Here is a 115,343-nt window from a genome sequence, read left to right on the forward strand (position 1 = left end):
GTCATCCACATGGCCTCGACCTTCGGTCATCTCACCGGTTACATGTACGGAGTCTGCCTGCCGCTGCTCATCGGTGGGACCGGCGTGTTCCAGGATGTCTGGAACGGCGAGGAGTTCGCGCGACTGATCGAAGAGTTCGGCATCGAGCACACTTCGGGCGCCACCCCGTTCCTGCACGATCTCATCGAGGCCGCCAAGACCACGGATCGTGATCTCTCGAGTCTGCGACACTTCTGCTGCATGGGCGCTCCGATTCCACGCGTCATGGTCCACGAGGCCAAAGAGCTGCTGCCCAACCTCAACGTCTTCGGCGGTTGGGGGCAGACCGAATGCGGACTGGTCACCATGACCGCCCCCGGCGATTCCGATGACAAGGTCACGAGCACAGACGGTCGTGCGCTCGGCGATATGCAGGTGCGCATCGTCGATCCGCTCGGCGAACCGATCCCCGCCGGAACCGAAGGAAAGGTGCAGGTCAAGGGCCCGTTCCTGTTCGTCGGGTATCTCAGCGAACCGAAGCTCACCGACGAGGCCTTCGCCGGCGACTGGCTGGACACCGGCGATATCGCAGAGATGGACGACGACGGCTTCATCAAGATCGGCGGTCGATCGAAGGACATCATCATCCGCGGTGGAGAGAACATTCCCGTCGCCTACGTCGAGAACATCATGTACGAGCATCCCGCCATCTCCCAAGTGGCGATCGTGGCGGTGCCCCACCCCCGCCTGCAGGAGATCGCGTGTGCCGTGGTCACACTGCGAGAAGGCCACACGTTCACCATGGATGACCTGCGCGAATTCTTCGCCGCCAAAGGCGTGACCAAACACTATTGGCCGGAGACCCTGCAGTGCCTCGATGAGTTCCCGCGGACCCCGAGCGGTAAGATTCAGAAGTTCAAGCTGCGGGAGGAAGTGGTCAGCAGGCATGACAAGTGAGACTCAGGACGTCAACGTCGTAGTGCGCGGTGCTCGCGCGGAATTCCGTGAGAAGCAGATCGTCGATGCCGCCGTCGGCCTCATGCAGACGAAGGGCTCACATGCCGTGTCGATGCAGGCGATCGCCAAGTCTGCCGGTGTCAGCGTCGGACTGCTGTACAAGTACTTCTCGGATCGGGAGCAGATCGTGCTGGCCGCGATCACCCGGGTTCTCGAGGACTTCCGGCTGCGCGTGCCGGCGGCGATCGAGGCGACCGAGGATCCTGTGCATCGGATCATTGCGGCTTTCACCGAGTTCTGTCAGGTCGTCGATGACCATCGTCAGGCGGTCGTCCTGACCTATCAGACTTCCAGGGCGCTCTCACGCGCCGGACTGGCGTCCATCCAGTCGCAGGAGCTGGCCACTCTGCAGCCGCTCATCGATGTCGTCGCCGAGGCTGCCGACAAGGGTGACCTGCACGCGGTCGATGCGAGCACGCTCGGTCACAACCTCATGACCCTGGCTCATATGTGGGCCCTCAAACACTGGTACTTCCAGCAGACGCAGGTCAGTCTGAGCCAGTACATCGACCGGCAGGTTCGCACCGTGGTGCTGAGCAACCTCAGCGACGGCGCACGGAAGAGAGTGAAACTGAACTAGTGTCCGCTGCTCCCGTGGTGTCTCAGCTTGCCTCTCAAGCTGCAGGTTGATAGAGCAGATAGAGAAATCCGTCATCGGTGCCGTAGAGGGTTTTCAGTTCGAGTTCGACCGGTGGATCGAACTGGGCACCGCGCAGGATCCTCGTCTCGGTCCCGGCGACCAGAGTCGGGCTGCGGGTCAGACACAGTTCGTCGACTCCTTCTGCCTCCATCAGGTCGGTGAACAGTTGGGGTCCGCCCTCGCACACGATCCGGGCGAATCCACGCGACTGGAGTTCAGCGATCGCCGCGCTCAGGTCCACCGACGATTGACCGGCCACGATCACCTCGGCGACCTCAGCGGCCTGTGCACGTGCCTGAGCGGGTGCGTCTGCGCAGGTGATGAGGATGGTCCGCGCGGAGCGGGGCGCCTCGGTGAACAGCGAGGCTGAGAAATCGAGATCCAAACTGTGTGAGACCACCGCCATGGGTGCCGTGGGGCTGCGATTCTCACGCAGATGCCGCCATTGCGCATCGTCCTCAGCAGGACCGTAGACCTCGGTCCTGGCAGTGCCGGCGCCGACGAGGATGACATCTGCCAATGCCCGGTTGAGGGCGAACAGCTGCTTGTCGATGTCATTGCCGAGACCTCCGGCGTGACCGGCGATGCTCGCAGCCCCATCGACCGAAGCCACGAATACCGCGCGCACCCATTGGTCCACAGCGCGAGGAAATGCCAGGGCCTCCGGCAGGATCACGTCCTTCACCTGGTTGGGGAAGAGCCGATTGATCCTCGGAATCTCAGTCATCGCCACCTCGCATCAGAACATTGGCATTCAGGCGTTGAGTCTACTCGCGAACGGGTCACGACGGGGTCCGAGTCCTCCCTCCTTGCGCCAGAATTCCTCTGTCTTAGACTGAAATCAGCACCACAGCTGCACCATAGAGCGAGGAGGACGATCATGTCAGAGAAGCATCAAGTCCAGGTTCGTCGGATCTACGATGATCCGGTCAACAGCGACGGCACTCGCATCCTCGTTGACCGCATCTGGCCGCGCGGAGTGAGCAAGGACAAGGCCGAACTCGACGACTGGCTCAAGGACCTCGCGCCTTCGAGTGATCTGCGCAAGTGGTACTCCCACGATCCCGATAAGTTCGAGGAGTTCTCCCGGCGCTACCGTGACGAGCTCAAAGACGATGACCATGCCGAGGCGTTCAAGCAGCTCAAGGACTACGCGAAGAAGGGCAAACTGACCCTCCTGACTGCGTCGAAGCGCGACGACATCAGCGACGCGACGGTGCTCAAACAGGTTCTGGATAAGAAATAGTCTCCGGCCGTCACAGCTGCGACACGACTAACCACACCACGACAGGTCAGGGACATGACATGAGCGAAACAGAGCCAGATGCGCAGGGCACCGAGCCCGATACCGATGTCCAGCGCGATATCGAACCGGACACACGAGATTGGGCTGATGTGCTCGAGACCGGGTGCGCCGAGTGCGGGTTCACCGGCGACGAGGATGTCACAGCGGTCCCCGACTATGTCTCGGCTTCCGCTGATGCCTGGAGTGAAGTGCTGACCAGGCCGAATGCCAGTGTTCGTGCCCGATCGGATCGCTGGTCGGATGTCGAGTACGCCGCCCATGTGCGCGATATCCTCGACCTGTTCCGCGAACGCACTTCGCTGATCGTCTCGCAGTCGGCACCGACCCTGCCGAACTTCGACGGCGACGCCGTAGCCATCGCATCCGACTACCGCCACCAGAATCCCGCCGAGGTGGCCCTTGACCTGAGAGCGGCAGCGCTGGCCTATGCGGCCGATCTGGCTCAGATCACCGACGAACAGTGGGAACGCACCGGCTACCGCTCCGATGGACGCGAGTTCACGGTGACCTCATTGACCCGCTATGGGTTGCACGAACTCAGGCACCACCTGCAGGATGTCGGTGTCTGAACCGGCATAGTGCCATTCACAGTCGAGTGTGGAGACATTAATCTGTGGACATGGGACTGGAATGGGAGCAGCTCGTCGTCGATGCCCACGATCCGCATGTGCTCGGCCACTGGTGGGCGAAGGCCCTCGGGTGGATTGTCATCTATGAGGACGAGGACGAAGTGGAGATCAGAGCCGAGGAACACACCCTCTCGGGCCTTCTCTTCGGAGTCGACCCGGAGACCAAGACCGTGAAGAATCGCCTTCACCTCGACTTCCGTCCCGAAGACCAGGCCGCCGAAGTGGATCGACTGCTCGCTCTCGGCGCCCGACGAGCCGATGTGGGTCAGACCGAGGACCAACCCTGGGTTGTCCTGGCCGATCCGGAAGGCAACGAATTCTGCGTGCTCTCGTCTCGCAGGAAGTAGTACGTGGGCGCACCCGGCAGAACAATCCCGGGCCCTGTCTGCCTGACGCCTTCGGTGCCCGAGCTCTACCTCAGAAGAAGGCGCCCCACACCAGAACAGCGATGATGACGAGGATGAACAGCAGCGACCACGGGCTGCCGTAGTTGAGCGACCATCCGATGCCGACGCGCTTCGGAACGAGGAACGAAGGGTCCCGAGGACAGAAGTAGAAGATTCCGAGCTTCCAGTTCGCATCATCATCGCGAAGCTGCTTCCTACGCTCCTTGCTCACTGGGTTCATGCGTGTTCCCTTCTTCGCCGCGGACAGCTCGCCCGGGCCTCCCACTCGGAATAGCGCCATCGTTCCTTGCCGTCACCTTACACCTGTTGTCAGCGTCCAGCGAGGTCAGAACAGTCTAGAACGTGCTCCGAAACTTATTGGACATAAATGTCCAAAATACTCTAGGCTCGCACCATGGGCAGGAAGAAGAGCTTCGACGAGCAGACGGTGATCAAGGCCGCCATCGCCGTCTTCAGCGAACACGGATACACCGGCACCGACGTCGGCCTGGTCTGCGAACGTGCGAACATCGGCCGCTCAAGCTTCTACAACACCTTCGACAGCCTCGATGCCCTGTTCCTGCGGGCACTGCGCGAATACACAGCGTCCGGAACCTCGTTTCGTGAGGAGCTGCGCACAGGAACAGCACCGACCCCGACGCTCATCATGCACCGCCTCGGCGGGGAACTGGCCAAACAATGCGAGGACGATAAGCGGATCGGATGTCTATCAGCCAACACCGCGGCCGAACTCGGTCGCGAGGTCGACGCGGTGTCCACCATCCTCGATCCCGATCGCCAGGCCTGGCTGGAGGCTTACAGCATCGTCCTCGAGCGCGGAAAGGTCGAGGAACATATCCGCCCCGATATCGACACGAAAGTGCACGCGGAGCTCATTTACAGCGTGCTCGCCGGTTTGAGGATCGCTGCTCGGGTCATGCCTGCTGACAACATCCAGGCTCAGGCGAGCGCGTTCATCGAAGCACTGTGCACACCCGAGGGAATCACAGCACTGCACAACCACTTGGCACCCCGCACGTATGCGCCCGGACACCTCATCTCTACCGAAGGCAGCACACAGTGACGACGACTCAGGCAAGAGTCCGTGTCCCGGTTCAGGTCTACCTGCTGGCAACGGTGATCTTCTGCCTCGGCACCAGCGAGTTCATGATCGCCGGAATCCTCGAACCCATCAGTGCGGATCTGCAGGTCAGCATCCCGCAGGCCGGCCTGCTCATCACCGGATTCGCCGTGGGGATGATCGGCGGGGCACCGGCCATGGCACTGCTGACGCTCAAGCTTCCGCGTCGGGCCACCATGATCATCTCGATCATCGCGTTCTCCGCGCTGCACATCCTGGCCGCACTGTCGCCGAACTATTCGATCCTCATGGTCACCCGCGTCCTGGCGGCCATCGCCTGCGGAGGGTTCTGGGCAGTGGCCGCTGTCCATACGACGCGCATCGCCCCCGCCGAGGTGCATGGTCGTGCCCTGGCCAGCCTCGTCGGCGGGCTGACCGTTGCCAACCTCGTGGGTGTGCCCGTGGGTACCTGGGTAGGCACGCAGTACGGATGGCGAGCGACCTTCTGGGCCGTCGCCATCGTCACCGCACTCGCCGCCGTCCTCATCGCGCTCACAGTGCGGAACCCGAGGAATGAAGACACCGGGTCAAGCCAGCATATGCCCACTCTCCTCAAGGCCGAGCTCGCAGCCTTCAAGGGTCCACGAATCTGGCTGGCACTGGCAACGACCGCGCTCTTCCAAGCCTCGGTCTTCGCCGCATTCTCCTATTTCTCGCCCCTGCTCACCCGGGTGGCGGGGATCTCCCACGACCTTGTCCCCGGAGTTCTGGCAGCCTTCGGCATCGGCGCCTTCATCGGAGTCATCGTGGGCGGACGCTTCGCCGATAGGAACGTCTTCGGCAACATCGTCGGCAGCCTCGCGGCCCTGGCACTCAGTCTCTTCGCTCTGTGGCTGGTGGCCGACACCGGCTGGGCGGCGATTGTCATGATCGTCCTCATCGGTGCCAGCGGCTTCTCGATTGCAGGAGCGCTCAATGCCCGGGTATTCCAGATCGCCACTCAGGCGCCGACCCTGGCGGCCAGCGTGAACACCTCGGCGTTCAACGTCGGCAATGCCCTCGGGCCAGCGCTCGGCGCCGCAGTCATCACACTCGGCTGGGGGTTCAAGGCCCCCGTCGTCGTCGCGATCGTCCTCGCGCTGGCCTCCCTGATCGTCGTCGCAGCTACGATCCGAGTCGAACGGGTCTGGAGGTCTCGTATCGGTGTCGCGACGCCCGAAGAGTCCTCAGACGCCGTCGCCTGACGCCTCAGATTCGGAGTATTCCCGGAGCAGCTCCTGAAGCCGATCGGTCATGAAGCGGTAGTACGCTTCCATCTGTTCGACTCGCCGACGCTGGACACTTGGCAGCGTTCTGCCCTGATCCTGCACCGACTCCGCGAAATCCAGCAGTTGAGTCGTTGCCCGATACTGGTGATCCAGACATCCGATCCACGCGTCTGACCTCCAGCGATAGACAAATTGCCGCTGTCCCGGTTCTTTGAACCGTTCGATCACGCCGTTATCGATGAGCAGCCTCGTAGTCTCTGAGACAGAGCCCTTGCTCGCGTCGAGAGCGTCTTGGAGCTGGGCCGTACTCAGCGGTGAGTCGCTGAGCATGAGAACGCCGGCTGCGCGACCTGCCATCGGGGGCCAATTCATTGCCTCGCCGATCCGACGACTGAAACTCTCGATCAGCGACGCCTTCGCTTCCCGGTCGTCTGTGTCTGCGAGCGCCGCCACGTCGAACTCCTTCATAACAATTCATTCTTCAATGAACATTCACTATTGACTGAATGTTGTGATGTACGTCATTGTAGTGGAAGAGCGGAACAGACCGCCACCCACTCCCAAGTTACCCGTTCTCAAGGAAGATGTGACGTGAAAGAAGACAACTGGGACATCATCGTCATCGGCGCCGGCTCCGCCGGGGCGGCATTCGCGGTTCGATCGGCGGAGAAGGGGAAGCGTGTCCTTCTCATCGAAGCCGGGCGTGACTATCGATCGGCAGAGATGCACGAGGCGTGGAGATCACCGAACCCTGCTGTCGCGATCATGGAGCCCGACGCCATAGCAGGAATGATGTGGACCGATCTCAACGCAACCCGCACCGATACTCAGCCCGAAGCAATCTACTGGAGAGGAAAGGGCGTGGGAGGAAGCTCATCGGTCAATGGGCAGATTGCGATCCGCCCGCCGCTCGAGGATTTCGACGAATGGTCGAGGTCCGGGTGCGAGGGCTGGTCGGGTGCGGAGGTCCTGCCCTATTTCTCCAAACTCGAGAAAGACGAAGACTACGGCGCGTACGAATTTCACGGCGACTCCGGGCCCACTCCCATCTACCGCGCGCCGCGCAACAAGTGGGGCGCAGTGGACCTGGCACTGGCCGACTCAGCGTTGGCCGCCGGCCACCCCTGGGCCGCCGATGTCAATGCACCGCAGGCGACAGGAGTCTCTCCCTACCCCATCAACTCTCATGATTCGCGCCGAGTCAGCGTCAACGACGCCTACCTCGAAGGCGCACGTGGGCTGCCGACTCTCACCATCCTCGGCGAGACGATCGTCGACCGCATCCTCTTCGAGGACTTGCGCGCGGTCGGTGTCAGCCTGCTCACCGGGGAGAATTCTGAGACCTGGTATGCGGACACCGTCGTCCTCAGCGCCGGGGTCATCCACTCACCGACGATCCTCCTACGATCTGGCATCGGCCCACACCACCAGCTCGAGCCTCTGGGCATCGACGTCCTCGCCGACCTTCCCGTGGGACAGGGCCTGCAGGACCATGCGATGGCGTCTATCACCCTTCCGCTCAATGAGTCCTCGGGCATCTCGTCACCGGACGATCGCCACACGAATGTGTGCGTGCGCTGGTCCAGCGGCCCGGAAGAGGGAACCGAGACAGTCAGATACAACGATCTGATGTTCGTTTCGATGAACCAGAGCGTGATCTCCATGGCGACGGCGAACACAGGTGCCGAGTACGGCGCCTTCGGGGTCTGGCTCAACCAGGCTGACTCCCGCGGCACGGTCACGCTGACCTCGGCTGACCCTCACGCGCAACCTGCAGTCGCAGAACGGATGCTCTCCGAGACTGGCGACCGTGCCCGACTCCGTGCTGGCATCCGGGCCGCAGTGAAACTGCTCGAGCAGGACGCGACGCAGGCCATCCTCGGAGGATCCGTGAAGGACTGCAATGAGGAACTCTTCTCTGTCCTCGACGACGATGACGCACTGGATGCCCACCTGCTGGCCACTGTCGCCGATGCTCAGCACGGAACAAGCACCTGCCGCATGGGACGTGCCGACGACCCGACCACCGTCGTCGATTCAGACTGCCGAGTGCACGGGATCGAGAACCTCTACATCGTCGATGCATCGATCTTCCCCTCGGTGCCCCGCGCCAACACGAACCTGGCATCGATCATGGTCGGCGAGCTGATGGCCGACCGCATCGACTGACCAGGGCATAGGCAGACTCCGGCACAGCCACCGACCATTTCCCATCATCAGAGGAGACGCGACAATTGTGAAGACACTGCAGAACTACATCGGCGGCATCTGGACCAACTCCCAGGGCCCGAACCGATTGACGGTGGTCAATCCATCGACCGAGGAGTCGGTTGCCGAATTCCCGGAAGGGGCAGCAGCCGACGTCGACCTGGCAGTCGCCTCGGCGAAGACAGCCCAATCGGCGTGGGGGGCGCTGACGGTCGAGGACCGCGTAGCCCGGATCATCCGATGGGCCGATCGTATCGAGGAGCACACCGACGAACTGGCCGAACTCGAATGCCGCGAGATGGGCAAACCCGTGGGCATCGGCCGCAGCTTCATCGCGGCCGGCGTTGGCGGGCTGAAGGCCTCCGCACAGGAGGCGCTGACATACGCATTCGACGCCTCCACCGACGATCCCGACGGGGGTCGCACTCGAGTCATCCGCCAACCGGTCGGCGTGGCCGCCGTCGTGACACCGTGGAACTTCCCCGTCACGATGGTTCTAGGCGCTCTGGGCCCCCTGCTTGCGGCCGGAAATACTGTAGTGATCAAGCCCTCGGAACGCTCACCACTGTCGACAGTGCGACTGTTCGAACTGCTCGACCTTCCCGACGGCGTCCTCAACCTCGTGCTCGGCGACGTCCACGCCGGTGAACCGTTAGCAGGCCACGACGACATCGATCTGGTCCACTTCACCGGTTCAGTGTCCGCTGGGAGGAAGGTCGGTGCCGCGTCAGGACAGGCACTGCACCGTGCAGTTCTCGAACTGGGTGGAAAGGATCCCGTCATCGTCGACGAAGACGTCGATGTTCGGGCGACCGCTGAGGCGGTGGCCTTCGGCTCGTTCGTCAATACGGGACAGATCTGCACATCGATGGAACGCATCTACGTGCATCAGGCCATTGCCGAGGAATTCGTCGTCGAGTTGGTCAAGGCAGCCGAAGCGTACGCCTTCGGCGATGGCCTGCAGGCGGACGTGATGATGGGACCCCTGGTCGACGAGAGGCAGCGGAACATCGTCGGTGACCAGGTGAGCGATGCCGTAGCGAAAGGTGCCACGGTGCGAACAGGAGGTGAAGTCCCCGCCGGGCACGGGTTCTTCTATCCGGCAACTGTCATCACCGATGTCGACTCTTCGATGTCGGTCATGAGTGAGGAGACCTTCGGTCCCATCGCTCCGGTCTCGGTCGTGTCCTCATTCGCCCAGGGGCTCGAGCGTGCGTCGGAATCATCATTCGGACTGGCTGCCACGGTGTACTCGCGCAATGCCGATCACATCGCTCTGGCTGCCAGCATCCCCGCGGGCGTCGTGTGGGTCAATCAGTGGCAGGGCGGTAGCGACGTGCGAACCTATGAGCCGGCCCGAGCCAGCGGCATGGGAGCCACCGGCACGACAGCTGCCTATGACTCAGCTACACGACCATTCACAGTGCACATCGCCCCGGACAGGTCTTGAGTCAACCCAGCCGACGACCGTCTGTCAGCCGTCCCCGGCCCGCTCGAACCGCAACAAGGTCATTCCGCCGGGAAACGCTCGCACCTCGGTGTTCTTCCAGGTGTCCATGGTGAAGTCGGACTCAGAGCCCCACAGGGGCACACCCGTGCCGAGGGTGACAGGGCCGAGTTTGATGATGAGCTCGTCGATCTCCGAACGCAGGCTCGAGGCCAGCGTTCCGCCACCGACGAGCCAGATGTCCTTGCCCTGCTCACCCTTGAGATCGCGGATACGTCCTACGGGATCATCGCTGACGACTTCGACAGCGGACTCCGGGTCGGCCCCGAGGGTCGAAGAGACCACGAGATGCCGCAGATGAGGGTAGGCATCGGACAGTCCTGCGGCCAGGCCGAGTTCGAAAGACCGACGTCCCTCGATGACTGTGTCGAAGTGGATTCCCGGGACCGTAATGCCCATCGCGTCCCTGGCTGGTCCGGGCAGGGTTTCGGGATAATCGGTGCGAATGAAGTCGATGTAGTCATCGGTGATGGGCCACCATCCGCTGGGGTCGCCGCCATCCGGGCCGGCGATGAAGCCGTCGATCGAGAGTGCGACGAAGTACGTCAGCCTGCGGTGCTGGGGCATCGTTGCTCCTCGGCGTCTCTGAGTCAGTTCGGCGATTCTGAATCAGTCTAGACCAGCGTCCCTGCGGGCTGGAGCTTCTCACGGGTGCCCTTCTGTCCCTCCAGGCCCTCGCCGCCCTTCTCGACCTTCCAGGGCTTGACCCAGGTCATCGCCTCGGGCACGAGGACTTCGCCGCAGGAGCTGCAGACTTCACCCTGGATCGTCTCCTGCCCGCAGGTGTCGTGGATCATCGGCATGTGTGCGCCGCCGGCCGGCATCGTGGTGTGCTTCTCACCCCAGACCGCGAGCTGCTGAAGGATCGGCAGCAGATCGGCAGCAGCCTCGGTGGCGGCGTAGCCCTGACGGGTGCGTGCCCCGTCCTGATAGTCGACTCTCTCCAACAGACCGGCCTCGACCATCGAGTGCAGACGCCTGCTGAGGACCGCCTCGGAGATCCGCAGATTCTCGCGCAGTGTGTCGAAGCGTCCGTGTCCGTGGAGCACGTCGCGGACGATGAGCAGCACCCAGGGATCGCCGAGCACGTCGAGAGAGCGCCCGACGGGGCAGAGCGCCTCGGACCAGTCGGATCTCAACGCCATGAGCGTTACCTTTCTTCGTAAGAAGTCTGGTTATACTGCCTCCAGTATAACTTCTTTCAAGAAAGTATGAGGGATCGATGTCGACCACTCCAGTGGGCCCCCCTGGCGCCATGACGAGCAAGCGTCGCCGCATCCACCCCGCCTGGTGGGTGGCCGCAGTCGCGTTCCTCGCACTGCTCGCCGCGGCAGGTTTCCGGGCAGCCCCGGGCGCGCTCATGATCCCGCTCCACAATGACTTCGGCTGGTCGATGAGCGTCATGTCCCTGGCAGTCAGCGTCAATCTCATCCTCTACGGGCTCACGGCCCCATTCGCCGCGGCACTCATGGATCGCTTCGGAATCCGCCAGATCGTGGCGCTTGCTCTCATCCTCGTCGCAGCGGGCGCCGGGGGCAGCGTGATCATGACCGCCTCGTGGCAGCTGCTCGTCTTCTGGGGGCTGCTCATCGGGCTGGGTACTGGGTCGATGGCCATGGTCTTCGCCGCAACCATCGCCAATCGGTGGTTCATCCGCCGCCGAGGACTGGTCATGGGCATACTCACCGCCGGCTCGGCCACCGGCCAGCTGATCTTCCTGCCTCCTGTCGCCGCGATCGCGGAGTCGACGGGGTGGCGTCCGGCTTCTCTGCTCATCGCGGCAGCGGCTCTCGTGGCCGTGCCGGTCGTGTGGTTCGTCCTCCGCGACCGTCCAGAGGACCGCGGTGTCCTGCCCTATGGCGCCGATCCCGAGACCTATATGCCCGACGAGCGGCCCACAGGCGGAGCCGCCAAGCGCGCCTTCGCCGGCCTGACCTTCGCTGCTCGACATCGATCGTTCTGGGCTCTGGCCATTGCGTTCGCCATCTGCGGGGCGACGACCAACGGTCTCATCGGCATTCACTTCATCCCGTCCGCACACGACCACGGCATGCCGACGACCACAGCGGCGGGCCTGCTCGCGGTCGTCGGGATCTTCGATATCGCCGGAACCGTGTTCTCCGGGTGGCTGACCGACAAATTCGACCCGCGCATCCTTCTGCTCACCTACTACACCTTCCGCGGCGTCGGACTCCTGCTCCTGCCCTGGCTGCTCTCGGACATCGTGCATCCGTCCATGGTGCTCTTCATCGTCATCTACGGCCTCGACTGGGTCGCGACCGTTCCGCCCACCTCGGCGCTGTGTCGTGAGGTCTTCGGCGATCGAGGCACGATAGTCTTCGGCTGGGTCTTCGCAGCGCACCAGCTCGGCGCCGCGGCTGCAGCCTTCGGCGCCGGTGTCATCCGCGATGTCTTCGGCGAATACACCTATGCCTGGTGGGGCGGGGCCGTGATGTGCGCTGTCGCTGCCGCCCTGTCATTCGCGGTCAGACGCAATCGTCAGGCACGTGAGAGGACAATCGTCCCCGCCGAGGCGGCTGCTCAGGTGACATCGTCGACCGAGGACTGAGCCACACCCGTTTCATGCGAAGACGGGTCCCCACAGTTCGACCCGATTGCCCTCTTGTCTCACGATGGAGAGGGAATTGCCGGGCCTTTCCGCGTGTTGTCATACTTAGGTGAATCTATTCACGAGAGGACGTCCTATGAGCAAGTTCGCAGTGACAAACGCCAACACCGGTGAGGTTGAGGAAGAGTTCGCTTCCGTCACGAAGGAAGAGATCCCCGGTTACATCGATCGTGCCCACGAGGCTCACCTTTCGTGGAAGGAGACGCCGCTCCATGAGCGCGCGACGATCCTCCGGAAGTTCGCCGACCTCGTCGATGCCAATGCCGACGAGATGACCGACATCATCGGCCGCGAGATGGGCAAGGTCAAGAAGCAGGGACTGGGCGAGGTGGACAAGGTCGCCCGCACGGCACGGTGGATGGCCGATAACGCCGCCACCCACTTGGCCCCCACACACCTCGCAGCAGCGGGTGCGGCCAGCAGCTACGTCCGCCACCAGCCGCTGGGCGTTCTGCTGGGCATCATGCCGTGGAACTTCCCCTATAACCAGATCGCCCGCTTCGTGCTGCCCAACCTCATGGTCGGCAACGCGATCATCATGAAGCAGGCCTCGATCTGCCCGAAGTCCTCGCAGTACTTCGAAGATCTCCTCACCGAGGCGGGTCTGCCCAAGGGCGTGTACCAGAACATCTACCTCGACAGCTCCCACGCCGAGGAGGTCCTCAAGGACTTCCGCGTCAAAGGCTTCTCCCTCACCGGCTCCGAGGGAGCAGGTGCCTCCGTCGCCTCCATCGCTGCGAAGTACTACAAGCGCGCCGTCCTCGAACTCGGCGGCAATGATCCTGCCGTCGTCCTCGACTCCAAGGACGTTCCGGCACTGGCCAAGAAGCTCGTCGGCCTGCGCCTGGCGAACGCCGGCCAGGTCTGCACCTCGCCGAAGCGCATGATCGTCGTCGATGATCTCTACGACGAATTCCTCGCCGAGGCCGTCAAGGCCGCGGAGGCCACCAAGGTCTCGACCTTCGACGACCCGGAGGTCGGCATGGGCCCTGTCTCCTCCGAGGGTGCACTTGATGAGATCGTCGCCATGATCGACAAGGCTGTGTCCGATGGTGCCACTCTGCACACCGGTGGCAAGAAGCTCGACCGCCCTGGTTGGTTCATGTCGCCGGCCGTGATCTCCGACATCGATCCGAAGTCGGACCTCGGCTGCAACGAGCTCTTCGGACCCGCGGTCATGGTCTACCGGGCCAAGGACGAAGAGGATGCGCTGCGTCTGGCCAATGACACCGAATACGGCCTGATGAGCTCGGTCTGGACCGATGACCTCGAAAAGGGAGAGGAATTCGGCGCCAAGATCAACGCCGGCATGACGCTCATCAACTCCCACATGGAATCGGGACCGGAGTACCCGTTCGGCGGCATCAACCGTTCGGGCTACGGCCGCGAGAACGCCCAGTGGGCATTCCAGGCGTTCACGAACGAACACCTGATCCGCGTTCACGCCTGAGACTGAGAGACCAGGGCCTGAGCTCCAGGCCTTGGTCTTCGGCTCAGACACACGGATAAGAGCACAGACAAAGATCCCGCCGACAGCGTCCATATCGCTGTCGGCGGGATCTTCTTTTACGAGTGCTGTCTCAATAGCTTCTCGAGTGGAGGTAAGGGGACTCGAACCCCTAACCCCCTGCTTGCAAAGCAGGTGCGCTACCAATTGCGCCATACCCCCGGAGTACAGGCCGATATTACCCGCTCAGACGCTGACTGCGCAATCGGACGCAAGAGCGAGGGTTCTGCTGCTCACGCGGACTCCAGCCGGTGCCAGTTTCTCCGTGCTGCCGAGCGGGTAGCCTTCGATCACCTCAGCGCCGTTGGCCCAGGCGAATTCGATTGCTCCCCGGAGAATCTGCTGCCCGATGCCCTGCCGTCGCTTCCCTCCGCGTGTACGCAGACAGAAGATCGACCAGGGTTCGACATCATCGACTCTCGGATACTTCTTGGGATCGGCCAGTTCTGCAACCTGTGAGCGAGGTGCCACCGAAGACCACCCGACGACCTCATCCTCGAGATAGGCCAGAATCCCCGGTGATGGCGACTGGGAACACAGATCGTAGACGGCGTCCCTCCTCTCGACGGCATCGAGCCTGGAGGACGCTCTGCCGCCGAGCCGATAGGTCAGACACCAGCAGGCGATGGCATCGGGGCCGCGTTTGGGCCCGAGCATCGTCTCCACGTCATCGAAGCGCTCTGCTGTGGCGGGGAGGATCTGAGCGCCCATGAGCCTCTAGCCTAAGCCTGGGCCACCTCGGAGTGCAGAGCAGTGACCAAAGGCTCCAGCTCCGGCACTTCTACGGCATCGGCCAGCGCCGCTTCGAGAACCCGATCATGCGTCGGGCGGGCCGCGGCGAACAGTTTCCATCCGGACTCGGTGAGTTCGGTGTAGATTCCCCGACGGTCGTCATCGCAGAGGATCCTCGTCAGGAGTCCGCGATCCTCAAGACGGGTGACGAGACGCGTCGTGGCGCTGCTCGAGAGGGCTGCCGCACGGGCCAGCTGCCGCATCCGCATGTGCCAGCCATCCTGCCGGCTGAGCGCGTCCAGGACCGTGTATTCGACGACCGAAAGCTGATGCTCGCGCTGCAGTGAGCGCTCCAGTTCGGTCTCGATCAATGCGTGCAGAGCAGCAAGAGTACGCCAGCCACGAGACCGGATCTCGACCGCGTCATCTCTGATGCCCATGTGTCTCTCCTTCAGATCGCCGTCATCACAGAATACACCACTTGCGCGGATAGAACGCGTGTGCAAGTATTTATTCCGTTGCGTTTGCAACTACTGCATACGCCTTCTATTGCACACGCGCCGAGGTGGTCCGCCGTCTTGGTGCGAAGGGAGATACACACCATGCCACTCGCACTTCTCGCTCTCGCCATCGGCGGGTTCGGAATCGGACTCACGGAGTTCGTCATCATGGGCCTGCTGCCCGAGGTGTCCGCCGACTTCGGAGTCTCCGAGACCGTGGCCGGCTATCTCATCTCGGGATATGCCCTCGCTGTCGCCGTCGGTGCCATCCTCATCACCGTGGCTCTGACCCGCGTCAATCGCAAGGTCGCACTCGTCGTGCTCATGGTTCTGTTCATCATCGGCAATGTCCTCTCCGCTCTCGCACCGAGCTACGACATGATGATGATCGGTCGAATCGTCGCCGCACTCTGCCACGGCGCCTTCTTCGGAATCGGCTCCGTTGTCGCCGCCGGCCTCGTTGCACCACATCGCCAAGCAGCCGCGATTTCAATGATGTTTGCCGGTCTCACCAGTGCCAACGTTCTCGGCGTGCCCCTGGGCACCTTCCTCGGTCAGGCCGCCGGCTGGCGATCGACATTCTGGGTGATCTCCATCATCGGGGTCATCGCACTCGTCGGCATCGTCCTTCTCATCCCGGCGACCGCTGCACAGGCGAGCGACACCGGCAGCATCCTCGGCGAGTTCCGCATCTTCCGGTCCGGGCAGGTATGGGCGTCGATTCTCATCACGATCCTCGGCTACGGGGGGATGTTCGGTGCCTTCAGCTATATGGCCTTCACGCTGACGGGGGTCTCGGGATTTGCCAGCTCATCGGTGCCCTGGCTCCTCGTCCTCTTCGGAGTCGGACTGTTCATCGGCAACTTCCTCGGGGGACGGGCCGCAGACAAGAACCTCGGGGCCACGCTGATCACCCTGCTCATCGGTCTCGTCATCATTCTGGCTGTGTTCTCCCAGGTCGCGGGAAGCCAGATCGCCGCGATCATCGCACTGATAGTCATGGGCGGCTTCGGCTTCGCCACCGTGCCTGCAATGCAGATGCGCATCATGCGTCACTCCAAAGACGCTCAGACGCTGGGATCGGGTGCCAACATCGCGGCCTTCAACGTGGGCAACGCCCTCGGTGCCTGGATCGGCGGAATCACCATCGCCGCCGGCCTCGGCTACGCATCACCACTGTGGGCGGGCTCTCTGGTCACAGCCGCCGGCCTTGTCGTTCTCGTCATCGCCGGTTTCAGCCGGGGCGGAGAGCTGCGTCGCAGTTCAACCGCGCCGGATGCCGGGCGACAAGCAGCAGCCGGGGAGCCGCACACCGTGACCGCGCAGAATGTGACCGCACAGACCGGACAGTCCGCCTGACCAAGCCCTGGTCCTCAACGCGATGCGGCCCAGGTCTGCTGGGCCCTGACGGGTCAGCACACCTGGGCCGCATCGAACCTCAGATCAGATCATTCGGCTGGAGTCTCCGCAGCCGAGTGGACCACCTCGGCGGGGGCGTCCTCCTGGTCCTCGGGCTTCTTGATGAAGAACGAGAGCACCACGGGCACCAGAGCGATGATTGCGGCCAGCAGGAACGCATTGTGCGCTCCCGGCGCACCCGACTCCGCAACGGAACGTCCTGCGGCCTCACCCGAGTGCAGCGCGGAGGAGTAGATCGAGATGAGAAGCGCGGTTCCGGCAGCTCCTGCCACCTGCTGCATGGTGTTGAGCGCAGCGGATCCATGCGAGTACAGCTTGCGATCGAGCGACCCCAGGGAGGCGGAGAACAGGGGCGTGAACGACGCGGCCAGTCCCAAAGACATAACTGTCTGGATGACGACGAGGACCCAGGTCGGACTGCCCACGCCGACCAAAGAGTACGCGAACATCGATGCAGCGATCATGATCGATCCTGGCACCAGCAGGGTCCTGGGGCCTCGTGCGTCGTAGATGCGGCCCATGACGGGAGCAAGGACGCCCATGAGGATCGATCCCGGCAGAAGGACGAGACCGGACTGGGTGGCGTTGAGCCCGGCAACGTTCTGCAGGTAAAGCGGAAGCAGGGAGAAGGTACCGAACATGGCCAGTGCGACGACGGCCATGATGATGACCGCGATGACATAGTTCTTCGCGGAGAAGACGCGCAGGTCGAGCAGCGCCCGATCCTCCTTCTGCAGCATCAGCTGTCGCCAGGCGAACAGGGCCAGGAAGACGAGTCCGGCGGCGATCGCAGTCCACGCGAAGCCGGTTGATGAGCTTCCTCCCGCATCGCCGCCATGTCCTCCGCCGAACTGGCTGAGGCCGAAGACGATTCCGCCGAAGGCGAAGACGGAGAGAACGACGGAGACGTAGTCGATCGGTGCGTGGGTGCCCTCACCCAGGTTCGTCATCCACTTCGCGCCGAGCCCGAGTGCGATGACTGCGATCGGCAGGACGATGGCGAACAGCCAGCGCCATCCCAGAGAGTCGAGCACGATGCCCGACATCGTCGGACCGATTGCCGGTGCGAGTGAGATGACGAGGCCGACTCGGCCCATCATGCGACCGCGTGAGTGTGCTGGGACGACATTCATCATCGTCGTCATCAGCAGGGGCATCATGATGCCGGTGCCCGCTGCCTGGACGACGCGTCCGATGAGCAGGACGGTGAATCCGGGAGCCACGAGGCAGATCAGGGTGCCCGCGGAGAACAGGATCATAGCCGCCAGGAAGATCTGGCGGGTGCTGAAGCGCTGCAGGAGGAATCCGGTCGTCGGAATCACGACGGCCATGGTGAGCATGAACGCACTGGTCAGCCACTGGCCGAGCTCCGGCGGGATCCCGAGCGAAGCGTTGAGCTCTGGGATTGCAATGGCCATCGTCGTTTCGTTGAGGATCGCGACGAAAGCGGCCACCAGGAGCAGCCAGATCACCCGCATTCCGGCAGGATCGATGGATTCAGCCTGTGCGTCGTTCGCACGTGAGTGAGAGGTGTCGCTGGACAAGGGGGTGCTCCGATCAAAGGGTCTGTCATCGCCCGGACTGGGCGGGAAGCTGCTCACAGCAGCCAACTGTGCGTGCAGACAGGGGTGTCAACGAGAATACACTCCAGCTTATTCCGTCGGCACCGAATTGTCGGTGGGGAAAACCTCAATCTGCACCGCTGACTTCAACTATCATCTCATCCGGTCAACAACTGGCCGATGAACGGCAGGTGCCGAAGACGCAGACACTCCCTCACAGTTCACTGTGCACCCTTCACCAGCGGCGAAGTCCGCTCAGGGCAGTTGTTAGCGTCGATATTGGAGGAACAGTGCTTCCCATCACAGTGCTTCTAATCACAGTGTCACGCGGAACGAACGGATGAGGAATGAACCTGAAAACCGCAATCACGAAGACCTTGGCGGCAACGACGATTGCCGGCGCATCCCTGGTCGGCACCGGCACCTCTGCCACCGGCGCTGAGGCCTCGACAGCCACCGTTGGCGGAACACGAGTCGAGGCCGGGCAGGGCGTCTCAGCGGCTCCATCGGCCGAAGTGAAGTTCGACAGCATCGGAGACTTCCTTCACCACTATGAGGGTCAGGGCCTTGCGAACTCGCAGGGCACGTTTCAAGGGGAGTGCGTGAGCCTGATCTCCCGCGCCCTGGAGGAAGTCCATGGCGTCGACCACAGCGCCTGGGGAAATGCCGTGGACTATCAGAAGGGCGGCATCGGCGGTCAGCACATGGCGGCGAGCGGATTCAATTGGCACACGGACCAGAAGTTCGAGAATGGTGACATCCTCGTCTGGGGCGATGATGCCGAGACCAGCGTCTACGGCCATATCGGCATCTACTACGAGGGACAGGTCTGGCAGCAGAACTACAACGGCGATCGGACCCTTCATGCCTTCGACGGTGAGATCGACGCATACTTGGGCTACTGGCGAGCCTGACAGTTCCCCTCCAGAACGACGTAGGCTCCGAACCTTACTGGTTCGGAGCCTACGTACTTCTGGTGGAGGTAAGGGGACTCGAACCCCTAACCCCCTGCTTGCAAAGCAGGTGCGCTACCAATTGCGCCATACCCCCAGAAGGGAATCACCTTCACACCGAGTCGGTGTGTTCGGACCATTCGGCTTGGGCACTTTGATTCTTGTGCCGCCACCCGAAGAATGCACCGAGTCCCACAAGTGTGAGACCACTGAGAATCCATTTCTTCATGATCCTCCTCGAAAGGATGTGGGCCTACCTGGACTTGAACCAGGGACCTCTTCGTTATCAGCGAAGCGCTCTAACCGCCTGAGCTATAGGCCCTTTTCAGGGGGTGAACCCGAAGTAAAACGATACCCAACGGCTCATTCCAACACAAATCGGCTGACAGTGACTCGCCTCACATGACCTCATCATACTCTGAGATCGGCCCTGAACCGGCTGACAACGGCTCGGAATTCCCGAGTTGGGATTCCCGAGCCGCCGTCGGCTTCTGGAGTCAGGGCGGGGCAGATGAGCCCCGAACCAGGCTGCTGCAGGTCTCAGCCGTCGGTTATCAGTCGTCGGTCAGCGTCAGATGGAATCCACCCGCGATGAGGGATCCGATGTTGTAGATGAACGCAGCCAAAGTCGACAGGGCAGTCATCAGTACGATGTTGATGACCGCGATGATGAAGCCGGCTGCCACGACTCGGCCGAATCCGAAGATCCCGACAATCTTCTCAGCCGATTCCGCGCCAGCAACTTCGGAAATCGTCGATTCCAGACCGCTCATGACGCCGGTGGCCTGGAGGACGACCCAGAGCACGACGAAAGCCACGATGGTGGCGATGCCGATGGCCACGGACATGAGGAACGACATCTTCATGACCGACCACGGGTCCACCGCCGATACGGTGAGGCGAACAGTGCGCGGGCCCTTTTTCTTCTTATTGCCCTTGCCGCTGTCGACCATGTTCTTGACGCCCATTTTCACGCTGCCGGAGCTGGCGCGAATGGTGTTGGCCGCTGATCCCATCGCCGAGGTGGCAGGGCCGCTTCCGGACGATGCCTTCTGTGACCCGGTTGCCTGGCTCAAAGGCGCGGAGCCGCCTGCAGCAGGTCCGGACGGGGACTGTCCAGCCGCAGCTGAACCTCCTGAGGACTGCCCGGCCGAAGGAGCCCGGTTGGGTTTCGGAGAGGCTTTGGGGGCAGGAGGAGCCACCACCCGGGTCTTATCGGATGACTTGCCCGAATTCCCGGAGCTGCCCGAACCCGCCGAGTTTCCGGAGCCGGCCGCAGGATCAGCCTTCTCCCCGTTTTTCGACGATCCTGCCGTCAAGCGGGTGGAACCACTGGACGTGCGTATGATCTTGCCTGAGCCTGGCTGTTTGTTGTCGCTCACTCTTCCACATCCTCGCTGCCGGTCTGAGGCTCTGCGTCCTCACCCTCCGGATCCTCAGCTTCTTCGTCAAGTTCTTCGACCACAGTCTCGGGTCCACGCGTTACTGCGATAATACGATCATTCTTGCCCGGTTTCGCGAACACCACACCCATCGTGTTGCGTCCCTTAGCCGGAACTTCATCGATATTCGACCGAACGATCTTACCGCGCTCCATGACGACGAGGACTTCTTCTCCCTCATCGACGATCAGTCCACCCACCAAGTCTCCGCGCTGCTCTGTGATCTTGGCAACCCGAATTCCCAGGCCGCCACGGCCCTGCAGACGGTATTCGTCGACCGGCGTCCGCTTCGCATAGCCGCCCTCTGTCACGACGAAGACGAAGGTGTCGGGCTGGATGACGTCCATGGTCAGGAGCTCGTCATCACCCTTGAACTTCATTCCTGTCACACCGCCGGTGACTCGTCCCAGTGGGCGAATCGAGTCGTCGTCGGCTGCGAACCGGATCGACATTCCCTTGCGGGAGATCATCAGGAGGTGGTCCTCGGAGCTGACGATCCGTGCCGAGACCAGCTCATCCGGCTGGCCCTTGTACTCACGGAGGTTGATCGCGATGACGCCGCCCGTGCGGTTCGAGTCGTACTCACTCAGACGGGTCTTCTTCACGACACCGGACATCGTGGCCAGGATGAGGAAGTCAGCCTCTTCGTAGTCTCGGATGGAGAGCACCTTGGCGATCGTCTCACCCGGCTGCAGAGCAAGCAGGTTCGCCACGTGCTGGCCCTTGGCATCCCGTGATCCTTCTGGGAGCTCGTAGGCCTTGGCCCGGTACACGCGACCGGTGTTCGTGAAGAACAGCAGCCAGTTGTGTGTGGAGGTGACGAAGAACTGCTCGACGACATCGTCTCCGCGCAGGTTTGCACCCTTGATGCCCTTGCCACCACGGTGCTGTGCCCGGTACAGGTGGTTCTGGGTGCGCTTGGCATACCCGCCGCGGGTGATGGTGACGACGACCTCTTCCTCAGGAATCAGGTCTTCCATCGACACATCTCCGTCGAATCCAGCCAGGATCTTGGTCCGGCGGTCGTCACCGTAGCGATCGACGATCTCGTCGAGTTCTTCCGAGACGATCTCACGCTGACGGGCGGGAGTCGCGAGGATGTATTTGAACTCAGCGATCTGCTGTTCGATCTTGTCGGCCTCTTCCTGGATCTTCAGGCGTTCCAGGGCGGCGAGGCGACGCAGCTGCAGATCGAGAATGGCATTGGCCTGAATCTCATCGACCTCGAGGAGCTCCATCAGACCAGTGCGAGCTTCGTCTGATGACGGTGAACGACGGATCAGAGCAATGACCTCGTCGAGGGCATCGAGTGCCTTGAGGTAGCCGCGCAGGATATGCGCGCGCTCCTCGGCCTTGCGCAGACGGAATTCGGTGCGCCGGACGATGACTTCGATCTGGTGCTTGACCCACAGGCGCAGGAACGAGTCCAGGCTGAGGGTGCGCGGTACGCTGTCGACGATCGCCAGCATGTTCGCAGAGAAGTTCTCCTGCAGCGAGGTGTGCTTGTAGAGGTTGTTGAGCACGACCTTCGCCACCGCATCGCGCTTGAGCACGATGACCAGACGCTGTCCGGTGCGTCCCGATGACTCGTCGCGGAGGTCTGCGATGCCGGCGACCTTGCCGTCTTTGACGTAGGAGGCGATCTTCGCGGCCAGGGTGTCGGGGTTGACCATGTGCGGCAGCTCGGTGACGACCAAGCAGGTGCGTCCCTGGATCTCCTCAACCTCGACGACGGCGCGCTGCGTGATCGAACCGCGGCCGGTGCGGTACATGTCCTCAATGCCCTTGCGGCCCAGGATCGTCGCGGCCATCGGGAAGTCGGGGCCTTTGACGATGCCGAGCAGCGCCTCCAGTGCCTCTTCCTTGCTGACTTCGGGGTGGGCGAGAAGCCACTGAGCTCCAGCGGCGACCTCACGAAGGTTGTGCGGCGGGATGTTCGTGGCCATACCCACGGCGATACCAGAGGAACCATTGACCAGCAGGTTCGGGAACCGCGAGGGCAGAACCGTCGGCTCTTGGTTCCGACCGTCGTAGTTGTCTTGGAAGTCGACAGTGCCCTCTTCGATGTCCCTGACCATCTCAAGGGCCAGAGGAGCCATCTTGCACTCGGTGTAACGAGGCGCGGCAGCACCGTCATCTCCTGGTGACCCGAAGTTACCCTGGCCGGCGACGAGCGGGTAGCGCATCGTCCATGGTTGCACGAGGCGGACCATCGCATCGTAGATCGCACTATCGCCGTGCGGATGGTACTGGCCCATGACATCGCCGACGACGCGTGAGCACTTCGAGAAGTTGCGGTCCGGGCGGTAGCCGCCGTCGAACATCGCGTACAGCACGCGCCGGTGGACGGGTTTGAGTCCATCGCGGACGTCCGGCAGGGCACGGCCGACGATCACGCTCATCGCGTAATCGAGGTACGACCTCTGCATCTCCAGATTGAGATCAACCTGTTCGACACGGTTGATTTCGGTTCCGATATCGTTTTCGTCAGCCAATGTGGGCTCTTCCCTTGTGTCTTAACCCGCGCAGCACGGCGGTGAGTGAATTCGTGAGAGTCTGTGTGACCGTCGGCTCCCGGCAACGGCCGAGAACCGACGGTGAGGATCAGATATCGAGGAAGCGAACGTCTTTCGCGTTCTCTTGGATGAAGCGTCGACGCGAATCCACGTCATCGCCCATGAGCACCGTGAAGATCTCGTCGGCCACAATCGCATCGTCGAGCGACACCTGCTTGAGCAGCCGGTGGTCAGGATCCATCGTGGTCTCCCACAGCTCCTCATAGTTCATCTCGCCCAGACCCTTGTAACGCTGAATCGCCATGTCCTTGGGCAGACGCTTGCCAGAGGCTCGTCCGGTTTCGAGCAGACCATCGCGCTCGTTGTCGGTGTAGGCGAACTGGTGCGGGGCGTTCGACCACTTGAGTCGATACAGCGGAGGAGTCGCCAGGTAGACGTAGCCGTGTTCGATGAGCGGCTTCATGTAACGGAAGATCAAGGTCAGCAGCAGCGTCGTGATGTGCTGGCCGTCGACGTCCGCGTCGGCCATGAGCACGATCTTGTGGTAACGCAGCTTGTCAAGATCGAACTCTTCGCCGATGCCGGTGCCGAAGGCCGTGATCATGGCCTGGACCTCGTTGTTGCCCAGAGCCCGGTCGAGTCGGGCCTTCTCGACATTGAGGATCTTGCCGCGCAACGGCAGAATCGCCTGGGTATTCGGATTGCGCCCCTGTGTTGCGGAGCCGCCTGCGGAGTCACCCTCGACGATGAAGACTTCGGAGATCGTCGGATCTTTTGACTGGCAGTCCTTGAGCTTGCCTGGCATGCCCGAGGATTCGAGCAGTCCCTTACGCCTCGTGGCTTCACGGGCCTTGCGAGCAGCCAGTCTCGCCTGGGATGCCTGGAGACCCTTGCGCACAACGTCCTTGGCCTGAGCCGGGTTGGATTCCATCCAGTGGCCGAGTTCATCGCGGACAACGCGCTGGACGAAGCCCTTGACCTCGGAGTTGCCCAATTTCGTCTTCGTCTGGCCCTCGAACTGCGGATCGCCGAGCTTGACTGAGATGACAGCTGTCAGCCCCTCACGGATGTCGTCACCGGTGAGGTTGGCGTCCTTCTCCCGCAGAAGTTTCTGTTCCCGAGCGTAGTTGTTGATCAGCGAGGTCAAGGCCGTGCGGAAGCCCTCTTCGTGCGTGCCGCCCTCATGGGTGTTGATGACGTTGGCGTAGGTGTGGACCGATTCGCTGTAGGACGTCGTCCACTGCATCGCGATCTCGAGGGAGAGCGTCTCGCCGGGCTCCTCGGACTCGAAGACGATGACATCCGGGTGGATGAGATCGGCCTTCTTCGTCGCATTCAGGTACTGCACGTAGTCGAGCAGACCGTGTTCGTAGTGATACGTCGCCTCACGCGGTTTGGCGTCTGTCTCTTCGTCCTCGTCGATCTGGACGTTGTCGTCGTCGATCTGAACGTGCCGTTCATCAGTCAGGCTGATCTTCATGCCCTTGTTGAGGAACGCCATCTGCTGGAAGCGCGCGCGCAGATACTCATACGAGAAGTCGGTGGTCTCGAAGATCGTCGAGTCCGGCCAGAAGGTCACCATCGTGCCGGTCTCGGAGGTCTCGTCGCCGCGGCGAAGCTCCCCGGTGGGAACACCCTTCTCAAAGTCCATATTCCACACGTAGCCGTCGCGTCGGACCTCGACCTCCAGGCGCTCGGACAGCGCATTGACCACAGTCGAACCCACACCGTGCAGACCGCCGGCCACAGCATAGCCGCCTCCGCCGAACTTACCGCCGGCGTGCAGGATGGTCAGGATCACCTCGACGGTGGGCTTTCCCTCTGTGGGGTGCATCGCCACCGGCATTCCACGCCCGTCATCGACGACTCTCACACCACCGTCGGCGAGGATCGTCACCTCGATGTGATCGCAGTACCCGGCCATCGCCTCATCGACGGAGTTGTCGACGATTTCCTGAACCAGATGGTGGAGACCGCGTTCCGAAGTCGAACCGATATACATGCCAGGTCGTTTGCGAACTGCTTCGAGACCCTCAAGTACCGTAATATCCCCGGCATCGTAATGGGGTAGATCCTCGGTCGTCATATGACTCCTAGTGCGGGTGGGCGCTAACAGCTTCCTATTCTACCGCGCCACGCCCGGAAATGCCCGTAAGCGGCCCATTAAGGTGCATTTGCGGAATTTTGAAGCCTCAGATGTACCCCCGGGCACGAACGGGACCGGCTATCGCCGTTTAAGGCCCTCTATGGTTTTCCAGATCTGCCGCAGTGCAGACTCGGAAACTTCTCAGCCGAAGGTGTCCCGTGGCCCACGTCCGGACACACTGCGCCGACCCCTCTTGAAACTGCGTCCTCGTGGCCCGCGGATCTCAATCTCCGTGATCGTCTGCGAGCCGAGACCAGCCTCCAACGCTCTGAGGATCGTGGGCTTGAGCACCCGCAGCTGAGTCGCCCATGTCGTCGAGTCGGCGGCGATGATGAGCAGCGGAGGAGAGAAGTCGACGGGTTTGCAGTGCATTGCGACCTGTTCTCCCACCAGATCGGGCCACCGGCCCAGCACCTTGCCGATGTCGATGGAAGACGACCAGCCTCGGGCGGAGATCAGCTTTCCCAGCGCCGATGAGATCGCCGCAGGGTCACGTTTGTCCTTGCCCGGCGAGGAGTAGATGGCTTCGCCTCGCAGTCGTGACCGGCGGCGGCTGCGGACGAACTTCGCCTCGGTCGCTTCCATCCGACGCACCCGGTCAAGAGCTTCAAGTGCTGCGACCGGAGTTGAGGTGTCTTTCTCGATCCCGCTCATGGGAGCAGACGCTCCTGAGCGATCCTTCGGCCCTCAAGCCCTGTGGGCAGATCTCCGTCGACGGCTGCGGTGATGAATACCTGCTCAGCTTCAGTGATCCGAGAGGCCAGTCGGTTCCGACGTCCAGTGTCGAGTTCGGCGAACACATCGTCGAGGACAAGGACCGGCTGTTCGGCGGCCGACCCGGCATCGGAGCTCAGCAGATCCCATCCGGCCAGCTGCATGGCAAGAGCCAGCGACCAGGTCTCGCCGTGTGAGGCGTAGCCCTTCGCCGGATGGTCGCCGATCGTCAGAGCCAGGTCATCACGACCGGGACCGTGCAGGGTCAGACCCCGTTCGATCTCTGTGGTGCGTCTGCGCTCGAGGGCAGCCAGCAGCAGCTCCCGGCATTCGGCAGCGGATTCGGCCTGAGAATAATCGATGCGTGAATCGTAGCGAGCCTTGATTCCTTGACGTTCCAGTCGAGCATCGGCAGCGATATAGGCGAAGTTCTTCTGCAGCGGCTCGACGATATCGGCGAGGATCCTCTGCCTGCCGTACACCAGCTCGGAGGCTGAGTCCGCATAGGCCATGTTCCAGATGTCCAACGTCGCCTCGAGGCCGGGGTCGCGATCCTCGCGCAGACGTTTGAGCAGTGCGTTGCGCTGCTTGAGAGCACGTTCGAAATCTGTGATCACCGAGGAATAGCGAGGATTGCGGGAAACGACCAGGGTGTCGATCCATGACCGTCGTTCTGCTGGTTCGCCCCGGACAAGGCTGAGATCCTCTGGTGCGAATACGACACAGGAGACGAGTCCGAGTATCTCCTTCATCTTCACCGGGGAGCGGTTGACCCGTGCCCGGTTCGCGCCCTTGGACTGGATCGAGACTTCGACCGTGGCATGTCGCTGATCACGGTTGACGAGAGCGGACACGGTTGCCGTCTGCGCGGATTCATTGACCAGCGGCGCATCGAAGGCAACTCGATGAGAGCGCAGATGAGCCAGATACCCGATGGCTTCGACGATATTGGTCTTGCCGGTCCCGTTGTCGGCCACGAATGTGGTGACCCCGGGTTCGAACTCGAGGTCGAGCTCGGGATAGGACCGGTAGTTACGCAGCGAAAGTCGGGATATCCACATTCAGATACGCGTTGGCATGAGCAAGTACCGATACGATTCGTCGGCCGACGATTCCAGATCTCTCTGACCCGAGATGATGACGGGCTTCATCGGCTGGGTGAACGAGAAGTTCACGTACGGGCTCTCGATGGCAGCGAGACCTTCGGCGATGTAGTGAGGATTGAAGCCGACTGTGATCGGATCCCCCTGCAGCACAGCCTCGACGGCTTCCGACGCTTGGGCATCGTCGCCGGTTCCGGCGTGGAGTGTGAGCATCCCGTCGCTGACCTCGAAGCGCAGCGGAGTGTTCCGTTCGGCGACGAGGGAGACACGACGGACAGCTTCACGCAGAACACCGGTTTCGACGATCGCGTGGATCGGCACGGAATCAGGGAACAGCGAACGAACCTTGGGGTACTCACCTTCGACGAGGAGTGAGGTTGTGACTCGGCCCGCCGAGGTGAAGGAGATGAGATCCTTGCCTGCATCGTTGCTCAGACCGATCGTGACATCACCGCCGAGTGACTTCGAGACGTCGGAGAGAGTGCGTCCGCGCAGAAGTGCGACAGCGGAGACGTCGGGACGTCCGGGGTTCCAGGTGAACTCTCGGACAGCGAGCCGGTAGCGGTCGGTGGCCAGAAGTGTGACCTTTTCGCCTTCGATCTCGACGCGAACGCTGGTCAGGATCGGCAGGGTGTCGTCTTTCGACGTTGCGATCGTGACCTGTGAGACGGCGTTCTGGAATTCACCGGCTGCCACGGTCCCTGAGGCGTCGGGGATCTGAGGCAACGACGGGTATTCGCCGACAGGCATCGTCATCAGTGAGAACCGAGACGAGCTGCAGGTGACATCGACCTTCGAATCGATCTGCTCGAGCGTGACTTCCTGGTTCGGGAGGGCCTTGGAGATGTCGGCGAGGAGTCGGCCGGAGACGAGAACAGTGCCGGCGGTCACGACATCGGCTGCGATCTCGACTCGGGACGAAACTTCGTAGTCGAAGACGGAAAGACGTACGGTCCCACCAGCCTCGGCGGTGATGAGAATACCGGTGAGCACTGGTGCGGAAGGACGACTGGGGAGGGTCTTGGTAGCCCAAGTCACCGCATCGGCAAGGACATCGCGATTGACTTTGAACTTCAGGGGAGATGCTTCGGCGTTCACTTTACTCCTTCGGGGCGACCACCCGACGTATTCAAGACACTGGCTTGACGTTGCTCGGAAAACTCTACACAGCCTAGCGGAAATCTCAGCGTCGGGGCATCGAGCTGACAACAACATGATCAGCCACAGGCTCTGCTCAGATCAGGACCTGAAGGATCTCGCATTCGAGAATCGGCTGTGACCATGTGTTCGAATACTCGAGAGTGGTCGAAGTGTGTGTCGAGCTCTCCCTCGAGAGCTTCTCGACCGAGCCGATGCAGTCGGTGGCGGTCACCCTCTTACAACTTCAATTCATGGAGTAGAAGTATTAGCACCTGTGGAGTTTGTGGACAACCAACGGTTACGCCCTAGTAATCAAGGGCCGAGCGACCTCCGAGGGTGTGGATCCCCTGTGTACGCACACACATGCTTCGGTGGGCGCTTGGGTAAGCACATCCATGTAGTTCACATCCGTCCACTCACTTCGTGGAGTTATCCACCATTCTATCCCCAGGTTACGTGGCTTGTCCCCATGGTTATCCACAGATGTGTATACCGCGTTCTATAGGCGATGTTGCTGTTTAATGCGGTTTGTTAACTCGGTGACCTGAGTGTAGACCGCCCGTCGTTCAGCCATCTGAGTTCGAATCTTCTTGTTCGCATGCATCACGGTGGTGTGATCGCGGCCGCCGAACGCCTGTCCGATCTTCGGCAGCGACAGCTCCGTGAGTTCACGGCACAGGTACATGGCGATCTGGCGAGCAGTGGTCAGTGTCCGTGATCGGGATGTGCCGCACAGGTCATCGAGGGTGAGGCTGAAGTAGGCAGCGGTCTGCCCCATGATGTCTGCAGCGGTGATGGCTGGGGTGTCGTCCTGGGTGATGAAGTCCTTGAGGACGGTCTCGGCCAGACTGACGTCGACCTGTTGATCGTTGAGGTTGGCGAAGGCCGTCACACGAATGAGAGCGCCCTCGAGCTCGCGGATGTTCGAGGAGATCCGCGAGGCGATGTATTCGAGCACGTCATTGGGAACATCAAGGTGTTCGCCGGCCGCCTTCCGACGCAGAATCGCAAAGCGCGTCTCCATGTCGGGGGGCTGCACATCGGTCAGGAGGCCCCACTCGAAGCGTGAGCGCAGTCGCTCCTCGAAGCCCTTGAGCATCTTCGGAGGCTGGTCGGAGGTGATGACGACCTGTTTGACCTCATTGTGCAGGGCATTGAATGTGTGGAAGAACTCTTCGACCGTCGCATCCTTGCCCTGCAGGAACTGGATGTCATCGATCATCAGGATGTCGACTTCGCGGTAGCGACGCTGAAATGCCGGTCGCAGGGAGTTCGACGTCTTCGACGAACCGATCGTGTTGATGAAGTCGTTGACGAACTCTTCACTCGAGACGTATTTCACTCTGATCTCGGGGAACAGCTGTGTCGCGTAGTACCCGATCGCGTGCAGGAGGTGTGTCTTACCCAGCCCCGAATCGCCGTAGATGAACAGCGGGTTGTAGGCCTTGGCCGGTGCCTCGGCCACGGCGAAGGCCGCAGCGTGGGCGAATCGGTTGGACGCCCCGATGACGAAGGTGTCGAAGGTGTACTTGGGGTTGAGCTGGGCGACGCCGGGAACCTCGACCGGTGGAGTCGACTGGGCGGCGGTCGCCTCGGCGATCTTCATCTCTCGCGTCGTCCTTTCCACAGGCGCCCCGTTGCTGGGCGCTGGCCCGGTGTCCTCGTACCTGGGCGTCTGCGGCTGCGGATGTGGCGCGCGGTTGTAGGGCCCCGGGGTCTGAGGCGCAGCGGTCGCGGTCTGTGACGGTGCATAGGCCGGAGACCCGGCAGATCCCATCGCCGAGGTGGATGTCTCCGGATCGATTTCGATGGGTGATCCCGGGGTGGGTTCCCCGATGAGGTCTTCGAACCTGATCGGAACGTCCAGTTCGGGATCGACGACGAACCCGAAGGTCACCTCGAACCCAAGAACATGAGAGAACTCCCTGGTCAGAGGACCGAGGAGGCGAGTCTCGATGGTTCTGCGCGTGTGTTCATCCCGGACAGCAAGCAGGACCAATGCGTTGTCGACGAGAGCCTTGGGCACTGCAAGTGAGAGGAAGCCCCTCTGATGAGCGGTGAGACTGGGGTCCTGATCCAGGGTCGAGACCACCGTCCGCCATTGGCTGATGAGCTCATTCTTGGAATTCGACACCGTCAATCTTCCTCCGTTTTCGTAGTTTCCTATTGGCATGGTCCACACCTGTGTATGACTTCCACATAGTTTTCCACAGTTTGTGGAGAACTGACGAGTCATCCCAGCAATCCTCCACATTGGTGGATAACCATGTGGAAAACTACACGCTTGTTACTTGTGGACGACCGCCGATGTGCAGAGGATGAATTCCGGCGAACAGTTCACGACAGTGACGTGAAACATTGACATCGAGTTTGACCAGGAACTTTGACCTTGGCTAAGATGGAGTGTCCTGTGTACCGGGCTTCATCCGATTATCTTGAATATCTTTTGGCTCTTATGCACAGGAGTGCTCGGCGGTCGAGACTCGTACCGCCGTTTTTTGTGAGAACGCACCGTCGTTCGACCGCAACCTAGAAATCGGAGACTTGAAGTGAGTAAGCGTACTTTCCAGCCCAATAACCGCAAGCGAGCCAAGAAGCACGGCTTCCGTCTGCGCATGCGCACCCGTGCCGGCCGTTCGATCCTGGCCGCACGTCGTCGCAAGGGACGTGCCGAAGTCTCGGCATAAGTGTGATCACCGCGGCTCACCGGATCCGCAGCGGAGACGACTTCAGAAGAGTCTTCAAAGCTGGCGTCCGTGTGCGCTCGGACCATTTGATGGCACACAGCCTGATTGATAGTGATGATTCCCACGCTGCACGCGTGGGTTTCATCGTATCCAAGGCCGTTGGAAACGCCGTTCGACGGAACCGAGTGAAACGTCGTCTTCGAGAGATCATGCGAGTCCGGCTCGACAGCCTTGATCCCGGTGCTCTGTTCGTCATCAGAGCATTGCCCCAGGCAGCAGAAGCCGACTTCTCCGTGCTTGAGTCCGAGGTCACGATGCTGATGGACAAAGCGCAGAAGAAACTAGAGAGCCGTGGACGCCGAACATGATCTGAAGCACCCCTCGGAGGTGCCCCGCAGACCGGCCGGTTTCTGGCCCACAGTCTGGTGGGTGATCCGAATCGGGCCGCGCATGCCATTCGTGTGGTTCATCAGAGCTTATCGAATCGTGGTGTCTCCACTGTACGGACAGGTGTGTCGGTACTATCCCAGTTGCTCGATGTACGGCCTGGAGGCCTTCGAGATACACGGAGTTCTCAAGGGAATGGTGTTAACTGGGTGGCGAATACTGCGATGCAATCCTTTTTCCCATGGCGGGGTGGACCATGTTCCCGGTTCAGCGCGCCGGGCCCGCTCAGTTTCAATGCATGACGAAGATGGCCGCTGACAATCGTGTCGTGTGAGCAGCAGATGTTCAGCGCGCCTGTGCATCACGACATTCCGGTGGCTGACCCCTCCGGTGCACGCGAGAGCAGGACCCGTGGTTCTGTGTCGCGAAGACCCGCGAACAATGGCAAAATGAACGATCGTGAAGAATCGTTGTAACGAGGAGTACTGAATGGACTGGATGGACAAGCTGCTCTACCCGCTGCAGTGGGTAGTTGCTTGGATCCTCGCGATCTTCCACGAGATCTTCACTGCGATCGGTCTGCCAGCAGCCAATGGCTGGACCTGGGTTCTGTCGATCGCCGGGCTGACCCTGGTGATCCGTGCAATCCTGATTCCGCTGTTCGTCTATCAGATCAAGTCCCAGCGGAAGATGCAGCTGCTGCAGCCTGAGATTCAGCGCCTGCAGGCTAAGTACAAGGGCAAGAAGGACCAGTACTCGCGTCAGGCCATGGCCGAAGAGCAGATGAACCTGTTCCGCGACAACAAGACCAGCCCATGGGCTTCGTGCCTGCCTCTCCTCGTGCAGATGCCGATCTTCTTCTCCCTGTTCCGTGTCATCCACAACATGCCGGACGTGGCCTCCGGCTCGGTCGGAGCGATCGGCGGGTTCACTCAGGAGCTCGCGATTCAGGCCGAGCAGTCTTCGGTCTTCGGGATTTCGCTGTCGGCGACGTTCATGTCCGATGGTATTGGGGTCAAGCTGCTGACCGGTGTTCTCATCGTGATCATGGCTTCGACGATGTTCATCACGCAGAAGCAGATGATGGCGAAGAACATGTCTGAGTCCGCTATGGCGAACCCGATGATGCAGTCGCAGAAGATGCTCCTCTACGTGATGCCCCTCGTCTTCGGCATCGGCGGCATCTACTTCCCGCTCGGCGTTCTCTTCTACTGGCTCGTCTCGAATACCTGGACGATGTGCCAGCAGCACGTGGTCATCCGCAATATGCCGGCCCCAGGCTCCAAAGCCGAGAAGGAGATGCTGGAGCGGAAGGCTCGCAAGGGCAAGCCCGTTCAGCAGCCTGAGATCAACGGCGGCACCGACACTGCTGTTGAGCAGACCCCGAACCAGAGCCGTCAGCGGCAGCAGCCGGTGAGCAAGAACCGCAAGAAGAACAAGAAGCGCTGAGGAAGAACCATGACTGAAGAGAATGTCGACACGACTGTTGATGAGACCGTCGATGAGACTGCCGACGCGGGTGCTGCGGACAGCGGCACCGAAAAAGATGCGAAGCCGACGAGAGCCGAGCTCCTCGAAGAAGAGGGCGAGATCGCAGCGGACTACCTCGAAGAACTGATGGACCTTGCCGACATCGATGGCGACATCGACATTGATGTCGGAGACGGGCGCGCACAACTGTCGATCGTCTGCGAGGACGACGATGATTCCAACCTGCGCACGCTGGTCGGCCGAGAAGGCAAAACCCTCGGCGCACTCCAGGAGCTGAGTCGACTGGCAGTCCAGACCAGCACCGGTCAGCGATCCTGGCTGATGCTCGACATCGACGGCTTCCGCAACAACCGTCGCGACGAGCTGATCAAGCAGGCGAAGCGCGCAATCGAAGACGTCAAAGGATCGGGCAATGAATTCGCTTTCAAACCGATGAACAGCTTTGAGCGAAAGATCATCCACGATCAGGTTGCTCAGGCCGGTTTGGTTTCGGAGTCCGAAGGTGAGGGTGACGGCCGGCATGTACTCGTCCGTCCCGCCCATGACTGACATTTCCGCTCTCGAAATTCCCCCGGCAGGCACCGAAGAATTCTTCGGAGATGCCTACCCCGCAGCTAACCGGTATGCGCAGCATCTGGCAACCACCGGAATCGAATGGGGACTGATCGGCCCCCGCGAGATTGACCGGCTCTGGACCAGGCACATCCTCAACTGTGCTGTCGTGGCTGAGTTCATCGATGACAGTGATGTCGTCGGCGACGTCGGCAGCGGCGCTGGTCTCCCAGGAATTCCGATAGCCCTGCTTCGTCCTGAAACGCAGGTGGTTCTCATCGAACCGATGGAGCGCCGAGTCGAATGGCTGAAGATGGTCGTCGATGATCTTCAACTGGACAACGTTCGTATCGTCCGAGCTCGCGTCGAAGAGCTCGTTGACGAGGAGATGTTCACCGTTGTGACATCGAGGGCGGTCAAGGCGATGACAACTCTCATCGAATGGACTCATGAAGTGATGGGTCCTGATGGACGGATCCTGGCCCTCAAAGGTGCCTCTGTCGAGGCTGAACTGGCGAAGACGAAGAAGCTGCTGAAGCGATACCGACTGTCTCAGCCGAAGATTCACATCGTTGACGGCGGAATCCTCGAAGTGCCTAGCCGTGTCGTCGAGATAGTCAAGAAATAGTACGAAGTAGATTTGGTCTAGGCTGAGTATAGCTTTGTGAAACCAATGGATGATGGAGTGCGCCGAATGCCGATCATGGACGAGTCGTCTCCCATAGGTGCTGCAATCGCGCGTGACAATCGACGCGCCGATCGACTGTCCCAGGTGAGTTTTCCAAAACCAGACTCTACCCGGATCTTCACGATCGCCAACCAGAAGGGCGGCGTCGGGAAAACCACGACCGCTGTGAATATCGCTGCTGCGCTGGCGAATCAGAATCTCAACGTGCTGCTCATCGACATCGATCCCCAGGGCAATGCCAGCACTGCCCTGGGCATTGACCACTATTCTGAAGTCACCAGCATCTACGATGTGATCATCGATGACGTACCGATGCGTGAAGCCGTAGCGCAGTGCCCGGACTTCGACTCTCTCAGATGTGTGCCGGCGACTATTGATCTTGCCGGGGCCGAGATCGAGCTGGTGTCTCTTGTCGCTCGAGAGCAGCGCCTGCAGAGGTCCCTGAATGTCTATCTCGATGAACAGGCTGCGGCAGGAAGTCGAGTGGACTACGTCATCGTGGACTGCCCTCCGAGCTTGGGCCTTCTGACAGTCAATGCGTTCGTCGCCGCCCGCGAAGTGCTCATCCCAATTCAGTGCGAATACTATGCGCTTGAGGGCTTGAGTCAGCTGCTGAAGAATATTCAGCTCATCCAGAAGCATCTCAATCCGAAATTGGCGATCTCCACAATCCTTCTGACGATGTATGACGGGCGGACCAACCTCAGCGCCCAAGTAGCCGATGATGTACGGACTCATTTCCCTGAGCAGGTCCTGTCATCCTCGATTCCACGTTCCGTGCGCATTTCAGAGGCTCCGAGCTACGGACAGACTGTCATTTCGTACGACCCCCATTCCAGTGGCGCTTTGTCCTACCGGGAAGCAGCCGAAGAGATCGCACAACGAGGAGTAAATCGTGGCTGAACGCAGGAAGCGTGGATTGGGACGTGGTCTGGGCGCTTTGATTCCGGATGCGGCGTCAAGCGACCGACCAGTCGACGTGTTCTTCTCCGGTGGCGAGCCTGAAGAGGCCAAGCAGACGACAGAAGAGCCGAAGGCGCCTCGGGCCGTTCGCACGGATCCTGCAGCCTCCATGCAGTCCTCACGCAGGCGCAAGCCTAAGGCCGGAGCGTCATCCGCGTCTTCGACGTCGAAGTCCACTAAGGCGGATGCACCTGCTTCTGAGTCGTCACCGGCTAAGAGCACCGCTGCGAAGAGCACAACTGCGAAGAGTGGGCCAGCGAAGAGCGCTTCTGCGAAGAAGGCAAGTGGCTCAACCTCGTCCAAACCCGCCGCGTCTCAGACAACGGCGAAGAAGGCCGCTTCAGTGGCGAAGTCCGCGACTGCTGAAGCCAGCGCAGCGAAGGCCGGAGCGTCTGGTAGTTCTTCTGCGAAGTCGACGCCTGCGAAGTCGTCGCCTGCGAAATCGAGCGCTAAGACCTCGACAGGAGCCAAGACTGCAACTCATGCGTCGAGCACCAAGGCGGCGAGCGAGGCACCCGCGACCGACCCTGCAGAGCGTACAGCGGAATCGGTGCTCGACAGCACAGCCGATATTGAAGCACCTTTCGTTGAAACTGCTGAACCTGACGTCGAAGCAACACCTGTGGACTCGACCGCAGATCGAGCTGGCGAGGAGTCGACACAGGCGGACGATGTTCTGGAGACCCATCCCGGGGTATACAGGTCAGGCCATGAGGTCTTCGATGAGGCTCGACAGGAGACCGCGGCAGATGAGCCGTCAACTACAGATGAAGTGTCTGTTGCGGCCGAGCCCTCGCCCGTATCGTCGAAGCCTGCCTCCGCCAACGAAGATGACGACTCGGTAGCGAACGAGGATATTGGAATCGCGGGAGTTGATTCGATCCCCGATACAGAGTTCGGCGAGATCGATGTTGATCGCATTGATGCCAACCCTCGTCAGCCCCGTACCTTCTTTGACGAAGATCAGCTCAGTGAACTTGTACACAGTATCCGCGAGATCGGTGTGCTGCAGCCTGTCGTCGTCCGACAGAAACCGAGTGACCACGAACGCTTCGAACTCATCATGGGTGAACGTCGTCTTCGGGCGACGAAGGACGCAGGTCTTTCAACCATCCCTGCGATCATTCGTTACGTTGATGACACAGACCTCTTGCGGGATGCTCTGCTTGAGAACTTGCACCGAGCAGAGCTGAACCCGTTGGAAGAGGCCGCTGCCTATGGCCAGCTGCTCGAGGACTTCGGCTGCACTCAGGAGGAACTTTCCGAACGGATCGGACGTTCTCGCCCACAGATTTCCAATACTCTTCGCCTGCTTCGGTTGCCTCCGTTGGTGCAGCGGCGTGTAGCTGCTGGTGTCATTTCAGCAGGACACGCTCGTGCGATCTTGGGACTTCGCGAGCCGGAGCACATGGAGATTCTTGCTCAGCGCATTGTTGCAGAGGGACTCTCTGTGAGAGCGTCCGAAGAAGCTGTAGTGCTTCTTAACCGTGGCGACTCGATGAATGTTTCACGTGCAACCACCCGCGTAGACCCTCAGTTCATCGAAGTTGCTGAGCGCCTGGGTGATCGTCTTGATACTAAGGTCAATATCACGGTCGGAAAGAAGAAAGGCAAGCTGAGCGTGGAGTTCGCCAATCAAGACGACCTCGATCGTATCCTCAGCTTGCTTGGGGTTGAGCAGCCGGCGGAATAGCTGCCGCAAATTGTTTGAAGTTGGGCGGGTGAGGATGGCTTTGTTCATCGTCACCCGCCCAACTCCTATTCAACCCCGTTCAGTTGGGTGTCGCCGCTAGTCTAGGAAAATCCTCTCGCCGAATTGCTCACGTCCTACGCGGCAAGGCTACGATTATTCCCTTGGTCGGTTGACTACCATTCCGAGAGTGTCGAATCGGAACTGTTGCTATTAGCTATCCCGTCTGGTGTCGGCGGCATTTGATATTTGCGCATAGACGTATAGGCGGCGGGATCGGTCGGGTTGTCTCGCCCGTTTCACGTGAAACAATGGCAAGTCCAACTCTATAGACACTGAACTTATCTACGTGTCCGCCCATCTCGGGCAACTTTCCGCCGATCGCTTCACTGGCGGGAGCACTCAGACGTGGCCATAATATCCGTTACGCGAGCTCTCTGGTCGATCTAAGAGACGTTTCTACCCAATATGCAGAGGCAGCCGTCTGCGAGACTGCTCGGTAAGGCATGTTTCACATGAAACGGCCAGCCCCAATGACTGTCCGCCATCCCGTCTAAAGCCTTCCCCGAACATCTCACGCTGTGTAGGCCAACGTGAACCCGGCTCTTCGGGCCCAAATGAAATCAACTTAGCTATTGATCTTAATCTGCTGACCAGGGGTGACGAAGCAGAACTCGACTTTCTAAAGCTGATGCGTACAGGGTGTCTGTATGCGCGATTTCGGTCTTGTGTCTATTGTCGTGTGCGGTGTGTATTGGTTCCACGTAAATCGTCTGTCGTCCTCACACAAGCCTTTTCGGCGGGTGCCAGCAACGAGACAGGCCCTCGAGCATCGGAGCAGGGGCCGTTGGCGACGCTGCACCGATGGCCATCGGCGGTTCTGAACTGGGTTCCGGTGCGGTTCCGGTCGAGCAGTATGCCCGCATCGTGAAGACCATCAACTCGAAGGACCACATTTGCCGCGACGTCGTCCGCTACTGGCGCTTCGTACTTCCAATATTGCATCCACCGGGTAGGTTTCACGTGAAACTACCTATCGGTTTGTCTCCTGTCTTACCTGGGTAGGATCTGTCTAGCGCGTGTATTGTGTCGAATGCAGCGCAGATATCGTCTCCGGCTGTCCCGTTTTCTACATACGTCCTTCACCTCATGTGACGTATTTACTTACAGGAATGGCGATCGTATCCGCGGCTCGTTCGCAACGGCTAAATGCTCGGCCCCATCGTCGACAATACGGCGTTAATACATCGAGCAGGGTGGGCGAGAGAAATGAACGTTTCACGTGAAACATGTTTCATACGAGACATTGAATATCCTGTTCGTCGCTGGCAATTTCGGGATTGAGGAGCTGTGACCCGATGGAACCAGCATCGTTGGCGTTCCGGTACGAGCTACGTTTTTGGTGGCCGTGATTGGTTTGAAACGTATTCGCTAGCAAGCAGTACGTCCTTCTTAGCTTGATTATCTTAAACCGGATCGAACGTTTGGGCGGTCCTTCTACGGTGCTGTCCGTCCTCCGAAGTCTCGCTGAAGCCGATGTTTCATGTGAAACAGCTGCCTTCTCAATCTACGCGGGCACAAATCATTTCGCGATCACCAAGGTGGTGTTCGTATTGAACGCCGAACTCCCTTCGATCTTGCGTGAGCATGGAGCAGATGCAGCCCTCATATCGGGGATGCTTAGTGCCCCTGTCCAATGCTTGACATTGTACAAACGGGGATAGTTCTCAAGGACCTCGGAATATACCATTCGGCTGCTTGTGGTTGCCCGTTTCTCAATCGTCTGTCGCCACGTGATTAACAAGCTTTGGACCTGTCGATGATGCGACCTATATTGTGGTCAGTGTTTCACGTGAAACAAGATCGAGGTGTGCTTGAATAGGCGCGTCGACGGCTGAATAGTCTGGGTGCACTAACCACTAAACGGTGACCGTGGAATTGCTAAACGCCGTCCTCATGCTATCTCCTTGTCCATCTTGCACTTGAGCATGTTTGTTTCACGTGGAACAAGATATAGTCTGGTCACCGCTAGCGGATACTTTTATCATCTCGGATCGGGCATGGTCATCGGCACGACGCACGTGGGATGAAGTTGATGATAGTTTCACGTGGAACAATCCACTTCAATAGGCAGATGACGGCCGAAATCACGGAATATGAGTCACGCAGTATTGCATGCGGACATGCTCGCCCATAATGTCGCGTCTGTCCCTTGAGTCGCAGCGTCCTCGAGGGCCCGCGCCTTTTGGGCCGGCTTTGGGCAGGCAGGACCTAGTACGCGGCGTGCAGGTACAAGGGACTTGAAGGGCACATTGTGATGCATGAGTTGGCAAGTACTGTTTCACGTGAAACACGGGCGAAAGGCACTTTAGCCAGTCGATCTCAACGTAATCTCGCAACCTGTGTCGTGACGATACACCGTATGAAACAGCTCGATGAGGCATTCGTGGGTCCGGCGTGAACCAGTGAGTATTCGATGGCAGGGTCGCAACATCTTATAGACGACAACTGAAACATCTATTGGTCGCGATGTTGGGAACCCTCGGACAGATGGCTTGTCGTCTGTTTCATGTGAAACAGCAGCCAAATATGTCGATCGTGGGTCGTACATCGGTGGCCAGCTGTACTTGGAGAAAAGACTGCTATTTGGGGTGTATCCCTCAATGTGCTGTTTGGTGCCGGTGTTGTGCCCGCTACGACTCGATATCGGGATGAGTTGTACATATTGCTGCGCTCCCTTGAGCTCCGTCTCTCGGGCTGTGTACTCCGTGCGATTCATGTTCCACGTGAAACAGCGTTCGGGTGAGTCGGTAAGAGGGCAGGTGTGTATGATCGATGTCGACACGTGCCCCGTGCACATCGGCCAGCAGCCGGTAATGCACCCATTGGACACTTCCGCAGGGCTACTGGGGCTAGCCATGGCATGGATTGCTAAGCAGGCATATGGTGGAGCATCGGTGCTGATGAACATGTACTAAACGAGGACAGCTGCGGTCTGAGGATGTCCTCGAACCTCGGCAAACTCATCGAGCTGGTCAGATCGACTTTAACCGCGTTGGTGGGGCGCGATAGATGAGTGCTTCGATGTACTGTCTCATTGTTACCGGCACGGATGGACCTGGTACTCCGGAATGATATTTTCGGCGATTGGTAACTCAAGGTCGCGGCCAAGAATCAACGATTACCGTTCTGGCAGGGAGGATAGAAATCTGCGACCGAGTGAGAGGCAGCGGATCGAAGCAAGCGAGGGACATAGCGCCATCTACCGAGTCAGGGTGAGGGCTATCGAGCTCGCGTTTCACGTGAAACGTCAGGCATCGAGTTTCTAACTGTACGCTTTGATCTGCGCGAGGCTGAGAGTCCCCGTTTCAGGATCCGAGTCCTCGCGGACGTATAGTCTTTGTAGGCCAGCCGCGATGCCGTCAGCAATCGCATCTCGTACGTTGGCATCTTCGAGGTTATCGAGATCGTCTGCATTGGTGAGGTAGCCGGCGACTACGTGAACCTTTGGAGTGCGGAGCCGCTTCAGAGAAGACCATGTGCGAGCATGGCTCCTGCAGTCTCTCATTCCTGTTCGGGCAGCGAGTTCGCTTTGAATGAGTTCTGCCAGACGTGCGCCTGTCGGGGAATTGATGTCTGAATGAGTCTCGTGTCCGAAGAAGAAGGTCGCGATTCCGTTAGCGTCTTTGGACTTATTGATGTCCGCGGTCACCGTGATGACGGCAGAAGCACCGAGTTGGTCTGCCTTGTTGACCTCGACGGCGTCACCGTTGAGAACGACTGCTCCTGCACCGACAGCCTCGAGTCGGCCGGCAAGTCGGGTTGCTATATCGGTGGTGATACGCCGTTCGGTGTCGGCCTGCGCTTCCGTCATTGGAAGAGTCTCGAAATCTACAACTGTAGTTGCGGCCTCGATGACGAACGTGCGTCCGGCGAGCGAGGTCCCAGAAGCTGCAACTCGTGCTCGTTCCTCCAGAGCAAAGAGATTCCCGGTGTCCTGTTTGCGGTCAATTGCGTCGAGCCCGCGCAGTGTCTGTGGCCCTGCTACTCCGTCGACCTTGGTGCCGAGACTCATCTGCAGCTCTTTGACGGCGGCGTCAGTGACTGCTGAGTACTCTGCGTCCATGCGGCCTGCGTAGAACCCAAGACCGGCGAGGGTTCGCTGCAGTCTGAGTACATCGTCGCCTGTAAGGACTCTCACCGGGTCATAGCGGAGGACACGGTCTCCGAGTTGATATCGAGCCCGTTCGAGCTCTGAAAAGGTCTCTGTGCCCATCACACCGTCACAGAGAATCCCTCGCACCTGTTGGAACTGCCGGACGGCGAGCTCGAAGGTCCGATCGAACTCGACAGATTCGGCTTGGCCGACATTGAGCCCCAGACGAGCCATCTGAGATTTGATGTTGGGCAACACCTCAGAGCTGGTCCCGCGTGAAAACGGCGGGTGTGGGTTGTGAGTCAATGCGATGCCAATCTGCTGTGCGAAGTTCTGAACGTGTTCCTGTCTGCCATCTGGATAGACCTAAGGCGCCTGTTGATCGTACAACAGGCGCCTTAGAACATGATCAGATGAAGTCGGAGAGCTCATCCTCAAGCGCCGGCTTGGGCCGTGCACCGATGATAGTCTTTGCTACTTCACCATCCTTGAAGACGTAGAGCGCAGGAATCGAGGTGATTCCGTACTTGCTCGCCGTCTCGAGGTTTTCGTCGGTGTTGACCTTGACCACGTTGAGCGTCTCAGTGTTCTCTTCCGCGATCTGGTCAACGATCGGGCTGACCATGCGGCAAGGGCCGCACCATGGAGCCCAGAAATCGACGAGCACTGGCTTGTCGGACTTCAATACGGTCTCTTCGAACGTGGCGTCAGTGACTTCTGTCGACATGACCAACCTTTCTCTTAATAATGTTCTCTAGCGGAAACAGCCGTTGTGCAGGATTCATTCCCCAACGCCGTTCGCAGGCCTTCGTCGGGTCAGTTGAAGGGTGTGCTTCGTGGCGGTTGGTGTCAACCGACTTATGTCTGTCTGGTCAGGACGCAATCGGCGCTGGCGCCTGTGAAGCCTCGGCGGCTGCTACGGCCTCGGCCTGTTTTGTCACTGCATCGAGATCAGCCAGGTAGTGCTCGGCATCGAGGGCTGCCGAGCAACCTGATCCCGCAGCCGTAATGGCCTGCCTGTAGACGGAGTCGATGACGTCGCCCGCGGCGAAGACACCTTCGATCGCTGTCTTGGAGGTTCGCCCTTCGACGTTGAGGTAGCCATCGGAACGCAGCGAGAGCTGATCGCCGAAGAGACTGGTGCGGGGATCCGAGCCGATTGCCACGAACAAGCCAGTGACCGGCAGCTCAGACGTTTCGCCGGAGACAGTGTTGCGAACTGTGAGACCAGAGAGTGAGTCTTCGCCGTGGATCTCGGTGACTTCGCTGTCGAGGAGGTATTCGAGCTTCTCATCGGCGGCTGCCCGATCCTGCATCGCCTGTGAGGCCCGAAGTTCTTGACGACGGTGGATGAGAGTCACCTTGGAGGCGAACCGAGTGAGGAATGTCGCCTCTTCGAGGGCCGAGTCGCCGCCCCCGACAACAGCGATGTGCTGGTTTCGGAAGAAGAAGCCGTCGCAGGTGGCACACCAGCTGACGCCATGGCCGGAGAGCTTCTTCTCATTGGGAAGGTTGAGCTCGCGGTACGCCGAGCCGGTGGCGAGGATGACTGCCTGAGCCGTGTACCTGGCTCCCAGCGCAGTTTCGATCTGATGGGCACCGGGCTCCAGCTTGAGGGTTGCGACATCGTCGTAGATCACCTCGGCACCGAACTTCTCAGCCTGCTCGCGCATGCTCTCCATGAGTTCTGGACCTTGTACTCCGGCGGGGAAACCGGGGTAATTCTCAACGTCGGTGGTGTTCATGAGCTCACCACCTGCTGTCACAGAACCTGCAATGACCACGGGCGAAAGGTTCGCACGAGCCGCGTAGACGGCCGCGGTGTATCCGGCCGGCCCCGACCCGATGATCACCAATTGTGTATCAGTCATGTGAAAATTCCCTGTTTCTGCTCGCTGTGTACTCGGTGTCCCGCTCGATGGCGGCACGGATTGACTATCGTACGTGTAACGGTACGGCGGTTGCGACTATTCCGCATCTGGCTTCAAGCGATGTACGCCGCATCTCCCAGGCCCGGAGTCGATCTCTCAGGCTGATGTCTGCTCGGGTTACCGAGGACCGTATGCCTGGATCGGGCTCTTATTTGAAGTCGACGGTGTTGATGATGGCACGGAAGCCGCCTTCGTCCTGGGGAAGCTCGGTCACCCAGAGAATCAGGTTGTCCGTCTCAACGTCATCATCAAGTTTGATGGTGACGCCGTCAGAGTCGAATTTGCCCTCGCCGACCTTCTTTGCATCTTCAGGATCGGAACCATTGCGAATCTCGAAGGACCCGCCCGAGTTCGAGGACTTGACCTTGACTTCCTTCACCGTCGTCTTGTCTTCGAGTTCGAAGTGCAGTCCAACGCCGGACTTCAGGTTGCCGAACGATGCCGAATTGTAGCGGTCGGTCCGCCATGAACCGTCCGTATTGGGGACAACGTCTTCGGCCTTGTCGTCGTTCTCCTCGTTGTCGCCTTCGGGGTCCAACGCCTTGACCGTATCGATCTTCGGCGGATCTGCTTTGGGTTCCTCTGTCTTCTTGTCCTTGCTGTCCTCAGGCTTGGCCGGAGCCGAGGTTTCGGCTGCCGTTTCCGGTTCGTCGTCGCCTGAGGTGAAGTTGAAGACCGCAATCGAGATCACGATGGCTGCGATGACTACCAGCGCAAGGACCAACCAGGCGAACGGCTTTCGCGTACTCGACGGGTCATCATCCGGGTTGCCGCCATTGTCGGCAGATCCACCGCCTGCCGCCGGACCGGCAGCCGAACCGCCAGCCGCCGCAGCGCCGGATGCCCCGGCACCCGTACCACCTGTCGTTGCTCCAGCGGCAGCCGACTTGGATTTGGTTGAAGTCCTCTTCTTGCCCCCGGAGTCAGCGGATTTGGAGGCTCCAGCTGCACCCACTGCTCCAGCTGCCCCGACGCCGGCTGCCCCTGCGATGCCGGCAACTCCGGCTGATGAGGCTCCAGAATTGTCGTCCGACTTCTGCTCGGGCGAGACTGCGGCAACGGGCGCAGTTGAACGAGACGAATCGGTTGGTGACTCATCGACAGCAGTGGGTGAAAGCCTGCGCACCTGTTTGGGAGGCTTTGCGGCGTTCGCCTCTTCTCGTTTGGATGTCGAGGCTGCCTCAAGCGCGGCGATGCGCCGGCGTGCTTCGTCTTCTTTGGCCTTGGCGATGCGTCGTTCGCGTTCGTACTCGCGCAGCTGATGCTCGCGCTGCTGCTCATGCGTCTCGAACATGCCGCCGAGGAACCACGACCCGTCATCCTCATCATCCATGATGACGCGGGTATCGTTATCGTCCTCGGTCTCGTCAACTCCGTCCTCGGACACGATGTCGAGGGCCTGGGTGTCGGGGTCCGAATCCTGGGCGTCACGATTCATGATCGGAGACGTCAGATTCTCGTCATATTCATGGTCGGCGTATGCGGAGTACTCCGAATACGTCTGTTCAGGCTCCCACTCCTCCCAGTCCTGGGCGGCGTTGTCGAGCTGATCCTTGCCGATCGGGAAGCTCGAGGCCTCACGCATCTGCATACGGTCGGCATACTGCCCCGTAGTCTTGCCGACGACTCCCACAGCCAGTCCGCGAGTTCCCGGACGGGTGATGCCGATGCGAACCAGAGCCGCTTTGACCTGGTCGTCGCTGGCTGTGTTCGCAGTGGACGTACCCATCGACGTCGATCGTGGTGCGGGTAGGCTCGTCGCCTCGTCGAAGCTGCGCGGCGACTGGTTGAAGACACTGTCGTTGTCGAGTACCGGTGCACGGTTGACGTAGCGCAGGAGCTCGGCATCCCACTCGTCGAGGTAGCCCAATACTTCGGCTACGGAGCCAGGGCCTGGATCGGTCCCGGTGAGGATGCCGCTGACGAAGTCATCGAGTTCAGCGGAGATATCGGGATTGAGGCTCTTGGCCCTCGCAATACGGGAATTCTCGCGCCCTGCTGCAGGTATGCCGTTGAATGGCTCGTCGGTGGGCCAATAGCCGGTGATGGCGGCATAGAAAAGCCGGATGAGGCCCAGGGCATCCTCTCGAGATGCCTTCGTCGGTGTGTAGTCCTCGGGGCGGATGACTCCCGTGCCCAGGGCCAGAGCGGCATCGATGCCGATGCCGGAGACCAGAACGGTGCCCTTGGTCGTGATGCCCACCGTGTTCGGACGCAGGAACATATGGAACAGGCCGCGTCTGGCGGCCGTGACGAGAACTGTTCCGATCTCGCCGATGAGAGCACGGGCGGCATCGATGGGAAGCGGTGACTTGGGCAGGATCTCGCTGAGTGAGGTGACGGCAATGCGCTTGGACACGACATAGTCGAGTCCGTTCGAATGACCGACGTCCAACGTCGGGGCAATGCGATGATCGCCGAGGATGGAGACCCGTCGCGCTGCTTCGAGAACATCCGTGGATCCATCGGCATCGGCGACGTGGATGAGGACGGGTTCGTCGAGAATGGCGTCGAGCGCCGTGCACACGGCGCCCGCCTGTGGATTGTCCTCGAGCCACCGACGGTCGACCGTTGATACGACGTAACGACCGGCAACGACCATGCCGGGTTCGATATCGATCAGGGTGACCACCTCCAGAGGGGCTTCAATGCGCAGGCTATCTTCTTAGTTTTCCAGCAACCACGCCAATAATCGAATGCAACTCTCTGACTTTCAGCAAATAACATGCTCCCAGGAAGATGATGAGCATGACCGTACCGACGCCCGCGGCAGAGACGAATGCCTGCCACCAGCCGGACAATGCGAAGTCCGGGAAGAAGAAGAGAAGCCCATAACCGGCCAATCCAGCAAGCAATGCTGCTGTGAAGAACTTCGCATGAGCGCCCAATATCGTTCGAATGTCGATTCCGCCCACCCGTTTGGACAGCAGCCAGAAGGACAGGATCATAGCGAACAGATAGCCCAGACTCATCGTCAGACCGATGATGGCGACCGTGACAGATTTCGGGAAGATCGATGCAGAGAGGACCGCCAGGGACTGGAAGATCACCTGCGGGAGTTGGATGAGGAACGGTGTCTTCGCGTCTTCATACGCGTAGAAGACCCTCTGCGCCAGGTAGTTGGCGCTGAAGGGGATGAGGCCGAACACCATGGTGGTGATCACGAGGCCCACGGCCATAGCCTGTTCGCGGCCATCGCCGGAGATGATCATCGCCACAGGCGACGCGAGAACGACGAGAGCTGCGACAGCAAACGAATTCACGAAGCCGACCATGCGCACGCCCATGGAGAAGTCGCTGACGACCGCCTTGGTGTCCTGGTTGGCAGCGTTTCTGCTCAGCGAGGTGAAGAGCGCCGTGGCCAGCGACACCGCGATGAGTGAGTGCGGAAGCATAAAGACGAGATAGCTGTAGGAATATGCCGCGTTCGAGGCATTGGCCTCCCCAGGCACGGATGCACCTGCGGCGACACGGGAAATGACGAGGAACCCGAGCTGCCCGATGAGCATCGCGGCGAAGGTCCAGAATGCGACCTTGCCGGCGGTGCCGAGTCCGACCCCGCGGAAGCCGAATGTCGGCTTGTATTTGAAGCCGATGCGTTTGAGCGGCCAGATCAGGATGAGGGCCTGAGCGACGACACCCAACGTGGCCGAACCAGCTAGGAGGGCGATCTTGCCCGGAGTCCAGGTACTCAGATCATGAGAGGAGGCATCATCTGTGCCGAAAGTGAGGATGAAGATGCCGAGGCCGATGATGGCGACGACGTTGTTGAGCACAGGTGCCCACATATATGGACCGAAAGATGATTTCGCATTGAGCACCTGCCCCAGCAGCGTGTAGAGGCCGTAGAAGAAGAGCTGCGGCAGGCACCAGAATGCGAATGCCGTGGCCAGGGCCATCTGATCCGGCCCCCACCCGGAGGAGTAGAGCCAGACGAGGACCGGAGCCCCGAGGGTCGCGATGATGCTGACGACCGCAAGGATCATGAATGCCAGAGTCAGCAGACGGTTCGTGTAGTCCTCGCCTCCGTCCTTGCGCTTCGACGCGCGGACCAGCTGCGGGACGAGGACGGCGTTGACCACACCGCCGGCCAGCAGCATGTACAGGGTGTTGGGGACCTTGTTCGCGACATCGAAGGCGTCGGCCTGGACCGCGGTGACTCCGATCGCCAATGCGAGCAGGAAGGCCTTGACCAGGCCCAGCACACGCGACGTCAGTGTGCCTGCGGTCATAATGGCCGAGGACTTGGCCAGCGCTGAGAAACTGGACACGCTCTACCTCGTTTCCGATTCGTCGTTCTGCGCGCGGGCCATCGCATCGGCCAGCTGCTGTTCGGGGATCTTCCTGCGTCCGCGGGAGATCGTCTTGATCAAGCCGATCACGAACACGGCGGCCAGTGCCAATCCGACTACGGCCGTACCGATGTTCTCCCAGTCGGCGCGCACCCTGACGAGCAGTGTCTCGTTCTTCGGCAGGACGACGTCATCGGTGGCGACCATCTCGATCGTCGTCGGGACGTCTGCGTTGGCCAGGCCTTCGACGGGAACGTCAACGCGCATGGTCTCCTGGGAGGGCACGACGACTGTCTCGGTGGGCTCGGCCCGCAGCTGGGGGGTCTTCGGCTTCATCCGGATGCTCATGGTCGCCTCGGCGGGCGAATCGTTGACGATCGTCACCGGGATGGTCGTCTCCTCACCGGTGACCAGCAGCACCGAGGAGCCCTTCTCGAGGTAGAGGCTGTTCCTCACCTTCTCACTCGAAGCCTGGGCATCGTCGGCGCAGCTTTTCGCGCTGCCCTCCAGGGTCCACGCGACCGAGGTGCAGCTGAGCAGCTCACGGTCCAGCCGTGTATTCGCACTCGCCGGGTCAGAGAACACACTGTTGAACTTCTTCTGGGTCGCCCGGGTCTCTGCGAGGCTGTGGACTGCCTTGGATCCGATCGCCTTCGGATCCGCTCCTGACTGCAGCAGCCCGCGGGGCACGGGGTCGGTGTCGAGGAGATCATCGATGCCGGACGGATCCACCCAGGGAGCGTCCGCGACGGACTTGACCGTACCCTCCCAGTTCGCCGAGGCGGCCGTACGCGGCATGGGCAAGAGCAGGTGTCGTGTCCGGTAGGGGGACTCCGCCTGGATCGCGGCGGTTGTCGCGACCAGTTCTGAGATGCCCGAAGCGGGATGATCGGAACCGATGATCTTGGCGCTCTGCTGCGCCAGAGCCGTATCGGTGATCAGAGTGTCGATCGAGGACTGTGCATCGGCGGTGATGCGAGTCTTCGAGTGGGCGTTGTCGTGGACCCCTGCCAGCGATGGCTGCTGATTGTTGCTGAGGATCACGGTCTGATCACCGGCCTTGGCGAAGTCAGCGAGCTGATCGCGCTGTGCGGAGCCTGCGACTGGCCAGGCGATGTCGGTCTTGGCCTTCGGCAGGACATCCTTGACCATCTGCCTCTGTTTCTGCGCGAACTTGCCCAGACTCTCCAGGTCACTGTCCACCAGCGACGCCTGGTCGGGGTCGCCATAGGGCAGAGCGATGACGGTGTGTGACTGCGCTTCGGCAAGGAAGTCCTGGTACCAGGTGTCGAGGCGCTTGCGCTGCTTTTCCTCGGCCTCCGCCTCGTCGGCGCTGAGCCCATCGGCGCCGCCCTCGTCATTGGAATTCGCTTCGGGGTCGGTGTCCTGGGCATCGGGTCCCGTGGTTGCCGTTTCCGTGCCCTGCGGCGAGGGTTCTTCAGACTCCTCGGGATCTGATCCGTCTTCCTCTGATGGTTCGGCCACAGCCGATTCGAAGGAGGCGATGATCCGGGGGTCGAGGGCGATTCCCACTCCGGGAGTCTCGAGAACGTTCATGATCGACGTCAGAGAGCCGTCCTTGCCGATCGCCTTGTCGAGGTCGTCGGGGGCGATGATGCCGTCAGAGGTATGAGCCGGAATCGTCACCGGGGCGAGCATGCTGATCTTGGTCTTGTCGAACTTCGGGCTCGGGTACCAGGTGGAGAAGCCGACTTCGGAGGCGAGTCGCCCGGTGGCATCGCCGAGCTGCACGCTCAGTCCACGCGGGCCCCAGTTCGAGACCGGAGATGACTTCTGCAGTCCGAGATCATCTGCGGGGACGGAGATCGTGAATTCTGCGGAGGACCCGGCCGCGATCTCATCCTTGAACGTGGTGTCCACCGCAGTCATCGGGTCGGAATCTCCGGTTGAGCCCTCCTCGGCTTTCTTGCGGGCGTCGGGACCGTTGTTCTCGAGGTCGGCGATGCTGCGGTTCTGAGATTGGTCGGTCTTCCAGCTCTCGATCTTGCGTCCGGAATCGAGCTTCTGCATCGACATCGCCAGATCCAGATCAGGATCGGAGATCGCCTCATCCGTGGGGTTCGTGATCGTGCCGCGCACCTTGAGTGTGCCCTTTGCATCGACCCAGGGCGTCACCTCGTCGAGGGTGATCGCGACTTCGGAGCCACCGGACTTGCCCTCGCCCGAGCCCCCGTCCGCTGAGGTGCCATCGGCGGCGGTCGAACCGGCGGCGGCTGCGGGGCTCGACCCCATGAGCGGGATGACGAAAACTGACCCTGCGAGCAGAAGGACTGTGCTCAGCAGGGCGAGGAGGAAACGCATATGGCTGATGGGTTTCACTGCTCCAATCGGGCGACCATCGGACGGGCGGCGGCAACGATGCGACGCTCATTGGCGAATGAGAGCCGGGAGCGCAGATCGTTGAACGGAATCCACGCTGCGTCGATCGCTTCCTGGTCAGGATCATTATCCACGGTCAACGTCCCAGACCGTGCACGCAACAGGAAGTGGTGGACGAGTTTATGGATGCGGATTCCGGTCACCGTGAACCAGTAGTCGACGGTGCCGAGGGGGCAGACTATCTGCCCGAGGATGCCTGTCTCCTCTTCCACCTCACGGCGAGCCGCCTCGGCGGGGGTCTCAATTCCTTCGAGGTGACCCTTGGGAAGGCACCATTCGATCCGTCCTGCCCGGTTGATCCGGGCGATCACGGCCACGGTCAGTTCCGGGCGTGTGAAGTCGACGACGATGCCCCCGGCGGATATCTCCTCTACCGTGGTGCGACGAGACGCTCTGGGTCCCGGCTTGGGCATCGGTGTGGTCATTCTCCTACCTTAGTAGGCGATTCTTGGAAGTGTCGTGGGGCGCGCTCCCGGTAGGCTGGACTCGGCTGTAGATGAGTCGTCTCCGATTGGAACGAACACGGTAGAACACGAAGGAGCTCGGTGGACCCGAAGACCGCGCACGCCCGTCTGTACGACAAGCTCGATGAGCTCGAGAACATCCTCGGGCCCTTGGGCAAGCGCTTCGCCGCGGCCGGATTCGAACTCGCGCTCGTCGGCGGCTCCGTTCGCGATGCACTGCTGGGCCGTCCGATGCCCGATCTCGACTTCACCACAGATGCGCGCCCCGATGACATCCTCTCCCTCATCTCCGACTGGGTCGACACACATTGGGACATCGGGCGGGAATTCGGCACCATCGGCGCGATCAAGTCCGGTGTGCAGATCGAGATAACGACCTACCGCGCCGAGGCCTACGACCCGGATTCGCGCAAACCTACGGTGAAATTCGGCACAGATCTCGACGCTGACCTGGTCCGACGCGATTTCACAATCGGTGCGATGGCGATTCGCCTGCCCGCAATGACCTTCGTCGACCCGTTCGAGGGCTTCAACGACCTCGTCGAGGGTGTCATCCGCACCCCGGGCACGGCCGCGGATTCGTTCTCCGATGATCCGCTGCGCATGATGCGCGCTGCCCGTTTCACCGCTCAGCTGGGTCTCGATCCCGTCGCCGAGGTGGAAGCGGCGATGCGTGACATGGCCGATCGGATTGCGATCATCTCCGCCGAACGCATCCAGGTGGAGCTGTTCAAGCTGATGACCGGCATCGACCCGGCCGCGGGCATCGATCTGCTGGTGCGCACCGATGTCGCCGATCATGTTCTGCCCGAAGTCGCAGGTCTGCGACTGGAGACCGATGAACACCACCGCCACAAGGACGTCTATCAGCATTCGCTGACCGTGCTGCGCCAGGCTGTGGAGCTCGAAGAGCAGTATGCGGCCAAACAGCGCGAGGCCGGGTTGAGCTCTGATGACCCCAACCACCTCGTCGTGCCCGATTTCACTGTCCGCTTCGCGGCGCTCATGCACGATGTGGGCAAACCTGCGACGCGCAGATTCCTGCCCGGTGGGGCTGTCACCTTCTATCACCATGATGCCGTCGGTGCGAAGCTGACCGCGAAGCGGATGAAGGCGCTGCGCTTCGACAAGGACACGACCAAGGCCGTCGGCCGCCTGGTCGAACTGCATCTGCGTTTCTACGGCTACGGTGACGCCGGGTGGACCGATTCTGCGGTGCGGCGCTATGTCACCGACGCCGGCCCGCTGCTCTCGCGACTGCACATCCTCACCCGCGCGGACGTGACCACGCGGAACAAGAAGAAGGCTGATCGGCTCGCATTCGCCTACGACGACCTGGAGCACCGGATCGAGAAGCTCAGCGAACAGGAGGAGCTCGCCGCGATCCGCCCCGACCTCGACGGTCGGCAGATCATGGCCATCCTCGACATCACACCCTCGCCGCTTGTGGGCAAGGCCTACAAGCACCTGCTCGAGGAGCGGATGGAGCACGGCCCGCTGGGACCTGAGCGTGCCGAAGAGGTTCTGCGTCAGTGGTGGGCCGAGAACGGGCCTGCGGAGGTTGATCCCGGAGAAGCTGGGCCCAGCGACGTTGAGCCCGGCGAGCAGTCCTAGTCTCCACCCCCGCCTGTTGTCGTCCTCACACCAACTGATAACTTCGTAATTCGCGTATGTTTGTGCTTGCGGTCACATGGTGTGGCGCAGGCGACGATGTGAGGAGATCCTGATGACTGTGACCGATGAGTTCCGTGCAGCCAGAGACAAGCTGATCGAGTTGCGCAGCGATGCCGCGGCGGCCGGTGACGGCTTCGAATGGCCGCGGTTCGATCACTTCAACTTCGGCATCGACTGGTTCGACAAGGTCGCCGAGGGCAACGACAGCCCAGCCCTGTGGATCGTCGAGCAGGACGGCTCGGAGGGCAAGTGGAGCTACGCGGAGCTCTCCCGTCGCTCGAATCAGGTGGCCAACTTCCTCCGCCGGTCAGGTGTGAAGCGCGGCGACCACGTCATGATCATGCTCAACAACCAGGTCGAGCTGTGGGAGACCATGCTCGCAGGCATCAAGCTCGGTGCGGTCCTTCTGCCTACAACCACCCAGTTGGGCCCCATCGACCTCAATGATCGTGTCGATCGCGGCAAGGCCGAGTTCGTCATCGCCGGACCTGCTGATGCTGCGAAGTTCGACGATGTCGACGCCGAGGTGGTGCGCATCGTCGTCGGTGACGATGCGAAGCGCCAGCAGGACTACAGCTACATCGACGCCGACGAGGAAGACATCAGTTTCGACCCGCAGGGCACCTCCCGCGCCGAGGACCTGCTCCTCCTCTACTTCACCTCGGGCACGACCTCGAAGGCGAAGATGGTCGCCCATTCCCACGTGTCCTACCCCGTCGGCCACCTGTCCACGATGTACTGGATGGGTCTGACGCCCGGCGACGTCCACCTCAATGTCGCCTCGCCCGGCTGGGCCAAGCACGCCTGGTCGAATATCTTCACTCCCTGGATCGCAGAATCCTGTGTATTCCTCTACAACTACTCGCGCTTCGACGCGAATGCCCTGATGGAGACCATGGACCGGGTCGGCGTGACCAGTTTCTGTGCTCCTCCGACGGTGTGGCGCATGCTCATCCAGGCAGACCTCAGCCATCTCAAGACTCCGCCGAAGATCGCCCTGGGTGCCGGCGAGCCCCTCAACCCGGAGGTCATCGACCGGGTCAAACAGGAGTGGGGTGTGCTCATCCGCGACGGCTACGGCCAGACGGAGACTACCCTGCAGGTCGGCAACTCACCTGATCAGGAGCTCAAATACGGCTCCATGGGCAAGGTGCTCCCCGGCTACGACGTGGTCCTCATCGATCCCGCGACAGGTGAAGAGGGCAATGAGGGCGAGATCTGCCTCCGCCTCGACCCGCGACCCTTGGGACTGACCAGCGGATACTGGTCCAATGAGGAGAAGACCGCTGAAGCCTTCGAAGGCGGCGTCTATCACACCGGTGACGTGGCCGTACGCGACGAGAACGGCTACATCACCTATGTCGGGCGCGCCGACGACGTGTTCAAGGCCAGTGACTACCGACTCTCGCCGTTCGAACTCGAGAGCGTGCTCATCGAGCACGAGGCCGTCGCCGAGGCGGCTGTGGTCCCCTCGCCGGATCCTGTCCGTCTCGCTGTTCCCAAGGCCTATGTCGTCGTGGCGGGTGGTTTCGAACCCAATGCGGACACCGCTCGGGAGATCCTCGCCTACTGCCGTGAGCACCTGGCCCCTTATAAGCGCATCCGCCGGCTCGAGTTCTCCGAGCTGCCGAAGACCATCTCCGGCAAGATCCGCCGTGTCGAACTTCGTGCCCGTGAGGACCAGCTGCATCCGTTCAGCGGTGAGCCGGCCGTCGAAGGCAAGGAGTACGCAGACACGGACTTCGACCTCAAGGGCTGACCGCTTTCGGTTGCCGAGGGCACGTCGCTCACGGCGAGACCCGAGGGCGCATCCCTCTCGTTCAACGCTGAGTCAGGTTTTCGCTGTTGCCTTGGCGCGAGAATCTGACTCAGCGTTGAACGAGGGCGAATCTGCTCGAAGAGTATTCGTCGGCCCCGTACTCGCAAACAGCAGTTAGGGTCTGGAATGCACAGTTCTGTGCACAGAGTTGGGCCGACAGGCGGCTGACAGTTGAAAATATGGCTAAATGTGAGCAATTCGCCACTTGGTGTGGTCGATACCCAGGTGCAACAGTAAAATCCCTGGTGAGAGCGGACATACGACTCTACTCATATGTGGTGGCAAGTAACAACTGGGGTGACTGGGCGCTGGATTCAGGGGATTTTCACTCTGTTCCAAAGAAGGCGTGCCAGACTGAATCTCAAGTGTGACCTTATCGAACCTCGTCGCCACGCAATGCGGCAGGCAAACTGACCTGGAGGACCTTGGGTGGCTAAGGGACAAAGACAAGCCAAAACCAGAGGCAAGAAGACGAAGAATATTCTCAACTATCCGCGCTCAGGCGTGCACGGATGGACGCGTTTTCTGCCCAGCATCCGGCTGCTCGTCGTCGGCGGACTCAGCATCGTCATTCTCCTATGCGTGCTGTTCTCGATCGGATATGCGACCACAGACGTCCCCGAACCCAATCAAGAGGCCACAGGTCAGACCTCGACCATCTACTACAACGATGGCAAGACGCCCATCGGGCAGTACAAGGTCGAGGACCGCAAATCGGTCAAAATCGATGAGATCTCCGAGCCGATGCAGAAGGCAGCGGTCGCTGCAGAAGATACCTCGTTCTACGAGAATCGCGGAATCTCCATCAAGGGACTTTCCCGCGCAGTCGTCGGCGTGGCGACCAATCAGTACGCCGGTGGTGGATCCACCATCACGCAGCAGTACGTGAAGAACTTCTACCTCACGAACGAGCACTCCTTCGATCGCAAGATCAAGGAGATGTTCATCTCGCTGAAGATCGATCAGCAGCAGAGCAAGGACGACATCCTTGCCAACTACCTCAACACCATCTACCTCGGACGCCGGTCTTACGGCATCGAGGTTGCCAGCCAGAACTACTTCGATAAGTCGGCAAAGGACCTCGACGTCAGCGAGTCGGCATTGCTGGCAGCGATGATCCAGCGCCCAGGAGCCGCCGATCCCTCGGACAACCCCGAGGTCTACCAGGATCGTTTCGACTACGTCGTGAAGTCGATGGTCGATGAGGGCTTCATCACCGAGGAGCAGGCAGCCAAGATCGAGATGCCGAAGGTGGAGAAGCAGAACAAAGAATCTTCACTGTCCGGCCAGAAGGGCTACATGTGGGACTTCGTCCGCCGTGAGGCCCTGCGCAAGCTCGACATCACCGAGGAACAGCTCGACCGTGGTGGCTATAACATCACGACCACCTTCGACGAGGACCGCATGAAGCAGGCCGAGAAGGCCATCAAGAACCTGCCGTCCGATCAGCCGGAGGGCCTGCAGACGGGCCTGGTCTCGATCGATCCGGACAACGGTGGAATTGAGGCCTTCTACGGCGGCAAGAACTACCTCGATCAGGCTTTCAACGCTTCCACGCAGAGTCATGTACAGGCCGGTTCGACCTTCAAGCCCTTCGCTTTGGTGGCTGGTCTCGAGAACGGTGTGCGACTCACGGATACCTACCCGGGTACGAGTCCGACGACCCTGAACAACGACGGTACTCCGTGGGAGCTGTCGAACTTCGGCAATACGAGCTACGGTCCCGTGACTCTGCTCAAGGCCACTCAGTCCTCGATCAACACGGCCTATGCCGCGCTCAATGTTCAGGTCGGTCCGGACAAGACTGTCGACGTGGCACAGCGAGCGGGACTGAGCGGCAACTGCACGGACAAGGAGATGGAGTCCGGTGACACGGGCGGATGCTCCATCGGACTCACCCCGAACCCCTCGAACGTGCTCGGAACGCCCAGCGTGAAGCCGATCGACATGGCCTCGGCCTACGCGACCTTCGCAGCCAACGGCGTCCACCATGACACGCACTCGATCGAGAAGGTCACCCAGGGCGCCGACGACACGGAAGTCTACAAGGGCGAGACCAAGGGCAAGCGCGTCTTCGACAAGGCGGTGGGAGCTGAGACCTCTTTCGCTCTGCAGCAGGTCATCAAGGGCGGCTCGGGCGGCTATGCCCAGCAGCTCGGACGACCAGCAGCGGGCAAGACCGGTACGACGAACAACAACACGGCGGCCTGGTTCTCGGGCTACACCCCGAACCTTGCGACATCAGTGGTCCTCTACCGTGAGGTCGACGGCAAGCAGATGTCGATCGGCTCCTACGGCGGCCGCGGCGAGGTCACGGGCGGATCTTTCCCTGTTCAAGTGTGGACTGAGTACATGCAGGACGCGCTCGAGGGAACCAAGGTCGAACAGTTCCCCGAGCGTGGAGAACTGCCGGACAAGCCGAAGCCTAAGAACACCAATGCACCGGCGGCTCCGAAACCCGAACCCAAGGCACCGGAACCCGAGGCTCCGAGCGGCAGCGATGGCGGCGACGGGTCCGACAAGAAGGCTCCAGTCGACGAGCCGAGCGAGAAGCCGAAGGACGACGAAGACAAGGGCAAGGATAAGGACAAGGACGCCGACGGCAAGGACGATTCCAAGGACGGCTCCAAGGACTCCGATGAGGGTCGTGAAGACAACGGCTCGTCTAAGGACTCCGACGGCGGATCAAAGGAAGGTGCCAAGGACTCTGACGGCTCTAAGGGTTCTGACGGTGCCAAGGACTCTGACGGAGGCGATGAGAAGCCGAAGCCGGATCCGGATCCGCCAAAGGGAGATGATGGGGATTCGTCAGGAGGGTTGCCCGTTAAGCCACCGACAGGTCCCGGGGACGACTAGTAACCTCTAGTCATGCCTTCTCAGTCCAGCACCCGGATCGCCGAGCCTCTGCTTGGCGGTCCGGACGGCATTCACCTCGCATCTGCGGGAGCACGATTCAGGCGTGGCCAGGCCTACATCTTTGCCGGAATCCTCGGCCTGACGACCTTTCTCGCCCTGGCCTTACAGGGCCCGTGCCTGGGCTCGGGCTACGAACAGCCGTCCGCCTCGGCGAGGATGTGCTCCGGACCTCTGGCCACGGCATTCCTCGGCCAGACCAATCCTGAGGAGACCCTGGGCCGCTCCCATGGAGGGATGGCCGGACTGTCGGTGATCGACGCCCGCTTCGTCCAACTGATGAAGCTCGTGACTGACGACGTCTCCGTCTTCATGACGTTCGTTCTCATCGTCAACGTGATCGCCTTCGCGGCTCTCGGCGTCGCACTTCTGGTCCTCGCCAGGCAGCGAGCCTGGCTGGTCGCGGCCTTCGCCTCCCCGGTCATCCTCTTCACCTTGGGCTCGACCCTGGACCCGGTGGCCTTGGCGCTGAGCGTCTGCGCCATGGTCATCTTCGTCGGATCGTCGCCGGTGGCCCCTCGACCGTGGTTGTCCGGGGTCCTCCTCGGCATAGCCGCATTCATCAACCCGCTCGCGCTGCTGGCTGTGCTCGCACTCACCCTGGCTGGACCGCGCCCGGCCGGGGGGCTCCGTCCCCGGGATCCGCGGATGATGCTTGCCGCGCTGACGATCACCTCGGCGCTCATCCTGCTCCTCGACGGCAGTGCCGTCGGACGGATCACGCATTGGATGGGCGACGCCGTCGACGGCGGATCCTTCGCTTCGATCCTGGTCATGGCGCGTTTGGGATCCGCCGAGGTGTGGGCGCCGGTGTGGATCATCGCCAGTGCGGGTGTCATCGTCGCGGTCACCATCGCGCTGTACATGGTGCGCAGAGCAGGACTCGACCCAGCCGTGGCCGCCTGCCTCCTCATCGGTGGCTGCCTGCTGCTGGCACCGGCGATGATGCCTTGGGACAGCCTCTGGATCCTGCCGTTTCTCGCGCTGACAGTCCGTCGCTGGTGGGTGCTCATCATCTGGGCACTGGCGGAAGCGTCCTTCGCCATTGCCATCCACCTCGGCGACGTCACCGGATACGAAGCTGACAAGGGCCTCGAACCGACCTTCGTCGCACTCCTGACTCTCCTGCGACTGCTCGTCCTCGTCGCCGTCGTCATCTGCGCGGGTGAGAATCTGTACCGGCGACGGATCCGCGGTCGACTGCTCAGGGCAGAACTGCCTCGGCGAGTCGAAGACGACCACCCCACGATCCGTGTCCAAGGGCACGGGAATCCGACATGACACCACCGGTGCGCGTCCACTAGACTGTGTAGGTCTGTTCCCATTTCACGACCATCGTGGGGGCCGGAACGGACAAGCATATGCCCTCCTGCCATGGAACGACCATGGCCGCAAAGACCAGAGGAGGTGGGTGACAGATGCGTCATTACGAGCTCATGCTCATTCTTGACAACGAAACCGAAGAGCGGACGTTGGCTGACACCGTGGACAAACTGATGAAGGTTGTCCCGGCTGAAAACGGAACCGTCGACAACGTGGACATCTGGGGACGCAGGCGCTTCGCCTACGACATCCAGAAGAAGTCCGAAGGCTTCTACGTCGTGGTTGATTTCCACGCAGAGCCTGCAACGACCAAGGAACTCGATCGCCAGCTCGGACTCAACGAGTCCGTCCTGCGCACCAAGATCCTCCGCCCGGACGCCAAGTAATAGCGTCAAGCACCTCGTTTCAAGGAGCAGTCAATGGCAGGCGAAACAGTCATCACGGTCGTCGGGAACCTGACAAGTGATCCCGAACTGCGCTTCACACCTAACGGTGCTGCGGTCGCAAACTTCACCGTGGCTTCGACGCCGCGTATGTTCGACCGTCAGTCCAACGAGTTCAAGGACGGGGAAACCCTGTTCCTTCGCTGCTCGGTGTGGCGTGAGATGGGCGAAAACGTAGCCGAATCCTTGCAGCGTGGTACTCGGGTCGTCGTTCAGGGCCGCCTCAAGTCGCGGTCCTTCGAAACTAAAGAGGGCGAAAAGCGCACCGTCATGGAACTGGACGTCGACGAAGTCGGCCCCAGCCTGCGACGCGCCACCGCTCAGGTGACGAAGAACGAACGCAGCGGAGGCGGATTCTCCGGTGGCGGTAACTTCGGCGGAGCGCAGCAGGGCGGAGGCTCCCAGCAGGGAGGCTTCGGTCAGCAGCAGTCGTCGGGCTGGGGCAACAACCCGCAACAGGGCAACCCACAACAGGGTGGCTCGCAGCAGAGTGGTCAGCGCCAGGGCGGTTACGGCCAGGGGAACAACTCACCGGCAAACGATCCGTGGGCATCATCGAGTCCACAGGGCGGCAACGGCGGCTGGGGCAACCCGGGCGCCGATGAGCCACCGTTCTAAACACGTTCAAGACATTTCGTAAATCAGGAGATACTCATGGCCAAGCCAGAGATCCGGAAGCCTATCAAGAAGAAGGCTAATCCGCTCAAGAAGGGCGAAGCGGCGAAGATCCACTACAAGGACACCGCTACGCTCCGTAAGTTCATTTCCGACCGCGGCAAGATCCGTGCCCGTCGCGTCACCGGCGTGACCGTGCAGGAACAGCGCGTCATCGCGAAGGCCGTTAAGAACGCCCGCGAGATGGCACTTCTGCCCTACTCGAGCACTGCTCGCTGATCGGAGGGAAAGAACATGCCTAACCGTAAAGTAATTCTTAACCAGGAAGTTGATGGTCTGGGAGCCGCCGGCGACATCGTCGAGGTTCGCGCCGGATACGCACGTAACCTGCTGCTGCCCCGTGGCTGGGCATCCGCATGGTCCGCCGGTGCAGAGAAGCATGTCCTTGCTCTCCGCAAGACCCGTCAGGCCAAGCAGATCGCCGACCACGATGAAGCAGTCAAGGTCAAGGCCCAGCTGGAATCCTCCAGCGCTCGCATCGAGCTCAAGTCCGGCAAGAACGGCCGCCTCTTCGGCGCCGTGACCCCGGCACTTGTGGCCGAGGCGCTGCACACCGCAACCGGACACGACTTCGATCGTCGTCAGGTTGCACTGCCTGCTCACGTCAAGACCTCCGGCAGCTACACCGCTACGGTGCGCGTCAACGACGAGATCACCGCGAACGCCAAGTTCGAGGTCGTCGGCAAGGCCTGATGCTTCCGCATCGAGCGTGACTGGCCGTTGGTCAGCTCGACTCGTAGTCGAAAGCAGAGCTTAACGTCGAGGGGACACTTTACAGAGTGTCCCCTCGACGTTTTTGTATGCTCTCGACGAGTGGGGCGCGAGGCGTGGTTGGCGTCGGTGAGAATTCAGAACAGAATGCGTTCGGGTGGCGGGAACTCTGTGTAGATTCCCTCGCTGGTCGGCGCTAATTCGAGATAGCTGGGGCTGTCGTCGTCGATGAACAGCAGCAGCATGCACCCATCGACCGTCGCGTCGAGAATGATGCGGTTCGCGAAGTCTCCCTGCCCACCGGTGTCATCTCTGGCCACGTCATCGACGCGAGTCACCGGGCGCATCCCGATCGACGGGCAGGAACCACAGTCGCAGGGGTTGGTCACGACCGCCTCGGCGAGGTTGGACTCCCAGGTCACACGCTGTGCAGGTGTGATCATAGTCGGAGGGTCCCAGGCTTCCTGCTGGACTCCGGTGAACGTCGCGCGGTCCTCCTCATCCGGTGACGGGTGGGCGTGACGGATGATCGTCAGCGCGACCTCATGTTCCCGGGGCGTCAGTGGCCAGTACATGGCGTCAGGATACCAAGGCTGGCCCTCAAGGGCAGGCCGTCCGAGGGCAGGGCGCGATGACGGGGAATCATGCAGGCAAGCCGGAAGGACGGTCGCCGGTGTCAGTCGCGCCCTGCCGCCTGCCTCAGCGCTGGCCGTAGTGCCTGCGGACGAAGAACAGGCCGATGAGGGAGAGCACGGCGACTCCCATGTAGTAGACGCTCGGCGAGTTCAGTGAACCGGTGACGTCGAGGAGCCAGGTGAGCACCAAGGGAGCGATGCCACCGAGGAGCGTCACACCGATGTTGTAGGCCGTGGACAGCCCGGTGCCCCTGATCTCCGCGGGGAACAGCACGGAGAGCATGCCCGGCAGCGGCGCGAAGTAGAACGCCATGATCACACCGAGCACGGCGATGACGAAGATGAACGCTGGCACACTGCGCTGGGTGACGATGAGCTGGAACAGCGGCCACGCGAGCACCAGGGCCGCGATCGCGGCATAGGTCATGATCCGCGCGGGACCGACGCGATCGGCAAGGCGGCCCACCAGCGGTGACCCGATCAGGCAGATCAGACCGGCCAGAATGCCGCCGAGGTAGGCCGCTGTCGGTGAGATGCCCAGGTTGGACATTGCGAAGGTCGGCATGAAGAGGATCATGTACACGGAGATCGTGGCGACACCGACCGACGCGGAGGCTGCGAGGATGCGACCCCAGTGGTTGGCGAAGAGTGTGCGCAGAGGCGACTTCGCCGGAGGCCTCGACGTGAACTCCTCGGTCTCGTCGAGCTTGGAGCGGATGTAGAGTCCGACAGGTCCCACGAGGAGACCGATGAGGAACGGCACCCTCCACCCCCACGAATGGAGTGCTTCGTCGGAGAGATAGGTATTGAGGGCGAATCCGAAGGCCGAGGCCAAGGCCATCGACGCGCCCTGGCTGGCGATCTGCCAGGAGGCGTAGTACATCTTCCGGTGCGGAGCGGTCTCCACAAGGAAGGTCGTCGCTGTGCCGAACTCGCCGCCGGCGGAGAATCCCTGCAGCAGGCGGGAAGTCAGGATGATGAGCGCGCCCCAGATTCCGATCTGCGAATAGGTCGGGGCAATCGCCATGAGCAGCGTGCCGAGCATCATGAGGAACAGTGTCAGTGTCAGTGCCGGCTTACGTCCGCGTCGATCGGCGTACCTGCCCAGGACCAGGCCGCCGATGGGGCGGACCAGGTAGGAGATCGCGAACGTGGCGAACGTGAGGATGAGGGAGAAGACCGGATCACCCTCGGGGTAGAAGATCTCCGAGATCACGACGGCGAACGACGCGAAGACGATGATGTCGAACCATTCGAGGGCTGCACCGATCGAGCTGGAGATGACGGCCTTGCGTGCGGCAAGGAGACGTTCCGGAGTCGCCTCGAGCACGGGCTCTTGCTGCGGATTCGCGGTGGAGGAACTCATGGTGCCTACTTTCCTGCTGCGCTGGGGTCGGCTTCTGCGCTGAGATCGGTGATGAGGTTGCCGATGAACGCTTCGCAGGCGGCGATCTGTTCGAGTTCGATGAATTCATCGGGAGCGTGTGCCTGGGCGATGTCCCCGGGGCCGCAGACGACAGTGGGGATGCCGGCATTGGAGAACAGCCCCGCCTCGGTGCCGTAGGTGACCTTGTCGTCGCTGATCTCTCCGCCCCACTGACCAGCCAGGGAGACGATGTCGGCCTCCGCCGGAGTTTCGCAGCCGGGGGCGGCTGCCTCAACGGTGAAGTCGACTCGGGCGCTGTCGTTCTCCGCGCGCATCATGCGTTCGAGACGAGCCGCCTCGGCACGGAACCGTTCAACCAGGGCCTCACGGTCGACGGATCCCAGGGATCGGAATTCGAACTGCACGCTCGCCTCGGCGGGGATCGTGTTGACGGCGATGCCGCCGCTGATCGTATTCGCTGTCACCGTGGTGAAGGGCACGACGTAGTTCTCATCGAAAGGTCCCTCGCTGCGGAATTCGGCGGCGACCGCATGGACGAAGGTGACGAACTCGGCGGCGTAGGCAATCGAGTTCACACCTTCCGGGGTCAGGGAGGAATGGGCCGCAACGCCGTGGAAGTCGACGCGGAAGACGTTCATCGACTTGTGTCCGCGCACGACCCGCATGCTCGAGGGCTCACCGACGATGCAGCCGCGAGGGGCCAGACCCGCCTCGGTGATTGTGTCTACGAGGTCGATCGCGCCCACACAGCCGACCTCTTCGTCATAGGAGAAGGCGAGGTGGATGGGCTCCTTGAGCTTCGCGGCTGCCAGCTCGGGCAGTTTGGCGAGGATGACGCCGATGAAGGATTTCATGTCTGCGCTGCCGCGCGCGTAGAGCTTGCCGTCCCTGACCTGCGGGGTGAAGGGATCGCTCGACCAGTCCTGACCGTCGACAGGTACGACATCGGTGTGCCCGGACAGGACGATGCCTCCGCTGGTGGAACCGTCGGCGGCCGGCAGAGTGGCCAGCAGATTCGCCTTGGTGCCTTCGGCGTTGGGCACAAGCTGAGATTCGAAGTCCGCGGCCTTGAGGCGTTCGACGACGTGATCGATGAGTGGGAGATTCGTGTCCCGGCTCGTGGTGTTGAAGGTGATGAGATCGGTGATCTCGGAAATGGTGGCCTCGGCCGGTAGTGCGGACACGGCTGCTCCTGACTGTACGGGGATGAACCGTCTGGTCAGCCTGAAGCGGAACCTGGTCGGATCCCTCCCGTGCGGGACAGCGGTGACCAGACCCCGACACACTACGTCCGAAATGTTGGTGAGACTGTTAGGTCTCGTCAATTGAGACTACTGCCTCACTCCTCGTCGGTAGCTGGGTACGTGACCGTTCCGTCCTTGGCGACGGTGGCTCCCGCGCTGAGTTCGGCCGCAGTGGTCTGGTTCTTGCCCATGATGTGGGTGACTGGGAAGTCGTGGGCGAGCAGGTTATCGGCGATGATGCGCCGATGGCAGCGCCACCACACGGCCTCCGAGCACATCAGCACACTGCGTCTGTTCGCGCCCCACTCAAGCAGCCGGTCGAAATCGTCGCGGAACTCCTCCGTCAGGGCATGATCGGCATAGTTGTGGAAACTGCGGTTCTTCCACCACCCATTGACCTCGAACCCGATGTCATGGTTCACGGGTCGCCTGCCGGTCAGCCCTTCGAGCCGACGTAGCTCCACCCCCGACTCGGCAAGGTCATCGAAGAGAGTATCCGCGTTGAACTGGGGGTTCCTCTTCGATCCGGGCAATTTGCGGACATCGACAACCACCTCAGCGGAATTCTCGGTCAGGAGGTCGATGAACTCCGAGAGGGAATGATTCGAATGGCCGATGGTGAGGAACCGCGAGCTGCTCACTCCTTGTCGATCCGGTGGAGAGCCGTGCCCTTGTGGGCGGCGATGTGGTCGGTCTTGTCGCTCTTGATTTCGTACTGCGGCTCATCCTTCGAAGCGCGACGATTGTGGCCCTTGTATTCGAAGTCTGTGGTGTGGACCTTTGTGATCGTGCCTGAGACTTCGCCGGCCTCCGAGTTCCACCCCACGTGATCGCCGACGGCAAAGTTCTCCGCCATGTCATCCTTCTCAATTCGTCGAATGTTGTCTCTCCCATACAAACACGATGAGGCCATCGGCAACAGGGCGGACCGCTCTTGCGGCCTCAGTTGCGGTTCCATGTACGGTTTCAGAAACCGGGGCCGTGACGGAGGAAGCGGGGCCGTGATACAGGTTCCCAGCCTCGGCACAGCCTGCCGATGACCATCTTGGGCGGGGACTTCGCTAAAGTCGATGACAGATGACAAGGGGGAACGATGTCGATCGAAAAAGCACCGTCCGTGCCGCGCTTCGGCGGTCCGAGCGAACTGACGCCGGAAGATCAGGAGCGGGGACGGGGTCTGCGCAAGATGCGCACACTGGCACTGTCGCTGCTCATCCTCGCCACCATCATCTTCCTTATCACCCACATCTTCACCGACAACACCGGGGTCTGGGGCTTCGTCTCGCGCGCGTCCGAGGCCGCGATGATCGGTGCGATCGCCGACTGGTTCGCCGTCACCGCCCTCTTCCGCCACCCGCTCGGTCTGCCGATCCCGCACACCGCGATCATTCCGCGCAAGAAGGACACCCTGGGCGCGAGCCTGTCCGCATTCGTCGCCGCGAACTTCCTCCACGCCGAGGCGGTGTCGACGAAGATCCGGTCCGCTCAGGTTTCCCATCGTGCCGGTGAGTGGTTGAGCAGATCCGCCAACCGTGACCTCGTGGTCGACCGCGCGGCCGGTGGGCTCGAATATGTGCTGGCTCGCATCGACGACGAATCCGTCGTGGCTCTGACCAAGAACGTCATCATTCCGCGCCTGGTCGCGACCCGCAAGACCCCGGTGCTGGCGCAGCTGCTGCGCCAGATCGTCCTCGACGGTGCGCACCACAAACTTGTCGACCTCATCGTCGCCGAGGCGTACTCCTGGTTGAGCGACAATCCGCAGGTCATCGATGAGATCGTCCACAATCGGGCACCGTCCTGGGTCCCCGATTTCGTCAACGAGCAGCTGTCGAACCGGCTGCAGCGAGAGGTGCTCGGTTGGGTCGCCGACGTCCGCGACAACGAATACCACAAGGCCCGTCAGGCCCTCGACGCCTGGCTCGTCGACCTCTCCGACGACCTCAATGGGGAGACTCCGCTGTCGGAGAAGGCAGAGGTCATCATCAACGACCTGCTCAGCCAGTCAGGGGTCGTCGACTCCGTGCTCGAGATCTGGAGCAGCCTTAAGCAGCTCCTGCGCCAAGCCATCATCGACCCCAATGGCGAGGTGCGCGGACGCATCTCGGAACTCATCGGAGAATTCGCCCAGCGGCTGCAGGCTGACTCGAAGTTCGCCGCCAAGATCGATGACAGGATCGCCACCACGGCCGGAGACCTGGCCGAGAGTTTCGGCCCCGAGATCGCCAGCGTCATCTCCGACACGATCGAACGCTGGGACGCGAAGGAAGCCGCCGAGCGTATCGAGCTCTACGTCGGCCGGGATCTGCAGTACATCCGTATCAACGGAACCGTGATCGGAGCCCTGGTCGGACTTCTCATCCACACGATCATCGTGCTGCTGCCCGGGTGAGGGCGATCATGCTGTCGCGACCGTGGAAATCGCCGTTGCCCGCAGCAGCCAGGCGATCAGCTCGAGGTTGAGTCCACGGGTGTGCACAGCGCCGGAAGAAGGCTTGTCACCTGAGCTCTGATCCACTCGACCGTGCCCGCTCGATCGGCAAGGAAATCCCGCAGCGCGCTTTCGAAGATGCCATCGAACATGGTGTAGGCGGCACGCGATTCGATCATCGGTCGACTCTCGCTCAACTCCGCGTATCGGGTCACCACCCGCCAGATCATGTCCTCGAGTCCACGATCGATGTCGTACACATCGACGCGAAGCGCCTCCTGAAACATGCTCTGCGATCGCAGATCGTACCAGAGACGGTGCATCGACGGCTCTTCCGACAGCGTCTGCACGAGCTTGTCAGCGAATCCGGTGAGCAGTCCATCCGCTGTGGTGGACTCTGACACGACCGAGTCATAACGGTGCATGCACTGGGTCTTGTAGTGCTTGACGCAGAAGATGATGAGTTCGGTCTTATCGCGGAAATAGTAATGAACCACGCCGTGGCTGAATTCAGAGTTCGCCGCGATGTCGCGCAGGCTCGTTCGCGCATAGCCGAGCTGGCCGAGGGTCCGCAAGGCGGATTCTGCGAGCTTGATCCGACGTTCGTCGTAGCTGCCCGTGCCCCTCCTGCTGCGGGCAGACTTCTGCTCAGTCTGAGTGCTTGCCACGCTTCCATGCTAGCTGGTGACCGAACCTGGATCAATGGTTTGGACAATTGGTCTTGACACTTGTCAAGAATGAATGTGACGCTGGTCGCACCAGATAAATCACAGGCAAAGGAGCCGAAAATGTCAACATACGATCTGACCGGGCGCAGGGCTTTGGTCACAGGTGGCGCACAGGGCCTTGGTGAGTCATACGCTCGTGCACTCTCCGCTGCAGGGGCCACGGTGGCGATCGCCGACCTGCAGGACCGCGGCGCCGAGGTTGCCTCGGAACTGGGTGAGGGCAACCACTTCGTCAAACTCGATGTCACAGACGATTCGTCGTGGCAGGCCGCGATCGACTCAACGGTCGGTGCACTCGGAGGATTGGACATTGTCATCAACAATGCCGGTCTGGAGATCACCAGTCTGATCACCGATATCGACCCTGCTGACGCCAAGAAGATGCTCGACGTCAATGTTCTCGGTACGGTCCTGGGCCTCAAACACGGAATGCGTGCTATGCGACCGGGTGGGCCCGCAGAAGGCGGCGGAACGATCATCAACGTCGCCTCTGTGGCGGCGACCATCGCCTTTCCCGGAATCTCCGTCTATTCCGCGACCAAGTCAGCGATCGATCGCTTGACAAGAGTGGCCGCAATGGAGAGCGGAAAACTGGGATACGGGGTCCGCGTGAACTGCATCTTCCCTGGTCTGGTCCCCAATGCGATGGGAGCCGGGTTGGCCAACGATGTCTCCGAGCTGGGTCTTTTCGAGTCACCGGAAGCTGCCGTCGGTGCAGTCGTCGATCTGACTCCCTCGGGTCGCTTGGGCGAGGAGGAAGACATTACGGATGCCTTGATGTTCCTGGCCTCGGATGAATCACGATTCGTCAACGGAGCCGCCCTGCAGGTCGATGGGGGAATGGGCATGTGACCCGTAATTACGCTTCCAACCATTTGAGATCTGCATGCCCATACCCATGTGCACCTGAACGCCATTCACGAGTAGGAGAAAATTATGCCTGAGCAGAACAAGCCCGTCGTCGTATACGGAGCCAGCGGATATACGGGCCGCATCATCTGCGAATACCTTCGTCAGTACGGTGTGCCTTTCGTGGCAGCCGGCCGCAACGAGGACCGTGTTCGGGAGTCGATGCAGTCCAACGTCCCTGGGATCGAGACCGCCGATTATGAGGTCCGAGCCGTCGATCACACCGTCGAGGCACTTACCGAGCTCTTCAGCGGAGCCAGCGTTGTGCTCAACACGGTGGGTCCCTTCACCAAGTACAGTCCCACCGTCGTCGAGGCGGCACTGGCCGCAGGAGCTCATTACACGGATACCTCCGGTGAGCAGGATTGGCTGCTCACCTGTGAGACGCAGTTCGGAGAGAAATACGCCGCCAAGGGGCTGCTCCTCTCACCTGGTCTCGCTCAGATGTACACAATCGGCGAGATCGCAGCGAACCTGTGTCTTGAGAAACCTGGACTCGACACCTTGGACATCGCCGTGTTCTGGGGTGGAAGCCCGACGATCGCCTCGACGCAGACGATCCTCGTCAATGCCGCGACCTCGAAGGCGTACTACCTCGAACGCAATGCGTACACCGAATTCGATCCGAATGAGGGGCTGGTTCCACTTGTCGTTCCCGGCCAGCACGAACTGGCGCAGTCCCTGCCCTGGGGCGGGACCAGCCACCCGGTTTGGTTCAAGAACGACCCTCGCGTTGCCAATGTCAAGGCTCAAGGTGGCGTGTTCAATACGCCCCTGATGCGGGGTGTTCCGGTCATTGTGGCCAATGCGCTCGAACAGACCAAGGACATGTCAGATGAAGACCGCGACAAGGTGCTCATCGAAACAGCTGCCCAAGTTATGAGCGAGATGCCGCCCAGGGAGAACCCGTTGGTGAACAAGTCTCTCGACTCGGTCCACGCCAGCGGACCTCTGGGGCGGGCACATTGTGTCATTCACGGAAACAGCAACTATCAGCAGACCGGACTGCTGCAGGCCTACTTTGCCTACCACCTGACCCAGCAGGCACCTCGGCGGGTGGGATTCGCCTCCGGATGCCAGGCACTTGGCCATCAGGAGCTGCTGGGTGTCCTGCGGGAGTTCGGACTGGTCGCCAAACCTGTGCTGACCGTACAGGACTGAGACACAGAGCCGAAGACACAGGATTGAAGGAGCGACGATCATGAGACTTTTCGACTATCTCGACAAGGGTGCTTCCATTGACCCGAAGGCACCATGCCTGACGACCGATGGCGACACGCTGAGTTACGCACAGGTGCAGGCCACCTCGCGTGAGATCGCTGCCGGCCTCGCAGCCAGGCGGGTAAAGCCGGGAGACAAGGTCGCCATCATCTCCGGCAATGACCCGACTGCCTTCACCTGCGTCTTCGGTATCAGTCGGGTCGGAGCCGTGTGGTGCCCGATCAATCCTCGAAACGAAGCTCAGGAGAATCGCGAGTTACTGGAGCTCTCTGACTGCAAGGTCGTGATCTTCGCGAATGCCTACACGGAACTCGTCGACCGTATCCGAGCCGATCTGCCCATGGTTCATACCTGGGTATGCCTGGATGCACAGCCTGAAGGTGCATTCAGTTGGGGAGAGTTCCTCGAAGCCGGCGGGGAGTGGCAAGCCTCGGGTGCACCCGTGGGCGATCTGGCGATGGTTGTCGGCACCGGTGGAACGACTGGACGGCCGAAGGGAGTGATGCTGTCGAATCGGAATCTCGAGACGATGACCGCACTGACCCTGATGTCCTATCCATTCACAAAGACGCCGGTGTACCTGGCGATGGCGCCGCTGACACACGCGGCCGGAGTTCTGTGCTTTCCGATCCTGGCCCTCGGTGGAGAGATCGTCATCATGCGCGGTGCCGACGTCGGAGCGTTCTTGGACAACGTCGAAGAGTATGGAGTGACCCACTCGTTCCTGCCACCAACGATCGTGTACATGATCCTCGCCGAGACGGGACTCGACTCCACGGATCTCAGTTCCCTCGAATGCCTGTGGTATGGGGCGGCGCCTATGTCGCCGGTGCGATTGGAAGAGGCGATCAAGAGGATCGGCCCGGTCATGGCGCAGCTGTTCGGACAGACGGAGGCACCCATGATGATTTCGACGATGGCACCGCGCGATCATTTCCTGCCCGACGGGAGCCTGGCCGACAGCCGACTGAGCTCGGCGGGGAGACCGACCCCGTTGTGCACTGTGGAGGTGATGTCTCCAGAAGGCGAGATTTTGGCCAGAGGGGAACGCGGAGAGATCGTCGTTCGCGGATCGCTCGTCATGGACGGCTATTACAAGAATCCCGAAGCGACCGAGGAGGCGACGCGATTCGGATGGCACCACACCGGCGACATCGGCTACCTCGATGAGGACAACTACCTCTATGTCGTCGATCGCGCCAAGGACATGATCATCACCGGAGGGTTCAACGTCTATTCCACTGAAGTGGAGCAGGCCCTCCTCTCCCACCCCGATGTTCAGGACTGCGCCGTCATCGGTCTGCCCGATGAGCATTGGGGCGAGATGGTCACCGCCGTGGTTCAGCTTCGCCGAGGTGGTGCGGTGACGACGGAGGAGCTGCGGGGGCACGTCAAATCTCGGATCGGCAGCGTCAAGACCCCGAAGCGCATCGATGCCTGGAGCGATCTGCCCAGGTCGAAGGTGGGCAAGGTTCTCAAGGTCGAGATCCGCAAGGAGTTGCTGGAGGACGAGACCTCGATGTGAAATCGTGAACTAGGCGAGAATCCGTGTGCCTGATCGATGGACGTCGGTCCGTGGGCAATCAGTCAGTCCGCACCATCTGTTCCCGGAGTTGATCGGAGATGGTGCGGGGCGCCCGTCCGAGGAGACGAGACAGGGTGGGATCGGCGTGCGCGAAATGGCCGCTTCGCGTTGCTTGGAACATCGTCAGAGTGAATCGTGCGGCAGCCTCGGGCACCCCGGTGGCCACTTCACCTGCAATCCACTCTTCGTCCTTGACAACGATGCGTTCGACAGGGTTGCCCGATAGTTCGGAGGCGCTGGTGGCGAAGTCGGCGAGGGTCACCGGTGAGGGCAGTGTGAGATTGACCGGGCCGTCGAAGGACGATGCACTGGTCAGTATTGTCGCGGCCGCTTCGCCGGCGTCGCGTCGGTCGATCCATGAGAAGGGACCGTCGGCTGGTTTGGCGATTGTGCCAGTTGCCGGCCATGGTCCGAGCAGATCTCCTAGGTTTCCGTAGAAGCCATTGCGCAGCGCCGTCCAGGAAACGCCCGACTCGGCAAGATGCTGCTCTGTGGCGGCGTGAATTGCCAGTGGAGGGTACGGGGAGTTGAAGCCGGTCCCGAGAGCGCTCGTGTACAGAATTCGTTGAGCTCCAGCCTCGACTGCCGCGTCGATGGCTGTTCTGTGTTGTGTGATGACGTCCGCGGTGACATCACTCGAGGAGACGAGAAGCACCTGCTCCGCGTCGGCGAACGAGTGACGGAGAGCATCAGGATCGTCGTAACTTCCTTGTCTGACGCGAACGCCCTGGTCAGCCAGGTGCTGTGCGCGGTCGGGATTGCGGACGCTGACACCGATGTCGCTCGGTGCAATCCGGTGGAGGAGATGGTCCACAGTGAACCCGTTGAGAGCGCCCGTTGCTCCGGTCACGATGATCATGCTGGCGGCCTTTCGCTGAAGCCGGTCCGAGACCGGTGCTGATGGTGGGGCACCCCTTTTAAGTTGACTTGTGTGGTCAACTTAGTGCCGACATTCATCCTGCGGTAAAGTGACCAAGGGAGTCAAGTTATGGAGCGAACAGGGAAGAGCTGAGGGTGGCTGATAGGAATTCTGGGCTGACGTTGCGTACGGATGCCCGCCGGAATGTCGAGAGGATCCGTGCTGCCGCAATCGAGGTGTTTCGCGTCGAGGGGCTTTCGGCACCCTTGGAGAACGTTGCCGGTACCGCCCAGGTGAGCAAGGCGACGATCTTCAACAGGTTCGGCGGGCGGATCGGACTGATCGATTCCGTCATCGACGAGGTGGTCGCGACTCAACTGAAGGCCCTCATCGATGATGCCCAGTCAGTGCCCGGTATCAGCGAACGGATTCGATTCTACGTCGGTGCCATCCGCGACCTTCAATACCGGCTGCCGGCGGTCAACGACGTTCTGCTGCAGGCGTTTCCTGCCTCGGATCCGCTCATGGAGCTCTGTCACCTCGGGGGAAGCTTCCACGAGGAGCTGGTGCGGGAGGGGCATGCGGCCAACGCTCTGGCCGAAGAGGTCACGCCGGACGACTTTCAAGCGATGGCCGTCGACAACTCACTCGCACTCAAATACGGGATTCGCCCTTCCAGAGCGGCCTACGATCGGCGAACCGGATTGGTCCTCGACGGCATCTGTCAGCCTGCTCACGGCAGGTCAGGCTCGCCCTCTTCCTGGTGAATGAGCTGGATCAGGTTGCCGACGGTGTCGTCGAGGACTGCCGTGGTGACCGCGCCCATCGTCGTCGGTTCCTGAGTGAAGGTCACACCGAGGTTGCTCAGGCGATCGTATTCGGCCTGGACATCCTGAACGGCGAACTGGTTGATGGGGATTCCATCGGCGGCCAGCGCCTTGGTGTAGGTGTCCGCGGCGGGGTGCCCCTTGGGTTCGAGGACGACTTCCACTCCATCGGGATTCTCCGGTGAGACGACTGTCAGCCAGCGGAAGTCCTCACCGACCGGCACATCGACCTTCGGAATGAAGCCGAGCCGATCCGTGTAGAACTTCAGAGCGCGAGCCTGATCGTCGACCGGAATGCTGATCCACTGTGCCTTCATGATGACTCCTCAGTCTTAGCCGCATGTTCGGTGATCGATGCCACGTGTTGGCTCAGGGCGAGCCGCCGGGCATCCGCTACGCAATCACAATAGGTCGGAACTCGCCGTTCGGTCCATCGGCGGGACCGATCTCAAGTCAATCACCAGGTGATTCGCGGGATCTGCAACCCCTATTCCAAATGTCGGGTTTTCCTCGCCGAGGTGGTGGGAGGACTTCATAGTCGGGCAAGTCCGATTGCGAAAATATAGAGACATGACAAACACACAGCTTCCCGCAATCATCACATCATCGAACGTGACCAAGCACTACAACCAGACCTATGCGCTCGCCGGAGTCGATCTCACCATCGGCCTCGGCGAATCTTTGGCCATCATGGGGCCCTCCGGTTCCGGAAAGACGACCCTCCTGCACTGCTTGGCCGGCATCATCCGTCCCGACGAGGGCTCCATTCGCCTCCTGCCCACCGACCGCAGCGCTGCCGCCGAGATCACGTCACTGAAGGAGAAGGGCCGTACTGCGCTGCGTCGCGAGGTCTTCGGCTTCGTGTTCCAGCAGGGTCTGCTCCTGCCCGAACTCACCGCTCTGGACAATGTCGCGCTCGCCGCCATGCTCTCAGGCTTGACGCGCACCGATGCAACCGAACATGCCCGCGCGTGGCTCCAGCGCCTGGGACTGGCCGATCATCTGAACAAACGCATCGGACAGCTCTCCGGCGGACAGGCTCAACGCGTGGCCATCGCCCGCGCCCAGGTCACCCAGCCCGTGGTCACCTTCGCCGACGAGCCCACCGGTGCCCTGGACTCCTCCACCTCCACCGAGGTGCTCTCCGAACTCCTGGCCTCCACGACCGGACGAGGATCCACTCTGGTCGTCGTCACCCACGATGAGACGGTGGCCGCTCGCTGTTCGCGCATCGTCCGCCTTGCCGACGGTCGGATCGTCTCCGACTCCGCGAACCAGCCTGCGGGGAACGACCAGCGCGTGCAGAGCAACCAGTACGTTCAGAACAACCGGTGATGCCGACTATGAATATCCTTCCCGTCGTACTGACCAAGAAATCCTTCACCTCGACGACGTCGAAGCTCGTCGCCATCGCATTCTTCGCATGTTCGACGCTCTTCCTCACCGTCGCCGGCGGTGCCTGGGCGTTCAACGACCGACCCGAAGTCTCCGGATACGCCGAGGTGGCCGGGCTCTATCGCTTGCTCGCGATCTTGGCCACGGTCTTCCTCATCGTTCCCGCGATCAGCCTGGGGGTCGCCTCGGCGAAGCTGAGTGCCCGGCGTCAGGATGAACGCCTGTCCACACTTTCCCTGCTGGGTGCGAAGCCCGGCACCGTCCGCCTTCTGGCGGTCGCCGAGCCCTTCATTCCCGCCTCGGCCGGCATCCTCGCCGGTATCGCCGGCTACTTCCTGCTCGCCTACCCGCTCAGCTTCTTAGTCTTCACCGGTGAACCGCTCGGATATTCTGCGCTGATGATGCCTCTGTGGCTGCTCGCCGCCGTCGTCATCGGACTGCTTTTGGTCTGTCTGCTCTCGGCCCTGCTCGGCCTGCGCAAGATCACGGTTTCACCATTGGGCGTGCGCACCAGGTCCTTGGCTCGGAAGTTCCCAGTGGCCCGCATCATCACCGTCATCATCCTGGTCGTCGGCATGGTCGGTGCCCTCATCTTCTCCCTCAATCGGAACCAGCCGATAACGACCTACGTTGTCGCGAGCATCATCACGATCGGGATCGCCCTTCTGCTCATCAACGTCATCGGCGTCCTCGTCATGCGCATCCACGGATGGCTCAGTCACCGGATTGCCCGCACACCCACGTCGATGATCGCGGCCTCGATGATCGCCGATGCACCGGCACAGTACTGGCGTCGCGTGGCGGGACTGTCGATGATCACCTTCATCGCGGTCGTCGGTGGTGCCGGCACGGCGATGATGCGGGCGAATCAGGGAGATCTCACCGCCGAGGACAAGGCCATCATGGGCCCCTACCAGTACATGGCCGATGACATCTTCACCGGACTCACTCTCACTCTGGCCATCGCCTTCGTCTTCATCGTCATCTCCGCGACGATCAACCAGGCAGCAGACATCCTCGACCGGGCATCGACCTACCGGGAGCTGCATTCGGCGGGAATGACGCAGAAGATGATGCACCGAGTCACCGTCAACGCGGTCATGTCGCCCATCCTGCTCGTCACCCTCGTGTCACTGGTGCTGGGCGGACTGCTGGCCGGACTCATGGCTTCGGCCAGTGACCTCGGCGATCCGCTGACCATCGCAGTCGTCGCAGCGGTGCTCGTCGGCGGTGTTGCGATGGTGTGGCTGGGGCTCCAGTTCACCCGTCCGCTGGTCCGTCGCGTCACAGCCGTGACCGCCACGGCCTGAGAACGAGGTTCCGAGAAGGAGACCGATATGCCCACAGCAACTCGAATCGTCCCGCTCGTGCTGGGACGCAAGACGTTCACCTCCTCGAGTTCTCTTTTGGTGATGAGTTCGTTCTTCGCCTGTGCCACTCTGTTCCTCACCGTCGCCGCCGGGGCCTGGATGTTCTTCCAGACCCCGGCGGCACCGGGTTCGGACATGGAGGGCATGGACCTCATGTACAAGTTCCTCGCCGGCTTCGCGACAATCCTGCTCGTGATACCGGCGAGCACACTGGCGTCCGCCTCGGCGACCCTGTCCGCCCGTCGACAGGACGAGCGCCTGTCCACGATGTCGCTGCTCGGGGCGAGGCGAACGGCCGTCGTCACCCTCGCTGTTGCCGAACCGCTGGTGCCTGCAATCTGCGGAATCGTGCTCGGAGTCCTCGGCTATCTCGTCATGGCATGGCCGGTGAGCCTCATCCACTTCATGGGCCGCTCCATCGGCTACGAGAACATGTTGATGCCCGCGTGGCTGGTGGCTGCAGTGGTCGTGTTCCTCATCCTCGTGTGCATCGTCGCGGCCCTGGTGGGACTGCGCAAGGTCGCGATCTCGCCCCTGGGTGTGCGCACCAAGTCACTCGAGCGGAAGTTTCCCCTCGGGCAGGTGATCCTGGCAGTCGTCGCGATTGTGCTCCTGCCGGTCGCCGTGTCGCTGACGCAGAGCGGCGGCCTCGGACTGGGCATCCTGATCGCGGCCATCATGGTCATGTTCATCCTCGGACTGATCGTCGTCGACCTCGTCGGCGGCCTGCTGATCAGGTGGTTTGCCCACCTGAGCGGGAATCGGGCGCAGACTCCGGAACGACTCATCGCCGCCCGGCTGGTCTCCGACGATCCCAAACGGTTCTGGCGCAGAGTATCCGGGCTGGCCATGACCGCATTCGTTGCGGCTGTCGGCGGCTCCGGCATCTCGCTCATGCAGCTCGGCCTGGATGCTGCGGATGAACCCGGTGCACAGATGCAGGACGCAGACCGGTTTCTGCTGCAGGACATCTTCACCGGAGTCATGCTGGTGATGGGGATATCGATCCTGTTGATCGCTGTATCCGCGCTGATCAACCAGGTTGCCGACATCTACGATCGAGCCGACACATTCCAAGATCTCTACGCCGCCGGAACGGATCCGGAGACCATGCACAAAGCGATGGTGAGAGCAGTTCTGGGGCCGGTCGTCTGGGTGGCGCTGCTGGCAGGCGGTCTCGGTCTGCTTCTCGTTCTGCCCTTGGCCGGAGCAGCGCTCGTGCTCAAACCGATCACGTTCTCAACGATTCTCGCGTCAGTGGTCCTCGGTATCCTCATCATCAGATCGGGATTGCAGCTGGCGAAGCCGATCCTCGTGACCGTGGCGACCGCGGGCCGTTCACGGGAATGAGGAGGGTGCCGTGAGCATGCCGGAGTGAGCGTGTGCTCACACTCGGATATCCCCGCCGAGGTGGGTCTGCGGCTTCTCGATCCAGGTACAGTTGGAGGGCGTTGAAAGCGGGTGTCAGCCGACGAGGTTCGAGGAAGAGGATGACGATTGAGCAACAATCAGGGGTTTGACGGGATGAGGACCCCGCCGCAGGACGTCGAGGCCGAGCAGAGCGTCCTCGGCGCGATGCTTCTGTCCAAGGATGCGATCGCCGACTGCGTCGAATCCATGACCGGCGATGACTTCTACAAGCCTGCTCACGAGACTATCTACGAGGCCGTCCTCGACCTGTATTCGCGCGGTGAACCTGCGGATTCGGTGACGGTGGCCAACTACCTGACGAAGACCGGTGACCTGTCCCGAGTCGGTGGCGCAGCGTACCTGCACACGCTCATCTCCTCCGTTCCGACTGCCGCCAACGCCGGCTACTATGCCGCGATTGTGCGCGAGCAGGCCGTCCTGCGCCGCCTCGTCGAGGCCGGCACGCGCATCGTGCAGATGGGCTATGACGCGGAAGGCGACACCGATGAGGTCGTCAACTCGGCCCAGGCGGAGATCTACCAAGTCACCGAACGTCACACCACAGAGGATTATGTGATCCTCTCCGACATCCTCAGCGATGTCGCTCAGGAGATCGAACGCAATGGCGACACCGATGGGCAGACTGCGGGGGTGCCGACCGGTTTCACCGAATTCGACCAGCTCACCAACGGTTTCCATCCGGGCACGATGATCGTCATCGCGGCTCGTCCCGGTGTCGGCAAGTCCACTCTGGCCCTGGACTTCATGCGCTCGGCGGCGATCCACCACGGCCAGGCCGCCGTCTTCTTCTCCTTGGAGATGGGCAAGAACGAACTCGTCATGCGTCTGCTGTCCGCGGAGTCGGAGATTCCCCTCCAGAACCTTCGCCGCGGTGAACTGTCCCCTCATGACTGGACGACCCTGGCCGCGACGGAATCGCGCATCAACGATGCCCCGCTGTTCGTCGATGATTCCCCGAATATGGCACTGACCGAGATCCGTGCGAAGTGCCGACGCCTGAAGCAGCAGCACGATCTCAAGATGGTCTGCGTCGACTACCTGCAGCTGATGAGCTCCGGCAAGCGAGTCGAGTCGCGTCAGCAGGAGGTCTCCGAGTTCTCCCGTTCGCTCAAGCTCTTGGCCAAAGAGCTTGAGATCCCGGTCATCGCGCTTTCACAGCTCAACCGTGGCAGCGAGCAGAGGACGGACAAGCGGCCGATGATCTCGGACCTGCGTGAGTCCGGTTCGATCGAGCAGGACGCCGATATGGTGCTGCTCATCCACCGTGATGACATGTACGACAAGGAACACGAACGTGCAGGCGAGGCCGACATCATCGTCGCCAAGCACCGTGCGGGTCCGACAGCTGACATCTCCGTGGCATTCCAGGGCGCGAAGTCCCGCTTCGTCAACATGCCGCAGTAGACTCTTCTGCACCAGCGGCTGCCGACTTGAGAGGGGCCGATCTTATGCGGAAACTGACCTTCGCGATGAATGTAAGCCTGGACGGCTACGTCGCCGCACCTGGAGATGATCTTGGCTGGACCACGCCGAATGACGAGGTGTTCCAGTGGTGGTCCGATCGGGTCGGGTCCATTGAGCTGGCCCTGTACGGCAGGCGACTGTGGGAAGACATGAGCTCATTCTGGCCGTATGCGGACCAACAGCCTGGAGTCACGCCGGAGCAGCTCGAGTACGCGCGCCGTTGGATGGAGATGCCGAAGGCAGTGTTCTCTTCGACGATCGGCACGGTCGGGTGGAATGCTCGCCTGATCCACGGGGAAGCCGCCTCGGAGATCGCCGGACTCAAGGCGGAAGATGGCGGCCCCATGGACATCGGCGGTGCCGCGCTCGCCGCGACAGCTATGAGAGCAGGACTCATCGACGAGTACATCCTCGTCACCCACCCGGTTCTGACCGGTGGCGGCACACCCTTCTTCACCACCCTCGACAACTGGGTGAATCTGAACTTGCTGGAGAGTCGATCGTTCCCCGACGGAGTGCGTCTGACACGCTATGGGACCAGATGTTGATGGCCCATACGGCGTTCGCCGGTGGGTATGGTGAGCATCGGAGAGTAGGCTGACTGACTATGCTGATCCGACGAGAACGTTCAGGCGATACTGAAGCTATTCGCGCCGTCACTGCGGCCGCATTTCGCGGTGCGGAGCACAGTGCGCCTCCGGTGGAGCCGGGAGGAGATCCTGGGGAAGCGACTCTGATTTCCTGGTTGCGGGCTGATGCGGCGTGGATTCCTGAACTCTCACTCGTTGCCGTTGCTGACGATCAGATCATCGGACACGTTGTCGCCTCTCGTGCGCACGTCGATTCCGCACCTGCTTTGGGAATCGGGCCGGTCAGTGTCGACCCTGGTCAACAGGGTGAGGGTGTTGGCTCGGCGCTGATGCATGCTGTGCTCGGTGCTGCAGACGCCCGAGGTGAGACCGTAGTGGGTCTGCTCGGAGAGCCTGCCTTTTATGCGCGCTTCGGTTTCGTCCCAGCCTCGGCGACTGCAGTCTCCTCACCGGAGTCCGGGTGGGGCGACTATTTCCAGATCCGCACACTCTCGGACTATGACGGTCAGGGCGGAGCCTTCAAGTACGCGAGCCCGTTCGACCGGTTCTGAACGGTACCGATTCTGAACAGTTGAGTCCGATCGTTCTGCGCGGGTGATGAGCATTCATGCACACACTTTGCTGCTCTGGGGCCCATTTCGGAGTCCTCTCTGCCTAATATTGCAGATATGGACATGAAGCCGAACGACCTGCTTGTGCTGCTCACGGTTTCCCGATCAGCCAAGTTCACGACTGCGGCGGCGACATTGGGGCTGAATCACACGACCATCTCGCGTCGCATCGCGGCTCTGGAGAAAGCCTTGGGCGGACGTGTCCTGTCTCGAGCATCCGGCGGTTGGGAACTCACCGACTTGGGTGAAGAGGCAGTGCGGGTGGCGGAACAGGTAGAGGATGCGGTGCGCAGCCTCGGCGAACCAGGCCGTGCCCCCGACCCGATCACCGGAGTGGTCCGAATGACAGCCACGGATGGCTTCAGCGCCTACGTGGCGGCCCCGGCCGTGGCAAAACTGCGGAGTCGACATCCCGGGCTCAGCGTGGAGATCGTGACCGTGACCCGCCAGGCTCTGCAGCAGCGATCTGGCTTGGATATCGAAGTCGTCGTGGGTGAGCCGCAGGTGCACCGTGCTCAAGCGTTCAAACTCGGCGACTACGAATTGGGCATGTATGCCTCTCAGGACTATCTGGCTGAACGGGGCACACCGGCAACGGTCGAAGAATTGGTTGAACATCGTCTGGTCTACTTCGTGGACTCCATGCTCCAAGTCGACGATCTCGACGCCCCACGTCGCCTGGTCCCCACGATGAAGGACGGATTGTCCTCGACCAATGTGTTCGTCCATGTGGAAGCCACACGCGCCAGTGCGGGCATCGGCTTTCTGCCCTGTTTCATGGCCGACCTGCACGATGACCTGGTCAGGCTCTTTCCCGAGACCCTTTCCGAGCGGCTGCCGTACTGGATGGTGCTGCGACCCGACTCGATGCGCCGACCGGCCGTGGCCGCTGTTGTTCAGGCCCTGCGGGATCAGACCGTTGCTCATGGTGACGCGCTGATGGGACGAGGCGCTGGCTCAGTAGACGCACGCTGAAGTCCGGCCTCCAGCCACGTCCAGCCCCAACCTCTCGATCAATCGGAGTCGACGTCGACCTCAACCGCTGCGGCGCCGCGCAGACTCGCCACCTTCTTCGCCTCGGCTTCCACCGACTTCTTCGTGTGAGCCGACAGCCGGCCGAATGCGGTGACGGACACGCTGAGGTTCTTCCCCTTCTTGCGCGCTCGCCATGTGCCAATGATCCGGCCGTCGACAAGAACGGTCCCGGGCTCACCGACGGTCTTGAATACATCGCTATGGAACTGCTTGTCGATGATGGTCTCCCGGTCGCGTCCCTGAACATAGGGATCGCGCGGTGGCAGCAGCCGCACGCCCGTGGGTGTGGGCGGTGACTGCAGCGCATCGAGGTCTTCGGTCAGGACCCAGGTTCGCCGACCGAAGTCGACCTCGGTCAACTCATCCTCGAGCAGGTTCCACCACGACTCACCTTCCCGTGAACGCACTCCGATCCACGAGGCGAAGTCCCCACGGGTGGACGGCCCGTAGGCGTGCAGGTAGCGACGGAGAAGCTCGGCTCGGGCGTCCTCTGGGGCCATCTCCGGCCTTTCAGTGTCCAGCCATTCATCGAGCAGCACGAACGGTGCCTTGCTCCCGTCACGTGGGGCGAAACAGATGATTTTCTCCAAAGTGAGGATGCGCAGGCAGAAATGAACGACGCCTTCTCCCAGACGCTGCCCCTTGGCATACGGCCCCTCACGCTCCCAGCGGGCGCGCTTGTTCTCCGGCAACTCGTGAGCGATCCGCTCGGCGATCTCCGTTCCCAATTCGTTGACGGTGAGTCTGCGACCGGAGAGCACGGATCCGATCGTGTCCCGTGTCCGGTCGACAACCTCGGCGAGGAACATCTCCAGCTTGTCGAGCGATGCCTCGATTCCGAGGATCAAGTGGCGCTGTCCAGTCTCTGTGGGTGGGAGGACTCCGGTTGTGAAAATGGAAAGATCGTTTGTCGGAAGGCAGAAGGGTGCACCGCGCATGCACCAACTCTGCAGCAGGGCCTTGTCATCGGAGCTCGCAGTATTGACCGCTTCCGAAGTGACACCTTCAACCCGGGCGTTGAGGGCGAGCAGAGCCGATCCGGGTGGGCTGTTCTGCACTCCACAGACACCGGTGGCGGTGACCAGGGACTGCTCAGTCAGGCGCCGATTCAGGTTCTGCGCCTCAAGGCGGTACGCAATGACCTCGTCCCGATTGACCTTCACGCTCTTGGATCCAGGCTATCGCGGCAGGCTCATGGGCATGTCGACGTACCTTCCTGACTCAGAGGTCAATCGCGTAGACGAGGTGGACCTGCGACGAATGCCTCAGCGTGTGATCAAGGTGCATGCCGATCTTCGCCGCCACACGCTTCGAGGGCCGATTGTCCCGGTGGATGATCGAGACCAATCGGGACGTCAGGGCATGATTATCGGCGAAATCGCGGCAGGCGGCGGCCGCCTCGGTGGCAAATCCGAGATTCTGAGCCGAGGTCTTCACGTGGTATCCGACCTCCAGCTCAACCGAGCTGTGGAGCTTCTGCCAGGTGAGGCCGCAGTCTCCGAGAAATTCGCCATCATGTGTTTCGATGATCCAGAGTCCGAATCCGTCCGTGGCATAGCGGCGCTGGTTCCGGTCGATCCACTCGGCCGCTTCCTCACGGTCCTTCGGATGTGGGTAGTGCTCCATGACCCGGGGATCGCCGAGGAGGCTCGCCATTTCCTCGAGATCATCCGTCGACATCTCACGGAATCTCAGTCGAGGAGTCGCGTTCGGTGGCATGGACGTCAGAATACTCCGCACCCACTCCACTAGGGTGGACGTAAGCGAGGAAGGGAATCGGATGACGCGCACCATGCAGGTCAGCGACGCTATGATCATCGACGTCGACGCACTCACCCTGTGGGAACAGGTGGCTGATCCGACGCAGATGTCGCGGTGGAGTCCCGAGAACACGGGAGCACACACGCCGGCAGACTCCCGGCCGCTGCAGGTCGGCGAAGTCTTCGAAGGCAGCAATCATCGGGGTCGGGCGGGGTGGGTCACCGAATGCGTCGTCACAGCCTCGGATCCGGGTGAACGGTTCGCCTTCAAGGTGCGCAAGATCGGTGCCGGCTCACCGAAGCTTCGTGCCGGCATCGCCACCTGGATCTATGAGTTCGAGGACATCGACGGGCGCACACGAGTCACCGAGACCTGGACCGACGACCGCACGGCCTGGCCCGACTGGGTCGCGGCGATCATCGACCGCGTACTCACCAGCGGCAGACCCTTCGCAGACTTCCAGAGACTGAACATCCACAGGACGTTGACGGCGATGAAGGACGAGTTCTCACGCGGGAAGAACTCCGAGGCGGCCTGAAGAGCACCATCGAACCGGGCAAAGTCTTCGACCAGACGATGTCGCTCGACCGTACCCCCGAGGCCTATTCCGCCATGGACAGACGTGAGGCGATCAAGGTTCTGCTCACTATGTGAGCGTGTTTCCGGCCCAGAGTGCAGGAAAGTGAGAAACGCGAAAGGATAGTTGGTATGGAACTCAAGGATCTGGTCAAAGCTCTCAACAACGGTGAAACCATCGTCAGCGACTCACCGCTGCACGAGGTCATGCACCGCACCAGCCAAGAGGCGCTGCGCATCACCGCCGAACTCAACGGTACATACCACGAGCCCGATGAAGTTCGGCGGCTGTTGGCCTCACTGCTCGGAAAACCAGTGGACAAGACCGTCACGATGTTCCCGCCATTCAACACCGACTTCGGAAAGAATACGACGCTTGGTCGACGGGTCTTCATCAATTCCGGATGCAGCTTCCAGGACCAGGGCGGCATCAGGATCGGAGACGACAGCCTCATCGGCCACAACACTGTTCTTGCGACCCTCAATCACGACATCAACCCGGAGCGTCGCGGGGACATGCATCCTGGCCACATCATCATCGGCCGCAATGTGTGGATCGGTTCGAATGTGACCGTTCTGCCCGGCGTGACCATCGGCGACAACGCCGTGGTGGCGGCGGCCTCGGTCGTGACAAAAGACGTGCGTGGAGGAACCGTCGTAGCCGGAACACCTGCACGCATGGTGCGATCCGTGACTGACTGAGAAGGCATCACCAAGGAACGAGTCTGCCGATCCGGCGCCGATGAATCACCCATGGCCTCGGTGTATTCTTAACGCGAATACACGGCATGAGAGCATCCAAATGGAACTCATGGCCGTTTGCCATGACACTGGAACTGGTGCGGCCGGTATGAACCGAAACTGGGCACCGATACTCGATTCTTCGGAGGTAGAAATGCGCATTGAACTCGACCAACCACGCTGTGAAGGTCATGGACTCTGTGAAGAAGTAGCCCCTGATCTGGTCCACCTCGATGACGAAGGCGAACTGGTCATCGACATCGCAGAGGTCGAGGCCGGATCCAATGAGGAACACCATGCTCAAGAGGCAGTTCGCATCTGCCCAGTGACTGCACTGTCGCTCAAATGAGAAGCACGCACTGATACTCGCGGGACCGAGCAGAAGGGAACGCACGTGGACCGCAATTATGACAACATCGTGATCGTCGGCTACGGCATCGCGGGGATGACAGCGGCAGATACCCTCCGCTCTCACGGGTATCAGGGCCGGCTGACCATCGTTGGCGGGGAGCCGCATGAGCCCTATTCGCGGCCCGCTCTGTCCAAGGCCATGCTGGCCGACGTCAGCACTGTCGAACCGCAGTATCTGCCGGCGTCCGACCACGGCGCGAAAGTGCTCCTGGGCAGACGTGCTGTGGCACTGGATCTGAAGCGGAACACGATCACGCTCGACAACGGTGAGTACATCGATTTCGACGGACTCGTCATCGCCAGCGGCTCCACTGCCAAGCGATTCACCGATCATCCCCGCGAATTCGCGGTTCGCAGCCTTGATGATGCGCTCCGACTGCGAACGCGCCTGCAAGACCAACCGAATGTGGTGATTCTGGGCGGGGGCCCGCTCGGAATGGAGATCGCCTCCGGGGCCCGGAATATCGGCTGTGCCGTAACGCTGGTGCACCGAGGACTCCCTATGGCCAGCCATCTTGGCCCCTATTTGGGCGGCTGGTGCACCGAGGCCGCCCGTGCTCAGGGTGTCGAGCTCATCGATGGACGAGTCGCCGAGGTGTACGCTCCCGATTCTGCTGACGGACCAATCACGGTTTGCCTCGAAGGCGGACAGGAGGTCGGTGGGGATGTCATCGTCTCTACGATCGGTGACGCTCCCGAAGGGGATTGGCTTGCCGACTCCGGCTTGCTGACCGATGGGCGCCTCAAAGTGGACACTCGTGGGCGAGTGAATGAGCACATAGTGGCAGCCGGTGATATCGCGTGGCTGCCGACCGCAGACGGTCACGAACGACAGCCTCTGTGGACAGCCGCGATTGAACAGGCGAAAACCGCAAGCCTTGCTCTACTCGTCGGTGATGAAGCCCCACCGCTGAACTTTCAATCGTACTTTTGGACCGAACAGTTCGGACTCACCATCCGCGTCTCCGGCGACTTCCCCATTCATGGCGAACCTGAAGTCGTCGCTCGCGGACAGAAGGCCAATCCAGACGCGCTCCTGTTGCGCTGGAACGGTGACGCGCAGTCGGCCGCCGCCGTCGGTTATCGAATAGCTATTCCAAAGTTGCGTAAAGTCGCAACCGGAGACTTCCTGCCTTCCTGAGTGGTTCCGACCATGGCAAGGTTGAGCCTGCCGAAACGAACCAGATCCGTCCGAGGCCGCCATCTGCTGAGGGTGGCAGTTCCTTACTTGCCCAGCTGTGACAGTGCCGCGACGACCTGTGCCTTCGTGGCGATTTCGAGCGTCGGATCGATGACGGGGGCGAACTGCGGTGAGTGGTTGGCCGGGATGTCCGTGTTCACGGTACCCGCCCCGGCTGCCTTCTTGTACTTATCCGCATCGCTGGATCCGATCATCCAGTATGTGTAGGGAATCTCGAAGGCATCCGGGATCTCGCTGAAGTCCTCCGAGGCTGTGGCGGGTTCGGCCGGCTGGACGACCCCGTCATCGAAGTAGTCTTCGAATGCCTTGGTGACTGCCTCGTTCGCGTCTTCATCGTTGTCGGTCAGCGGGAACTGGTCGTAGTACTCGAAGGTCGGTTCCTTCTGGGATCCTGCGGCTTGGCACTCGCCCTTGACGATGCGTTCGATCGAGGCGATGACGCGGTCGCGAACACCCATGTCATAGGTGCGCAGGTTGAGCAGAAGCTCCGCTCGGTCAGGGATGATGTTGGACTTGGATCCCGAGTTCGAGGCGCCGACCGTGACGACGGCGAACTCACCGGGTTCGACCTCACGGGAGACGATGGTCTGCAGGCGCAGAACGATCGTGGCGGCGAGGACCACGGGGTCCACAGACAGGTGCGGCATCGATCCGTGGGCTCCGCGACCGTGCACGGTGATCTTCACGGAATCTCCAGCTGAGAGCACTGGGCCGGCCTTTGTGTTGATCGTTCCCGTGGGCATCGGCATGACGTGCTGAGCGTAGGCGACGTCGGGTTTGGGGATCTTCGAGGTGAGGCCGTCGTCGAGCATGGCTTTGGCTCCGGCAGCATCCTCTTCCGAGGGCTGGAACAGCGCGATATAGGTGCCTGACCAGGCGTCGAGGTTCTCATTCAGCAGACGGACTGCGCCCAGCAGTGCGGTGATGTGCATATCGTGTCCGCAGGCGTGCATGACTCCATCGATTGTGGAGGAGTAGACCAAGCCGGTGTCCTCGCTCACTGGGAGGGCGTCGATGTCGGCCCGGGCGAGGACCGTAGGGCCCTGACCGTTCTCGATGACAGTGACGAGGCCGGTCTTCGAGATGCGTTGGACCTCCAAGCCCAGGTCCTTGAGCTCGGATTCGATTCGCTCAGAAGTCTTGTGCTCCTCGAGGCCGAGTTCGGGCTGGCGGTGGAAGTCCTTGTAGAGGCCACGCTGCCAATCCAGCTGAGAATCGATGGTGCCCAGGAAATCGGTGCTCGTCATCACTTCTCCTCGAGTTCGAGTGTGAACGGGAACGACCCGTCCTCAGTTTTCAACGGTAGCAGGAGAGGCGAGGAGTCCAAGGCCTGTGAGGTCGTCTCGCAGCTGCCGGGCATCGGTGAAGAGCAGGCCGATGAAGCCGAGCTGTTCGGCGGCGGCGATGTTCGCCGGCAGGTCATCGACGAAGACTGTCTGTTCGGGGACAAGGTCGAAGCGTCGGCTCAAGAGGTGGAAGATCTCAGGGTCGGGTTTGATCAGCTTCTCCCGTCCCGACACCACGATATCTTCGAGCTCATTGATGGCCGGTGCGACCTTCGGCGCATGGTGGAAGGTCTCTGCCGACCAGTTGGAGAGACCCAGCAGCCTGACGTCCGAGGCCTTGAGCTCGGCGACGAGTTCGGCCATTCCCTGAACCGGTCCTGTCAGGGACAGGTCGAAGCGGTCATAGTAGGCGGCGACGATTTCGCCGTGACGCGTATCGGATTCGGCCGCCTGTGCGATCACCTCAGTGATCGGCACGCCGCGATCAGCCAGCGTATTCAGCATGCCGAAGTCCGCCTCGGCGGCAAAGTCATACCACTCGTCCAGGGTCATCCGGTCGGCAAGAGGCCCGGTCTGATCCCAGCCTATGAGGACGTTGCCCAGGTCGAAGACGACGGCGGTGGGTTGCAGGGCAGTCGGCTGAGTCATCGTGGCATCACCTGTTCTGTGTGGGACCTCAGGGATTCCAACGCTACTCTCGGAGAGCCGCGCCTGCATCTGATGGAGATGCTCGATGAGGGCTCGTCGGGCATCGTGCGGTTTCAGTTCAGCGGGCTGCCACACCAGGTGGGATGCCAGGCCGTCGATGACGGCGTGAAGCAGAATCACCTCGGTCTCGATTCGCACGGTTCGGTCCGTGTGATCAGCCGGGCCAGGATTCGCGGCCGGGTCATTGGCATCCGCTCCCACCGCCTGGTCGATGATGATGCGGCATGTTGTGCGTACGCGCTTCCAGGCATCCTGCTTCGTCTCCTGGAGGTTCGGATCGGACCCCGACGCGGAGAAGAGAGCGAGGTAGACCTCCATCTCGAGGCGTCGATCCTCGTCCAGAGGAAGCAGCTCTCCAGCGATGGCCTCGGCCGACTTCAGAGGAGTCTGCGCCCGCGGAAGTGCCCGCACGCGCTCGCCGGCCCTGTCGATGACCAGTCTCATGGCGAAGGCGAGGAGCTGGGACTGGCTTGCGAAGACGTGCCGGAGTGACCCGACGGACAGCCCGGCCTCTGCCGCTACTGTGCGCACGGATGCTCCGGCGACCCCGTCTCGAACGATGACCCGCCATGCTGCTGCGGCGATCTCTTCGCGCCGACTCTCATGATCGATGAGCTTGGGCACGAGAAATCCCTTCCCTGGGTAGGACGGCTGTCTCACCGTAGCAACCGAAGAAGCTGCATTCACCTCGTTGATTCGGCGGCGTCACAGCTGGTGAGCCGTGGATCGCTGGAGTTGGAAGTACCGACGTACGGAGGTAGGTATCCAGAGGAGACCGATCATGAGGACGTGCAGAATATCCGTGGGGATCACCGCCCACAGGAACATCGCTCCCTGGGTGGCCGAGTAGAGGCTGAAATAGGTGGCGAGAATCAGATAGACCGTCAATGTGATGCGAGCCCAATTGCGTCCGCGCAGGACTTTGGGAATCAGCCAGAGCAGCAAGGCGACATCGACGAGGTGGAGCACCACTGCGTAGACGATGGTCGCCACGAGGACCCAGTCCTTCCACTTGGGATCCAGGCTGCCTCGCGTGTCCTCCTCGATGGCAGCTCTGAGTCCGGCCTGATCGATCATCATGACGATGGGCAGGGCGATGAGCAGGATGATGCTGGCGACGACTCCGACCACCAGCCAGCGCAGCGCCCGTGGCGTCGGTGGTGGATGGTGGGTGTGGGCATTACCCCCGCTTTGGTAGTACGACTGTGCTTCCATGACCGAAACAGTATCTGCCCAGCGAGCCGTCGACGATGGCTCGACGACCCTCAGCTCACTGCACGCATGGCGATCACCACGCTCACTTCCCCAAGGCAGATTTTGAAATGGCATGTGCATGACATATCGTTGAGTACTCAATGAGTTAACAATGAAAGGTTGTGCTTCATGCTGGAGCTGTGCATGCGTCTTGTCCGGGCCGATACCGAGATCCGGCGAAAGCTTGAGGTCCAAGGCCTCTCCCTCAACGATCTGACAGTCCTGCAGAGCCTATGCTCTGCGCCGGGTCGACGACTGCGGCGAGTCGAATTGGCAGAGAGCATGGGAATCACTCCATCTGGAATCGCCCGCTTGGTCGCACCGCTGGAAAAGCTCGGATATCTGTCCCGGGATTCCGACCCGCACGATGCGAGGATCTCGCTCGTCTGCGTAACCGACGTCGGCGCCGCGCTCTATCAAGATGCCGTCACGGTCGCCGAGGAGAAGGCCACCACCCTTCTGGGTGACGTCTTCGATTCCGCAGAGCAGGAGCAGCTGATCGAACTGCTGGGGCGTCTGGCGCCGTCATTTGCTCGGCGACCAGTTTCGGGTGAGAACTGATGTCAGCGGACTCGCCCACGCACAACCAGCGCTGCGTCCTTGCGAAGAGGCCGCAAGGCGGTTCGGTTGCCTCGTGTTTCGAAATGCAGGAGGAGCAGCTGAGACCTCTGCAGCCGGGCGAAGCGCGCGTTCGCGTCGAGTGGCTGAGCATCGACCCGACTCAGCGCGGTTGGCTCAACCCCGGTGCAAACTACCGGGCACCAGTCGGAATCGACGAGGTGATGAGGGGCGCAGGAGTCGGCACCGTCATCGAAACAGACAATGAGACCCTCCCGGTAGGTGCCAAGGTGTACGGCGAGCTGGGGTGGCAGTCGTTTGCCACGGCCTCAGCGTCGGGGCTGTTCGGCGTCAACGTCGTTCCCGACGGGATCGAGCCCCGCCACATGCTCAGTGTCTTCGGTACGAACGGCCTGACGGCCTACTTCGGAATGACGGAGATCGGCAGACCATCATTCGGAGATACCGTTCTGGTGTCTGCCGCGGCCGGTGCCACTGGTTCGGTTGCGGCCCAGATCGCTCGGTCCGTGGGGTGTCGCACCATCGGGATCGCCGGCGGGCAGGAAAAATGCGACTGGGTGCGCGAGACGGCCGGATTGGATGCGTGCATCGACTACCTGTCGGGCAACGTCACCGAGCAGCTCAGAGCTCTGGCCCCGGACCGCATCGACGTCTATTTCGACAATGTCGGAGGCGAGCTGCTTGAGGCCGCCATCGACAACCTCGCCGACCACGGCCGGATCGTGCTCTGCGGGGCAGTAGCCACGGGATACGAGGATGATCTGCCGAGTGCCGGAATCCGCAACTACATGCAGCTTGGTCTGCGTCGAGCGACGATGGAAGGCTTCGTCTTCTTCGACTACCTCGACAGATTCCCTGAGGCCCTGGCACATCTGTCCGGAATGTTCGGTTGTGGGGAATTGGCCATCGCCGAAACGATTGCCGAGGGACTGGAGGCTGCGCCGGGAGCCCTGGACGGACTGTTCACCGGTGCCAATCTGGGCAAGCAGCTCGTGCGCGTGTGAGGGAATACGGGAGCGGACCGCTGGGCAAGTGCCGGGCGCCTGGCGTCGACACCGCTTAAAGCCTGTGGACGCCGAAAAGCGTGTGACCGCAATCGGAGCAAGTGTAAACACAAACTCCAAAGGCGAACACACGCTTTTGGTGTAACTCAGTGCAACTGCGTTCCCGACAGGTGCTCGCTATTGACGAATCAATCGCGATCCGGCCGGGACCGGAAAGTTACGGAAGTCTCAGAGGGGACGAACGCTTGTGGCCTGAAGACCCTTGGAGCCCATTTCCGAGTCGAATTCAACATTCTGGCCCTCGGCGAGCTCACGGTAGCCGGTCGATTCGATCGCGGAGAAGTGAGTGAAGACGTCTGCTGAACCATCGTCAGGCTGGATGAATCCGAAACCTTTTTCCGAGTTGAACCATTTCACGGTACCTGTAGCCATAATCTTTGTATCCTTATTTTAAACTGGTGACCGCCTAAGCGATCTGGATGGTCGGACCCTTTGAGGGCCCGGCTGTTCACATTGTCAGAGACTTGAACTGAACGACATTGCCGATCTGCTGATCGTCTGAAGATGTGACTTCCTGTCGGATGATCTGCGCATTGAACGCAGGTCCGGCAGAAAACTGTGGAGAAACCGAAGTTCCGAGATTCGTGCTGAAGTGAAGAATCCTCATCTCAGGTGAAAGCGGGAAGTGCGGTCTCGGTAGGGCACTCGAAGGTGCTGGACGGAAGCCGAAGAACGGCTGGATTGAAAAGTCAGAAAGTTAGAGAGGCGCGGATGGTAGACACGCGCCAACAGGCAACAGCACGGCACCAAGCGAATCTACCTACGCTCGCGGCGCCACACGCTCCGCACCGTTTCGTACGGGAACAATTTAACTCTAACAGAATGTATCGCCCATCGGTGACAGAAAGTTCAGAGAAATTATGTTTAGGATTGTATGCAATCCACCGCCGATCGCGAATTGAAATCTCATGCCGTATTCCGAAGTCGGTCCACGACGACAGCGCCGCCTTGCCATGAAGTACCGACGTCGCCGCACCATCGTCGCCATACTGGCGGTCCTCGTCATCGGAGTTCCGGTCACGATCGTCGCCGTTGTTCACAACCTGAAGGGGAACATCACCTCCTCAGCGCTGCGTACGGGGGACGGTGAGGCGCCCGAGAAGATCACGGATGAACTGAACGTCCTCATCCTCGGTTCCGATACCAGGGCGCTGGACACGAATGATTACGGCTCCGGCGATGGTGCGCGCAGTGACGCGATGATTCTCGCCCACGTCTCCGATGACTCCTCTCGCATCGATGCCGTGCAGATTCCGCGCGACACGATGATGGACATGCCTGCCTGCGAAGACACCGGATCCGGTGCGTCGCCGGCTCAGCGCGGGATGATCAATTCGGCACTCAACCAGGGTCCTGCATGCTCGGTCTCTGCGGCCGAAGAGCTCACGGGAGTTCGCGTCGACCACTTCGTCGAGGTCAACTTCGACGGCTTCGCCACAATCGTCGACGCACTGGATGGGATCACCGTTGATCTCGACGAACCCCTGTTCGACGCCAAGGCGAATCTCGACCTGCCCGCAGGGGAGCAGACCCTGGGCGGCACGGATGCCCTGGCCCTGGCGCGGACCCGTCACGCCGTCGGAGATGGCAGCGACATCTCGCGCATGGGCAATCAGCAGATGGTCATGGACTCCATCATCGACCGAGCGAAGAGCTCCCACACATTGTCGAGGCCCGACAGGCTCTACAGTTTCCTTGACGCGGTCACCTCTTCCCTGCGCGTCGATGACGAACTCGATTCGGTCTCCTCCCTCGGCTCGCTGGCCGCGACAGTGTCGTCAGTGCCCAAGGACTCGATCACCTTTGCGATCATGCCGTGGCAGCCGGCACCGGACAATCAGAACCGTGTCGTGAAATCAGCAGCCGCCGATGCTGTCTTCTCTGCCATCACCGCAGATCAGCCGATTGTCGACCTCGTGGACTGAGCTTCGCGAAGTCGGGTCCACACGCGAGTTCGACGAACCGTGGCGACTGGTGCGCGTCGTGAACGGGTCTTGGGGCCGCGTTGCTGTCCAGACTGCGACAGTGTCCAGACAGTATTCATAGTCGGCGTTTAGACTGCCCGAATGTCTACGATCGAAATCACCAAAGACAACTTCGAGTCAACCATCACCGACAGCTCGATCCTTCTTCTCGACTTCTGGGCCGACTGGTGCGGCCCCTGCAAGCAGTTCGCCCCCGTATACGAAGAGGCCTCCGAACAGTACTCGGACGTCGTCTTCGGAAAGGTCGACACCGAGGCGCAGCAGGAACTCGCGGGACTCTTCGCGATCTCCTCCATCCCGACCCTCGTCGCCTTCCGAGAGGGCATCGTCGTCTTCGCCCAGCCAGGTGCGCTCGCCGCACCTCAGCTCGAACAGGTCATCACCGCGGTCAAGGAACTCGACATGAACGAGGTCCGCGAGGAACTGGCCAAGCAGGAAGCCGGCGTCGAGGCAGCCGAAGGATCGGACGCCGCAGTGGAGTCGGAGGCGACCGAAGTCTCCCCTGAATCCGGACCCCAGCAGTGACCGAACCCCAACAGGCCGCGAATGCTGGAGTCCCTGACTCCGTTGCGGCCTGGGAAGAGCGTTACGCCGGAGGCGATCCGATCTGGTCGGGCAATCCCAACGAGGCGCTCGTCGCCACGGTCGGCAGCCTCACCCCAGGCCGCGTCCTCGACGTCGGCTGCGGTGAGGGCGCCGACGCCATCTGGCTGGCCGAACACGGCTGGGATGCCACCGGAATCGACCTGTCGCAGACAGCCGTCGACCGAGCCGCGGAAGCAGCCGCCGCGAAGGGTGCCACCGCATCCTTCGAGGTCGCCGACATCTCCACCTGGGGTCCCTCGGGTGCGAATTCCGATGAAGAGCACCCCCGCCGAGGCGGCTTTGACCTTGTCATCGGCTGCTTCCTCCACACCCGGTTGCCCGACACCCGTGAGGAGCTCGTCGGAAAGGTCGCCGAGCACGTCGCACCCGATGGCCGGCTGCTGCTCATCTCCCACGCCGAGATGCCGCCATGGGCGGAGAACCTTGACGAGGAACTTGGCCACGGTCTAGGTCATCATCATGAACCTGTGACCCCGAACGGCGATTTCGCACTGCTCATCGGCGGCAGCCCCGTCCGTTGGGAGATCGAACTCGCCGAACTGCGCACCCGTGAGGTCGAAGGACCTGACGGTCAGCCTGCTGAACTCGACGACAGTGTGCTCCTGGCACACAGGGTCACCGACTGAGGGCCACCTCGGCGAATGAGATCAGCGCATCTCACCTCGTGAAACACTGCGGATGATCGTGGCCGATTTGGTCACCATCGGCCACCGAGAAGGGCTAGGGTTGAGCCATGGCTCGGTTCAGTCCTCTCGAGTGGCCGGTGATCCGGCAGCTGCGATCCTCCGATGCGTCGGGGCGCGGCGAATCAGTGGTGTCCCAGAAGACGCGGGAGACCACCTCACGCAATGCCACCGCGGACAAGGTTGTGCAGTCGGTCTGCCCGTACTGCGCCGTCGGCTGTGGTCAGAAGGTCTTCGTCAAGGATGACAAGGTCATCCAGATCGAAGGCGACCCGGACTCACCGATCTCTCGCGGACGCCTCTGCCCCAAGGGCGCGGCCAGCGAACAGCTGGTCAACGCCAACGGACGCATCACCGACGTCCTCTACCGAGCACCACGAGCCAAGGACTGGCAGAAGCTCGATCTGGGCACCGCCCTCGATATGGTCGCCGACCGCTTCATCGAAGCCCGCCGCAATCACTGGGAGGACTTCGACGACAAGGGCCACCCTCTGCGGCGCACGATGGGGATCGCCAGCCTCGGCGGGGCGACCATCGACAACGAGGAGAACTACCTCGCGAAGAAGCTCTACACCGCGGCCGGGGCGATACAGATCGAGAACCAGGCGCGTATTTGACACTCCGCCACGGTTCCCAGTTTGGGAACCTCGTTCGGGCGAGGCGGCGCCACACAACCCGTCCAGGATATGGCGAATGCCGACTGCATCATCATCCAGGGATCCAATATGGCCGAGTGCCATCCAGTGGGCTTCCAATGGGTGACCGAGGCCAAGGCCCGGGGTGCACGCGTCATCCACGTCGATCCTCGTTTCACGCGCACCACCGCGATTGCCGATAAGCATGTCCCGATCCGGGCCGGCTCTGACATCGTGCTGCTGGGCGCGCTCATCAACCGTGTCCTGAGCGAAGGTCTGCACTTCGACGAGTACGTGCGTGCGTACACGAACGCCACGAACCTCATCAGCGAGAACTATCAGGACACGGAGGACCTGGACGGTCTCTTCTCCGGATTCGACCCAGACACGAACTCCTACGACAACTCGACCTGGTCGTATCAGACCGACGAAGCAGGCCGGGCGGTCAGGGATGAGAGCCTGAGCGACCCCAGGTCGGTGTTCCAGATTCTCAAGCGTCACTACTCCCGGTACACACCCGAGATGGTGGCCGAGAACTGCGGCATCAAACCCGCCGACTTCGAATATCTGGTCGAGTCCGTGACCCAGAACTCCGGACGCGAACGCACCACCTGCTTCGCCTACGCGGTGGGCTGGACCCAGCACTCCCTGGGCGCGCAGTTCATTCGCACCGCCTCGATCCTCCAGCTCCTGCTGGGCAACATGGGCCGACCTGGCGGCGGCATCATGGCTCTGCGCGGGCACGCCACGATCCAGGGCTCGACCGACATCCCGACCCTGTTCAACCTGCTGCCCGGCTACCTGCCGATGCCCAGTGCAGGAGTTCACGAGACCTTCGACGACTACGTCGCCGCTGTGGGCACCCCGGAGACCCATAAGGGCTATTGGGCCAACGGGCGCAGCTACGCCACCAACCTGCTCAAGGCGTGGTGGGGCGACGCGGCGACGAAGGAGAACAACTTCGCCTACGACTATCTGCCGAAGATCAACGGCGCCCACGGCACCTATCAGACGCAGGTCCGCATGCTCAACGATGGTGTCGACGGTTACTTCCTGCTGGGCCAGAACCCGGCCGTGGGATCAGCCAACGGTCGGATGCAGCGCATGGCGATGAGCCACCTGAAGTGGATGGTCGTCCGCGACTTCCGGCTCATTGAGTCCGCCACCTGGTGGAAGGACGGTCCGGAGATCGCCAGCGGTGAGCTCACAACCGAGGACATCGAGACCGAGATGTTCTTCATGCCCGCAGCCAACCACACGGAGAAGGCCGGCACCTTCACGCAGACGCAGCGCCTCGTTCAGTGGCGGCACAAGGCCGTCAACCCGCCAGGTGACGCACAGAGCGAACTCGACTTCTTCTTCGAACTCGGTCAGCGAGTGCGAGAGAAGCTGAAGGACTCGACCGACCCTCGCGACCGTCCGCTCCTCGACATGACCTGGGACTACCCGGTCGACGAGGAGGGCGAGGTCGACCCCGAATCGGTGCTGGCCGAGATCAACGGCTACTACGTCGGTGGAGAGAAGGACGGGCAGCCGCTCGACAACTTCAACCAGATGACCGACGACGGCTCTACCGCGGGCGGCTGTTGGATCTACGCGGGCATCTACGCCGGCGGGCAGAACATGGCCGCCCGGCGCAAGCCCCGCACAGAGCAGGACGAGACCGCCGCCGAATGGGCCTGGGCGTGGCCGGCGAACCGCCGCATCCTCTACAACCGCGCCTCGGCGGCACCGGATGGCACCCCGTGGTCGGAGCGGAAGAAATTCGTCTGGTGGGACGAGGAATCCGGCAAGTGGACGGGCAAGGATGTGCCCGACTTCCCGATCGATCGCGCACCCTCGGCCCGATCGGATCAGGCCCACGGCGGACCTGCGAATCTTGACGGAGATGATCCGTTCATCATGCAGGCCGATGGCAAGGGCTGGCTGTTCGCACCCAGCGGCATGGTCGACGGACCGATGCCCACACACTACGAACCGCAGGAATCGACGGTTGCCAACCCGCTCTACGATCAGCAGAGCTCACCGACGCGCCTGGTCATGCGCCGTGAGGACAACCTGTCCGCGCCAGGTGCCGGCAATCCCGGTTCCGAGGTCTACCCCTACGTGTTCACGACCTACCGTCTGACCGAGCACCACACCGCCGGTGGCATGTCTCGGTGGCTGCCCTACCTGTCAGAACTTCAGCCCGAGATGTTCTGCGAGATCTCGCCAGAGCTCGCCGCCGAGGTGGGCCTGGAGCCCTATGGGTGGGCCACTCTGGTCTCCCCGCGCGCAGCCATCGAGGCCCGCGTGCTTGTGACCAGGCGAATGACGCCGCTGACGATCGGCGGGAAGACCATCCACCAGATCGGCCTGCCTTATCACTGGGGTGTAGGTGGGGATGCCACGGTCGAAGGCGACTCTGCGAATGACCTGTTGGGTGTCACGATGGACCCCAACGTGTTCATCCAGAACAGCAAGTACGTGGCCGGAACGATCATGCCGGGCAGGCGTCCGCGCGGACCCGAACTCGTCGACTTCGTCGAGAAGTATCAGCGAGAGGCCGGGCTGAGTCCCGAATCGGGCAACCAGCTCGTCACCGTCTCCGACGCGGTGGTCGCCGAGTCGCTCGCCGCTGATTCTGCGGCCAGCAAGGGCGGGCATCCGCATCGCGGCGGCGACTCCGCCGTCGGTGTCACCCCCGGGCGCACCTTCGGAAGAGAAGCGACCGACAGTGCCGACGACCGCTCGGGTCGTGTCGATCTTCGACCCGCCGATTCCATCGACGAGAACAGGACCGAGACCGTGGGCGCGAACCGCGCGGACGACGGGGACCCGACCGACGGGGATCCGGACCGTGGCTACATCGGCAAGGATGCGGACAGCGCTCAGAAGGGCAACCTCGGCGAGGGTGCACGTGACATCAGCGGCCGAAAGGACGAGGCTGCTGACACGACTACCGTGGACAATAGAGGAAACGAGGAGGAGGACTGATGTCGACTTCGACTGTCGAGAACGACGCCGTTGCGGACGGGCACTGGCACGGCTCCGCGCACGAGCGAAAAGGGTTCTTCACCGATACGTCGATCTGCATCGGCTGCAAGGCCTGCGAGGTCGCCTGCAAGGAGTGGAACAACAATCCGCAGGACGGGACGTTCGAACTCCTCGGCTCCTCCTACGACAACACGGGCAGCCTCGGCGCCAACACGTGGCGACACGTCGCCTTCATCGAACAGGACTCGGAGCGGATCGAAGCCGCCCGCGAATCCGGACGCAAGCTCGTCAACCTCGGCATGCCGACGATCCGTCCCCGTTCGAACGAGTCCGCGGGTGATCAGCCTTTGGACGGAGCCCTCGGTGCCGCAGAGTCCGGGTCCAACGGGGCCGGCGCCTCGGGTGGCGGTCTGCCGTCGACACCGCCGATGGGCATCGACCTGCTGGCGCCCGGAGCCCTGAGCCCGAGCGACCCGAAGGACATCGCCAAACTCGACACGACGCCTCCGGACACCGCGGATTTTCGTTGGCTGATGTCCTCGGACGTGTGCAAGCACTGCACCCACGCCGGCTGTCTCGACGTGTGCCCCACCGGAGCACTCTTCCGCACGGAATTCGACACCGTCGTCGTGCAGAACGATGTCTGCAATGGCTGCGGCACGTGCGTGGCCGGCTGCCCCTTCGGCGTCATCGAACGCCGCGACGACGGCACGATCAACACGCCCACCGATCGCGACGACCGCAAGGCCGCGGATATGGACGTGCCGGACAAGAACACAGCCAACAAGTGCACGCTCTGCTACGACCGCCTCGTCGATGGCCAGGAACCGGCGTGTGCGCAGACCTGCCCGACAGAGTCGATCAAGTTCGGCGACCACGAGGACATGGTCGACAAGGCCCACACCCGCGTTGCCGACCTCCGCGCGAAGGGCATGACCGAGGCCCGTCTCTACGGCGCCAACCCGAACGACGGCGTCGGCGGAACCGGATCTGTCTTCCTCATCCTCGACGAGCCGGAGGTCTATGGCCTGCCGCCGGATCCGCGGGTGCCCACGAAGGACCTGCCCCAGATGTATGCCAAGGCGGGTATGGCCGCACTCGGCATGGTCGCTGCCGCCGGACTCGCGTTCCTCGGGAGCCGGCGTTGAGCACATCCGAATACGATTCCTACCGCCCACCTGAGCTCGATCGCGGACGGAAGAAGCGTCGCCGAGGCGGTCGCCCCGGTGGTGGCCGTGGCGGCTCCGGTGGACCTGGTGGTTCAGGTGGTGGCCGTGGCGGTCAGGGTTGGAAGAACCGTGGGGCCGACGGCAACCGTGAGATGCCGATGGTCGAGGATGTCGAGTTCTCCTCCTATTACGGCAGGCCGATCGTCAAGGCTCCACCATGGGGCGATGAGATCTCGCTCTACCTGTTCCTCGGCGGCTTGGCCGGAGGGTCTTCGCTGCTGGGGCTTGGTGCACAGTTCAGCGATCGTCCAGGGCTGCGCATCGCCACGCGACTGACAGCGATCACCGCAACCGGCGTCGGGGGAGCGGCACTTGTGGCCGACCTCGGCCGGCCCGAGCGCTTCCTCAACATGATGCGCGTGTTCAAAGTCAGCTCGCCGATGAGCCTGGGCACCTGGATCCTGTCCGGGTTCGGAGTCGGCTCGGGAGTACTGGCCGCGATCGAGGTCGACCGGCTGACCGGTCTGCGGCTTCCCCTGGGGCCGCTGCGTCGAATTCTGCATGCATTCGAGACGCCTGCGGCGCTCGAGTCGGCACTCTTCGCCACTCCTCTGGCCGCGTACACCGGAGCGCTCCTCGGCGACACCGCGGTTCCCACCTGGAACGCCGCCGGCCGCAACGGTCTCTCCTACGTCTTCGTGTCCTCGGCCGCCGTGGCCGCCGGAGGCACTGCGATGGCTCTGGCTCCTGTGCGGGAGACTGGGCCGGCGCGCCTGCTCGCGCTGGTCGGTGCCGCCGGCGAGGCAGTCACGATGGATCGGATGAAGAAGGGCATGCACCCCGCCGAGGTGGATCCTCTCGAAGAGGGCGAACCCGGCCACAAGCTCCACCGGGCGGAGAAGCTGCTCATCGCCGGCGCGATCGGAACAGCCGCCGCCGAGGTGGGGGCCAGGGCGTTCGCAAAGAGGCTGGGGAAGGGTGCGGGTTGGAAGACTCGAACAGCGCTGCGTGCGCTTTCGGTCGTGTCCGGTACAGCACTCGCGGCCGCCTCTGCGTACACGCGATTCGGGGTCCTCGAAGCTGGAATCGAATCGACGAAGGATCCGCGCCACGTCGTCGAACCGCAGCGCGCTCGCCTCGAAGAGCGCCGCGCCCGCGGCATCACAGGCGACTCGATCACGACCGGGGTTTAGGCTCTTCGCGGACTGCCGGAGTCAGTGGGTGGAACCGCTGACCCGGAGCCGCGCCACCACCTGGCGCAACGGTGTGTTGCGTCATCACCGGTGAGGGATGCTCAGGACTTTCGGCAACGTGTGTTGCAAAATACAGCATGTGCAGTAACGGGGGATGCCTATGAAGGACGCAATCAAGGAACTGCTCAGTGACCGGCGCAGCCTCAAAGAAGCTGCGGTCGTGACTGTACTCGTCCCCGTCGTCCGGTACATCATGCACCTGATCGGCTGGGGCCACGGCTCATTTGGCTGGTGGGAGGTTATCCTCGGCGCGCTTTTGACCGGAGTCTTCTATTGGCTCTTCACCAGCGGATTCCGGCGCTTCCGCGATGAGGACGTCACGCCCTCCTGAGCGGAAGAAGTGGAGGGGTCTGCCACGATTTGAAGGTGCGCCGTGCCCGCAGCCCCCATCTCCTACCCTTGCCGTCACGGCATACAGGTACCCGTGCACCCCGCCCTGCCAGTGACTAAACCACCTGTTGCACAGGGTGCTTATGGCGCTAACGGTGAGGGGTGCCCAACGGGTCACCGCACGTGGACGCCCGAGCCGACGACGATCTCCCCGATGATCGGCTGACCTGGAATCTCACCGACGACGAGCAGTCCGCCAGAGGTCTGTGCGTCAGCGAGGAGGAGCAGGTCATCCTCGCTCACTGAGTCGTCGGCGGTGAGACTGGGACGCACCCAGTCGAGGTTGCGGCGAGTACCGCCGGAGACGTACCCGTCCGCGATCGACTCATCGACTCCGCCGAGGCGGGGGACAGCAGCCGCATCGATGACCGCTCCGACGCCTGAGGCACGGCACATCTTGAACAGGTGGCCGAGCAGTCCGAAGCCAGTGACATCGGTGGCTGCGCGCACGCCTGCGGCCAGTGCCGCACGTGCCGCTTCGTCGTTGAGCGAGGTCATTGTGACCACGGCCTCGGCGAAGTATTCGCCGGTCTGCTTGTGTCGGTTGTTGAGGATGCCCACACCGATGGGCTTCGTCAATGTCAAGGGCAGGCCAGCCTCGGCGGCGTCATTGCGCATGAGCTCATCGGGATGGGCGATACCGGTCACGGCCATACCGTACTTCGGTTCGGGATCGTCGATCGAATGGCCACCGGCGACGGGGCACTTCGCCTGCGCGGCGACGTCGAGGCCTCCGCGAAGGACCTCGGCGAGCAGTTCCATCGGCAGCTTCTCGCGCGGCCAGCCGACGAGGTTGATCGCCGTGATCGGCGTCCCGCCCATCGCGTAGATGTCGGACAGGGCGTTCGCCGCGGCTATCCGACCCCAGTCGTAGGCATCGTCGACGACAGGGGTGAAGAAGTCAGCGGTCGAGAGCACCGCGAGGTCGTCGCGGACCCGGACGGCAGAGGCATCGTCACCGTCGTCGAGGCCGACGAGGACATCGGCACCACGCTGGCCGGTCAGGCCCTTGACCGCCTCTTCGAGCTCGCCGGGCGGGATCTTGCAGGCACAGCCTCCGCCGTGGGCGAATGAGGTCAGACGATCATCGATGGCAGTCATACCGCGAGACTAACACCGAGGTCACGCTCGGTTCTACGGGCCACCTCGGCGATATTCTCCTCCTCGTCGGAGGCCTCACAGGGACGGCAGACCACGCGTCAGTTCGCGAACGGCAGCATTCCTGCCATATGGCCTTCCACGATTGTGCGAGCGGTTGTGGAGGTGACCGCTCCTTCCTCGGCGAGGATTGCCACTGCGAGACCGTCGCACAATGCCAGCAGTTCGGTCGCCCGAAGCATCGCTTCCTCAGGTTGAGCGATCTGCGGACGCAGTGCATCGGCCAGCTCGGACCGCAGGCGGCCCCACATGGCGGAGTTTATCTCCTTGACCGCAGGGTCCACGCTTGCTCGGGCGGAGAGTTGGAGCCAGACTCGAGCCGCCGGGTCATCGGGGTTCGAGGGCAAGAGCATGTCGAGCAGAGCATTACGCCGAGAGGTGGGGTTCTTGTCGGCGGTCGCCCGCTCGAATCTCTTGATTTCGCGCCGTGAGATCTCCCTCATGGCACCGAGGAGCATCTGTGACTTAGTGGGGAAGTGATGTTGTACCGCGCCGATCGATACCCCGGTTCGAGTCGCCACTGTCCGCACGCTGAGTGCCTCGAATCCTCCTTCGGAGACGAGATCGATCATCGTATCAATCAGGTGTTGGGCGGACTCGCTGATGATCGGACCGCTGTGCTCATCCGCGTCGTTCATGGAACTGACGATACAGGCGATGGACCCCGAGAGCTGAACGCTTGAGCCAGTCGTCAGGATCGGGCAGGGAATCGGAACGCGGTCTGTCGGTGACGATGGCAAAACTTAGAGCAAGCACCCCCGCTCCTATAAGGGCGAATTCCACCGTCTCCATCAGCAAACCGATGATCTCGGTCAGTCCTTCATGGTCGTTGCCGAGGTCGATCGGCACGAACTGCATGACGATGCCGATGGTGGACAGTGCCAACCCGGTGATCACCAGCATCGTCACTGTTCTGCTTGCCGTGGGCCTGGCTGAGCCGACACCGTGGGAAGTACTGTGAGCAGTCTGCTTGCGTCCCGCTGCTGCTCCGATGAGCAGCAGAGCCACAGCGAGCGTGAGCAGACCGAACCGTCCGAGTGTCCACCCGTGAAGCTGCTCAACGAAAGTGGCTCCTCCAAGACTCCCGATCGCAGCCAGGCGCGTATCAGCAATACCGACCCCAGACGCGAGCAGCGCCACGACACAGCCAGCAATTCCCCATCCGGCGCCGACGGTGGCTCGGCGTCGATAGATGACAAGCAGAACGACTCCTGCCGCCGGTGCAAGCAGGCCCACGAGCTCGAGAATACGGAACACAACCACTCCACAATACGTTCGTATTGTATTCACCATACGAGTGTATTGGAAGCGTGTCAAGGAAGCGGGTCATCCGAGGGAGACTGACCGGAGGTGTGCTCAGTCCCGTCGGTGTCTTTGTCCAATCTTGTCTGCGGCGACCACCGCAAGATCCCGATGCTGCCAGGTCACGCGAGGTGTCAGCCCTGCCTCGCTCAGCCACTCGAGTTGTTCGGCCAGCGGACTGGGGGTGTCGATGACCCCGTCGATCGGAGTGATCACATCAGCCGGATCGGGTGGAACGACGAGATCTGCGAGAATGAACCGGCCGCCAGGAACAAGGACTTGTTCGATCCGCGAGAACAGATCGGCCTTGCCCGCGCCGTCGAGGTGGTGCACGGCAAGTGTCGACATGGCGAGATCGAAGGGGCCTTCCGGCAGCGGATCCTGAAGTCGCCCGTAAGCCAGCGTCGTGCGATCCGGGGCGAGGACGCGAGACGCCCCGATCAGCATCTCCTCGCTCTCGTCGATGCCGAGAATATGAGTCTGCGGAAGCGCCTCGGCGACCCGTCGTGCCGTCAGTCCGCTGCCCACCCCGAGGTCGAGGATCGTCTGCGGGACGACCTCGACGACGGCCGCGACCAGTTCCTGCTGCAGACGCGGGTAGTCGGGGATCTCCTCGGCCATGACTTTGAGATAGGTGTCAGGATCCCAGGCGAAATCAGACATGCTGTGCCCAGTCGTGGGAGTCGGCATCGACAACCTCGGCGGGGGTGGTGATCATCGGCAAAGTGTATTTCGCCGCGAGACATGGTGACAAGAGCTGATCGAGTAGTGGTGTCACCGCTGATGTGGTGGCACTGCCGCACTTCGCAGGATCACTCCGATCAATTACCGCGTCGAATTGAACTCGCCGAGGATCTTACCCGGGTTGAGGTTCCTGCCCGGGTCGGTTGCTCGGAACAGCGAATCGACCATGAAGGCCCCGGGCTCCGTGATGTCGTCGACGATCCACGGTCGGTGCTCGGTGCCCACCGCGTGATGGTGGGAGAGCCCGCCGCCGGAGTCGATGAACTCCTGTTGCACGGCATCCTTGACTGTCTGGTATTCCCTGAGTGCCGTGTCCTCGCGGGCATAGGGCACGGCGAAGGTGAAGTACAGGCAGGCTCCTGCATGGTAGCTGTGAGACATGTGGCAGAACATGAAGCCCGGGCCGTCCTGCTGACTCCGGATCAGCCGAAACCGCTCATTGACCCGCGCATGGACGTTCTTGAGATTCGCCCAGGTCACCCCTGTCTCGCACACATCACCGAAGACCTTGTAACTGAGGAGGAAGTCACGCAGATATGGGGTATCGAATTTCTTCTGGTCGTAGACTGCTCCGGGGCCGGTTCCAAGGTCGATCCCACCGTGCCGTTTGACGATCTTCTTCACCTCGGCCCGTTCGCGCGCGACGGTCGCCTTCGATCCTTCGAAGCAGACATAGGACAGGCACATTCCCTCCGTTGTGTCCCATCCCTTCGCGCGCAGATAGGCGAACAGGGCATCCTGGACACGAGCAGTCGCCTTCGCCTTCGCAGTCGTCGCCTGGGAGACCATGGCAAGACTGAATCGCGTCTCCGGACCGTCCGAGAGGCGGGTGAAGCTGGGGGTGACCTCCGAGCGAGCGACGTCGTGCATGCTCTCGACCCCATGCGCCCAATCACGGTAGAGGTAGCCGACGACCTCGCGGACCTCGGGGTTGCGATGGACCTGAACCGTACACTCGGAGATGACTCCGAGGCGGCCTTCACTGCCCAGAGCCATCTCATGGACTGATGGCCCCGAATCACGGCCCGGAATGGGCTTGCTGATCAGGACTCCGCGCGGATGGACCATGCGCAGTCCGCGTACGATGTCTTCGATATCGCCGTATCTGTCCGACTGCATCCCGGACGAGCGGGTGGCTGCCCAGCCTCCGAGCGTCGAATAGCTGAATGAGTCCGGGAAATGGCCCATCGTCCAGCCCCGAAGATTCAGCTGTTCCTCGAGGTCGGGCCCGTAGGCTCCGGCTTCGACGCGGGCGAGGCCCGATTGCTCGTCGACGTCGATGACTCTCCTCATCCGACCAAGATTGAGCGAGATGATGGGGCGCTCTTCGCTCGGATCCGGCGTGACGGAACCGGAGATGCACGACCCGCCGCCATAGGGGATGAGCACGAGATCGTGGTCGAGGACGAGATCGAGTACAGCGGCGATCTCCTCTTCGCAGCCGGGATGGACGACAACATCGACGAGGCGGGTCATCCTTTCGTTCCGCACGCGATAGAGATCGGGCAGGGAGCGGCCGAAGGAGTGGATGACTCGCAGCTCGTCGTCGACGCTGACGTTGTCAGGACCCACGGCAGCGGTCAGTGCCTCGACGAGGCTCGACGCAACGCGCGTTTCCGGTACCTCGTGATCCCTGAGGTTCGGGGTGCCCGGTCGCGGCGCGTTCCACAGATCGAGACCGACCTTCTCCTTGGCGATCTCCGCGAAGTCCGGTTTGGTCTCCCAGACGAATTCAACGCCCTCGGCGCCCCATCCCCACCAGCGATGTCGCCTGACGTCGTCCACTCTCAGAGGCGTGTTCAATTCTTCATCCCTTCATCGGTGACATTGCGTCCGTCGGTGACAGAGCGTCCGTCGTGTCGTTGATCTGATCGAGGTGGACCGGAACCGTCCGCGCGGGCAGATGAGTCGTCGCCTCGGCGGTGGGTACTGGGAACGCCGATGTCGGTGGCGCCGGCAGCATAGAGATTCGCGACGCGGGTCTGCACCCGAGATGTCAGCGAGGCGAGTGACTCGCCGGACTCGGGAGTGAGTGCTTCGCCGAAGACCACACGGACGGGAGGCCGGCCCGGCCGCGGCCAACCGCTGCCCTTGGGCATGGCTTCGAAGCCTCCGATTATCGCAGTCGGCACGATCGGAACCGCAGCGTCGGCGGCGAGTCGGATCGCGCCGACCTTGAAGTCAGCGACGACGCCATCGGTCTGTCGCCCGCCCTCGGGGAAGAGCAGGACGGGCACTCCGGCGCGCAGCAGTGCGCGAGGAGTGTTCGAACTGCCGTGCGAACCGCCGCGATGGACCGGGAAGGCGTTGAAGAGCCATCGCACAAAGAGCCTTCGGTACCAGACGGTGAAGAAGTAGTCGTGGGCGACTCCGGTGGCCAGGAATCGTGCCTGCTTCCGCGGCATGCTCTGCGCGATGATCGGCGCGTCCAGGTGAGAGGTGTGATTGGCGACGAGCAGGTACCCGCCGTTGAGCGCACGTACGCTGGGATCGAGCCTCACCGAGGGGCTGATGGTGGAGCGCAGCACACCGCGGAACAGGACACGTTGAAGCACGAAGCGCAGGGACGCGCGGAGGCCCGAGCGGTACTTCTTCGTCACCTGTGGGTGGAGGTTTTTTGCGTTCATCGACGGCTATTCGGAGCCGACGCCCGTTTCGGATGGGAGATCGGTGATGAAAATTTTACGGCCAGGTGTCGAAGGCGACCGGAGGGCGAGTCGAACTCGTGAGTCAGGAGGTCGTGGATCCACCCTTGGCACCGGATCCATCGCCGGGCCCATCCGCGAGGACCTCGCCGTTCCGTCGGGAGGTGAGCAGCGAGGAGAGACGATGAACGGCCGGGCGAGGGGCGGCTCGCAGCGCCGCCACGATGATCTTCCACCGCAGCCCGGGGACGCTGATGGTCTTCCCCCGGGCGACGTCTTTGAGGCACTCTTCCACGAGCAGGTCCGGGTCCAGCCACAGGAAGTCGGGAATCGACGATCCGGCGATGCCCGCACGAGCATGGAACTCAGTGCGCACCCAACCGGGCACGAGTGCGGTGACGTTCACTCCCATTCCTGCTGTCTGTAGTGACAGTGCCTCGGAGTAGTTCTGCGTCCATGCCTTGATGGCCGTGTAATTGTTCTGTGTGAGGCCCGAGCTCACCGAGCAGACATTGATGATCCATCCTCGCCTGTGTCGGGCCATTGCCCGTGCTGCGGCGCCGCCGATGACGAGCACGGCTCGCTGCATCACCTCGAAGCCTCGATCGTGCTCCTCGAGTTCCTTCTCCAGCAGACTCGCGCGCACCGAGAACCCGGCGTTGTTGACGACGACGTCGATTGTGGGTTCGGCGCCCGGGTCCTCGACCCGCGCAGCCACCAGCGCCTGGTCGTGTCGGTCAGAGAGGTCGGCGACAATGGCCTCGACCCCTACACCGAACTCGCCGCGGATCTGCTCGGCAAAGGTGTCGAGGTTTGAGCGATCTCGGGCGACGAGCACCAGATCAAGACCCCGACGGGCGAAGGCGCGGGCGAAGGCAGCGCCGATTCCAGAGCTTCCGCCAGTGATAAGAGCCACATTCATACGGTTACGATACATGGATCCAATCCAAAAGCCGGACGGCGTCGAATCATTCTCGTTCCGCGAAGTCGGGACGCATGATCAACCAGAAACTCGTCACTCGAACCGATAGGCCGCACAATGAAACCGAGCCGCTTCCTCCTGACCGGTGCCACGGGGTTCCTCGGCCAAGCTCTTCTTCAGGCGATGCTCGAGAGCTTGCCGCATGTCACCATCACCGTCCTCGTGCGTGCACGTGGAGCGCAATCGGGACGCGACCGTGTACAACGGCTGCTCGGCAAACCGGTCTTCGCCGCTTGGACTGACCGGGTCGGCATCGCAGCGGTCCGAGAGGCGCTCAGCCGCCGGGTCGAGGTTCTCGAAGGGGACATGGTCGACCTGCCGCCACTGATCGAGCACTACGACGTTGTCATCCATTCCGCTTCGAGCGTGTCGTTCGACGCCCCGATCGACGAGGCTTTCCGCACGAACGTCGGCGGAGTCGAGCGACTCTACGATGCGCTGCAGGAGTCGAAGCAGGATCCGCACGTCATCCATGTCTCGACCGCCTATGTCAGAGGGATTTCGAAGGGCGTCTCCCAGGAACAGCGCCTCAACCACGACGTCGACCGGCGGGCCGAGCTCCGCTCGTCTCAACTGGCGAGAGAACGCGTCGAAGCCGAATCCCGCGACCCGGAGTCACTGCGCAGGTTCATCCGCACCGCTCGCACACAAAGCGCACGGATCGGACCCAAGGCGGTCGCAGCCTCCGCAGAGGCCGCCAGACAGAGCTACGTCTCAGATCGGCTTGTCGAATTCGGTCGCATGAGGGCCGAATCCCTCGGGTGGACCGATATCTACACCTTGACCAAGGCCATGGCGGAACGGGTAGGCGAAGAGGAGTGGGCCGAGAAAGGGCATCGGGTCTCGTTCGTCCGTCCCTCGATCATCGAATCGGCGCTCAGACTGCCGGCCCCGGGCTGGATCGACGGATTCAAAGTTGCCGACCCTCTCATCATGGCCTACGCGAACGGGAAACTGTCGGAATTCCCCGGGCACGCTGATTCTGTGCTTGACATCATCCCCGTCGACCAAGTTGTCAACGTGATTCTCGCTCTGGCGACCCTCGGCGCCGACGACCGGGCTGAGGGCGGTACGCAGGACGGCAGCTCGAGCTCAGAGGAATCGGGCGCTGCCTACTATCACGTCGTCTCAGGGACGAGCAACCCCTTGCCCTTCCACCAGATGGTCAGGACGGTTCGAGAGTACTTCCTCGATCGTCCGATCCCCGATCGCGAAGGCGCGCCCACTCACGTGCCCGAATGGAGGTTCCCGAACTCCGATCTCGTCGACGGGAAGATCCGGCTGAAGGAACTCGGAACCCGAGCCGGTCGGCGAATCATCGACAGGCTCCCTTCGTCCCGTCGCACCCGAGCTCTGGCCTCCCGTCTCGCCCGTGTCGACTCCGGGCTGAAGTCGCTGCACAAGTTCGCCGATCTCTATCGGCAGTACACGACGACGGAGATGATCTTCGACGACACAGCGACGAGACGATTGCAGTCCCGGCTGCCGGCTGACTATCCATCTGATCGTGGCTTCGACGTCACTGAGATCGACTGGCAACGCTATTTCAAAGACACCCACCTGCCGGCAATCACCGCACTGACCCGCAGCTACACGCGCAGTCGTGCCCAACCCGAAACAGACCACCGTGTCCCGGAACCGATACGTTCCGCCCCTGACGCATTGGCCGTCTTCGACCTCGACGGGACTGTCATCTCGGCGAATATCGTTGGACAGTACGTCTCCGTAGTCCGCGCGACCACACCGGTCTACCGCTGGCCAGCTGCCATGGCGGAGATCGCCGGCATCGTTCCCGGGCTGCTGCGTGCGGAATCACGGGATCGGTCAGAACTCATCCGCATGGTCAATCGTCGCTACCGGGGCTTTCGCCTCGACGAGCTGCGCAAGGTCATCGCCGACGGCCTGGGACAGAGAATCCGGGATTCGATCCGCCCGCAGGCCAAGGAGCTCATCGAATCGCATCGCGCAGCCGGTCACAGGACAGTGCTTCTCACAGGTGCTCTCGATGTGCTCGTCGAACCGCTTGCGGATCTGTTCGACGAGGTCGTGGCGACGCGCATGGATGTCACGGACGATGGAGTGCTCTCGGGCTTTCTCGCGACTCCGCCTCTTGTCGATGAGGCTCGCGCGAACTGGCTGCAGAAGTATTCTGAGGGGATCGGTGCGGACCTGTCGACGTCGACCGGCTACGGCGACTCACTCGCCGACGCGGCGTGGCTCGAGCTCGTCGGTTACCCGGTCGCCGTCACCCCGGATCTCGGACTCTACGGATTGGCCCTGAAGAAACGATGGAAGGTGCTCGAATGGTGACGAACAATGCGACGCGCGATGTGACGGACGTTGACCGAGGCCCCGGAGGTGGGAGTGTGCCGGACGTGGAACATCCCCCGGGCCACGTCGATGGCAGACTGTTCTCCCAGGCCGAGCATCCGACCGTCCTGCGCACGGACTTCGACGTCCCGGAGTACCTCGCTGGCGCCCGCGGTCGCATCCCGGTCACTATCGACTCGGTCGATCTGGCCGAGGACACTGCTCGAGATCTCTCATTTCTGTGGCGACTCGAAAATTCTGCGCTGGCCGAAACGCGTGCCGTACTCGCGTCCTGGACAGCCAACGAAGCCAGGATCACGGCATTCATCACCGCGTGGGGATATGAGCGGTACTGGCTGGCGCGAGCGCTGCGCGACCTTCTCGAAGCGGCTCCGGCCTCGTCGCTCCCTCGACCACGACCCACGCTGACAATGAGGCTGCGCGGTTCCTGGGTGGAGCGGGGGCTTCCGATCCTCGCTCCCGTCGTGGGCGGAATCGTCAAGGAACCGCTGACCGCAGGTCACATGGCACGACTCGCTATCCAGGAAGGAGCTCTGCAGGTGGCTGAGAATGCTCTGCTGCCGCGACTGCAGGGCGAGGCCGCCAGCGTGCTGTCGGAAGTCGTGAAGAGGCGAGATGAGATCATCAGGTTCTTCCGCACCGAGGCGATCGCCCGTATCACCCGCTCGCGGCGCGAAGCCGTCACCGCCCGACTCCACCTCGCACGGCCCTGGGCTCCGCTGCGTGTCGTCGGTGTGCCGGACCCTGATGAGGCCCGGGCTCTGACGAGCATCTTCGCCGCAGGAGCCGATAGGAGAGGGCTCATCGAATCGGATGCGAATATCGGACGATACGTGCCCCTGACCTCGAAACCATCGGTGAATCAGATTCGGGCAGCGCTGGGAACCAACCGCAGAACCGACGCACGGACTAGGAGAGAAAATGGCGTTTGACTTCGACAACTATGCCGAGACCTCGGAAGCGGTGAGATGGTCAGACCTCGACTTCGACGTCTTCGACGACATGCCTCTGGACAGGGACACCCTTCGCTCCGTGCGCTATATGTGCGACGTCGAGTACCACACCACCTGCTTCGTCCGTGAGCTCCTGGTCACTCCCTCGCATCGGGAAGATGCCACTGCAGCGTTCATGACCATGTGGAATCGGGAGGAGTTCTGGCACGGTGAGGCTCTGGCAGCCGTGCTCGAGAAGCATGGAATCCACGTCGACTACGACGAGGTCAAAGCCAAACGGGCGAGCTTGGGCTGGAAGCTCGCCCTCGGACCTGCCAAGCAGTCGATCCTCGCAAACATGGTGGGCACGGACTTCGTCGCGGTCCACATGGCATGGGGTGCGGCGAACGAGCTTTCGGCCACGGCCGGATATCGGAGGATGTCGGCGATGCAGGACCACCCTGTGCTCTCACCGCTGCTTGAGCGCATCGCCAAGCAGGAGACCCGCCACGTCGCTTTCTACACAACCCAGGCCCGCGAAAGACTTGAAGGCAATTCTCGTGCTCAGTCCTTCGTGCGGATGGCGTTGGGGAAGCTGTGGAAGCCGGTGGGATCGGGGATGATGGACGATGCCGAGGTCAAGCACGTCATGACGCACCTGTTCAGCGACCAGACGGATGAGCTCGACAAGTTGGACAAGCGCGTGCAGAAGCTGCCCGGTCTGAGTGAGCTGAGGATCTTCCGCAACGCCTTCGCCGGTCTGGGGATCGAATGACCTTTTCGGTGTTCACCGCAGACGAGTCTTCGGCTGCGTGAACGCCGTCGTGTCCACGTCGCGGTGCCCTGCGGCCACCGGGTAGAGTTCGATCCGGAGGCGTCCGAGTCCTGGTGGGCTCCCCGGTCTTCAAAACCGGTGAGACCGAGTATCTCGGTCTGGCGGGTTCGATTCCCGTCCGCCTCCGCCACCAGCATCGTCGCCGCACCTGTAAGCTCGGAGCTCGCGTCCGCGGCAGGACCCGACCGCAGTGAAGGAGAACGCAGTCTTGGCCGACACGGATCCTCGGCGCCGCATTCCGCGCACCGATCATCTCCTCGCCCTCCCTGAGGTCATCACCGCAGGTGAGAGACTGAGCCAGTCGACGATCAGGGCGATCATCTTCGAAGCTCAGGCCGCCGCTCGCGCCGGTGAGATACCCGTCGCCGAGGTGGTCCCCACCGTCATCGAACACCTGAGTTCCCGTTCGGCCTCCTCACTGACCCCGGTGCTCAACGCCACCGGAATCATCGTCCACACCAACCTCGGCCGCGCCCCACTGTCTGCCGCAGCCCGGCGGGCCGTGGCCAATGCGGCCGGCTACGTCGATGTCGAGATGGATCTGGACTCCGGTAAGCGCAGCAAGCGAGGGACTGGCGCGAAGCGGGCGCTTCTGCGTGCCTGCCCGGGGGCCGAGGACGCGCTGGTCGTCAACAACGGTGCCGCGGCGCTGCTGCTCGCCGTCACTGCGCTGCGCGGTGACGAGGTGACAGGAGATGACGGTTCGGCCGGTGCGAGCGACGCGAAGGTAGCAGGCGAGATCATCGTCAGTCGCGGGGAGCTCATCGAGATCGGTGCTGGCTTCCGCCTGCCCGATCTCATGGCGACGACCGGTTTTCGGATCCGGGAAGTCGGCATGACGAACCGCACCCATCTCGACGACTACGCCCGGGCCATCAACGGCCAGACTGCGAGTCTGCTCAAGGTCCACACGAGCAATTTCCGAGTCGAAGGCTTCACCGCCTCCGTCGAGATCGCTGCGCTGCGTGAACTCGCCGACGACCATGACCTCCCACTCATCGCCGATCTGGGCAGCGGACTCTTCGAACCTGACTCCTGCCTGCCCGACGAACCCGACATCGCCAGTGCGCTCGCCGCCGGAGCCGATGTCGTCATCGTCAGCGGCGACAAACTCCTCGGCGGCCCGCAGGCCGGACTCATCCTCGGCCGCAGCGACGCCGTGCAGCGCATCGCGAAGCACCCCCTGGCCAGGGCGATGCGCACCGACAAACTCACACTCGCCGCGATCGAGGCCACGGTCGCGAACACCGAGAATCCGGTCCGTCAGGCCCTGCACAACGACATCGACCGGCTCAGGGAACGCACCGAACGTCTGGCGGGCCTCGTCTCCGGGACCGTTGTCGCCCACGACGGGCGCGTCGGCGGCGGGGGAGCCCCCGGCGTTCCCCTTCCCGGCTGGGCCGTCGAAATGCCCGAGGAGCTCGCCCGCCCGCTGCGCCTCGGCAACCCGGCAGTCGTCGCCCGAGTTCACCAGGGACGATGCCTCATCGACCTGCGCTGCGTCCCCGAAGCCGATGACGATCTAGTCGGCGAGGCCGTGAACCGAGCTCGTGGGAACCATGCCTGAGATGTACGTTCTCGCAACCGCCGGCCACGTCGATCACGGGAAGTCCACCCTGGTCAACGCCCTGACCGGGATGGAACCGGACCGCTGGGCAGAGGAGAGGAAACGGGGTCTGACGATCGACCTCGGCTTCGCCTGGACGACTCTGCCGTCGGGGCGGGAGCTCGCCTTCGTCGACGTTCCTGGGCATGAGAAGTTCCTCGCGAACATGCTCGCAGGCGTCGGCCCGGCCCCCATCGTGTGCCTCGTCGTCGCAGCGGACAAGGGGTGGCAGGCCCAGTCGAGTGACCACCGGGACGCGATCACCGCGCTGGGCATCACCCGCGGCCTCGTCGTCATCACCCGCGCGGACCTCGCCCCCGAGTCGCTCCCAGCGACAGAGGCCCAGGTCAGAGCCGAACTGCGGGGCACACCGCTGGCTGATGCTCCGGTGCTCACCGTCTCCGCGACCACCGGGGACGGTCTCGACGAACTCGTCGCGACGCTCGATGCTGTCACCGCCGAGGCTCCTGCCCCCGACTCCGAGGCCCGACTGCGGCTGTGGGTCGACCGCGCCTTCACGATCAAGGGCGCCGGCACCGTGGTCACCGGCACGCTCACGGCCGGAACCCTGCGCACCGGTGATCGTCTGCGCCTCGTCGGGGAGACCTCGGACGAGGCGACGGCCGTCCGTGGTCTGCAGAGCCGGAACTCCTCCGCCGAGGTGGTCGCCCCCAGTGCCCGTGTCGCCGTGAATCTGCGCGAGGTCGCAGCCGATGAGATCCACCGCGGTGACGCACTCATCACCGACGATGCATGGCCGATCGTCGAGATCATCGACGTTCGCCGAACCATGGGCCAGCTGCTCGACGAGGGCGTGCACGGACTCATGCTCCATATCGGAACCGCCGCGGTCCCGGTGCACATGAGGCCCTTCGACGGTGACCATGCCCGCCTCACACTCGAGCGTCCGCTGCCGCTGCAGGTCACGGACCGGATCGTCCTGCGCAGCCCCGGCAGCCGCAATGTCTTCGCGGGAGTCGTCATCCTCGACGTCGACCCACCGGGACTGAGCCGCCGAGGTGCTGGCACCAGGCGAGCCCTCGAGCTGACCGATCGTCCGGAGACTGGAGACATCCTCGCTGAGGTGGCCCGCCGGGGAGCCGTCGAACGGGCCCGACTTGTGCGTTTCGGACTGACGATTCCCGACGCCGTCGAGGGCGTTGACGAGATCGCTGGAGGATGGCTCGTCCACCGGCCGACACTCGAGAAGTGGGTCACTGCCGCGCGAAGTACGGTGAAGGCGAAGCTGGCGGCAGAGCCTCTGGCTGCTGGTGTTCCCGAGAAGGCACTGGCCGAAGAACTGCGACGCTTCGAGCCCCCGTTGCCGAACAGCGGCGGTCAGGAACTCGTGTCCGCCATCGCCTCTCGCGCCGGTCTCGAAACGGTCAAGGGCATGGTTCGACCGCCCGGTCACACCGCTGATCTGGGCCCGGCCGAGGCGGGAGTCGCCGAGCTGGAACGACGCTTGGCGGCCAATCCCTTCGCGGCTCCCGAGGCCGATGACCTGCGAGAACTCCGACTGGGAGTGCGGGAGCTTGCTGTCGCCGAGAGAGCGGGACGGCTCCTGCGCCTCGGCGACGGTGTGGTTGTGTCACCACGGACACCGGCACAGGCGATGCGACTGCTTGCGGGACTGGACCAGCCGTTCACGACGAGTGCGGCCAGGAAGGCTCTGGGCACCACGCGGCGCGTCGTCATTCCCCTGCTCGAGCACCTCGACGGTCGCGGTTGGACCCGCCGTATCGACAACACCTCTCGCGAGGTTGTGAGGTAGGCAGACGCGCGCCTGAATGGAGCCTGACCCGCACCTTCGAGTGGCCCGATGGGCGGGCAGAGACCCGGGTCACGGGTGCGTGCGGACGCCGCTTGGTGCCGCAGAGCATCCAGCGAATTCTGAGCTGATGCTCACCAGTCCCTTCCGATTCGTTGCGGCGAACCTAAGCCACCTATGAGCGTCTCGGCATTGAACCGCCTTCCTGCGTCCGACAGTGTGGTGTGAGGCGATTACCGGAACATCCCTGTGCCGAATGCAGGAAGCAGATGTGTGCCGAATCCGATCAGGACGCCGTCCGGGCAGCTCGCCCGATCCAACAGGAAAGTGAGAACTGATGAAAAGCGTGCGCAAATTTACGGTGACTGCACTGTCCGCTGCCGTCATCGCAGGGGGTCTCTCCCTGGGGGCGGCAACCTCCGCCGAGGCGGGTCCGATCTCAGGGGCCGTCGATCAGCCGAGCGAGAATGTCTCGGGCACAGGCCAGGGCGACGGCACAGCCGTGGGCATCGACGATCCGGACGAGCTCAGCTCCGAGCAGATCGACAATGCCCGCACCATCATCGGCGTCGGTAAGGGCGCAGACTTGTCGGAGAAGGCCCAGAAGATCGCCGTGATGACCGCACTGCAGGAGTCGAGCCTGCAGAATCTCGACGGCGGGGATCGTGACTCCGTCGGAGCGTTCCAGCAGCGTCCCTCGATGAACTGGGGATCGGCCGAACAGGTAGAGGATCCCGTCTTCGCCTCGAAGTCTTTCTATGGAGTCAACCCCGACAGCCCCAATCCGGGCCTGACTCAGATCGATAGCTGGGAGAACATCGACCCTGGTCAGGCCGCGCAGGACGTGCAGTCTTCGGCTTTCCCTGACGAATACGCGAAGTGGGAACCGTTGGCCGATCAGCTCGTCGATGACAACCAGGACGTCGACGACATCAAATGAGGTCGCTCGCTGGGGAGTCGGCGATGATCGAGCTCATCGCCGACGCAGTCAGCCCACGCCACTGATCACGAGGTGGCGTTGTCGGAAGCGGATCGCCTCGCAGTCGGGCGAGGGCAACCTCGATGATCGCCGAGTGGTCAGGGAAAGCCTCGAGCGCGTGCCGTCCGGCGTCCTCCTTGCTGATGATCTCCCCGGTCAGGAGGGTGTGGTGCATTCGCGCCGGCCCCAGCAGGCACCACTCCACAGCTCCAGCTGACAAGGTGCGTCGGCCTCTGCGTGCGCTTTCAGCCAGCGGAGCCCAATACTCGCGGATGTTGCGCGCCACCCAGTGACGGAGTTCACCCGGCTCGGAGTCGAGACACCAATCCGAGACGGGCCCGCCGCGGACGGAGATGCCACCGTCGACGAGTTCCTTCCAGATCACCGGATTGACGTCGAAAGCGCCCTGAGAGTCGAAGACCTCGCCTACGTGGGACGCGACCGGGTTGATCTCGGTCACCGCCCGGGTGATCTCGGACTGCCAGACGAACACCGTGTTGCAACATGCGCTGAACCCCATACCGCGCGCAGCACGGACGGTCAGACGGGGCACCTGAGCGAGATGCAGAAGCCTCAAGCGTGCCATAAGGCTCTGGTGGTCTTTCCACTCATCGCTGAGGACAGCGATGACATCGATATCGCTGCGGCCCGGTCGGTAGGCATCAAGGGCGATGGACCCACCGACTGCGCATGCGGTGACCGCACCCGGCAACAGTCGGTCGGCGATTCGCAGATACGACTCGACTGCCCGGGCAGCTTCCTCAGGCAGTCTCGAGTCCATGGGGCAAGAGTACTGCGTCGGCCTCGGCCGCAGTGCGGCGTCGGCTGGAGCGTGTCAACCGCAGTGCGGCTTCGGCCCGAGCGCGTCAACCGCAGTGCGGCGTCGACACGCCGCCGGATCAGCACAATTCAACAGCCGTTAGCTCCGTGTTCGTTGCAGGCGACATTGTCCCTTCGAGAGGCTGGGGCGTGGGCGAGTTTTCAGAGGGCCGTGTCTTTCTCCAGTGAGGATATTGTGCGCGGGCCTACCGCTCAACACAATGCCCATTGCTCTATTGAGCGGACTTCAGGAGAATCAGAACCGATGAAACTTGCACGAGCATTAGCGGTGACAGCTCTTTCCGCAGGCCTCCTCGCCGGTGGCGCGTCTGCGGCGACCGCAGTGCCTGCGGAGACCCTTCCTCCTACGAGCAAGGCCCCTGATAGCGGTGAAGGTGCCAGGCCCCAAGACACCAGCCAGCTCTCGCAGGAGAAGATCGACAATGCTCGCACCATCATCGCCGTCGGCAAGGGCTCTGATCTCTCGGCGCAGGCTCAGAAGATCGCAGTCATGACCGCGCTGCAGGAATCGAGTCTGCGGAATCTCGACAGCGGCGACAAAGACTCCGCCGGACTGTTCCAACAGCGGCCGTCAT

At 61.9% G+C, this 115,343-nt stretch carries 105 protein-coding genes, 4 tRNA genes and 1 pseudogene (2 of these 110 running past the window's edge); 62 read left to right on the top strand and 48 right to left on the bottom strand.

What is annotated here, in order from left to right:
* On the top strand, positions 1 to 936 hold the 3' portion of the coding sequence (locus HU144_RS03615; protein WP_235350184.1) for an AMP-binding protein. It extends 762 nt beyond the left edge of the window; 936 of the gene's 1,698 nt are visible here — the last part of the coding sequence; its start codon lies off the left edge, out of view; the stop codon is at positions 934 to 936.
* Positions 926 to 1,576, top strand: coding sequence for a TetR/AcrR family transcriptional regulator (locus HU144_RS03620; protein WP_235350185.1), 651 nt, complete (start codon positions 926 to 928; stop codon positions 1,574 to 1,576). Before HU144_RS03615 ends, HU144_RS03620 begins: the two co-directional genes overlap by 11 nt.
* A 34-nt stretch (positions 1,577 to 1,610) precedes the next feature.
* On the opposite strand, the gene HU144_RS03625 is transcribed toward HU144_RS03620, so the two are convergent.
* Positions 1,611 to 2,363, bottom strand: a complete 753-nt coding sequence (locus HU144_RS03625) for a pyrimidine reductase family protein (protein WP_235350186.1) — start codon at positions 2,361 to 2,363, stop codon at positions 1,611 to 1,613.
* 153 nt (positions 2,364 to 2,516) lie between these two features.
* On the opposite strand from HU144_RS03625, the gene HU144_RS03630 reads away from it, so the two are divergent.
* Genes HU144_RS03630 through HU144_RS03640 form a run of 3 tightly spaced genes read left to right on the top strand, consistent with a single transcriptional unit; the run spans position 2,517 to position 3,918 of the window.
* Positions 2,517 to 2,882 carry a DUF488 domain-containing protein gene (locus HU144_RS03630; protein WP_198397960.1) on the top strand — a complete coding sequence of 122 codons (366 nt, stop codon included), beginning with the start codon at positions 2,517 to 2,519 and terminating at the stop codon, positions 2,880 to 2,882.
* 59 nt (positions 2,883 to 2,941) lie between these two features.
* Positions 2,942 to 3,511 carry a DinB family protein gene (locus tag HU144_RS03635; protein ID WP_235350187.1) on the top strand — a complete coding sequence of 190 codons (570 nt, stop codon included), beginning with the start codon at positions 2,942 to 2,944 and terminating at the stop codon, positions 3,509 to 3,511.
* Positions 3,512 to 3,561: 50 nt separating this feature from the next.
* Positions 3,562 to 3,918, top strand: a complete 357-nt coding sequence (locus tag HU144_RS03640) for a VOC family protein (RefSeq protein WP_235350188.1) — start codon at positions 3,562 to 3,564, stop codon at positions 3,916 to 3,918.
* 70 nt (positions 3,919 to 3,988) lie between these two features.
* Here the strand turns inward: HU144_RS03640 and HU144_RS03645 are convergent, their stop codons facing one another.
* The gene (locus HU144_RS03645; RefSeq protein WP_235350189.1) at positions 3,989 to 4,258 is read right to left on the bottom strand and encodes a DUF5808 domain-containing protein; all 270 of its coding nucleotides are present in this window, start codon (positions 4,256 to 4,258) and stop codon (positions 3,989 to 3,991) included.
* Positions 4,259 to 4,372: 114 nt separating this feature from the next.
* Between HU144_RS03645 and HU144_RS03650 the strand changes: the two genes are divergently transcribed.
* Together HU144_RS03650 and HU144_RS03655 are read left to right on the top strand one after the other, a co-directional pair.
* A complete protein-coding gene (locus HU144_RS03650; RefSeq protein WP_235350190.1) occupies positions 4,373 to 5,041 on the top strand; it encodes a TetR/AcrR family transcriptional regulator in 669 nt (222 codons plus the stop codon).
* The gene (locus HU144_RS03655) at positions 5,038 to 6,282 is read left to right on the top strand and encodes a Cmx/CmrA family chloramphenicol efflux MFS transporter (RefSeq protein ID WP_235350191.1); all 1,245 of its coding nucleotides are present in this window, start codon (positions 5,038 to 5,040) and stop codon (positions 6,280 to 6,282) included. Before HU144_RS03650 ends, HU144_RS03655 begins: the two co-directional genes overlap by 4 nt.
* Here the strand turns inward: HU144_RS03655 and HU144_RS03660 are convergent.
* Complete coding sequence (locus HU144_RS03660; protein WP_235350192.1) at positions 6,265 to 6,774, bottom strand: GbsR/MarR family transcriptional regulator; 510 nt, start codon at positions 6,772 to 6,774, stop codon at positions 6,265 to 6,267. The genes HU144_RS03655 and HU144_RS03660 overlap by 18 nt on opposite strands.
* A gap of 123 nt (positions 6,775 to 6,897) precedes the next feature.
* Between HU144_RS03660 and HU144_RS03665 the strand changes: the two genes are divergently transcribed.
* Together HU144_RS03665 and HU144_RS03670 are read left to right on the top strand one after the other, a co-directional pair.
* Positions 6,898 to 8,475 carry a GMC family oxidoreductase gene (locus tag HU144_RS03665; protein WP_235350193.1) on the top strand — a complete coding sequence of 526 codons (1,578 nt, stop codon included), beginning with the start codon at positions 6,898 to 6,900 and terminating at the stop codon, positions 8,473 to 8,475.
* A gap of 67 nt (positions 8,476 to 8,542) precedes the next feature.
* On the top strand, positions 8,543 to 9,964 hold the full coding sequence (locus tag HU144_RS03670) for an aldehyde dehydrogenase family protein (RefSeq protein WP_235350194.1): 1,422 nt from the start codon (positions 8,543 to 8,545) through the stop codon (positions 9,962 to 9,964).
* Between the two features lie 24 nt (positions 9,965 to 9,988).
* On the opposite strand, the gene HU144_RS03675 is transcribed toward HU144_RS03670, so the two are convergent.
* On the bottom strand, positions 9,989 to 10,588 hold the full coding sequence (locus HU144_RS03675) for a dihydrofolate reductase family protein (protein ID WP_235350195.1): 600 nt from the start codon (positions 10,586 to 10,588) through the stop codon (positions 9,989 to 9,991).
* Between the two features lie 47 nt (positions 10,589 to 10,635).
* Complete coding sequence (locus tag HU144_RS03680) at positions 10,636 to 11,166, bottom strand: winged helix-turn-helix transcriptional regulator (protein WP_235350196.1); 531 nt, start codon at positions 11,164 to 11,166, stop codon at positions 10,636 to 10,638.
* Positions 11,167 to 11,243: 77 nt separating this feature from the next.
* Here HU144_RS03680 and HU144_RS03685 point away from each other — a divergent pair, with 77 nt between their 5' ends.
* Positions 11,244 to 12,590 (top strand): MFS transporter, encoded by a 1,347-nt coding sequence (locus HU144_RS03685; protein WP_197679693.1) that lies wholly within the window; start codon positions 11,244 to 11,246, stop codon positions 12,588 to 12,590.
* Positions 12,591 to 12,726: 136 nt separating this feature from the next.
* Positions 12,727 to 14,100, top strand: coding sequence for an NAD-dependent succinate-semialdehyde dehydrogenase (locus HU144_RS03690; RefSeq protein WP_235350197.1), 1,374 nt, complete (start codon positions 12,727 to 12,729; stop codon positions 14,098 to 14,100).
* A 146-nt stretch (positions 14,101 to 14,246) separates the two neighbouring features.
* Here HU144_RS03690 and HU144_RS03695 read toward each other — a convergent pair.
* From HU144_RS03695 to HU144_RS03705, 3 genes are all read right to left on the bottom strand, one after another.
* A tRNA-Ala gene (locus HU144_RS03695) sits at positions 14,247 to 14,319 on the bottom strand.
* Between the two features lie 24 nt (positions 14,320 to 14,343).
* The gene (locus tag HU144_RS03700; RefSeq protein WP_235350198.1) at positions 14,344 to 14,868 is read right to left on the bottom strand and encodes a GNAT family N-acetyltransferase; all 525 of its coding nucleotides are present in this window, start codon (positions 14,866 to 14,868) and stop codon (positions 14,344 to 14,346) included.
* 11 nt (positions 14,869 to 14,879) lie between these two features.
* A complete protein-coding gene (locus tag HU144_RS03705) occupies positions 14,880 to 15,329 on the bottom strand; it encodes a MarR family winged helix-turn-helix transcriptional regulator (RefSeq protein WP_235350199.1) in 450 nt (149 codons plus the stop codon).
* A gap of 162 nt (positions 15,330 to 15,491) precedes the next feature.
* Here HU144_RS03705 and HU144_RS03710 point away from each other — a divergent pair, with 162 nt between their 5' ends.
* The gene (locus HU144_RS03710) at positions 15,492 to 16,748 is read left to right on the top strand and encodes an MFS transporter (RefSeq protein ID WP_235350200.1); all 1,257 of its coding nucleotides are present in this window, start codon (positions 15,492 to 15,494) and stop codon (positions 16,746 to 16,748) included.
* Between the two features lie 89 nt (positions 16,749 to 16,837).
* Here the strand turns inward: HU144_RS03710 and HU144_RS03715 are convergent, their stop codons facing one another.
* Positions 16,838 to 18,286 (bottom strand): MDR family MFS transporter, encoded by a 1,449-nt coding sequence (locus tag HU144_RS03715; protein ID WP_235352653.1) that lies wholly within the window; start codon positions 18,284 to 18,286, stop codon positions 16,838 to 16,840.
* Between the two features lie 431 nt (positions 18,287 to 18,717).
* Here HU144_RS03715 and HU144_RS03720 point away from each other — a divergent pair, with 431 nt between their 5' ends.
* Entirely contained in the window at positions 18,718 to 19,284 is a 567-nt protein-coding gene (locus HU144_RS03720) for a hypothetical protein (protein ID WP_235350201.1), read from the top strand.
* Positions 19,285 to 19,344: 60 nt separating this feature from the next.
* Here HU144_RS03720 and HU144_RS03725 read toward each other — a convergent pair.
* The 9 genes from HU144_RS03725 to dnaA form a co-directional block, all read right to left on the bottom strand.
* A tRNA-Ala gene (locus tag HU144_RS03725) sits at positions 19,345 to 19,420 on the bottom strand.
* 151 nt (positions 19,421 to 19,571) lie between these two features.
* Positions 19,572 to 19,645 (bottom strand) — tRNA-Ile (locus tag HU144_RS03730).
* Positions 19,646 to 19,877: 232 nt separating this feature from the next.
* Positions 19,878 to 20,705 (bottom strand): DUF3566 domain-containing protein, encoded by an 828-nt coding sequence (locus HU144_RS19360; RefSeq protein ID WP_235350202.1) that lies wholly within the window; start codon positions 20,703 to 20,705, stop codon positions 19,878 to 19,880.
* Complete coding sequence (gene gyrA / locus HU144_RS03740; RefSeq protein ID WP_235350203.1) at positions 20,702 to 23,260, bottom strand: DNA gyrase subunit A; 2,559 nt, start codon at positions 23,258 to 23,260, stop codon at positions 20,702 to 20,704. The genes HU144_RS19360 and gyrA overlap by 4 nt, the downstream gene beginning before the upstream one ends.
* Positions 23,261 to 23,369: 109 nt before the next feature.
* A complete protein-coding gene (gene gyrB, locus HU144_RS03745; RefSeq protein WP_096168399.1) occupies positions 23,370 to 25,367 on the bottom strand; it encodes a DNA topoisomerase (ATP-hydrolyzing) subunit B in 1,998 nt (665 codons plus the stop codon).
* Between the two features lie 201 nt (positions 25,368 to 25,568).
* On the bottom strand, positions 25,569 to 26,081 hold the full coding sequence (locus tag HU144_RS03750; protein ID WP_235350204.1) for a DUF721 domain-containing protein: 513 nt from the start codon (positions 26,079 to 26,081) through the stop codon (positions 25,569 to 25,571).
* Positions 26,078 to 27,202, bottom strand: a complete 1,125-nt coding sequence (recF, locus tag HU144_RS03755) for a DNA replication/repair protein RecF (RefSeq protein WP_135447369.1) — start codon at positions 27,200 to 27,202, stop codon at positions 26,078 to 26,080. Before recF ends, HU144_RS03750 begins: the two co-directional genes overlap by 4 nt.
* Positions 27,203 to 28,342, bottom strand: coding sequence for a DNA polymerase III subunit beta (gene dnaN, locus HU144_RS03760; RefSeq protein ID WP_235350205.1), 1,140 nt, complete (start codon positions 28,340 to 28,342; stop codon positions 27,203 to 27,205). It abuts the gene before it with no gap.
* Positions 28,343 to 28,883: 541 nt separating this feature from the next.
* The gene (gene dnaA / locus HU144_RS03765; protein WP_096168401.1) at positions 28,884 to 30,518 is read right to left on the bottom strand and encodes a chromosomal replication initiator protein DnaA; all 1,635 of its coding nucleotides are present in this window, start codon (positions 30,516 to 30,518) and stop codon (positions 28,884 to 28,886) included.
* A 415-nt stretch (positions 30,519 to 30,933) separates the two neighbouring features.
* Here dnaA and rpmH point away from each other — a divergent pair, with 415 nt between their 5' ends.
* From rpmH to HU144_RS03800, 7 genes are all read left to right on the top strand, one after another.
* Complete coding sequence (gene rpmH, locus HU144_RS03770) at positions 30,934 to 31,071, top strand: 50S ribosomal protein L34 (protein ID WP_009882743.1); 138 nt, start codon at positions 30,934 to 30,936, stop codon at positions 31,069 to 31,071.
* Positions 31,072 to 31,073: 2 nt separating this feature from the next.
* Positions 31,074 to 31,439, top strand: a complete 366-nt coding sequence (gene rnpA / locus HU144_RS03775; protein WP_143922743.1) for a ribonuclease P protein component — start codon at positions 31,074 to 31,076, stop codon at positions 31,437 to 31,439.
* Positions 31,440 to 31,521: 82 nt separating this feature from the next.
* Positions 31,522 to 31,776, top strand: coding sequence for a membrane protein insertion efficiency factor YidD (gene yidD / locus HU144_RS03780; protein ID WP_328284315.1), 255 nt, complete (start codon positions 31,522 to 31,524; stop codon positions 31,774 to 31,776).
* 171 nt (positions 31,777 to 31,947) lie between these two features.
* Positions 31,948 to 32,907 carry a membrane protein insertase YidC gene (gene yidC / locus HU144_RS03785; RefSeq protein WP_235350206.1) on the top strand — a complete coding sequence of 320 codons (960 nt, stop codon included), beginning with the start codon at positions 31,948 to 31,950 and terminating at the stop codon, positions 32,905 to 32,907.
* 9 nt (positions 32,908 to 32,916) lie between these two features.
* Positions 32,917 to 33,498 (top strand): Jag family protein, encoded by a 582-nt coding sequence (locus tag HU144_RS03790; RefSeq protein WP_235350207.1) that lies wholly within the window; start codon positions 32,917 to 32,919, stop codon positions 33,496 to 33,498.
* Positions 33,491 to 34,129, top strand: a complete 639-nt coding sequence (gene rsmG, locus HU144_RS03795; protein ID WP_096168433.1) for a 16S rRNA (guanine(527)-N(7))-methyltransferase RsmG — start codon at positions 33,491 to 33,493, stop codon at positions 34,127 to 34,129. The genes HU144_RS03790 and rsmG overlap by 8 nt, the downstream gene beginning before the upstream one ends.
* A gap of 66 nt (positions 34,130 to 34,195) precedes the next feature.
* Positions 34,196 to 35,092, top strand: coding sequence for a ParA family protein (locus HU144_RS03800; protein ID WP_096168406.1), 897 nt, complete (start codon positions 34,196 to 34,198; stop codon positions 35,090 to 35,092).
* Positions 35,093 to 35,467: 375 nt separating this feature from the next.
* Here HU144_RS03800 and HU144_RS03805 read toward each other — a convergent pair whose 3' ends face one another.
* The gene (locus HU144_RS03805) at positions 35,468 to 35,623 is read right to left on the bottom strand and encodes a hypothetical protein (RefSeq protein ID WP_235350208.1); all 156 of its coding nucleotides are present in this window, start codon (positions 35,621 to 35,623) and stop codon (positions 35,468 to 35,470) included.
* Positions 35,624 to 35,702: 79 nt separating this feature from the next.
* Here HU144_RS03805 and HU144_RS03810 point away from each other — a divergent pair, with 79 nt between their 5' ends.
* Positions 35,703 to 36,845: a ParB/RepB/Spo0J family partition protein gene (locus HU144_RS03810; protein ID WP_235350209.1), complete on the top strand. Its 1,143-nt coding sequence runs from the start codon at positions 35,703 to 35,705 to the stop codon at positions 36,843 to 36,845.
* 3,322 nt (positions 36,846 to 40,167) lie between these two features.
* Here HU144_RS03810 and HU144_RS03815 read toward each other — a convergent pair.
* The 7 genes from HU144_RS03815 to HU144_RS03845 all read right to left on the bottom strand — a co-directional run bounded on the left by HU144_RS03815 (position 40,168) and on the right by HU144_RS03845 (position 50,046).
* Positions 40,168 to 41,256, bottom strand: a complete 1,089-nt coding sequence (locus tag HU144_RS03815) for a peptidoglycan-binding protein (RefSeq protein WP_235350210.1) — start codon at positions 41,254 to 41,256, stop codon at positions 40,168 to 40,170.
* A 151-nt stretch (positions 41,257 to 41,407) separates the two neighbouring features.
* A complete protein-coding gene (gene trxA, locus HU144_RS03820) occupies positions 41,408 to 41,725 on the bottom strand; it encodes a thioredoxin (protein WP_101618919.1) in 318 nt (105 codons plus the stop codon).
* Between the two features lie 145 nt (positions 41,726 to 41,870).
* The gene (gene trxB, locus HU144_RS03825) at positions 41,871 to 42,869 is read right to left on the bottom strand and encodes a thioredoxin-disulfide reductase (protein WP_198397941.1); all 999 of its coding nucleotides are present in this window, start codon (positions 42,867 to 42,869) and stop codon (positions 41,871 to 41,873) included.
* 208 nt (positions 42,870 to 43,077) lie between these two features.
* Entirely contained in the window at positions 43,078 to 45,561 is a 2,484-nt protein-coding gene (locus HU144_RS03830; RefSeq protein WP_235350211.1) for a virulence factor MviN, read from the bottom strand.
* Positions 45,562 to 45,586: 25 nt separating this feature from the next.
* The gene (murJ, locus tag HU144_RS03835; protein ID WP_235350212.1) at positions 45,587 to 47,200 is read right to left on the bottom strand and encodes a murein biosynthesis integral membrane protein MurJ; all 1,614 of its coding nucleotides are present in this window, start codon (positions 47,198 to 47,200) and stop codon (positions 45,587 to 45,589) included.
* Positions 47,201 to 47,203: 3 nt separating this feature from the next.
* On the bottom strand, positions 47,204 to 49,561 hold the full coding sequence (locus HU144_RS03840; RefSeq protein ID WP_235350213.1) for a DUF6049 family protein: 2,358 nt from the start codon (positions 49,559 to 49,561) through the stop codon (positions 47,204 to 47,206).
* Positions 49,558 to 50,046, bottom strand: a complete 489-nt coding sequence (locus HU144_RS03845) for an NUDIX domain-containing protein (protein WP_096146167.1) — start codon at positions 50,044 to 50,046, stop codon at positions 49,558 to 49,560. Before HU144_RS03845 ends, HU144_RS03840 begins: the two co-directional genes overlap by 4 nt.
* A gap of 120 nt (positions 50,047 to 50,166) precedes the next feature.
* Between HU144_RS03845 and HU144_RS03850 the strand changes: the two genes are divergently transcribed.
* The 8 genes from HU144_RS03850 (at position 50,167) to rplI (ending at position 59,625) form a co-directional block, all read left to right on the top strand.
* Entirely contained in the window at positions 50,167 to 51,699 is a 1,533-nt protein-coding gene (locus HU144_RS03850) for a CCA tRNA nucleotidyltransferase (protein WP_235350214.1), read from the top strand.
* A gap of 112 nt (positions 51,700 to 51,811) precedes the next feature.
* Complete coding sequence (locus HU144_RS03855) at positions 51,812 to 53,518, top strand: AMP-binding protein (protein WP_328284271.1); 1,707 nt, start codon at positions 51,812 to 51,814, stop codon at positions 53,516 to 53,518.
* Positions 53,519 to 54,007: 489 nt separating this feature from the next.
* The gene (locus HU144_RS03860) at positions 54,008 to 56,434 is read left to right on the top strand and encodes a transglycosylase domain-containing protein (RefSeq protein WP_235350215.1); all 2,427 of its coding nucleotides are present in this window, start codon (positions 54,008 to 54,010) and stop codon (positions 56,432 to 56,434) included.
* A 12-nt stretch (positions 56,435 to 56,446) separates the two neighbouring features.
* Positions 56,447 to 57,772 carry a hypothetical protein gene (locus HU144_RS03865; RefSeq protein WP_235350216.1) on the top strand — a complete coding sequence of 442 codons (1,326 nt, stop codon included), beginning with the start codon at positions 56,447 to 56,449 and terminating at the stop codon, positions 57,770 to 57,772.
* Between the two features lie 137 nt (positions 57,773 to 57,909).
* Positions 57,910 to 58,200, top strand: coding sequence for a 30S ribosomal protein S6 (gene rpsF, locus HU144_RS03870; RefSeq protein ID WP_114384810.1), 291 nt, complete (start codon positions 57,910 to 57,912; stop codon positions 58,198 to 58,200).
* 33 nt (positions 58,201 to 58,233) lie between these two features.
* Complete coding sequence (locus HU144_RS03875) at positions 58,234 to 58,875, top strand: single-stranded DNA-binding protein (RefSeq protein ID WP_235350217.1); 642 nt, start codon at positions 58,234 to 58,236, stop codon at positions 58,873 to 58,875.
* Between the two features lie 36 nt (positions 58,876 to 58,911).
* Positions 58,912 to 59,151, top strand: coding sequence for a 30S ribosomal protein S18 (gene rpsR, locus HU144_RS03880; protein WP_009882767.1), 240 nt, complete (start codon positions 58,912 to 58,914; stop codon positions 59,149 to 59,151).
* A 15-nt stretch (positions 59,152 to 59,166) separates the two neighbouring features.
* On the top strand, positions 59,167 to 59,625 hold the full coding sequence (gene rplI, locus HU144_RS03885; protein WP_235345280.1) for a 50S ribosomal protein L9: 459 nt from the start codon (positions 59,167 to 59,169) through the stop codon (positions 59,623 to 59,625).
* Between the two features lie 155 nt (positions 59,626 to 59,780).
* On the opposite strand, the gene HU144_RS03890 is transcribed toward rplI, so the two are convergent.
* The 5 genes from HU144_RS03890 to HU144_RS03910 all read right to left on the bottom strand — a co-directional run bounded on the left by HU144_RS03890 (position 59,781) and on the right by HU144_RS03910 (position 63,765).
* A complete protein-coding gene (locus HU144_RS03890) occupies positions 59,781 to 60,218 on the bottom strand; it encodes a hypothetical protein (protein WP_235350218.1) in 438 nt (145 codons plus the stop codon).
* 124 nt (positions 60,219 to 60,342) lie between these two features.
* Positions 60,343 to 61,644, bottom strand: coding sequence for an MFS transporter (locus HU144_RS03895; protein ID WP_235350219.1), 1,302 nt, complete (start codon positions 61,642 to 61,644; stop codon positions 60,343 to 60,345).
* 5 nt (positions 61,645 to 61,649) lie between these two features.
* Positions 61,650 to 62,849 carry an acetylornithine deacetylase gene (gene argE, locus HU144_RS03900; protein ID WP_235350220.1) on the bottom strand — a complete coding sequence of 400 codons (1,200 nt, stop codon included), beginning with the start codon at positions 62,847 to 62,849 and terminating at the stop codon, positions 61,650 to 61,652.
* A gap of 155 nt (positions 62,850 to 63,004) precedes the next feature.
* Entirely contained in the window at positions 63,005 to 63,550 is a 546-nt protein-coding gene (locus HU144_RS03905; RefSeq protein WP_235350221.1) for a DUF488 domain-containing protein, read from the bottom strand.
* Positions 63,547 to 63,765 carry a DUF2945 domain-containing protein gene (locus HU144_RS03910; RefSeq protein WP_235345275.1) on the bottom strand — a complete coding sequence of 73 codons (219 nt, stop codon included), beginning with the start codon at positions 63,763 to 63,765 and terminating at the stop codon, positions 63,547 to 63,549. Before HU144_RS03910 ends, HU144_RS03905 begins: the two co-directional genes overlap by 4 nt.
* A gap of 237 nt (positions 63,766 to 64,002) precedes the next feature.
* On the opposite strand from HU144_RS03910, the gene HU144_RS03915 reads away from it, so the two are divergent.
* The gene (locus HU144_RS03915) at positions 64,003 to 65,301 is read left to right on the top strand and encodes a DUF445 domain-containing protein (protein ID WP_235345274.1); all 1,299 of its coding nucleotides are present in this window, start codon (positions 64,003 to 64,005) and stop codon (positions 65,299 to 65,301) included.
* A 56-nt stretch (positions 65,302 to 65,357) separates the two neighbouring features.
* Here HU144_RS03915 and HU144_RS03920 read toward each other — a convergent pair whose 3' ends face one another.
* Entirely contained in the window at positions 65,358 to 66,008 is a 651-nt protein-coding gene (locus HU144_RS03920) for a TetR/AcrR family transcriptional regulator (RefSeq protein WP_204235313.1), read from the bottom strand.
* A gap of 120 nt (positions 66,009 to 66,128) precedes the next feature.
* On the opposite strand from HU144_RS03920, the gene HU144_RS03925 reads away from it, so the two are divergent.
* The 3 genes from HU144_RS03925 to HU144_RS03935 all read left to right on the top strand — a co-directional run bounded on the left by HU144_RS03925 (position 66,129) and on the right by HU144_RS03935 (position 69,723).
* Positions 66,129 to 66,920 carry an SDR family NAD(P)-dependent oxidoreductase gene (locus HU144_RS03925; RefSeq protein WP_235350222.1) on the top strand — a complete coding sequence of 264 codons (792 nt, stop codon included), beginning with the start codon at positions 66,129 to 66,131 and terminating at the stop codon, positions 66,918 to 66,920.
* Positions 66,921 to 67,004: 84 nt separating this feature from the next.
* A complete protein-coding gene (locus HU144_RS03930) occupies positions 67,005 to 68,138 on the top strand; it encodes a DUF5938 domain-containing protein (RefSeq protein WP_235345272.1) in 1,134 nt (377 codons plus the stop codon).
* Between the two features lie 40 nt (positions 68,139 to 68,178).
* Complete coding sequence (locus HU144_RS03935; RefSeq protein WP_235350223.1) at positions 68,179 to 69,723, top strand: acyl-CoA synthetase; 1,545 nt, start codon at positions 68,179 to 68,181, stop codon at positions 69,721 to 69,723.
* A 58-nt stretch (positions 69,724 to 69,781) separates the two neighbouring features.
* Here the strand turns inward: HU144_RS03935 and HU144_RS03940 are convergent, their stop codons facing one another.
* Positions 69,782 to 70,642, bottom strand: a complete 861-nt coding sequence (locus HU144_RS03940) for an SDR family oxidoreductase (RefSeq protein WP_235350224.1) — start codon at positions 70,640 to 70,642, stop codon at positions 69,782 to 69,784.
* A gap of 155 nt (positions 70,643 to 70,797) precedes the next feature.
* Between HU144_RS03940 and HU144_RS03945 the strand changes: the two genes are divergently transcribed.
* Entirely contained in the window at positions 70,798 to 71,409 is a 612-nt protein-coding gene (locus HU144_RS03945) for a TetR/AcrR family transcriptional regulator (RefSeq protein ID WP_235350225.1), read from the top strand.
* Here the strand turns inward: HU144_RS03945 and HU144_RS03950 are convergent.
* Positions 71,376 to 71,786 carry a VOC family protein gene (locus tag HU144_RS03950; RefSeq protein WP_235350226.1) on the bottom strand — a complete coding sequence of 137 codons (411 nt, stop codon included), beginning with the start codon at positions 71,784 to 71,786 and terminating at the stop codon, positions 71,376 to 71,378. The two genes, HU144_RS03945 and HU144_RS03950, sit on opposite strands and share 34 nt — an antisense overlap.
* A gap of 253 nt (positions 71,787 to 72,039) precedes the next feature.
* Here HU144_RS03950 and HU144_RS03955 point away from each other — a divergent pair, with 253 nt between their 5' ends.
* The 7 genes from HU144_RS03955 (at position 72,040) to HU144_RS03985 (ending at position 79,305) form a co-directional block, all read left to right on the top strand.
* Positions 72,040 to 72,804, top strand: a complete 765-nt coding sequence (locus HU144_RS03955; protein WP_235350227.1) for an ABC transporter ATP-binding protein — start codon at positions 72,040 to 72,042, stop codon at positions 72,802 to 72,804.
* An 8-nt stretch (positions 72,805 to 72,812) separates the two neighbouring features.
* Complete coding sequence (locus HU144_RS03960) at positions 72,813 to 74,174, top strand: FtsX-like permease family protein (protein WP_235350228.1); 1,362 nt, start codon at positions 72,813 to 72,815, stop codon at positions 74,172 to 74,174.
* A 27-nt stretch (positions 74,175 to 74,201) separates the two neighbouring features.
* A complete protein-coding gene (locus HU144_RS03965) occupies positions 74,202 to 75,584 on the top strand; it encodes an FtsX-like permease family protein (protein ID WP_235350229.1) in 1,383 nt (460 codons plus the stop codon).
* 174 nt (positions 75,585 to 75,758) lie between these two features.
* Positions 75,759 to 77,069 carry a replicative DNA helicase gene (gene dnaB / locus HU144_RS03970; protein WP_101618901.1) on the top strand — a complete coding sequence of 437 codons (1,311 nt, stop codon included), beginning with the start codon at positions 75,759 to 75,761 and terminating at the stop codon, positions 77,067 to 77,069.
* Positions 77,070 to 77,113: 44 nt separating this feature from the next.
* A complete protein-coding gene (locus tag HU144_RS03975) occupies positions 77,114 to 77,677 on the top strand; it encodes a dihydrofolate reductase family protein (protein ID WP_235350230.1) in 564 nt (187 codons plus the stop codon).
* A gap of 59 nt (positions 77,678 to 77,736) precedes the next feature.
* On the top strand, positions 77,737 to 78,270 hold the full coding sequence (locus HU144_RS03980; protein ID WP_235350231.1) for a GNAT family N-acetyltransferase: 534 nt from the start codon (positions 77,737 to 77,739) through the stop codon (positions 78,268 to 78,270).
* Positions 78,271 to 78,387: 117 nt separating this feature from the next.
* The gene (locus tag HU144_RS03985; protein ID WP_235350232.1) at positions 78,388 to 79,305 is read left to right on the top strand and encodes a LysR family transcriptional regulator; all 918 of its coding nucleotides are present in this window, start codon (positions 78,388 to 78,390) and stop codon (positions 79,303 to 79,305) included.
* Between the two features lie 38 nt (positions 79,306 to 79,343).
* Here the strand turns inward: HU144_RS03985 and HU144_RS03990 are convergent, their stop codons facing one another.
* Positions 79,344 to 80,528, bottom strand: coding sequence for a winged helix DNA-binding domain-containing protein (locus HU144_RS03990; RefSeq protein ID WP_235350233.1), 1,185 nt, complete (start codon positions 80,526 to 80,528; stop codon positions 79,344 to 79,346).
* A gap of 58 nt (positions 80,529 to 80,586) precedes the next feature.
* Positions 80,587 to 81,084 (bottom strand): GNAT family N-acetyltransferase, encoded by a 498-nt coding sequence (locus HU144_RS03995; protein ID WP_235350234.1) that lies wholly within the window; start codon positions 81,082 to 81,084, stop codon positions 80,587 to 80,589.
* A gap of 61 nt (positions 81,085 to 81,145) precedes the next feature.
* Between HU144_RS03995 and HU144_RS04000 the strand changes: the two genes are divergently transcribed.
* From HU144_RS04000 to HU144_RS04020, 4 genes are all read left to right on the top strand, one after another.
* Positions 81,146 to 81,664 (top strand): SRPBCC family protein, encoded by a 519-nt coding sequence (locus HU144_RS04000; RefSeq protein ID WP_235350235.1) that lies wholly within the window; start codon positions 81,146 to 81,148, stop codon positions 81,662 to 81,664.
* A 170-nt stretch (positions 81,665 to 81,834) separates the two neighbouring features.
* Entirely contained in the window at positions 81,835 to 82,404 is a 570-nt protein-coding gene (locus tag HU144_RS04010; protein ID WP_235350236.1) for a DapH/DapD/GlmU-related protein, read from the top strand.
* Between the two features lie 193 nt (positions 82,405 to 82,597).
* Positions 82,598 to 82,792, top strand: a complete 195-nt coding sequence (locus HU144_RS04015) for a ferredoxin (RefSeq protein WP_193079018.1) — start codon at positions 82,598 to 82,600, stop codon at positions 82,790 to 82,792.
* A gap of 45 nt (positions 82,793 to 82,837) precedes the next feature.
* Positions 82,838 to 83,995: an NAD(P)/FAD-dependent oxidoreductase gene (locus HU144_RS04020; protein ID WP_235350237.1), complete on the top strand. Its 1,158-nt coding sequence runs from the start codon at positions 82,838 to 82,840 to the stop codon at positions 83,993 to 83,995.
* A gap of 83 nt (positions 83,996 to 84,078) precedes the next feature.
* Here the strand turns inward: HU144_RS04020 and HU144_RS04025 are convergent, their stop codons facing one another.
* The 3 genes from HU144_RS04025 to HU144_RS04035 all read right to left on the bottom strand — a co-directional run bounded on the left by HU144_RS04025 (position 84,079) and on the right by HU144_RS04035 (position 87,264).
* On the bottom strand, positions 84,079 to 85,302 hold the full coding sequence (locus HU144_RS04025; RefSeq protein ID WP_235350238.1) for an amidohydrolase: 1,224 nt from the start codon (positions 85,300 to 85,302) through the stop codon (positions 84,079 to 84,081).
* 42 nt (positions 85,303 to 85,344) lie between these two features.
* Entirely contained in the window at positions 85,345 to 86,673 is a 1,329-nt protein-coding gene (locus tag HU144_RS04030) for an HAD-IA family hydrolase (protein ID WP_235350239.1), read from the bottom strand.
* Between the two features lie 81 nt (positions 86,674 to 86,754).
* Positions 86,755 to 87,264, bottom strand: a complete 510-nt coding sequence (locus tag HU144_RS04035; RefSeq protein ID WP_235350240.1) for a hypothetical protein — start codon at positions 87,262 to 87,264, stop codon at positions 86,755 to 86,757.
* A gap of 168 nt (positions 87,265 to 87,432) precedes the next feature.
* Here HU144_RS04035 and HU144_RS04040 point away from each other — a divergent pair, with 168 nt between their 5' ends.
* Both HU144_RS04040 and HU144_RS04045 read left to right on the top strand, forming a co-directional pair.
* The gene (locus HU144_RS04040) at positions 87,433 to 87,864 is read left to right on the top strand and encodes a MarR family winged helix-turn-helix transcriptional regulator (RefSeq protein WP_235350241.1); all 432 of its coding nucleotides are present in this window, start codon (positions 87,433 to 87,435) and stop codon (positions 87,862 to 87,864) included.
* Positions 87,864 to 88,886, top strand: a complete 1,023-nt coding sequence (locus HU144_RS04045; RefSeq protein WP_268825801.1) for an NADP-dependent oxidoreductase — start codon at positions 87,864 to 87,866, stop codon at positions 88,884 to 88,886. Before HU144_RS04040 ends, HU144_RS04045 begins: the two co-directional genes overlap by 1 nt.
* 228 nt (positions 88,887 to 89,114) lie before the next feature.
* On the opposite strand, the gene HU144_RS04050 is transcribed toward HU144_RS04045, so the two are convergent.
* Positions 89,115 to 89,318 (bottom strand): cold-shock protein, encoded by a 204-nt coding sequence (locus HU144_RS04050; RefSeq protein WP_009882802.1) that lies wholly within the window; start codon positions 89,316 to 89,318, stop codon positions 89,115 to 89,117.
* Positions 89,319 to 89,854: 536 nt separating this feature from the next.
* Here HU144_RS04050 and HU144_RS04055 point away from each other — a divergent pair.
* From HU144_RS04055 to HU144_RS04085, 7 genes and pseudogenes are all read left to right on the top strand, one after another.
* The gene (locus tag HU144_RS04055; RefSeq protein WP_235350243.1) at positions 89,855 to 90,871 is read left to right on the top strand and encodes an LCP family protein; all 1,017 of its coding nucleotides are present in this window, start codon (positions 89,855 to 89,857) and stop codon (positions 90,869 to 90,871) included.
* Positions 90,872 to 91,012: 141 nt separating this feature from the next.
* Positions 91,013 to 91,456, top strand: a complete 444-nt coding sequence (locus HU144_RS04060) for a thioredoxin family protein (protein ID WP_135447348.1) — start codon at positions 91,013 to 91,015, stop codon at positions 91,454 to 91,456.
* Positions 91,453 to 92,163: a class I SAM-dependent methyltransferase gene (locus tag HU144_RS04065; RefSeq protein WP_096146153.1), complete on the top strand. Its 711-nt coding sequence runs from the start codon at positions 91,453 to 91,455 to the stop codon at positions 92,161 to 92,163. The genes HU144_RS04060 and HU144_RS04065 overlap by 4 nt, the downstream gene beginning before the upstream one ends.
* 107 nt (positions 92,164 to 92,270) lie before the next feature.
* Positions 92,271 to 95,438, top strand: a pseudogene (fdnG, locus tag HU144_RS04070) (formate dehydrogenase-N subunit alpha); the annotation flags it as partial.
* 392 nt (positions 95,439 to 95,830) lie between these two features.
* Positions 95,831 to 96,979 carry a 4Fe-4S dicluster domain-containing protein gene (locus HU144_RS04075; protein ID WP_096161530.1) on the top strand — a complete coding sequence of 383 codons (1,149 nt, stop codon included), beginning with the start codon at positions 95,831 to 95,833 and terminating at the stop codon, positions 96,977 to 96,979.
* The gene (nrfD, locus tag HU144_RS04080; RefSeq protein ID WP_101557586.1) at positions 96,976 to 98,193 is read left to right on the top strand and encodes an NrfD/PsrC family molybdoenzyme membrane anchor subunit; all 1,218 of its coding nucleotides are present in this window, start codon (positions 96,976 to 96,978) and stop codon (positions 98,191 to 98,193) included. The genes HU144_RS04075 and nrfD overlap by 4 nt, the downstream gene beginning before the upstream one ends.
* Before the next feature lie 160 nt (positions 98,194 to 98,353).
* A complete protein-coding gene (locus tag HU144_RS04085) occupies positions 98,354 to 98,584 on the top strand; it encodes a hypothetical protein (protein WP_096157816.1) in 231 nt (76 codons plus the stop codon).
* A gap of 173 nt (positions 98,585 to 98,757) precedes the next feature.
* On the opposite strand, the gene selD is transcribed toward HU144_RS04085, so the two are convergent.
* The 7 genes from selD to HU144_RS04120 all read right to left on the bottom strand — a co-directional run bounded on the left by selD (position 98,758) and on the right by HU144_RS04120 (position 105,414).
* Entirely contained in the window at positions 98,758 to 99,744 is a 987-nt protein-coding gene (gene selD / locus HU144_RS04090) for a selenide, water dikinase SelD (protein WP_235350244.1), read from the bottom strand.
* A gap of 98 nt (positions 99,745 to 99,842) precedes the next feature.
* Entirely contained in the window at positions 99,843 to 100,439 is a 597-nt protein-coding gene (locus HU144_RS04095) for a TetR/AcrR family transcriptional regulator (RefSeq protein WP_235350245.1), read from the bottom strand.
* Positions 100,423 to 101,058, bottom strand: a complete 636-nt coding sequence (locus HU144_RS04100) for a hypothetical protein (RefSeq protein WP_235350246.1) — start codon at positions 101,056 to 101,058, stop codon at positions 100,423 to 100,425. The genes HU144_RS04095 and HU144_RS04100 overlap by 17 nt, the downstream gene beginning before the upstream one ends.
* Positions 101,059 to 101,157: 99 nt before the next feature.
* Positions 101,158 to 101,766 (bottom strand): class I SAM-dependent methyltransferase, encoded by a 609-nt coding sequence (locus tag HU144_RS04105; protein WP_235350247.1) that lies wholly within the window; start codon positions 101,764 to 101,766, stop codon positions 101,158 to 101,160.
* A 162-nt stretch (positions 101,767 to 101,928) separates the two neighbouring features.
* Positions 101,929 to 103,632, bottom strand: coding sequence for an FAD-binding oxidoreductase (locus tag HU144_RS04110; protein ID WP_235350248.1), 1,704 nt, complete (start codon positions 103,630 to 103,632; stop codon positions 101,929 to 101,931).
* A 14-nt stretch (positions 103,633 to 103,646) separates the two neighbouring features.
* A complete protein-coding gene (locus tag HU144_RS04115) occupies positions 103,647 to 104,474 on the bottom strand; it encodes a lysophospholipid acyltransferase family protein (RefSeq protein WP_235345243.1) in 828 nt (275 codons plus the stop codon).
* A 103-nt stretch (positions 104,475 to 104,577) separates the two neighbouring features.
* On the bottom strand, positions 104,578 to 105,414 hold the full coding sequence (locus HU144_RS04120) for an SDR family NAD(P)-dependent oxidoreductase (RefSeq protein WP_235345242.1): 837 nt from the start codon (positions 105,412 to 105,414) through the stop codon (positions 104,578 to 104,580).
* Between the two features lie 117 nt (positions 105,415 to 105,531).
* On the opposite strand from HU144_RS04120, the gene HU144_RS04125 reads away from it, so the two are divergent.
* From HU144_RS04125 to HU144_RS04155, 7 genes are all read left to right on the top strand, one after another.
* Positions 105,532 to 107,784 carry an SDR family oxidoreductase gene (locus HU144_RS04125; protein ID WP_235350249.1) on the top strand — a complete coding sequence of 751 codons (2,253 nt, stop codon included), beginning with the start codon at positions 105,532 to 105,534 and terminating at the stop codon, positions 107,782 to 107,784.
* Positions 107,778 to 108,737: a hypothetical protein gene (locus tag HU144_RS04130; RefSeq protein WP_235350250.1), complete on the top strand. Its 960-nt coding sequence runs from the start codon at positions 107,778 to 107,780 to the stop codon at positions 108,735 to 108,737. Before HU144_RS04125 ends, HU144_RS04130 begins: the two co-directional genes overlap by 7 nt.
* Positions 108,727 to 109,512 carry a ferritin-like domain-containing protein gene (locus HU144_RS04135; protein WP_235350251.1) on the top strand — a complete coding sequence of 262 codons (786 nt, stop codon included), beginning with the start codon at positions 108,727 to 108,729 and terminating at the stop codon, positions 109,510 to 109,512. Before HU144_RS04130 ends, HU144_RS04135 begins: the two co-directional genes overlap by 11 nt.
* Before the next feature lie 95 nt (positions 109,513 to 109,607).
* Positions 109,608 to 109,702 (top strand) — tRNA-Sec (locus tag HU144_RS04140).
* A gap of 78 nt (positions 109,703 to 109,780) precedes the next feature.
* Positions 109,781 to 111,139 (top strand): L-seryl-tRNA(Sec) selenium transferase, encoded by a 1,359-nt coding sequence (gene selA, locus HU144_RS04145; RefSeq protein WP_235352657.1) that lies wholly within the window; start codon positions 109,781 to 109,783, stop codon positions 111,137 to 111,139.
* 1 nt (position 111,140) lies between these two features.
* Positions 111,141 to 112,952 (top strand): selenocysteine-specific translation elongation factor, encoded by a 1,812-nt coding sequence (selB, locus tag HU144_RS04150; protein WP_235350252.1) that lies wholly within the window; start codon positions 111,141 to 111,143, stop codon positions 112,950 to 112,952.
* A gap of 334 nt (positions 112,953 to 113,286) precedes the next feature.
* A complete protein-coding gene (locus HU144_RS04155) occupies positions 113,287 to 113,889 on the top strand; it encodes a hypothetical protein (RefSeq protein WP_235350253.1) in 603 nt (200 codons plus the stop codon).
* Here the strand turns inward: HU144_RS04155 and HU144_RS04160 are convergent.
* Positions 113,882 to 114,709 (bottom strand): aminoglycoside adenylyltransferase domain-containing protein, encoded by an 828-nt coding sequence (locus HU144_RS04160; RefSeq protein WP_235350254.1) that lies wholly within the window; start codon positions 114,707 to 114,709, stop codon positions 113,882 to 113,884. The genes HU144_RS04155 and HU144_RS04160 overlap by 8 nt on opposite strands.
* Positions 114,710 to 115,012: 303 nt before the next feature.
* Between HU144_RS04160 and HU144_RS04165 the strand changes: the two genes are divergently transcribed.
* Positions 115,013 to 115,343 carry the 5' portion of a hypothetical protein gene (locus HU144_RS04165; RefSeq protein WP_268825804.1) on the top strand. 239 nt of this gene lie beyond the right edge of the window, so the window shows 331 of its 570 coding nt (coding positions 1-331); it begins with the start codon at positions 115,013 to 115,015; its stop codon lies beyond the right edge, outside the window.

It is taken from the genome of Brevibacterium sp. UCMA 11752 (assembly GCF_021532235.1).
Classification (GTDB): Bacteria; Actinomycetota; Actinomycetes; order Actinomycetales; family Brevibacteriaceae; genus Brevibacterium; species Brevibacterium antiquum.

What these genes read in the sequence shown, in the direction of transcription:
- HU144_RS03620 (WP_235350185.1), top strand. Translation starts at nt 926, where the DNA reads ATGACAAGTGAGACTCAGGACGTCAACGTCGTAGTGCGCGGTGCTCGC.
- HU144_RS03625 (WP_235350186.1), bottom strand. Translation starts at nt 2,363, where the DNA reads ATGACTGAGATTCCGAGGATCAATCGGCTCTTCCCCAACCAGGTGAAG.
- HU144_RS03630 (WP_198397960.1), top strand. Translation starts at nt 2,517, where the DNA reads ATGTCAGAGAAGCATCAAGTCCAGGTTCGTCGGATCTACGATGATCCG.
- HU144_RS03635 (WP_235350187.1), top strand. Translation starts at nt 2,942, where the DNA reads ATGAGCGAAACAGAGCCAGATGCGCAGGGCACCGAGCCCGATACCGAT.
- HU144_RS03640 (WP_235350188.1), top strand. Translation starts at nt 3,562, where the DNA reads ATGGGACTGGAATGGGAGCAGCTCGTCGTCGATGCCCACGATCCGCAT.
- HU144_RS03645 (WP_235350189.1), bottom strand. Translation starts at nt 4,258, where the DNA reads ATGGCGCTATTCCGAGTGGGAGGCCCGGGCGAGCTGTCCGCGGCGAAG.
- HU144_RS03650 (WP_235350190.1), top strand. Translation starts at nt 4,373, where the DNA reads ATGGGCAGGAAGAAGAGCTTCGACGAGCAGACGGTGATCAAGGCCGCC.
- HU144_RS03660 (WP_235350192.1), bottom strand. Translation starts at nt 6,774, where the DNA reads ATGAAGGAGTTCGACGTGGCGGCGCTCGCAGACACAGACGACCGGGAA.
- HU144_RS03675 (WP_235350195.1), bottom strand. Translation starts at nt 10,588, where the DNA reads ATGCCCCAGCACCGCAGGCTGACGTACTTCGTCGCACTCTCGATCGAC.
- HU144_RS03680 (WP_235350196.1), bottom strand. Translation starts at nt 11,166, where the DNA reads ATGGCGTTGAGATCCGACTGGTCCGAGGCGCTCTGCCCCGTCGGGCGC.
- HU144_RS03685 (WP_197679693.1), top strand. Translation starts at nt 11,244, where the DNA reads ATGTCGACCACTCCAGTGGGCCCCCCTGGCGCCATGACGAGCAAGCGT.
- HU144_RS03690 (WP_235350197.1), top strand. Translation starts at nt 12,727, where the DNA reads ATGAGCAAGTTCGCAGTGACAAACGCCAACACCGGTGAGGTTGAGGAA.
- HU144_RS03700 (WP_235350198.1), bottom strand. Translation starts at nt 14,868, where the DNA reads ATGGGCGCTCAGATCCTCCCCGCCACAGCAGAGCGCTTCGATGACGTG.
- HU144_RS03705 (WP_235350199.1), bottom strand. Translation starts at nt 15,329, where the DNA reads ATGGGCATCAGAGATGACGCGGTCGAGATCCGGTCTCGTGGCTGGCGT.
- HU144_RS03710 (WP_235350200.1), top strand. Translation starts at nt 15,492, where the DNA reads ATGCCACTCGCACTTCTCGCTCTCGCCATCGGCGGGTTCGGAATCGGA.
- HU144_RS03715 (WP_235352653.1), bottom strand. Translation starts at nt 18,286, where the DNA reads ATGCGGGTGATCTGGCTGCTCCTGGTGGCCGCTTTCGTCGCGATCCTC.
- HU144_RS03720 (WP_235350201.1), top strand. Translation starts at nt 18,718, where the DNA reads ATGAACCTGAAAACCGCAATCACGAAGACCTTGGCGGCAACGACGATT.
- gyrB (WP_096168399.1), bottom strand. Translation starts at nt 25,367, where the DNA reads ATGACGACCGAGGATCTACCCCATTACGATGCCGGGGATATTACGGTA.
- HU144_RS03750 (WP_235350204.1), bottom strand. Translation starts at nt 26,081, where the DNA reads ATGAGCGGGATCGAGAAAGACACCTCAACTCCGGTCGCAGCACTTGAA.
- recF (WP_135447369.1), bottom strand. Translation starts at nt 27,202, where the DNA reads ATGTGGATATCCCGACTTTCGCTGCGTAACTACCGGTCCTATCCCGAG.
- yidD (WP_328284315.1), top strand. Translation starts at nt 31,522, where the DNA reads ATGCCATTCGTGTGGTTCATCAGAGCTTATCGAATCGTGGTGTCTCCA.
- yidC (WP_235350206.1), top strand. Translation starts at nt 31,948, where the DNA reads ATGGACTGGATGGACAAGCTGCTCTACCCGCTGCAGTGGGTAGTTGCT.
- HU144_RS03790 (WP_235350207.1), top strand. Translation starts at nt 32,917, where the DNA reads ATGACTGAAGAGAATGTCGACACGACTGTTGATGAGACCGTCGATGAG.
- rsmG (WP_096168433.1), top strand. Translation starts at nt 33,491, where the DNA reads ATGACTGACATTTCCGCTCTCGAAATTCCCCCGGCAGGCACCGAAGAA.
- HU144_RS03800 (WP_096168406.1), top strand. Translation starts at nt 34,196, where the DNA reads ATGCCGATCATGGACGAGTCGTCTCCCATAGGTGCTGCAATCGCGCGT.
- trxA (WP_101618919.1), bottom strand. Translation starts at nt 41,725, where the DNA reads ATGTCGACAGAAGTCACTGACGCCACGTTCGAAGAGACCGTATTGAAG.
- trxB (WP_198397941.1), bottom strand. Translation starts at nt 42,869, where the DNA reads ATGACTGATACACAATTGGTGATCATCGGGTCGGGGCCGGCCGGATAC.
- HU144_RS03845 (WP_096146167.1), bottom strand. Translation starts at nt 50,046, where the DNA reads ATGACCACACCGATGCCCAAGCCGGGACCCAGAGCGTCTCGTCGCACC.
- HU144_RS03855 (WP_328284271.1), top strand. Translation starts at nt 51,812, where the DNA reads ATGACTGTGACCGATGAGTTCCGTGCAGCCAGAGACAAGCTGATCGAG.
- HU144_RS03865 (WP_235350216.1), top strand. Translation starts at nt 56,447, where the DNA reads ATGCCTTCTCAGTCCAGCACCCGGATCGCCGAGCCTCTGCTTGGCGGT.
- rpsF (WP_114384810.1), top strand. Translation starts at nt 57,910, where the DNA reads ATGCGTCATTACGAGCTCATGCTCATTCTTGACAACGAAACCGAAGAG.
- HU144_RS03875 (WP_235350217.1), top strand. Translation starts at nt 58,234, where the DNA reads ATGGCAGGCGAAACAGTCATCACGGTCGTCGGGAACCTGACAAGTGAT.
- rpsR (WP_009882767.1), top strand. Translation starts at nt 58,912, where the DNA reads ATGGCCAAGCCAGAGATCCGGAAGCCTATCAAGAAGAAGGCTAATCCG.
- rplI (WP_235345280.1), top strand. Translation starts at nt 59,167, where the DNA reads ATGCCTAACCGTAAAGTAATTCTTAACCAGGAAGTTGATGGTCTGGGA.
- HU144_RS03890 (WP_235350218.1), bottom strand. Translation starts at nt 60,218, where the DNA reads ATGTACTGGCCACTGACGCCCCGGGAACATGAGGTCGCGCTGACGATC.
- HU144_RS03895 (WP_235350219.1), bottom strand. Translation starts at nt 61,644, where the DNA reads ATGAGTTCCTCCACCGCGAATCCGCAGCAAGAGCCCGTGCTCGAGGCG.
- HU144_RS03910 (WP_235345275.1), bottom strand. Translation starts at nt 63,765, where the DNA reads ATGGCGGAGAACTTTGCCGTCGGCGATCACGTGGGGTGGAACTCGGAG.
- HU144_RS03915 (WP_235345274.1), top strand. Translation starts at nt 64,003, where the DNA reads ATGTCGATCGAAAAAGCACCGTCCGTGCCGCGCTTCGGCGGTCCGAGC.
- HU144_RS03925 (WP_235350222.1), top strand. Translation starts at nt 66,129, where the DNA reads ATGTCAACATACGATCTGACCGGGCGCAGGGCTTTGGTCACAGGTGGC.
- HU144_RS03930 (WP_235345272.1), top strand. Translation starts at nt 67,005, where the DNA reads ATGCCTGAGCAGAACAAGCCCGTCGTCGTATACGGAGCCAGCGGATAT.
- HU144_RS03935 (WP_235350223.1), top strand. Translation starts at nt 68,179, where the DNA reads ATGAGACTTTTCGACTATCTCGACAAGGGTGCTTCCATTGACCCGAAG.
- HU144_RS03940 (WP_235350224.1), bottom strand. Translation starts at nt 70,642, where the DNA reads ATGATCATCGTGACCGGAGCAACGGGCGCTCTCAACGGGTTCACTGTG.
- HU144_RS03950 (WP_235350226.1), bottom strand. Translation starts at nt 71,786, where the DNA reads ATGAAGGCACAGTGGATCAGCATTCCGGTCGACGATCAGGCTCGCGCT.
- HU144_RS03955 (WP_235350227.1), top strand. Translation starts at nt 72,040, where the DNA reads ATGACAAACACACAGCTTCCCGCAATCATCACATCATCGAACGTGACC.
- HU144_RS03960 (WP_235350228.1), top strand. Translation starts at nt 72,813, where the DNA reads ATGAATATCCTTCCCGTCGTACTGACCAAGAAATCCTTCACCTCGACG.
- HU144_RS03965 (WP_235350229.1), top strand. Translation starts at nt 74,202, where the DNA reads ATGCCCACAGCAACTCGAATCGTCCCGCTCGTGCTGGGACGCAAGACG.
- dnaB (WP_101618901.1), top strand. Translation starts at nt 75,759, where the DNA reads ATGAGGACCCCGCCGCAGGACGTCGAGGCCGAGCAGAGCGTCCTCGGC.
- HU144_RS03975 (WP_235350230.1), top strand. Translation starts at nt 77,114, where the DNA reads ATGCGGAAACTGACCTTCGCGATGAATGTAAGCCTGGACGGCTACGTC.
- HU144_RS03980 (WP_235350231.1), top strand. Translation starts at nt 77,737, where the DNA reads ATGCTGATCCGACGAGAACGTTCAGGCGATACTGAAGCTATTCGCGCC.
- HU144_RS03985 (WP_235350232.1), top strand. Translation starts at nt 78,388, where the DNA reads ATGGACATGAAGCCGAACGACCTGCTTGTGCTGCTCACGGTTTCCCGA.
- HU144_RS03995 (WP_235350234.1), bottom strand. Translation starts at nt 81,084, where the DNA reads ATGCCACCGAACGCGACTCCTCGACTGAGATTCCGTGAGATGTCGACG.
- HU144_RS04000 (WP_235350235.1), top strand. Translation starts at nt 81,146, where the DNA reads ATGACGCGCACCATGCAGGTCAGCGACGCTATGATCATCGACGTCGAC.
- HU144_RS04010 (WP_235350236.1), top strand. Translation starts at nt 81,835, where the DNA reads ATGGAACTCAAGGATCTGGTCAAAGCTCTCAACAACGGTGAAACCATC.
- HU144_RS04015 (WP_193079018.1), top strand. Translation starts at nt 82,598, where the DNA reads ATGCGCATTGAACTCGACCAACCACGCTGTGAAGGTCATGGACTCTGT.
- HU144_RS04025 (WP_235350238.1), bottom strand. Translation starts at nt 85,302, where the DNA reads ATGACGAGCACCGATTTCCTGGGCACCATCGATTCTCAGCTGGATTGG.
- HU144_RS04035 (WP_235350240.1), bottom strand. Translation starts at nt 87,264, where the DNA reads ATGGAAGCACAGTCGTACTACCAAAGCGGGGGTAATGCCCACACCCAC.
- HU144_RS04040 (WP_235350241.1), top strand. Translation starts at nt 87,433, where the DNA reads ATGCTGGAGCTGTGCATGCGTCTTGTCCGGGCCGATACCGAGATCCGG.
- HU144_RS04045 (WP_268825801.1), top strand. Translation starts at nt 87,864, where the DNA reads ATGTCAGCGGACTCGCCCACGCACAACCAGCGCTGCGTCCTTGCGAAG.
- HU144_RS04050 (WP_009882802.1), bottom strand. Translation starts at nt 89,318, where the DNA reads ATGGCTACAGGTACCGTGAAATGGTTCAACTCGGAAAAAGGTTTCGGA.
- HU144_RS04055 (WP_235350243.1), top strand. Translation starts at nt 89,855, where the DNA reads ATGCCGTATTCCGAAGTCGGTCCACGACGACAGCGCCGCCTTGCCATG.
- HU144_RS04060 (WP_135447348.1), top strand. Translation starts at nt 91,013, where the DNA reads ATGTCTACGATCGAAATCACCAAAGACAACTTCGAGTCAACCATCACC.
- HU144_RS04075 (WP_096161530.1), top strand. Translation starts at nt 95,831, where the DNA reads ATGTCGACTTCGACTGTCGAGAACGACGCCGTTGCGGACGGGCACTGG.
- HU144_RS04085 (WP_096157816.1), top strand. Translation starts at nt 98,354, where the DNA reads ATGAAGGACGCAATCAAGGAACTGCTCAGTGACCGGCGCAGCCTCAAA.
- selD (WP_235350244.1), bottom strand. Translation starts at nt 99,744, where the DNA reads ATGACTGCCATCGATGATCGTCTGACCTCATTCGCCCACGGCGGAGGC.
- HU144_RS04095 (WP_235350245.1), bottom strand. Translation starts at nt 100,439, where the DNA reads ATGAACGACGCGGATGAGCACAGCGGTCCGATCATCAGCGAGTCCGCC.
- HU144_RS04105 (WP_235350247.1), bottom strand. Translation starts at nt 101,766, where the DNA reads ATGTCTGATTTCGCCTGGGATCCTGACACCTATCTCAAAGTCATGGCC.
- HU144_RS04115 (WP_235345243.1), bottom strand. Translation starts at nt 104,474, where the DNA reads ATGAACGCAAAAAACCTCCACCCACAGGTGACGAAGAAGTACCGCTCG.
- HU144_RS04120 (WP_235345242.1), bottom strand. Translation starts at nt 105,414, where the DNA reads ATGAATGTGGCTCTTATCACTGGCGGAAGCTCTGGAATCGGCGCTGCC.
- HU144_RS04125 (WP_235350249.1), top strand. Translation starts at nt 105,532, where the DNA reads ATGAAACCGAGCCGCTTCCTCCTGACCGGTGCCACGGGGTTCCTCGGC.
- HU144_RS04130 (WP_235350250.1), top strand. Translation starts at nt 107,778, where the DNA reads ATGGTGACGAACAATGCGACGCGCGATGTGACGGACGTTGACCGAGGC.
- HU144_RS04135 (WP_235350251.1), top strand. Translation starts at nt 108,727, where the DNA reads ATGGCGTTTGACTTCGACAACTATGCCGAGACCTCGGAAGCGGTGAGA.
- selB (WP_235350252.1), top strand. Translation starts at nt 111,141, where the DNA reads ATGTACGTTCTCGCAACCGCCGGCCACGTCGATCACGGGAAGTCCACC.
- HU144_RS04155 (WP_235350253.1), top strand. Translation starts at nt 113,287, where the DNA reads ATGAAAAGCGTGCGCAAATTTACGGTGACTGCACTGTCCGCTGCCGTC.
- HU144_RS04160 (WP_235350254.1), bottom strand. Translation starts at nt 114,709, where the DNA reads ATGGACTCGAGACTGCCTGAGGAAGCTGCCCGGGCAGTCGAGTCGTAT.